At 66.8% G+C, this 114768-nt stretch carries 105 protein-coding genes (1 of these 105 cut by a window edge); 64 read left to right on the top strand and 41 right to left on the bottom strand.

All coding sequences use genetic code 11. The features are described 5' to 3' along the window. The 7 genes from ACWGCN_RS03325 to ACWGCN_RS03295 all read left to right on the top strand — a co-directional run. Positions 1 to 828, top strand: partial view of an MCE family protein gene (locus ACWGCN_RS03325; protein WP_387446656.1) — the 3' portion only. The gene continues 237 nt to the left of window position 1, outside the view; 828 of the gene's 1065 nt are visible here — the last part of the coding sequence; the start codon falls outside the window, past its left edge; its stop codon occupies positions 826 to 828. Beyond that, the gene (locus tag ACWGCN_RS03320) at positions 828 to 1922 is read left to right on the top strand and encodes an MCE family protein (protein ID WP_452458033.1); all 1095 of its coding nucleotides are present in this window, start codon (positions 828 to 830) and stop codon (positions 1920 to 1922) included. The genes ACWGCN_RS03325 and ACWGCN_RS03320 overlap by 1 nt, the downstream gene beginning before the upstream one ends. Next, positions 1919 to 3001 (top strand): MCE family protein, encoded by a 1083-nt coding sequence (locus tag ACWGCN_RS03315; protein WP_452458032.1) that lies wholly within the window; start codon positions 1919 to 1921, stop codon positions 2999 to 3001. The genes ACWGCN_RS03320 and ACWGCN_RS03315 overlap by 4 nt, the downstream gene beginning before the upstream one ends. After that, complete coding sequence (locus ACWGCN_RS03310) at positions 2998 to 4272, top strand: MCE family protein (RefSeq protein ID WP_452458031.1); 1275 nt, start codon at positions 2998 to 3000, stop codon at positions 4270 to 4272. The genes ACWGCN_RS03315 and ACWGCN_RS03310 overlap by 4 nt, the downstream gene beginning before the upstream one ends. Positions 4273 to 4297: 25 nt before the next feature. After that, positions 4298 to 4882 carry a hypothetical protein gene (locus ACWGCN_RS03305; protein WP_449960314.1) on the top strand — a complete coding sequence of 195 codons (585 nt, stop codon included), beginning with the start codon at positions 4298 to 4300 and terminating at the stop codon, positions 4880 to 4882. Between the two features lie 40 nt (positions 4883 to 4922). After that, entirely contained in the window at positions 4923 to 5516 is a 594-nt protein-coding gene (locus ACWGCN_RS03300; protein ID WP_378992877.1) for an SRPBCC family protein, read from the top strand. A 1392-nt stretch (positions 5517 to 6908) separates the two neighbouring features. Then, a complete protein-coding gene (locus ACWGCN_RS03295) occupies positions 6909 to 7760 on the top strand; it encodes a hypothetical protein (protein ID WP_452458030.1) in 852 nt (283 codons plus the stop codon). Positions 7761 to 7837: 77 nt separating this feature from the next. Here ACWGCN_RS03295 and ACWGCN_RS03290 read toward each other — a convergent pair whose 3' ends face one another. Beyond that, positions 7838 to 8056, bottom strand: coding sequence for a hypothetical protein (locus ACWGCN_RS03290; protein WP_378992880.1), 219 nt, complete (start codon positions 8054 to 8056; stop codon positions 7838 to 7840). Positions 8057 to 8180: 124 nt separating this feature from the next. Here ACWGCN_RS03290 and ACWGCN_RS03285 point away from each other — a divergent pair, with 124 nt between their 5' ends. The 13 genes from ACWGCN_RS03285 to ACWGCN_RS03225 all read left to right on the top strand — a co-directional run bounded on the left by ACWGCN_RS03285 (position 8181) and on the right by ACWGCN_RS03225 (position 23401). Next, entirely contained in the window at positions 8181 to 8855 is a 675-nt protein-coding gene (locus tag ACWGCN_RS03285) for a response regulator transcription factor (RefSeq protein ID WP_452458029.1), read from the top strand. Beyond that, positions 8843 to 10126, top strand: coding sequence for a sensor histidine kinase (locus tag ACWGCN_RS03280; protein WP_378992882.1), 1284 nt, complete (start codon positions 8843 to 8845; stop codon positions 10124 to 10126). Before ACWGCN_RS03285 ends, ACWGCN_RS03280 begins: the two co-directional genes overlap by 13 nt. A gap of 626 nt (positions 10127 to 10752) precedes the next feature. Next, positions 10753 to 11580: an MlaE family ABC transporter permease gene (locus ACWGCN_RS03275; RefSeq protein WP_378993011.1), complete on the top strand. Its 828-nt coding sequence runs from the start codon at positions 10753 to 10755 to the stop codon at positions 11578 to 11580. Further along, positions 11580 to 12434: an ABC transporter permease gene (locus tag ACWGCN_RS03270; protein ID WP_378992883.1), complete on the top strand. Its 855-nt coding sequence runs from the start codon at positions 11580 to 11582 to the stop codon at positions 12432 to 12434. The genes ACWGCN_RS03275 and ACWGCN_RS03270 overlap by 1 nt, the downstream gene beginning before the upstream one ends. A gap of 1 nt (position 12435) precedes the next feature. Further along, positions 12436 to 13701 (top strand): MlaD family protein, encoded by a 1266-nt coding sequence (locus tag ACWGCN_RS03265; RefSeq protein ID WP_449960327.1) that lies wholly within the window; start codon positions 12436 to 12438, stop codon positions 13699 to 13701. Continuing rightward, positions 13698 to 14738, top strand: coding sequence for an MCE family protein (locus ACWGCN_RS03260; protein ID WP_387446671.1), 1041 nt, complete (start codon positions 13698 to 13700; stop codon positions 14736 to 14738). The genes ACWGCN_RS03265 and ACWGCN_RS03260 overlap by 4 nt, the downstream gene beginning before the upstream one ends. A gap of 8 nt (positions 14739 to 14746) precedes the next feature. Next, positions 14747 to 15802 (top strand): MCE family protein, encoded by a 1056-nt coding sequence (locus ACWGCN_RS03255; protein ID WP_452458028.1) that lies wholly within the window; start codon positions 14747 to 14749, stop codon positions 15800 to 15802. Further along, positions 15799 to 16905 carry an MCE family protein gene (locus tag ACWGCN_RS03250; RefSeq protein ID WP_387446674.1) on the top strand — a complete coding sequence of 369 codons (1107 nt, stop codon included), beginning with the start codon at positions 15799 to 15801 and terminating at the stop codon, positions 16903 to 16905. Before ACWGCN_RS03255 ends, ACWGCN_RS03250 begins: the two co-directional genes overlap by 4 nt. Next, complete coding sequence (locus ACWGCN_RS03245; protein WP_452458027.1) at positions 16902 to 18011, top strand: MlaD family protein; 1110 nt, start codon at positions 16902 to 16904, stop codon at positions 18009 to 18011. The genes ACWGCN_RS03250 and ACWGCN_RS03245 overlap by 4 nt, the downstream gene beginning before the upstream one ends. Further along, the gene (locus ACWGCN_RS03240) at positions 18008 to 19315 is read left to right on the top strand and encodes an MlaD family protein (protein WP_452458026.1); all 1308 of its coding nucleotides are present in this window, start codon (positions 18008 to 18010) and stop codon (positions 19313 to 19315) included. Before ACWGCN_RS03245 ends, ACWGCN_RS03240 begins: the two co-directional genes overlap by 4 nt. Before the next feature lie 10 nt (positions 19316 to 19325). Next, positions 19326 to 19994, top strand: a complete 669-nt coding sequence (locus ACWGCN_RS03235; RefSeq protein WP_378992893.1) for a hypothetical protein — start codon at positions 19326 to 19328, stop codon at positions 19992 to 19994. A gap of 142 nt (positions 19995 to 20136) precedes the next feature. After that, the gene (locus ACWGCN_RS03230) at positions 20137 to 21660 is read left to right on the top strand and encodes a coniferyl aldehyde dehydrogenase (RefSeq protein WP_452458025.1); all 1524 of its coding nucleotides are present in this window, start codon (positions 20137 to 20139) and stop codon (positions 21658 to 21660) included. Positions 21661 to 21733: 73 nt separating this feature from the next. Further along, a complete protein-coding gene (locus ACWGCN_RS03225; RefSeq protein WP_452458024.1) occupies positions 21734 to 23401 on the top strand; it encodes an acyl-CoA synthetase in 1668 nt (555 codons plus the stop codon). A gap of 117 nt (positions 23402 to 23518) precedes the next feature. Here ACWGCN_RS03225 and ACWGCN_RS03220 read toward each other — a convergent pair whose 3' ends face one another. After that, positions 23519 to 24304 (bottom strand): SDR family oxidoreductase, encoded by a 786-nt coding sequence (locus ACWGCN_RS03220; protein ID WP_379314567.1) that lies wholly within the window; start codon positions 24302 to 24304, stop codon positions 23519 to 23521. A gap of 168 nt (positions 24305 to 24472) precedes the next feature. Between ACWGCN_RS03220 and ACWGCN_RS03215 the strand changes: the two genes are divergently transcribed. From ACWGCN_RS03215 to ACWGCN_RS03200, 4 genes are all read left to right on the top strand, one after another. After that, positions 24473 to 25702, top strand: coding sequence for a cytochrome P450 (locus ACWGCN_RS03215; RefSeq protein WP_452460200.1), 1230 nt, complete (start codon positions 24473 to 24475; stop codon positions 25700 to 25702). 126 nt (positions 25703 to 25828) lie between these two features. Then, positions 25829 to 27010 (top strand): thiolase family protein, encoded by a 1182-nt coding sequence (locus ACWGCN_RS03210; RefSeq protein ID WP_449960348.1) that lies wholly within the window; start codon positions 25829 to 25831, stop codon positions 27008 to 27010. Positions 27011 to 27039: 29 nt separating this feature from the next. Further along, positions 27040 to 27801 (top strand): crotonase/enoyl-CoA hydratase family protein, encoded by a 762-nt coding sequence (locus ACWGCN_RS03205; RefSeq protein WP_452460196.1) that lies wholly within the window; start codon positions 27040 to 27042, stop codon positions 27799 to 27801. 49 nt (positions 27802 to 27850) lie between these two features. After that, the gene (locus ACWGCN_RS03200) at positions 27851 to 28621 is read left to right on the top strand and encodes an SDR family oxidoreductase (RefSeq protein ID WP_378992903.1); all 771 of its coding nucleotides are present in this window, start codon (positions 27851 to 27853) and stop codon (positions 28619 to 28621) included. 215 nt (positions 28622 to 28836) lie between these two features. On the opposite strand, the gene ACWGCN_RS03195 is transcribed toward ACWGCN_RS03200, so the two are convergent. After that, on the bottom strand, positions 28837 to 31005 hold the full coding sequence (locus ACWGCN_RS03195; protein WP_452460197.1) for an acyl-CoA dehydrogenase: 2169 nt from the start codon (positions 31003 to 31005) through the stop codon (positions 28837 to 28839). Between the two features lie 339 nt (positions 31006 to 31344). Between ACWGCN_RS03195 and ACWGCN_RS03190 the strand changes: the two genes are divergently transcribed. The 6 genes from ACWGCN_RS03190 to ACWGCN_RS03165 all read left to right on the top strand — a co-directional run bounded on the left by ACWGCN_RS03190 (position 31345) and on the right by ACWGCN_RS03165 (position 36978). Then, complete coding sequence (locus tag ACWGCN_RS03190) at positions 31345 to 31953, top strand: TetR/AcrR family transcriptional regulator (RefSeq protein ID WP_378992905.1); 609 nt, start codon at positions 31345 to 31347, stop codon at positions 31951 to 31953. A 169-nt stretch (positions 31954 to 32122) separates the two neighbouring features. After that, positions 32123 to 33670 (top strand): VWA domain-containing protein, encoded by a 1548-nt coding sequence (locus ACWGCN_RS03185; RefSeq protein ID WP_452460198.1) that lies wholly within the window; start codon positions 32123 to 32125, stop codon positions 33668 to 33670. Beyond that, positions 33667 to 34461: a CbbQ/NirQ/NorQ/GpvN family protein gene (locus ACWGCN_RS03180; RefSeq protein ID WP_067447043.1), complete on the top strand. Its 795-nt coding sequence runs from the start codon at positions 33667 to 33669 to the stop codon at positions 34459 to 34461. The genes ACWGCN_RS03185 and ACWGCN_RS03180 overlap by 4 nt, the downstream gene beginning before the upstream one ends. A gap of 151 nt (positions 34462 to 34612) precedes the next feature. Continuing rightward, on the top strand, positions 34613 to 35350 hold the full coding sequence (locus tag ACWGCN_RS03175) for a hypothetical protein (protein WP_387446686.1): 738 nt from the start codon (positions 34613 to 34615) through the stop codon (positions 35348 to 35350). Between the two features lie 42 nt (positions 35351 to 35392). Continuing rightward, entirely contained in the window at positions 35393 to 35818 is a 426-nt protein-coding gene (locus ACWGCN_RS03170) for a hypothetical protein (protein ID WP_449960371.1), read from the top strand. Further along, positions 35818 to 36978, top strand: coding sequence for a phosphotransferase family protein (locus ACWGCN_RS03165; RefSeq protein WP_452460199.1), 1161 nt, complete (start codon positions 35818 to 35820; stop codon positions 36976 to 36978). The genes ACWGCN_RS03170 and ACWGCN_RS03165 overlap by 1 nt, the downstream gene beginning before the upstream one ends. A 63-nt stretch (positions 36979 to 37041) precedes the next feature. Here ACWGCN_RS03165 and ACWGCN_RS03160 read toward each other — a convergent pair whose 3' ends face one another. Together ACWGCN_RS03160 and ACWGCN_RS03155 are read right to left on the bottom strand one after the other, a co-directional pair. Continuing rightward, on the bottom strand, positions 37042 to 38298 hold the full coding sequence (locus ACWGCN_RS03160; RefSeq protein WP_452459815.1) for an amidohydrolase family protein: 1257 nt from the start codon (positions 38296 to 38298) through the stop codon (positions 37042 to 37044). A gap of 60 nt (positions 38299 to 38358) precedes the next feature. Further along, positions 38359 to 39219 carry an acyl-CoA thioesterase gene (locus ACWGCN_RS03155; protein WP_452459814.1) on the bottom strand — a complete coding sequence of 287 codons (861 nt, stop codon included), beginning with the start codon at positions 39217 to 39219 and terminating at the stop codon, positions 38359 to 38361. 130 nt (positions 39220 to 39349) lie between these two features. On the opposite strand from ACWGCN_RS03155, the gene ACWGCN_RS03150 reads away from it, so the two are divergent. Further along, positions 39350 to 39667: a hypothetical protein gene (locus ACWGCN_RS03150; RefSeq protein WP_452459813.1), complete on the top strand. Its 318-nt coding sequence runs from the start codon at positions 39350 to 39352 to the stop codon at positions 39665 to 39667. 16 nt (positions 39668 to 39683) lie between these two features. Here the strand turns inward: ACWGCN_RS03150 and ACWGCN_RS03145 are convergent, their stop codons facing one another. Both ACWGCN_RS03145 and ACWGCN_RS03140 read right to left on the bottom strand, forming a co-directional pair. Further along, positions 39684 to 41123, bottom strand: coding sequence for an amidohydrolase family protein (locus ACWGCN_RS03145; RefSeq protein ID WP_452459812.1), 1440 nt, complete (start codon positions 41121 to 41123; stop codon positions 39684 to 39686). Then, positions 41120 to 42361, bottom strand: coding sequence for a CoA transferase (locus ACWGCN_RS03140; protein ID WP_452459811.1), 1242 nt, complete (start codon positions 42359 to 42361; stop codon positions 41120 to 41122). Before ACWGCN_RS03140 ends, ACWGCN_RS03145 begins: the two co-directional genes overlap by 4 nt. 72 nt (positions 42362 to 42433) lie before the next feature. Between ACWGCN_RS03140 and ACWGCN_RS03135 the strand changes: the two genes are divergently transcribed. Next, positions 42434 to 43474, top strand: coding sequence for an enoyl-CoA hydratase/isomerase family protein (locus tag ACWGCN_RS03135; protein WP_452459810.1), 1041 nt, complete (start codon positions 42434 to 42436; stop codon positions 43472 to 43474). Positions 43475 to 43615: 141 nt separating this feature from the next. Further along, positions 43616 to 44413 (top strand): SDR family NAD(P)-dependent oxidoreductase, encoded by a 798-nt coding sequence (locus ACWGCN_RS03130; protein ID WP_452459809.1) that lies wholly within the window; start codon positions 43616 to 43618, stop codon positions 44411 to 44413. Positions 44414 to 44463: 50 nt separating this feature from the next. On the opposite strand, the gene ACWGCN_RS03125 is transcribed toward ACWGCN_RS03130, so the two are convergent. The 6 genes from ACWGCN_RS03125 to ACWGCN_RS03100 all read right to left on the bottom strand — a co-directional run bounded on the left by ACWGCN_RS03125 (position 44464) and on the right by ACWGCN_RS03100 (position 49843). Next, on the bottom strand, positions 44464 to 45654 hold the full coding sequence (locus ACWGCN_RS03125) for an acyl-CoA dehydrogenase family protein (RefSeq protein ID WP_452459808.1): 1191 nt from the start codon (positions 45652 to 45654) through the stop codon (positions 44464 to 44466). A 61-nt stretch (positions 45655 to 45715) separates the two neighbouring features. Continuing rightward, the gene (locus tag ACWGCN_RS03120) at positions 45716 to 46174 is read right to left on the bottom strand and encodes a MaoC family dehydratase (RefSeq protein WP_452459807.1); all 459 of its coding nucleotides are present in this window, start codon (positions 46172 to 46174) and stop codon (positions 45716 to 45718) included. Between the two features lie 2 nt (positions 46175 to 46176). After that, entirely contained in the window at positions 46177 to 47388 is a 1212-nt protein-coding gene (locus tag ACWGCN_RS03115; protein ID WP_452459805.1) for an acetyl-CoA C-acetyltransferase, read from the bottom strand. After that, complete coding sequence (locus ACWGCN_RS03110; RefSeq protein WP_452459804.1) at positions 47381 to 48268, bottom strand: FAS1-like dehydratase domain-containing protein; 888 nt, start codon at positions 48266 to 48268, stop codon at positions 47381 to 47383. Before ACWGCN_RS03110 ends, ACWGCN_RS03115 begins: the two co-directional genes overlap by 8 nt. Further along, on the bottom strand, positions 48265 to 48993 hold the full coding sequence (gene fabG, locus ACWGCN_RS03105) for a 3-oxoacyl-ACP reductase FabG (protein ID WP_452459803.1): 729 nt from the start codon (positions 48991 to 48993) through the stop codon (positions 48265 to 48267). The genes ACWGCN_RS03110 and fabG overlap by 4 nt, the downstream gene beginning before the upstream one ends. Before the next feature lie 28 nt (positions 48994 to 49021). Continuing rightward, positions 49022 to 49843, bottom strand: coding sequence for a mycofactocin-coupled SDR family oxidoreductase (locus ACWGCN_RS03100; protein WP_378992930.1), 822 nt, complete (start codon positions 49841 to 49843; stop codon positions 49022 to 49024). Between the two features lie 281 nt (positions 49844 to 50124). Here ACWGCN_RS03100 and ACWGCN_RS03095 point away from each other — a divergent pair, with 281 nt between their 5' ends. Then, positions 50125 to 50934, top strand: coding sequence for an NAD(P)-dependent oxidoreductase (locus tag ACWGCN_RS03095; protein WP_378992932.1), 810 nt, complete (start codon positions 50125 to 50127; stop codon positions 50932 to 50934). 56 nt (positions 50935 to 50990) lie between these two features. On the opposite strand, the gene ACWGCN_RS03090 is transcribed toward ACWGCN_RS03095, so the two are convergent. After that, positions 50991 to 52178, bottom strand: coding sequence for an acyl-CoA dehydrogenase family protein (locus ACWGCN_RS03090; RefSeq protein ID WP_379312491.1), 1188 nt, complete (start codon positions 52176 to 52178; stop codon positions 50991 to 50993). A gap of 193 nt (positions 52179 to 52371) precedes the next feature. Between ACWGCN_RS03090 and ACWGCN_RS03085 the strand changes: the two genes are divergently transcribed. Both ACWGCN_RS03085 and ACWGCN_RS03080 read left to right on the top strand, forming a co-directional pair. After that, positions 52372 to 52881, top strand: coding sequence for a DoxX family protein (locus tag ACWGCN_RS03085; protein WP_452459802.1), 510 nt, complete (start codon positions 52372 to 52374; stop codon positions 52879 to 52881). Positions 52882 to 52900: 19 nt separating this feature from the next. Beyond that, positions 52901 to 54412 carry a class I adenylate-forming enzyme family protein gene (locus tag ACWGCN_RS03080; RefSeq protein WP_452459801.1) on the top strand — a complete coding sequence of 504 codons (1512 nt, stop codon included), beginning with the start codon at positions 52901 to 52903 and terminating at the stop codon, positions 54410 to 54412. A gap of 78 nt (positions 54413 to 54490) precedes the next feature. Here ACWGCN_RS03080 and ACWGCN_RS03075 read toward each other — a convergent pair whose 3' ends face one another. Genes ACWGCN_RS03075 through ACWGCN_RS03060 form a run of 4 tightly spaced genes read right to left on the bottom strand, consistent with a single transcriptional unit; the run spans position 54491 to position 58018 of the window. Beyond that, positions 54491 to 54913, bottom strand: coding sequence for a PaaI family thioesterase (locus ACWGCN_RS03075; protein ID WP_378992937.1), 423 nt, complete (start codon positions 54911 to 54913; stop codon positions 54491 to 54493). Beyond that, positions 54910 to 56415: a class I adenylate-forming enzyme family protein gene (locus ACWGCN_RS03070; protein ID WP_452459800.1), complete on the bottom strand. Its 1506-nt coding sequence runs from the start codon at positions 56413 to 56415 to the stop codon at positions 54910 to 54912. Before ACWGCN_RS03070 ends, ACWGCN_RS03075 begins: the two co-directional genes overlap by 4 nt. Beyond that, entirely contained in the window at positions 56415 to 57230 is an 816-nt protein-coding gene (locus tag ACWGCN_RS03065; RefSeq protein WP_452459799.1) for an enoyl-CoA hydratase/isomerase family protein, read from the bottom strand. The genes ACWGCN_RS03070 and ACWGCN_RS03065 overlap by 1 nt, the downstream gene beginning before the upstream one ends. Then, positions 57215 to 58018 carry an enoyl-CoA hydratase/isomerase family protein gene (locus ACWGCN_RS03060; protein ID WP_452459798.1) on the bottom strand — a complete coding sequence of 268 codons (804 nt, stop codon included), beginning with the start codon at positions 58016 to 58018 and terminating at the stop codon, positions 57215 to 57217. Before ACWGCN_RS03060 ends, ACWGCN_RS03065 begins: the two co-directional genes overlap by 16 nt. A 109-nt stretch (positions 58019 to 58127) precedes the next feature. Between ACWGCN_RS03060 and ACWGCN_RS03055 the strand changes: the two genes are divergently transcribed. Then, entirely contained in the window at positions 58128 to 59378 is a 1251-nt protein-coding gene (locus ACWGCN_RS03055; protein WP_452459797.1) for a CaiB/BaiF CoA transferase family protein, read from the top strand. A 70-nt stretch (positions 59379 to 59448) separates the two neighbouring features. Further along, positions 59449 to 60348: an enoyl-CoA hydratase/isomerase family protein gene (locus ACWGCN_RS03050; protein ID WP_067447004.1), complete on the top strand. Its 900-nt coding sequence runs from the start codon at positions 59449 to 59451 to the stop codon at positions 60346 to 60348. A 68-nt stretch (positions 60349 to 60416) separates the two neighbouring features. Here ACWGCN_RS03050 and ACWGCN_RS03045 read toward each other — a convergent pair whose 3' ends face one another. Both ACWGCN_RS03045 and ACWGCN_RS03040 read right to left on the bottom strand, forming a co-directional pair. Next, complete coding sequence (locus ACWGCN_RS03045) at positions 60417 to 61181, bottom strand: SDR family NAD(P)-dependent oxidoreductase (protein WP_387446715.1); 765 nt, start codon at positions 61179 to 61181, stop codon at positions 60417 to 60419. A 57-nt stretch (positions 61182 to 61238) separates the two neighbouring features. Next, the gene (locus tag ACWGCN_RS03040) at positions 61239 to 62414 is read right to left on the bottom strand and encodes a cytochrome P450 (protein ID WP_387447014.1); all 1176 of its coding nucleotides are present in this window, start codon (positions 62412 to 62414) and stop codon (positions 61239 to 61241) included. Positions 62415 to 62747: 333 nt separating this feature from the next. Here ACWGCN_RS03040 and ACWGCN_RS03035 point away from each other — a divergent pair, with 333 nt between their 5' ends. Together ACWGCN_RS03035 and ACWGCN_RS03030 are read left to right on the top strand one after the other, a co-directional pair. Beyond that, positions 62748 to 63977 carry a cytochrome P450 gene (locus tag ACWGCN_RS03035; RefSeq protein ID WP_452460472.1) on the top strand — a complete coding sequence of 410 codons (1230 nt, stop codon included), beginning with the start codon at positions 62748 to 62750 and terminating at the stop codon, positions 63975 to 63977. Between the two features lie 70 nt (positions 63978 to 64047). Further along, entirely contained in the window at positions 64048 to 65544 is a 1497-nt protein-coding gene (locus ACWGCN_RS03030) for an acyl-CoA carboxylase subunit beta (RefSeq protein ID WP_452528954.1), read from the top strand. A 56-nt stretch (positions 65545 to 65600) separates the two neighbouring features. Here the strand turns inward: ACWGCN_RS03030 and ACWGCN_RS03025 are convergent, their stop codons facing one another. Further along, positions 65601 to 66728 carry an NDMA-dependent alcohol dehydrogenase gene (locus ACWGCN_RS03025; protein ID WP_452460378.1) on the bottom strand — a complete coding sequence of 376 codons (1128 nt, stop codon included), beginning with the start codon at positions 66726 to 66728 and terminating at the stop codon, positions 65601 to 65603. Positions 66729 to 66773: 45 nt separating this feature from the next. Further along, a complete protein-coding gene (locus ACWGCN_RS03020) occupies positions 66774 to 67592 on the bottom strand; it encodes an enoyl-CoA hydratase/isomerase family protein (RefSeq protein ID WP_452460379.1) in 819 nt (272 codons plus the stop codon). A 326-nt stretch (positions 67593 to 67918) separates the two neighbouring features. Between ACWGCN_RS03020 and ACWGCN_RS03015 the strand changes: the two genes are divergently transcribed. From ACWGCN_RS03015 to ACWGCN_RS02970, 10 genes are all read left to right on the top strand, one after another. Next, the gene (locus tag ACWGCN_RS03015; RefSeq protein WP_452460380.1) at positions 67919 to 69559 is read left to right on the top strand and encodes an AMP-binding protein; all 1641 of its coding nucleotides are present in this window, start codon (positions 67919 to 67921) and stop codon (positions 69557 to 69559) included. After that, a complete protein-coding gene (locus tag ACWGCN_RS03010; RefSeq protein ID WP_452460381.1) occupies positions 69556 to 70395 on the top strand; it encodes an amidohydrolase family protein in 840 nt (279 codons plus the stop codon). The genes ACWGCN_RS03015 and ACWGCN_RS03010 overlap by 4 nt, the downstream gene beginning before the upstream one ends. Before the next feature lie 27 nt (positions 70396 to 70422). Beyond that, positions 70423 to 71475, top strand: coding sequence for an acyl-CoA dehydrogenase family protein (locus tag ACWGCN_RS03005; protein ID WP_387447016.1), 1053 nt, complete (start codon positions 70423 to 70425; stop codon positions 71473 to 71475). Positions 71476 to 71488: 13 nt separating this feature from the next. Further along, positions 71489 to 72691: an acyl-CoA dehydrogenase family protein gene (locus ACWGCN_RS03000; protein WP_387446724.1), complete on the top strand. Its 1203-nt coding sequence runs from the start codon at positions 71489 to 71491 to the stop codon at positions 72689 to 72691. A gap of 21 nt (positions 72692 to 72712) precedes the next feature. After that, the gene (locus ACWGCN_RS02995; RefSeq protein WP_452528952.1) at positions 72713 to 74371 is read left to right on the top strand and encodes a thiolase C-terminal domain-containing protein; all 1659 of its coding nucleotides are present in this window, start codon (positions 72713 to 72715) and stop codon (positions 74369 to 74371) included. Further along, complete coding sequence (locus tag ACWGCN_RS02990) at positions 74368 to 75297, top strand: alpha/beta hydrolase (protein ID WP_452460439.1); 930 nt, start codon at positions 74368 to 74370, stop codon at positions 75295 to 75297. The genes ACWGCN_RS02995 and ACWGCN_RS02990 overlap by 4 nt, the downstream gene beginning before the upstream one ends. Continuing rightward, the gene (locus ACWGCN_RS02985; RefSeq protein WP_067446981.1) at positions 75298 to 75714 is read left to right on the top strand and encodes a Zn-ribbon domain-containing OB-fold protein; all 417 of its coding nucleotides are present in this window, start codon (positions 75298 to 75300) and stop codon (positions 75712 to 75714) included. A 17-nt stretch (positions 75715 to 75731) separates the two neighbouring features. After that, on the top strand, positions 75732 to 76880 hold the full coding sequence (locus ACWGCN_RS02980; protein ID WP_387446727.1) for a thiolase family protein: 1149 nt from the start codon (positions 75732 to 75734) through the stop codon (positions 76878 to 76880). A 64-nt stretch (positions 76881 to 76944) separates the two neighbouring features. Next, on the top strand, positions 76945 to 77964 hold the full coding sequence (locus ACWGCN_RS02975; RefSeq protein ID WP_387446728.1) for an aromatic ring-hydroxylating oxygenase subunit alpha: 1020 nt from the start codon (positions 76945 to 76947) through the stop codon (positions 77962 to 77964). Between the two features lie 4 nt (positions 77965 to 77968). After that, positions 77969 to 78586, top strand: a complete 618-nt coding sequence (locus tag ACWGCN_RS02970; protein WP_452460438.1) for a cysteine hydrolase — start codon at positions 77969 to 77971, stop codon at positions 78584 to 78586. An 80-nt stretch (positions 78587 to 78666) separates the two neighbouring features. On the opposite strand, the gene ACWGCN_RS02965 is transcribed toward ACWGCN_RS02970, so the two are convergent. The 5 genes from ACWGCN_RS02965 to ACWGCN_RS02945 all read right to left on the bottom strand — a co-directional run bounded on the left by ACWGCN_RS02965 (position 78667) and on the right by ACWGCN_RS02945 (position 83321). Further along, positions 78667 to 78969: a hypothetical protein gene (locus ACWGCN_RS02965; RefSeq protein ID WP_378992962.1), complete on the bottom strand. Its 303-nt coding sequence runs from the start codon at positions 78967 to 78969 to the stop codon at positions 78667 to 78669. An 8-nt stretch (positions 78970 to 78977) separates the two neighbouring features. Beyond that, a complete protein-coding gene (locus ACWGCN_RS02960) occupies positions 78978 to 80486 on the bottom strand; it encodes a class I adenylate-forming enzyme family protein (protein WP_452460336.1) in 1509 nt (502 codons plus the stop codon). 77 nt (positions 80487 to 80563) lie between these two features. After that, positions 80564 to 81862 (bottom strand): amidohydrolase family protein, encoded by a 1299-nt coding sequence (locus ACWGCN_RS02955; protein ID WP_378992965.1) that lies wholly within the window; start codon positions 81860 to 81862, stop codon positions 80564 to 80566. A 54-nt stretch (positions 81863 to 81916) separates the two neighbouring features. Then, entirely contained in the window at positions 81917 to 82063 is a 147-nt protein-coding gene (locus ACWGCN_RS02950) for a DUF1059 domain-containing protein (RefSeq protein WP_378992966.1), read from the bottom strand. A 37-nt stretch (positions 82064 to 82100) separates the two neighbouring features. Continuing rightward, complete coding sequence (locus ACWGCN_RS02945; protein WP_452460337.1) at positions 82101 to 83321, bottom strand: CaiB/BaiF CoA transferase family protein; 1221 nt, start codon at positions 83319 to 83321, stop codon at positions 82101 to 82103. A gap of 169 nt (positions 83322 to 83490) precedes the next feature. Between ACWGCN_RS02945 and ACWGCN_RS02940 the strand changes: the two genes are divergently transcribed. Genes ACWGCN_RS02940 through ACWGCN_RS02925 form a run of 4 tightly spaced genes read left to right on the top strand, consistent with a single transcriptional unit; the run spans position 83491 to position 87315 of the window. Further along, the gene (locus ACWGCN_RS02940; protein ID WP_449963350.1) at positions 83491 to 84954 is read left to right on the top strand and encodes an aldehyde dehydrogenase family protein; all 1464 of its coding nucleotides are present in this window, start codon (positions 83491 to 83493) and stop codon (positions 84952 to 84954) included. A 52-nt stretch (positions 84955 to 85006) separates the two neighbouring features. Beyond that, the gene (locus ACWGCN_RS02935; protein ID WP_452460338.1) at positions 85007 to 85855 is read left to right on the top strand and encodes a mycofactocin-coupled SDR family oxidoreductase; all 849 of its coding nucleotides are present in this window, start codon (positions 85007 to 85009) and stop codon (positions 85853 to 85855) included. A 3-nt stretch (positions 85856 to 85858) separates the two neighbouring features. Beyond that, positions 85859 to 86050 carry a rubredoxin gene (locus tag ACWGCN_RS02930; RefSeq protein WP_067446959.1) on the top strand — a complete coding sequence of 64 codons (192 nt, stop codon included), beginning with the start codon at positions 85859 to 85861 and terminating at the stop codon, positions 86048 to 86050. After that, positions 86047 to 87315, top strand: coding sequence for an NAD(P)/FAD-dependent oxidoreductase (locus ACWGCN_RS02925; protein ID WP_452528950.1), 1269 nt, complete (start codon positions 86047 to 86049; stop codon positions 87313 to 87315). The genes ACWGCN_RS02930 and ACWGCN_RS02925 overlap by 4 nt, the downstream gene beginning before the upstream one ends. Before the next feature lie 82 nt (positions 87316 to 87397). Here the strand turns inward: ACWGCN_RS02925 and ACWGCN_RS02920 are convergent, their stop codons facing one another. Further along, positions 87398 to 89083, bottom strand: coding sequence for an FAD-dependent oxidoreductase (locus ACWGCN_RS02920; protein ID WP_452460057.1), 1686 nt, complete (start codon positions 89081 to 89083; stop codon positions 87398 to 87400). A gap of 235 nt (positions 89084 to 89318) precedes the next feature. On the opposite strand from ACWGCN_RS02920, the gene ACWGCN_RS02915 reads away from it, so the two are divergent. Both ACWGCN_RS02915 and ACWGCN_RS02910 read left to right on the top strand, forming a co-directional pair. Beyond that, a complete protein-coding gene (locus ACWGCN_RS02915; RefSeq protein ID WP_379315323.1) occupies positions 89319 to 90167 on the top strand; it encodes an SDR family oxidoreductase in 849 nt (282 codons plus the stop codon). A 16-nt stretch (positions 90168 to 90183) separates the two neighbouring features. Next, a complete protein-coding gene (locus ACWGCN_RS02910; RefSeq protein WP_452460058.1) occupies positions 90184 to 90984 on the top strand; it encodes an enoyl-CoA hydratase/isomerase family protein in 801 nt (266 codons plus the stop codon). 33 nt (positions 90985 to 91017) lie between these two features. Here ACWGCN_RS02910 and ACWGCN_RS02905 read toward each other — a convergent pair whose 3' ends face one another. Next, complete coding sequence (locus ACWGCN_RS02905) at positions 91018 to 91920, bottom strand: TetR family transcriptional regulator (RefSeq protein ID WP_452460059.1); 903 nt, start codon at positions 91918 to 91920, stop codon at positions 91018 to 91020. A gap of 279 nt (positions 91921 to 92199) precedes the next feature. On the opposite strand from ACWGCN_RS02905, the gene ACWGCN_RS02900 reads away from it, so the two are divergent. The 4 genes from ACWGCN_RS02900 (at position 92200) to ACWGCN_RS02885 (ending at position 98111) form a co-directional block, all read left to right on the top strand. After that, complete coding sequence (locus tag ACWGCN_RS02900) at positions 92200 to 93096, top strand: HpcH/HpaI aldolase/citrate lyase family protein (RefSeq protein ID WP_452460060.1); 897 nt, start codon at positions 92200 to 92202, stop codon at positions 93094 to 93096. Between the two features lie 252 nt (positions 93097 to 93348). Further along, positions 93349 to 96084, top strand: coding sequence for an ABC transporter permease subunit (locus tag ACWGCN_RS02895; protein ID WP_452460061.1), 2736 nt, complete (start codon positions 93349 to 93351; stop codon positions 96082 to 96084). Further along, positions 96081 to 96797: an ABC transporter ATP-binding protein gene (locus ACWGCN_RS02890; RefSeq protein ID WP_452460062.1), complete on the top strand. Its 717-nt coding sequence runs from the start codon at positions 96081 to 96083 to the stop codon at positions 96795 to 96797. The genes ACWGCN_RS02895 and ACWGCN_RS02890 overlap by 4 nt, the downstream gene beginning before the upstream one ends. A 66-nt stretch (positions 96798 to 96863) precedes the next feature. Continuing rightward, complete coding sequence (locus tag ACWGCN_RS02885) at positions 96864 to 98111, top strand: ABC transporter substrate-binding protein (RefSeq protein ID WP_379315025.1); 1248 nt, start codon at positions 96864 to 96866, stop codon at positions 98109 to 98111. A 24-nt stretch (positions 98112 to 98135) separates the two neighbouring features. Here the strand turns inward: ACWGCN_RS02885 and ACWGCN_RS02880 are convergent, their stop codons facing one another. The 6 genes from ACWGCN_RS02880 to ACWGCN_RS02855 all read right to left on the bottom strand — a co-directional run bounded on the left by ACWGCN_RS02880 (position 98136) and on the right by ACWGCN_RS02855 (position 103640). Then, positions 98136 to 99365, bottom strand: a complete 1230-nt coding sequence (locus tag ACWGCN_RS02880) for a CoA transferase (protein ID WP_452460066.1) — start codon at positions 99363 to 99365, stop codon at positions 98136 to 98138. 196 nt (positions 99366 to 99561) lie between these two features. Beyond that, positions 99562 to 100482 (bottom strand): alpha/beta hydrolase, encoded by a 921-nt coding sequence (locus ACWGCN_RS02875; protein ID WP_452460063.1) that lies wholly within the window; start codon positions 100480 to 100482, stop codon positions 99562 to 99564. Positions 100483 to 100488: 6 nt separating this feature from the next. Next, complete coding sequence (locus tag ACWGCN_RS02870) at positions 100489 to 100929, bottom strand: hypothetical protein (protein ID WP_452460064.1); 441 nt, start codon at positions 100927 to 100929, stop codon at positions 100489 to 100491. Next, positions 100926 to 101639: a TetR/AcrR family transcriptional regulator gene (locus ACWGCN_RS02865; protein ID WP_378992987.1), complete on the bottom strand. Its 714-nt coding sequence runs from the start codon at positions 101637 to 101639 to the stop codon at positions 100926 to 100928. Before ACWGCN_RS02865 ends, ACWGCN_RS02870 begins: the two co-directional genes overlap by 4 nt. After that, positions 101636 to 102439 carry an enoyl-CoA hydratase/isomerase family protein gene (locus ACWGCN_RS02860; protein ID WP_379312522.1) on the bottom strand — a complete coding sequence of 268 codons (804 nt, stop codon included), beginning with the start codon at positions 102437 to 102439 and terminating at the stop codon, positions 101636 to 101638. The genes ACWGCN_RS02865 and ACWGCN_RS02860 overlap by 4 nt, the downstream gene beginning before the upstream one ends. A 4-nt stretch (positions 102440 to 102443) precedes the next feature. After that, positions 102444 to 103640 carry a CaiB/BaiF CoA transferase family protein gene (locus ACWGCN_RS02855; RefSeq protein ID WP_452460067.1) on the bottom strand — a complete coding sequence of 399 codons (1197 nt, stop codon included), beginning with the start codon at positions 103638 to 103640 and terminating at the stop codon, positions 102444 to 102446. A gap of 255 nt (positions 103641 to 103895) precedes the next feature. Here ACWGCN_RS02855 and ACWGCN_RS02850 point away from each other — a divergent pair, with 255 nt between their 5' ends. After that, complete coding sequence (locus ACWGCN_RS02850) at positions 103896 to 104822, top strand: TIGR03619 family F420-dependent LLM class oxidoreductase (protein WP_452460065.1); 927 nt, start codon at positions 103896 to 103898, stop codon at positions 104820 to 104822. 87 nt (positions 104823 to 104909) lie between these two features. Next, a complete protein-coding gene (locus ACWGCN_RS02845; protein ID WP_449960508.1) occupies positions 104910 to 105317 on the top strand; it encodes a pyridoxamine 5'-phosphate oxidase family protein in 408 nt (135 codons plus the stop codon). Positions 105318 to 105406: 89 nt separating this feature from the next. On the opposite strand, the gene ACWGCN_RS02840 is transcribed toward ACWGCN_RS02845, so the two are convergent. From ACWGCN_RS02840 to ACWGCN_RS02815, 6 genes are all read right to left on the bottom strand, one after another. Next, positions 105407 to 106627 (bottom strand): amidohydrolase family protein, encoded by a 1221-nt coding sequence (locus ACWGCN_RS02840; RefSeq protein WP_387446748.1) that lies wholly within the window; start codon positions 106625 to 106627, stop codon positions 105407 to 105409. A gap of 191 nt (positions 106628 to 106818) precedes the next feature. Next, positions 106819 to 107904 carry a phosphotransferase family protein gene (locus tag ACWGCN_RS02835; protein WP_452458151.1) on the bottom strand — a complete coding sequence of 362 codons (1086 nt, stop codon included), beginning with the start codon at positions 107902 to 107904 and terminating at the stop codon, positions 106819 to 106821. Continuing rightward, positions 107901 to 108980, bottom strand: a complete 1080-nt coding sequence (locus tag ACWGCN_RS02830) for a TIGR03857 family LLM class F420-dependent oxidoreductase (protein WP_452458152.1) — start codon at positions 108978 to 108980, stop codon at positions 107901 to 107903. Before ACWGCN_RS02830 ends, ACWGCN_RS02835 begins: the two co-directional genes overlap by 4 nt. 255 nt (positions 108981 to 109235) lie before the next feature. Further along, the gene (locus ACWGCN_RS02825; protein ID WP_452458153.1) at positions 109236 to 110123 is read right to left on the bottom strand and encodes a DAPG hydrolase family protein; all 888 of its coding nucleotides are present in this window, start codon (positions 110121 to 110123) and stop codon (positions 109236 to 109238) included. Positions 110124 to 110320: 197 nt separating this feature from the next. Next, positions 110321 to 110647 carry a ferredoxin gene (gene fdxA, locus ACWGCN_RS02820; RefSeq protein WP_379312515.1) on the bottom strand — a complete coding sequence of 109 codons (327 nt, stop codon included), beginning with the start codon at positions 110645 to 110647 and terminating at the stop codon, positions 110321 to 110323. Beyond that, positions 110644 to 113121, bottom strand: coding sequence for a molybdopterin-dependent oxidoreductase (locus ACWGCN_RS02815; protein ID WP_452458154.1), 2478 nt, complete (start codon positions 113119 to 113121; stop codon positions 110644 to 110646). The genes fdxA and ACWGCN_RS02815 overlap by 4 nt, the downstream gene beginning before the upstream one ends. A 104-nt stretch (positions 113122 to 113225) precedes the next feature. On the opposite strand from ACWGCN_RS02815, the gene ACWGCN_RS02810 reads away from it, so the two are divergent. Further along, positions 113226 to 113801 carry a TetR/AcrR family transcriptional regulator gene (locus ACWGCN_RS02810; protein ID WP_379312513.1) on the top strand — a complete coding sequence of 192 codons (576 nt, stop codon included), beginning with the start codon at positions 113226 to 113228 and terminating at the stop codon, positions 113799 to 113801. A gap of 219 nt (positions 113802 to 114020) precedes the next feature. Beyond that, complete coding sequence (locus ACWGCN_RS02805) at positions 114021 to 114611, top strand: TetR/AcrR family transcriptional regulator (protein ID WP_452458155.1); 591 nt, start codon at positions 114021 to 114023, stop codon at positions 114609 to 114611. Positions 114612 to 114768: the final 157 nt, after the last annotated feature.

Raw genomic sequence — 114768 nt, 5'->3', positions numbered from 1 at the left:
GATATCGCGGGCATCGAAGTGGGCACGGTGAAGTCGACGCGGCTGGCGGGCGACCGGATCGAAGCCGCGCTCTCGATCGACAACGGCATCCGGATCGGCGACGACGCCAAGGCCGCGATCAAGATGTCGACGATCCTGGGCCGGATGCATGTCGAGCTCGATCCCGGCGCGCTCTCGGCGCCCGAAAGCCGCCGAATTCCCCTGGACCGGACCGAGGTTCCGTACAACCTGGCCAAGGTCGTCAACGACGGCAAATACACCCACTCCTTCGAGCACCTCGAACGGATGGACCCCGTGGCCTTGCGGGCCTCGCTGGACGCACTCGCCCGGCAGATGGGGGACTCGCCGCAATTGACCGCGGCGGCACTGGATTCGGTGGGGTCGCTGGCCGCGGTCATCAGCGATCGCCGGGACGAGGTCGAGCAGCTGCTGCGCAATATCGACAAGGTCTCGAGCGTGGTGTCCGACAACCAGAACGCCGTGCTCGTGCTGTTGACCCGTGGCCAGGCCATCGGTGACGCGGTCGCCCGACGACAATCCTTGGTCACCCAGCTCCTGGACAGTATCGCCGCGGTCTCGAAGGACCTGCAGGCGATGGGCATCGACAACGGGGGACAGCTCGCACCGTTGATCGCCGATCTGAACACGATGTCGACGGGCCTGCAGAACAACAAAGCCAATCTGGACAACCTGTTCCAGATCATGCCGGTCACGCTCCGGCAGTTCAACAACACTCTCGGAAACGGCCCCTACGGGGAGATCTATCTGCCATGGATGTTCCCCGACAACTGGCTGTGTGCCGTTCAAGCCGTGGAAGGTTGCCGCTGATGCGCACGACATTCGTCCGGATGGCTGTTCTGGCCGCCGTCGCAGTCCTGTTGTCGGGCTGCTCGGCGCTGCCACACAGCCTGACCTCGCTGCCGGACCGGCTGCTCGGCAAGGAGAAGACGATCACGGCGGATTTCGAGAATGTCGCCGGCCTGTACGTCGGCAACGAAGTCTCTGTTCTCGGGATGCCGGTGGGCCGGGTGACCGAGCTGGTCCCCAAGGGCGAGTACGTGCAGGTGCACATGGTCGTCGATCCCGAGGTCGACCTGCCCGCCGACGTGATCGCGGCGCTGGTCTCCCCGCAGATGATCACCAACCGTCACATCGAACTCACCCCCGCCTACACCGGCGGCCCCACCTTGCTCGACGGCAGCCACATTCCGTTCGCCCGCACCAGGACACCCGTCGAGCTGGACCGGATTCTCCGCAATTTCGACGACATCGGAAAGGCGCTGGCGGGCAACAACTCCGACGGTCCGATGGCGAGCCGGGTGCTGTTCCCGCTGCTCGACGGCAACGGTGACCGCATCAGGGAGACCCTGGACGCGCTCTCGGGCGCCTTCGAGGTGACCCTGGCCAACAAGGACCAGATCTCCAACGCGATCGTCCGGCTCAACGACGTCACCCAGATCCTCGCCGACAACGACGCGACGGTCCGCGACTTCAGTGCCCGGCTCACCCAGCTGGTCACCCTGATGCGCGAGCAGTCCCCGGGGCTGCAGGCCGTGCTCACCCAGATCAACGACTTCGTCGCCAACACCAGCGCTGTCGTCGGGGAGAACAAGCAACCGCTGACCGACGCATTGCTGCGACTGATCACGATCACCGCCCAGATGCGCGACCACGCGCGAGGACTCACCGAGATCGTCGACATCGCCCCGCTGTTCCTCGGCAACCTGGGTAACGCGGTGAGCCCCGAAGCCCAGGCCGTTCGTCTTCACCTGCTGACGGACAAGAGCCTGCTCGACAATGAGCTGCTCTCGCTGTTCTGCCAGCGGGTCGAGCTACGGGCCGACGGCTGCCGAACCGGCAGGCTGCAGGACTTCGGCCCCGATTTCGGGCTGTTCGCCGCGCTGCTGGGACTGACCCGATGAACCGGCGGCTCTCCTGTGCGGCGGTGCTGGCGGTGGCGGCCTGCTCGGTCGCCGGCTGCACGGTGACCGTCGACTCCATGCCCTTGCCCAAGCCCGGTCTCGACGGCCCCACCTACACGGTGCGGGCGCTGTTCGACAACGCGCTGAACCTGCCCGATCGCGCGCACGTGAAGACCGGCGGCACCGACATCGGCGTCGTCACCGGCCTCGACACCACCGATTTCGTGGCGACGGTCGAGCTCGAGATCCGGGCGGACGTCCGCCTGCCGCGCGGATCGCGGGCCGAACTTCGTCAGCCGACACCGCTCGGCGACATCTACGTCGCCATCGTGCTGCCCGAACTCCGTTCCGGCACACCGATGCTGGCCGAGGGCGACGTCATCGACAAGGACCACACCTCGGCGGGCGCCTCGGTCGAGGAACTGATGATGTCGCTGTCGATGTTGCTCAACGGTGGTGCGCTCAGCCAGGTCGCCCGGATCACCAGCGAGTCGAACTCGATGTTCGAGGGACGCGGGCCCCAGCTCTCGCATCTGCTCACCGAACTGACCGCGACCCTGACCGCTCTCAACGAAAGGACCGGCCAGATCGACGCCGTTCTGCACGGTCTCGACGCGCTCAGCGCCACCCTCAACCAGCGCAGGGCCGAGCTCGGCCAGGCCGCGGATACCTTCCCGCCGCTGATCTCGGTGCTCACCGAGAACAACCGGGCGATCACCGAGCTCACCACCGAGGTCTCGACCACCCTCGGCGCGCTGGGCGAGTTCACCTCCACCAGCAGCGCCGACTTCGTCGGGCTCTTCGACAGCGTGCAGGCTCTGATGACCGGCTTCACCCAGATGGGCGACAACCTGGCGGGCGCGCTCGACCAGCTGCACGCGCTGAACCCGTCGCTGCTGGCCACCACCCAGGGCACCAGCCTCGCCGTCGCGGCGACGATCTCCTACCTCAGCGTCGGCGCCCTGACCGACCCGAACGGGAGCAGGCTACCCGACGGATCGGACCCCGGCGCCTTCGTCGGCAGTCTCGCCGAGGTCCTCGCGCGGGTCCTCGGCCGGTTGCAGGGTGGCGGGCGATGAACGAATACCCCCGTGGCGGTGTCCGCTACACCGTGGCGCTCGTCCTCACCTTCGGCATCTGGTTCGCCGGGGTGGCGCTAGAGGTCGCCGCCGAATTCCTGCTCCAGGCCGCGGGCTGGGCGAACCGGCACGTCAACGGCATCGCGGCCGCGGGCCTGGTCACGACGCTGCTGGTCAGCGGCGGATATCTGCTCGTCGATGTCGTCCGGGTCGATCCACTGCGGGACACCTTCACCGTGCGGGTGGAACTGGCCGGGTCCGGCGGGCTGCTCGAGCATTCCGATGTCACGTTCCGCGGCGTGCGCGTGGGCACGGTGCGGTCCTTGGAGCTGTCCGAGACCGGCGTCACCGCCGTCGCCGACATCGATGCCGGCTATCACGTTCCCGCGGGCGGCGCGGTGGTCGTGGCCCGGTTGTCGGCGGCGGGGGAGCAGTACCTCGATATCCGGCCCGATTCCAACGACGCCCCCTACCTGGCCGACGGCGCGGTCGTCGAGCTGGACCGGACCTCGACGCCGGTCACCATCGACGAGTTCCTCACCAACACAGCCGATTTCATCGGCGGCTTGAATCCGCAGCGCCTGAACGTCATCGTCGCCGAACTCGACAAGGCGCTGGCCGGCGGGCCGAACCAGCTGCGCACCGTGATCAGCGGGATCAGTCAGGCCATGGTGGGGATGACGGAGTTGCTTCCGCAAACCCGCAATCTCGTCGAGAAGCTGTCCGTCATCGCGGAGACGACCTCGCACGCCCAGCCGGACCTGCGCACTCTCGTCGAGGGGTCGGGAGTGTTGTTCGGGCAGTTCGCCGCCGCCGACCAGGAACTGCGGCGCCTGCTCGACCTCGGACCAGGACAGCTGGCGACGCTCGGCGGCGTGGTCGCCGAGACCACCGACCCGATCACGAACCTGGTGACCAACCTGCGCGCCATCACCCGGGCCGCCCGGCTGCGCACACCGGCGCTGACGGCGCTGTTCCCGGCCCTGCGATCGGGCACAGCCCTGCTCGGAGTTCCGGCGCACGACAACGCCTTCCACACGATGGTGGATATCTGGCCGCGACCGTTCTGCGAGTACGACACCATCCCGGTCTCGCCCGCCACCGTCTCCGACGGCAGCGTCCGGCTCTACAACTACTGCATCACCAGCGATCCCGCGCAGCAGGTCCGCGGGTCGGCGAACGCGCCACGACCCGATACGCCCGACAACACCGCCGGACCGCCGCCGGGCAGCACCGGCGACGAGCGATCCGTGCCGCTGCCCGGCCGTTGATTCCCCTGCTACCGAAAGGAACTCCATGACAGACACCGACGAATCGACAGCCCCCGCACCGCCGGAATCCGAGGAAACCGATACCGCGGCACCACCATCCACCAGCCGGAACCGCACCACCGCGATCGTGGTCGCACTGGCAGTCGCCCTCGGCATCGGCGGAACGGCCGCCGGCGGCTACTTCGGCTGGCAGAACCACCGCGCGAGCGAACTCGAGCGATCACGCACCGAGGCACGGGCGGCCGCCTGCGCGTACGGCTCGGTGCTGTCGACCTACAACGCCACCGATCTCGACGCCTACTTCGCCGCCGTGCTCGACCGGGCCACCGGCGCGTGGAAACAAGAATTCGAGTCCACCAGTGCCGATCTGCGCGAAGTCCTGATCCAGGGCCGAGTGCAGTCGACGGCGGGCACCGTCGACTGCGCGATCGCCACCAGCGGTACCGACACCGCCGAGGCGCTCGTCGTCGTCGACCAGTCCATCGCCAGCGTCGGCACCCAGCAGCAGCCCCGCCGCGGTCAGCTGTCGATCACGTTGTCGCTGGCGAAGTCCGGCGACCGATGGCTGACGAGCAAAGTCTCCTCGCCCATGCTGCGCACCACACCGTGAACCCGTCTCCTCCACTCCCGCGACAAGGACTGCGCTGCACATGGTTTGGCTCGTTCTCCTCGGCACCGCACTCGGGGCCCTCGTTGTGGCCGCGGTCGGCGGTCTCGTCGTTCTGCTCGTCCTGCAGCGCCGCGCCGCACGGCTGCTCGGCGCCGAGACCCCGCCGGTCGACGACCACGCGATCCGGCTGATCGAATCCCGGCGCCCGACCTTCCAGATGTCGGTCGAGCAGGACTTCGCCGCCATGCCGTGGGAAGTGTGGTCCGCACTCGAGGACGGCGCCTTCACCTGGATCCCGATGATCGACGGCGTCACCTACCATGACCAGGAACGTGGTCCGGGAACCGTCCGCACCCTCGACGCCATCGTCTTCGCCGCCGCGGAACAGGTCACCCGCCGCGATCCACACACCCGGCTGAGTGTGGCCGGCATCAAGACCTCGATCCCGCTGCTGGTCAAGTCCTACACCATGGACTTCCACCTTTCCGAAACGCCCGAGGGGACGACGGTTCTCCGGTGGACGATCGCGGGGAGGCCAGCTGTCTTCGCTTTCCTCCGACTGAGCTGGACCGCGTTCTTCATTCGCCCGTTCGTCCGGGTCGTTCTCGGGAGATGGGCGAACTACTACCGCTGAAAGGCACGATGTGGAGCCGGTTCCGAATTTCGATGCCGGGGTCAGTCGGGAGATTCTCAACTACTTCGGCACCTGCGGCGCCTGTGGCTACCCGGCGCAAGCACACGCGGTCAGTATCTTCGCCGACGGCCACATCGTGACAAGGGTCATCGCGACCTGCGGATTGCCGTGTGGTTGGCGGGGAGTGTCCGACCGGACCACGATGACCTGACCGCCTGACGTTCATCGGACTCGTGTCGTGAGCAAGGCAAGCGAGTAGTCGAGTACTCGTGCATGCCGTGCCTGCTTGGCGCACTCTCGTCTCATTGCACGAGAGGAGCGGGCGATGCGATGCGAATCCGATCGGTGTGACGCGGCGCGCGGTCGAGGTCGTCTCGGCGCTTGTTCGGCCGCTGGAATCACCCCTGGATGGCTGGTGATCGTGACCGCGGCCGCGATTGCGACGGTATCGGTTGGATGCGTCCGCCCCCCGCCCGAATCGCTCTCACCCGCACCGACAGCCGCGAATATTACGGATTCGGCATCGGAACCGGGAGGGCAATCGCCTGGCAGCGGCCCTGCGCCCGGTGGACCGATCGGCCAGGACGGCGCGGGAGTTCCCGCGCCCGGCGGCCCGGTAGGTCCGTACTCCCCACCTCCTGCCGGCGGCGCACCACCTCCGGATAAGCCGGGTGGCGGAAACCAGGCGAAGGGTTCACCGGTCAAAATCCCGTCTTTCCAGGAGAAGGGCTCTCCGCTCACCGCGGACTTGAAGGGACGCATCGATGCCGCGTTCGCGTCGGCCTGCCAGGAGGCAGGACATGCAGCGGGTTGTGTCGAGCTCGCCTACACCATCACGTTGCCACTGGAATCCGATTGTGCGTATTCGGGATTCTCGCCGACAGACGGGGCGACTGTCGAGGCTGGGACGACCGTGACGGTCCAGCTCTCCGGTAAACAACCGTGCCCCATCAGCGGCGGCGGAGACGGTACCGGTGGTGGCGAGACAACGGAGGGCGGCGGCACGACTGGCGGCGGCACGACTGGCGGCGGCACGACCGAGGGCGGCGGCACGACTGGCGGCGGTACGACCGAGGGCGGCGGCACCGGCGGGAGCGGCAGTACCGGCGATGGTGCGGGCACGGGCAACAGCAAGTCCGGGGGTGGTGAGACGGCCCCGGGCACCGGCAACAGCGGAGCTACGAACGGCGGCACCGATCATCCACCAGCACCGTCCGGTGGATGATCGGCAACTGATAGGACGACAATATGGGCTCTGGATTTCGTCCCGCCGGGACCGCGCGTTCTGGACGCGCCACACACCGGTCGACGGGTGTTCCCCGACCCGCGCAGCCACCGCAAGCCTCGACCTCGGCGGCACCGGGAGACACCGGGCTGTCCCGCCTCAGCCTGATGATCCGCAACTTCGCTGCGCCCACTACGTTGATCACCGCACTGCTGTTCTTCTTCGGCTGGTCCCACGCCTACTGGTTTTTCGACTACTTCGGCGTGAACGCCACAACTCTTGGCCTGACCACCCAGGACTACCTGATGCGCAGTCAGGATTCCCTGTTCATCCCGCTCGCGGCGAGCGCCTGCCTGTTCACGGCATATCTCTTCTGCCGCAGGATGTTCCGGGAATTCGCGCTGCCGCGGATCAGTCCTGAGAATCGCCGCAGACTGGTGATCGCATCGATGGTCGCCGGCTTCGTGCTCGTTGCCGCCGGACTGCTCACCATCGTGATCTCGACACCGCTGAGAATGGTTGTCGGAGCGCCGGGCCTGTGCATGGTCGGTGGAATCTTTCTGATCGTTTCCGCCGTCCGATCGAGACGCACTGATCAGGCCACCACCGAATCATCGGCAGACGTCCTCACCGCCGGAGAATGGGGCGCTGTGTTCGTTCTCGTCGGTGTCGGGCTCTTCTGGGCGGTAGCCGATTACTCGGCCGCCGTCGGCACCGGCCGAGCGATCGAGCAGGTCGAAACGTTCGCCGAACAGCCGAGCGTGTCGGTCTATTCGGACAAACGCCTCGGGCTGGCGGCGCCGGGCGTCGTGGAACTCACCTGTCCAGCTCCCGACGCCGCCTACCACTTCCGTTACGACGGCCTCAAACTCATCCTGCAATCAGGAAACCAGTACCTGCTGCTCCCGACGTCCTGGAGCCGTACGCACGGAGCAGCCTTCCTTCTCCCTCGATCCGACGCGAACCGAATAGATTTCTTCCCTCCGCAAGCCATCCCACCCGCACACAGTTGCGGGTGAGCAGAGAACCATCGCCATACTGGATCGCCCCGGTGCCGGCGCGGAGAGGCACCCCGCCGGCACCGCCGTGGGTGGGATCAGTAGGTGTACAGGTCCCAGCCACCGGCGACCTCGACGCACTCCCACTGCGCGCCGCCGGTGGTCGGTGAGGCGCCGTCGGCGGCGCAGGCTTCGAAGGTGGCGTAGCTGCCGACGAAACCGGTGTGCAGCACGGCGGGCGCCGCCGAGGCCAGACCTGCGCCGGCGACGGAGGCCGCGGCGATCACGGTGGCGGTGATGACGGACTTGAAGCTCATGGTGTTCCTTTCGTAGCAACCCGGTGGTGTCCGGGCCAGGACCAGAGAACCGCAGTGCGCGTGAGATTTTCGTGAGGTCGCCACGCCGCGAACCCCTGCCGGGCGTGCCCTACTCTCACTACTCGTGCGTGTGCTGGTGGCGGAGGACGACGAAGGACTGGGCCAGGAGATCGCGTCCGGGCTCCGAGTAGCCGGATTCGCGGTCGACCTGGTGAATCTGCTCGTCGACGCCGATCTGAAGATCTCGGTGAACACCTACGACGTCCTCGTCGTCGACCGGGGAATGCCCGACGGTGACGGCTTGCGGTTGCTCGAGGCACTGCGCGCGCGTGGCTGCCCGGTGCCTGCCCTGGTGCTCACCGCGCGCGACGAATTGTCCGACCGTATAGCCGGATTCGAGCACGGTGCCGACGACTATCTCGGCAAGCCTTTCGCGCTTGCCGAGCTGGCCGCCCGGGTCAGGGCGCTGTGCCGTCGCCGCGATCATCCCACTCCGGCGCTGCTCCGGTCGGGCGACATCGAGATCGATCTGCCGCGCCGCAGGGTGCGACGCGCGGGCATCCTGCGTTCGCTCACGCCGAAGGAATTCGCGGTGCTGGAACTGCTGGCGACACGGGCGGGCGCGGTGGTGTCGCGGTCGGAGCTGATCGAGGCGTGCTGGGACGAGATGGCCGAACCGAATTCCAATGTGGTCGACGCGGTGATGGCAGGCTTGCGGCGCAAGCTCGGAGCCCCTCCGGTGATCGACACGGTGCGCGGTGCGGGCTTCGTCCTGGGCGGCGTCGCGTGCGAGTCCTGATCGCCACCTCCGACCCACGTCCCGCGGTGGCGCGGTTGCACCGGGCCAGGATCGAGCTCACGGTGCTCATCACCGCGATCACCATGCTGTGCTTGATCGTGCTCGGTCTGGTGGCCGCCGTCATCGACGCGCGGTCCCGTGACAATGCCCTCGACGCGGATCTCGACCGGGTGCTGACGGGACTGGGTCCGCGTCTCTACCTCGACGAGGACGACGCCGTCGACACCACGGATCTGCCCGGTGACGAGCTGGTCGGCGGCGAGATCGCCATCCTGGTGCTGACGGCCGACGCCACCGGCGGTTGGACGGTCCACTACGGACACCTCCGATCGCACATGCCCGCCGAATCGGGGATCGCGGCCACCGCGGACGCCGCCACCCAGGCGCCGGGCGACACGATCTACCGCGATTCGATCGACAGCGCAGGGCGCCGGGTCCGCTTGGCCGCCGCGACCTTCGGCTGGGAGGACTCCGACCGCGAGGCGGTCCTGATCACCGGCGCCGACCCCGACGCGTGGGACCGTGGCCGCGCACTCCTGCTGTGGGCATTGACGGTCGGCGGCACGGTGATGGTGGCGGCCGCCGCGGTCGGCGGGCATCTGCTGTCGGGGCGGAGCATGCGTCAGGCGCTGGCGCTGGTCGAGGAGAGGGAACGTTTCCTCGGCGACGCGGCGCACGAACTGCGCACTCCGCTCGCCACGCATCGGCTCGTCACCGTGCCGCGCGCACGCACACCGGCCGAATCCGAACGGGTGCTGGCCGATGCGAGGGCTCTCGGCGCGAGGATGGAACGGGTGGTGGCAGGTCTGCTGGCCAGGGCTCGCCTACAGTCGGGGGCGGCCACGCTGGAGCGGGTGCAGCTGCTGCTCGATCAGCTGACCGAGTCGGTGGTCGAGGAGTTCGGCGCCGACCGTCTCGTGCTGCGCGCGGAACCGACTGTCGTGGTGGGTGACCCAGGTCTGCTCGGCCTGGCGATCCGCAATCTGGTGGAGAACGCGCTCACCCACGGCGCGGTGAATCCGCGGGTGCCGGTGGAGGTCTTCGTCGGCGCGGGCCGGGTCTGCGTCCGTGACCACGGCACCGGGCTCGCACCCCAGCTGTCGTCGAATCCGTTCGAGCGCGGGGTCAGTGGCGGTCGTGGCAGCGGCATCGGCTTGGCGCTGGTGGCCTGGATCGCCGAAGCGCACGGCGGCACCGCCACCATCGAACCGGTGGCCGGCGGCGGGACGATCGCCACCCTGGTGCTGCCACCGCCGGGCGCCGCGATCTGAACGGTGTGCCCGCCGTGACGGCTGCCGAGCAGCCGGTAGCACTCTTGCGTGACTAACTGTAAGTAATACAGTATGCTTGCTCACGTCATGTCGGGCGGCTGCGGGCAACCTACGCCGCCCATGAGTCCGGAGTCGATTCGGCAGGTGATGTCGAGTGGCAACTGTAAGAGCCGGTAGGCGGATGGTGGTCATAGCGTGGCGGTCGGGAGGAGTGGGATGGTTCGTCGGAACTCGCGTCGCGGCTGGACCCTGTCCGCACGCTGGTGGCTACGGCGCGGACATTCCTACGGCGCCGCGATCGGAGGGGTGTCCGACTGGTCGGACAGTCCATAGAATCTGAATTCCCTGCATTATATTTGTCGATCGTAAATATACGCCGATGCGTAGTGAGAGCTCGCCCATTATTCTGGGCGGGCAAATTGTCGTGCCATTTAATTAAATGGTTGAATTGGCTCGAAAATAATTCCAGAATTCTGTTGACTAGACCGTGTGACGTCACGCACACTCGGGAATGGCAATTGGGCGGTGTTACCCGGATGGAGACGCGCGAACCGATGGTAAACGGATTTGATCCGGCAGCAGGCAAGCGCCGTGAAAGGCGAGCGGTGAGCTCGGAGCGGTCTGTCATGCCGGCGAGCAGAGAGGTCGCCGCATGGTTCCGCGGATATCTCGACCGGCATCCCGGTGTTGCCATCGGCACTGTCGGTGGCCAATTCGTCCTCGGTGTACGTACGGTGCAATATCTGCTGGTCGACCTCTTCACGGGGAAGTTGGCTGTGCGGGAAACCCTGGCGCAGGGGGCCTTCATGGCTTCGGCGGCCGTCTTGCCGACAATCTTTGTCGCCCTGCCGATCGGGGTCACGCTCTCCATTCAGTTCGGACTGCTGGCCGGTCAGGTCGGTGCGACCTCCCTGGCGGGGGCCGCCAGCGGCTTGGCGGTCATCCGGCAGGGCGCCCCGATGGTGGCGGCGCTGCTGATGGCCGCGGCCGTCGGGTCGGCCATCTGCGCTGACCTGGGATCTCGGAAGATCCGGGAGGAACTGGACGCCATGGAGATCATGGGCGTCTCGGTGATCCGGCGCATGGTGGTTCCGCGGTTTCTGGCGGCGATCGTCATCGGCGTCTCGCTGACCGGGGTGGTGTGCTTCGTCGGTTTCGTGGCGGGCTATGCCTTCAATGTCTTCGCGCAGGGCGGTGCGCCCGGGAGTTTCGTAGCGACGTTCGCCTCGTTCGCCACGGTGGGGGATCTGGTCTTGACTCTGGTAAAAGCGGTGGTCTACGGCGCGATAGTCGCGGTGGTCGCCTGTCATAAGGGTCTTACGACCAAGGGTGGATCCGCCGGTGTCGCGAACTCGGTGAATTCAACGGTTGTTTCCTCGATCCTGTTGCTCATGATCGTTAATGTGTTGTTCACGCAGCTGTTCATGATGTTGTTTCCCAGGCAGGGCTTGTAATGGCATCCACCTATTACCCATTCGGCACCAGATCGGTGACGACATATGCGAAGAAATTCGGCGTCGTATTCATGCGCCTGGGGCACATGCTCACCTTCTTCGTGCGTGCCGCCGGGTCGATTCCGGTGATGCTCCGCAATTATCGAGTCGAGTTCATGCGGACTCTGTCCGACATCGCATGGGGAAATGGATCGATCGTCGTCGGCGGCGGAACCGCGGGGGTCATCATCATCCTGGGCGCGGCCGGTGGCGCAATTATCGGGCTCGAAGGCTACAACGCCTTGCATCTGCTCGGTATGGAGCCCGCGATCGGCTTGGTCGCCTCGACGGCCTCGACGCGCGAGTTGGCGCCGATCATGGCCTCACTGGCCTTCGCGGCGCAGGCAGGTTGCCGGTTCACCGCACAGCTGGGCTCGATGGGTATCTCCGAGGAGATCGACGCCATGGAGTCGATGGCGATCCGATCCATTCCCTATCTCGTCAGCACCAAGCTCTTGGCCTCCGTAGTAGCGATCGTGCCGCTGTATCTGCTCTGTTTGGCGGCCAACTATGTGGCTGTCGAGATGGTGGTCGGTATGTCGGGTGGGCTGTCGATCGGGACCTATCGTCACTACTTCCAGCTCGTCTTGAACGGGCCCGACATCGTCTACTCGCTCGGCAAAGCGATTGTCTTCGTGCTGCTCACCACCACGATCCAGTGCTACTACGGGTACTACGCCGCGGGCGGGCCACAGGGAGTGGGCATCGCGGCCGGCCGTGCCATGCGCGCGGCGATCTCGGTGATGATCGTCGTCAATCTCATGCTGACCATCGCTCTGTGGGGCATCGGGGCCAGCGCGCGGCTGGGAGGGTGAGATGTCGGTCTTGTTCGACAAGGACGGACGCGGTCCGTCGAAATTGTCTCTGTTCTTGCGGGGATTGGTCGCGTTCGCGCTGATCGTCGGTGGGCTCACCGTCGTGTACATGAAGTCGACCGGGTCCTTCGAAGAGAAGGCCGAGGTCACTGCCCTGCTCGAACAGGTGGGTGACGGCCTGCCGCCCAACTCGGACGTGAAGTTCCGCGGTGTGCTGGTGGGGACTGTCACCGAAGTGACGCCATCGATCGACGGCGGCCGCAATCGGGCCCGACTCGAGCTGGAACCTCGTCTGCTGGTGAGCATTCCGGACTCGGTGACCGCGCGGGTTGTCCCCAGCAACATCTTCGCGGTGTCCTCGGTACAGCTGGTCGACAACGGTCCTGGACGACCGCTGCGGGCTGGTGCGCAGATCCAGCAGGACACGAGTTTGTCGACGGTGCAATTGCAGACAGCATTGACCAAGCTGCGAACCATCGTGGCGGCGACGGCGCGGATCAGTACGAGCGACACGGTGGGCGTGCTCGCCGCCGTCGCCAAGGCCACCGACCGGCGCGGCGCCGACCTCGTGCGCGCCGGTGCCCAGCTCGATCACATCACCAGGGAGCTCGCCGCCCAGATCGCGCCGCCGGGTGAGCCGTCCACGATGGGCGCGCTCACCGAATCGGTGCAGGGTTTGGCCTCGGCGGCACCGGATCTCCTCGATGCCCTGCATTCCGCGGTCGTCCCCATGCGTGCGGTCGTCGAGCAGGAGGCCGAGCTGCGCAACCTGCTCACGGCGGGCACCGCCACGTTGTCGACCGTCGGCGGCGGATTGGACCGCCACGTCGAGGAGATGGTGACGGCCACCGATCAGCTCACTCCGGTCCTGGATGTCTTCGCCGCGGGCAGTTCGAACTTCGGTCCCATCGTGGGCAGCATCAAGAACTTGTCGGACGTGTGGTTCGCCGAATTCTGGAACGAGGAGACCAAGAACGGGACCGGCAAATTCCAGATCAGGCTGACCCCCGACACGGCGTACACGCGGGCGGACTGCCCCCGCTACGGCGATCTCGCCGGCCCGAGCTGCGCGACAGCGCCGCTGACGACCTCGGCCGAGCCGCTGCCCGCGTCGCTCGATCCCCGCACCATGCCGAAACCTGTGCTGACCCCGCAGATGCAAGACCTCATCGGCCGGGTGCTCGCGGGCGGTGCCAACAGCGCGGAACAGGTGCTGGCCCAACTACTCACCACCGGTGTCCCCGGAACAGGAGGTGCCCCACGATGAACCAGCATCGTCGTTCGGTGGCCGGACTCAGCATCTTTCTCGTCGTGGCGTTCGCCCTCATCTCGATGACCTTCGTAACCCTGAATCGCGGCATCGACGGCTCGACGAAGCCGTATTCGGCGATCTTCACCGATGCCACCGGATTGCGGGTCGGCGACGACGTGCGGATGGCCGGGGTACGCGTCGGACGTGTCGACGCGGTAGAACTCGCCGGTACCCGAGCCCGGGTTCGGTTTCGGGTTCAAGATGCCCAGCACCTCTACGGCGACACCGTGGCCGCCATCACCTATCAGAACGTCATCGGACAGCGCTACCTCGGTTTGTCCCGTGGCGACAACCGCGTGGACTCCGTCCTCGCGAGCGACGGGGAGATCCCGGTGGAGCGTACCGAGCCGTCCTTCGACCTCTCGGCGCTGCTCAACGGATTCGAACCACTGTTCAGCGGTCTCGATCCCCAGCAGGTCGACAATGTCACCGCCGCACTCGTGCAAGCGTTGCAGGGCGACGTCGGCTCGCTGACCCGGCTGATCGAGCAGATGTCCACGCTGGCACAGTCTTTGGCCGGTCCGGACCAGGTGCTCGGCGCGGTCATCACCAATCTCAACCAGGTCGTGCAGAACCTGGCGGGCCGACGGGCCGAACTCAGCACCTTGCTGAGCCGAACCCGGACCATCGTCGAGGGGCTGGCGCGTCACCGTGACGAACTGATGACGACGTTGACCGAGGTCTCGGGAGTCGCGGACCGGATGGCGACCGTCGTCGCCGAGGACCGGCCCGCGCTCGAGCGACTGATGAACCGGGAACCTGGTTTCACCCGGCATTTCGAGCAGAACAAGGATCAGTTCGCCTACCTGGGATTCAACCTGCCCGCGCTGTTGAAGGGCATCGCCCGCGTCAGCCAGGAAGGCGCGAACCTCAACGTCTACCTCTGCAATCTCGGCTTCACCGCGATCCCGGCGCTCTCGGAATTGATCCCGGCGATCGTCAGAATGGCCACCCCGGCCGGAACCGTTCAGCAATCGCCGATCTGTAGGTGAGGCAATTCATGACACTATCGACTCGAATTCGGCGGCTGAGCGCCTCGTACGCCCGCCCGATCGAAGAACAGAGCCCGCGCGCGCTGGGGCTCGTGGCGCTGGCCGTACTGGTCGTGTTGCTGGCGTGCGCGCTGGGCTGGAACACCCTCGGTGTCGGCGAGCGCAGCTACGACGCCGAGTTCGCCCAGGCAGCCGGGCTGCGCGTCGGTGACAGCGTCACGGTCGCCGGCGTCCAGGTCGGTGCGGTGACCGGCCAGACGCTGGTGGGTGACCGCGTCGTGGTGCGGATGCGGATCGCCGGCGACGTACCGCTCGGCACGGAGACCACCGCCGCGATCAAACTGACCACGCTGCTCGGCGCCCGCTATGTCGAGGTGCGCCCGGCCGGTCCCGGCGAGCTGCGTGATCGTCGGATCATGCTGTCGCACACCGCTGTTCCCTACGATCTGCAACAGTCGCTGGAGAACGCCACCACCACGTTCGAACAGGTCGACGCCGCGCAGATCAGCCGCTCCCTCGACACCCTGGCCACGCAGCTCGACGGCGTGCCGGCCGTCCTTCCCGGCGTGCTGACCAATATCAGGACGTTGTCGAGCATTCTGGGCAGCCGCCGGAACGAATTGGGTTCCTTGCTGACCGGGGTGCGTGAGTTGACCGCCATGGTCAACAGCCAGCAGTCCGATGTCGAAGTGATCGTCGGTATGGGTCGAGACCTGTTGACCGACATAGCTTCCCGGCGGCAAGCGATCGAGTTGCTGATGTCGGCGACGACTCGACTGGTCGAGCAGGTCCGCGGCATCGTCGTCGATGACCGGGCGGATATCGACCAACTACTCACCGGACTCAACGGGCTGCTCGGCAGCCTCGCCCGCCACGACGACCTGCTGCGCAATACCTTGCAGATCCTGCCCGTCGCGGTCCGCAACCTGACCAACGCCTCCGGCAACGGAAACTCGGTGGACTTCAACGCGCCCGGCGGTGTGCTCGTCGACTCGTGGATGTGCGCCCTGAGCGGGCACGCCGAATTGGGCCAGTTGCCACAGTATTTCGGAGATTGTCGATGAGAACACTGATGAAGCTGGTGCGGGTCGTCACGGTGCTCGCAGTTCTCGGGTTCGTCGGTTGCGCGAGCGCGCCGATGCGAAGCGGACCCGACGACATCACGGTGGTGGCCCATTTCGACAGTGCCGCAGGACTATACGTCGACAACACGGTCGCGATACTCGGGATGCCGGTCGGTGAGGTCACCACGATCGTGCCGCGAGGAGCCTACGTCGAGGTGACCATGCGGGTGGACGGCGAAGCGAAGATCCCCGCGGACGCGATGGCGGTGACGGTATCGACCTCGGTCCTGACCGACCGGCACGTGGAGTTCAGCCCCGTGTACCGGGGCGGGGAGACGCTGCGCGACGGGACGACACTCGGATTGGAGCGCACCAGAACGCCGGTAGGGGTGGATCGGTTGCTGGCCATGGCCGACGGCCTGTCCGGTGAGCTGGGCGGCGAGCAACCCGGTGACGGTCCGATCGCACGGATACTCGCCGTCGCCTCGTCGGCGACCAGCGGCAACGGGCAGCAGATGCGCGCGACCATGGACGAGTTGTCGCGGGCGCTGCGCCTGGGCGATGACGCGGGAGCGGGGACCCGAGACTCGGTCACCCAGATCACGCAGGAGCTGTCGGTACTGGTCGCGGCGGCCGCCGACGGTGATCAGACCATCCGTGAATTCGGCGCGGCCTCGGGGCAATTGGGTGAGATGTTGACCCAGCTCGAGATCGGATCGGGAGCTACCGGCGCGCAGATCACCGCGGTGATGCGGCAAGCCGACGATCTGCTGATGGCCAATCGGGAGCCGTTGCGCCACGCGGTCGCCGACACGGGAACCGTTGTCAAGGCGCTCGCCGACTATCGCGACCAGTTGGCCGAATTCCTCGACCTGACGCCGATGTTGCTGGCCAACGGCTACAACGCGGTCGATCAGGAGGCAGGCGGTGCGCGCATCCACGCGCTCCTCGACCGGGTCGCCTTCGACGGGCAGATGGTCAAAGAGGTGTGCAACATCCTCGGGCTGCGCCAACTGGGTTGCAGCACAGGAACTCTGCAGGATTTCGGACCCGATTTCGGTATCACCGACATGTTGGAAGCGATGAGTAGGTTGCCTCGATGAGAACCAGGAATTCCGTGCTGACGACGGCGGCACTGGCGCTCGCCGTGGTCACGGTGACCACCGGATGTGGCGTCGGGCTCGACGACTTGCCACTGTCGGCACCCGGGTCGGGCGAGTCCGGCTACACGATCAACGCGACGTTCGCGAACGCGCTGAACCTGCCGGCGAAGGCGAAGGTCCGGCTGGCGGGCGCCGACGTCGGCGAGGTAGCCGAGATGTCTGTCGCCGACTACAAAGCCAAGGTGGCGCTGCGTATTCGGGCCGATGTCGAACTGCCGGTCGGCACTCGGGCGCAGCTGCGCACCGCGACCCCGCTCGGCGATGTCTACGTGGCGCTCGACGCACCGATCGATGCCACACCCTCGACCGCCGCGCTGCGCGACGGAGATACCATCGCGTTGCCGGAGACCTCGGCCGCGGCGACCGTCGAAGAATTGCTGACCACGGCCTCGCTGCTGGTCAACGGCGGTGCCATCCGCAATCTGACCAGCGTCGTGAACGGACTCGGGCGCGCGGTCGGCGATCGAGGCGACAACCTCGGTGGGCTGCTGGATCAGTCCACCCAGCTGGTCACGGCCCTGGCCGCCCGTTCCGACGACATCCGGCTCGCGCTGACCGAAACAAATCGGCTGGTCAGCGAATTGGCCACGCACCGCACTGTGATCGACGAGTTCATCAGTGCCGCGGGTCCCGCGTCCACCGTCATCGAGGCGAACGCGCAGCAGGCGCTAGCACTCGTGCGGCAGGTCGACGATGTCAGCGCTCAACTGGCGAAGTTCCCGGTTCTTCGCGGTGGTGAGATCGGCGGGCTGATCGCGAATCTCGACCAGATCTCCGCGGGGCTCAACGACGCCATCCTGAATCCGAACGCGAGCCTGGCCGCGATGAACGCCATGCTGCCGACCATCATCAGGCTCTCCAGCGGAACCTCGGCGCACGGCGATGTCGACCTGCAGGACTTCGCGATCGGGGCGCTCGCCGACCCCGGCCACCAGGCCGATCCCGGCAACCGGATACCCGACGCGAGCGATTGGCAGGCACTGGTCGGTTCGCTCACCTACACCCTGCTCGCACTGCGCGAGCGCGTCCTCGGACCCGGCCGATGAGCGCCGTCGGCGGGCTCGCCGCACTCGGCTCGACGGTAGCGGATCTGCCCGCGCGACTGCTGGTCGGTGGGGTGCGCGGGGGACATCCCTACCGACTCGCGCTCTCCGCGGTGGCGTTGGCCATGGTCGCGGTCGCCGGTGCGACGTATCTGGTGTTCGGTGCGCTCGGCTTCGATCCCTCGGCCTCGACGATCGCGGTGCGGGTGCATCTGACCCAGTCCGGTGGACTGTTGCCCGGCCAGGACGTCACCTTGCGCGGTGTGCCGATCGGTGAAGTCCGGTCGGTCGAGTTCGAACCGGGCGGCGTGGTCGCGGTGGCCGGCATCGACGCCGATGTCCGGGTGCCCGACGACGGCACGGTCGACGTGACGAGTTTGTCCACGGCCGGCGAGCAGTTCCTCGACTTCCGGCCCACGCGCTCGACCGGACCGTATCTGAGCGACGGCGCGGAGATCTCCGCGGACAAGACCTCCACGCCCACACCGCTGTGGCAGATGCTCGGCACGCTCGATTCGAGCTTGGCGCAAGTGGATCCGGCCCAGCTCGCCGCCGTGGTCGCGGAGCTCGGTGTCGGGCCGGAGGGACCGCGCAAGCTCACCGACCTCCTCGACGGCGGGATCTTTCTGGTGTCGACGCTGGATTCGGTGCTCCCGCAGACCGTCGCGCTGATACACGACAGCAAGACCGTGCTCTCGACCCTGGGCCGTGGATCGACAGGGCTGCAACGGTTCTCCGCCGACGCCGCGCACTTCATGCGTGGCGTCGAGGTGAAGACCGGCGGTTTCCCGGAGTTCCTCGACGCGGCGCCGGGGACGCTCACCGCCTTGGACACCGTGCTGGCGGACAATTCCGCCGCGATGGTCGGTCTGTTGACCAACCTCTCGACGGTGGCTCAGGTGACGAACACCCGGGTACCGGCCATGCGGGAGTTCTTCTTCCCGACTCAGCGTGCCGGATCGGCCCTCGACGCATTGGCGACGGTGATGCACGACGGCGGATTCTGGGGGCTGGTCAGCCTCTATCCGCGCTACACCTGCGTCTACGACCTGCCGCGCAAGCCGCCGTCGGTCGGTGACTATTCCGAACCGTATCTCTATACCTACTGCCCAGACGGCAATCCGTCGATCCTGGTCCGCGGCGCGGACAACGCGCCGCGCCCGCCGGGAGAACGCCTGCCCGGCCGTCCGCCCGCGGGCGAGTCGGCCGATCGCACCGCCGACCCCACGCCGATCGGCCCCTGGTCGTTGCCCCTGCCGTTGCCGTTGGCCGAGTCCGGCCAGACGGTTCCCGCTCCACCCCGATGAGGAATCCGAGATGAACCAGAAGACCGACTCCACCGATAACCCGACCGCTGACGAGCCGACCACCGACGTCCCCGTGGAGACGAGTCAGGCGCAGTCCGCCGACCAGGCCGCGGACCCTGCCGCGAACGCGACGACCCCGGCCGCCGAACCCGAATTCGTGATGCCGTCCAAGTGGGCGATCCGTCGGATGATCGCGACCGTGATCTGGAAGAAGATCCGCATCCCGCTGCTCGTGCTGGTGGCGGTGGTGGCCGTGGTCACCGCGGCGATCCTCGGCTGGAAGCTGAAGCAGGACAACGACACCGACGCCGCGGCCGCGGCCGGACTCGACGCCGCGCGGGCGTACGCGGTGACCTTGACCAGCGTCGACTCCGGCAACCTCGACCGTGATTTCACCGCGGTGCTCGACGGGTCGACGGGGGAGTTCAAGGACACCTATACGCGGTCGAGCGGGCAGTTGCGTCAGCTGCTGCTGGAGAACAAGGCGACCGGCAAGGGGACGGTGCTCGATGCGGCGGTGAAGTCGGCGACGCCGACAAAGGTCGAGGCGATCCTGTTCGTCGACCAGACGGTGACCAACACGGCCTCGCCCGATCCTCGCGTGGACCGCAGCCGGGTGATGATGACGATGGAGCTCGTCGATGGTCGCTGGCTCGCGAGCCGGGTGGCGCTGCCCTGACCTCCGCGCTGGTCACGCCCAGCCCGCGCAAACACTGTGCGGGCGGGAGTGTCGCTGTTACAGTTGGTATTACTGGAACGATATCTGTTGTCCGTTTATCTGTGTGTGCGACAGCGGGTTCGATGTGAGTGCGGAGGCGCGGATGTCACAGGTTGTCGGGTTGAGTGAAGCCGGTCGAACCGGTGAAACGACAGACCCGGATGAGCTGGTCGCGATCCTGGAACGACAACGCCAGTCATTCCTGCGTGAGGGCCCGGCATCGGCGGCCGTGCGGCGCGACCGGATCGACCGGCTGCTGGCCATGGTCCTGGACAATATCGACGACTTCGTCGAGGCGATGTCCCGCGATTTCGGGACGCGATCGCGGACCGGGATGCTGTTCGCCGAGATCATGGGGATGCTCACCGCTTTCGAGCACACCCGATCACAGACCGAGCGATGGATGCGTCCGATCCGGCCGAACCGCCTCGCCCGGCTGTACGGCATTCGCACCGAAATCCATCCCTCGCCCCTCGGGGTGGTCGGCATCGTCGGCCCGTGGAACTTCCCGCTGCAACTGGTCGTGGTGCCCGCGGCTTCGGCGTTCGCCGCGGGCAACCGCGTGATGATCAAGATGTCGGAGATCACCGCGCACACCGCCGAACTGACCCGCTCGCTGGCTGGGCGCTATTTCCACCAGGACGAACTCGCGGTGGTGACCGGCGGGCCCGACATCGGCGCGGCTTTCACCCGGCTGCCGCTGGACCACCTCTTCTTCACCGGGTCGACCGGAGTCGGTCGCCTCGTGCAGCGCGCCGCCGCCGAGAATCTGGTCCCGGTAACGCTCGAACTCGGCGGCAAGAATCCCATCGTGGTCGGGCCCGACGCTGATATCGACCGTGCCGCGAACCGGATCGCACGCGCCAGAATGGTCAATGGCGGCCAGGTCTGTGTCTGTCCCGACTATGTTTTCGTTCCGGCGAGCCGGATCGAGCGATTCGTCGACAGCTTGCGCACCGAATTGCGCGCCATGTTCCCGTCGATCCTGGACAACGACGACTACACGGCCTCGGTCGACACCGCCAACTACGACCGGGTGCTCGCCCTCGTCGACGATGCCCGAGCTCGGGGGGCCAGGGTGGAATCACTCGCACCGGCGGGCGAGGAGTTGCCCGATCCGGTCGCGCGGAAGATCGCGCCCACGCTGATCCGTGACGTCGACGACGACATGCGCATCGCTACCGAAGAGATCTTCGGTCCGGTCCTGTCGATTCGGCCCTACACCGATCTCGACGACGTGATCGACTACGTCAACGCGCGGCCTTCGCCGTTGGTCGCCTACTGGTTCGGTCCGGACCGCAAGGATTTCCGCAATTTCGTCGACGGCACCCGCAGCGGCGGGATCGCGCGCAACGAATTCGCGATCCACATGTTCTCCGAGAACGCGCCTTTCGGCGGTGTCGGGCACAGCGGGATGGGCGCCTATCACGGGAAGACCGGCTTCGACACGTTCAGTCACCTGCGCACGGTGGCGGGGACCGATCTCCCTTTCGCCATCACCGGCAGAGCGGCGCCGCCCTTCGATCCGCGGACGGCGAAATTCATCGATCTGGCGTTGCGGGCCGCGCGCTGGCGTGCGGGACGTCGAGTGCGTGGACGCCTGCCTCGACGTGAGCCGACCAGCTGAGACGCCGTCTCCACTACTTCCACCACAACTTACGGGCGTGCGTGAGCGCACCACCGATTATCGAGGAGTTACGTTGTCCCCTTCCGCGACCGGGTCCGACTCGACGCAATTGACTCTTGTCGGCGCCGCCGACGCTGCCGCCGCGGCGCTCCCGGATCGGGACATCATCATCCAGGGCGACCACCGGCACACGTACGCGCAAGTGGCCGAACGATCCCGGCGGCTCGCGGCTTACCTGCATGCTCAGGGGCTGGGATGTCACACCGAGCGTGCCGAGCTCGAACCCCACGAGGTCGGTCAGGACCTGCTCGGCATCTACGCCTACAACGGCAACGAGTATGTCGAGAGTTTGATCGGGGCGTTTCGCGCGCGCGTGGCGCCATTCAATGTGAACTACCGCTACGTCAAGAGCGAACTCCAGCACCTGCTGGCCGATGCCGGCGCCACAGCGCTGGTCTACCACGCGACCTTCGCACCGCGGGTGGCCGAGATCCGGTCCGATCTGCCGCATCTGCGTGTCCTCATCCAGATCGCCGACGATTCCGGCAACGAACTGCTCGACGGGGCTGTCGACTACGAAACGATCATCGCCGCAACGGAACCGGTGGACCCGCCGGTGACGCCCTCACCGGATGATCTCTACGTGCTCTATACCGGCGGTACCACGGGGATGCCGAAGGGCGTGCTGTGGCGCCAGCACGACATCTACATGGCGGCCTGCGGCGGGCGCGACATCAACACCGGCACGCAGGTGAGTTCCTACGAGGAGATCGGCGCGCGGGCGGCGGCGAACCCCGGCGTCAAACTCATGCTGTTGCCGCCGCTGATCCACGGTGCGGCGCAGTGGGCGGTGCTCACCGCCATGACGACCGGTCAATCCATTGTGTTCTCGCCGGTGGTGGATCGGATCGATGGCGCGGAGATCGTGCGGACGATCGAGCGCGAACGCGTCGCGATCGCCATCGTGGTGGGTGATGCCATGGCCAGGCCGCTGCTCGCCGCGGTGGAATCGAAGACCGCCGATGTCTCCTCGCTGGCGGCAATCGCCAACGGTGGCGCGGTGCTCACTCCGCAGCTTAAGCAGCAGTGGATCGAGGCGGTGCCGGGTTTGGTGGTGCTCGACGGCGTCGGCTCGTCGGAAACCGGAACCCAGTTGCATCATGTCTCGGCGGCGGGCTTCGTCTCGACCGGAACGTTCTCGGCGGGCCTGGACACCAGGGTTGTCGCCGAGGATTTCAGCACTGTCCTGGAAGCCGGCCACGAGGGGCTCGGCTGGCTCGCGAAGCGTCAGTTCACTCCGCTCGGCTACAAGGACGACGCGGCCAAGACCGCGGCGACGTTCCCGGTCATCGACGGCGTGCGCTTCGTGCTTCCCGGTGATCGTGCGCGCCACCTCGAGAACGGGACGATCGAACTGCTCGGTCGCGATGCCGTCACCATCAACTCCGGCGGCGAGAAGATCTTCGCCGAGGAGGTCGAGTCGGCGATCGTCTCCCATCCCGCGGTCGCCGATGTGCTGGTGGTCGGGCGTCCGAACGAGCGATGGGGTCAAGAGGTCGTCGCGGTGGTGGAACTCGTGGCCGAGGCGACCGCTGATTTCGACGAGCTGGTAGGCCACGCGGCGCAGTCGCTCGCCCGCTACAAGCTGCCCAAGGCCGTGGTCTTCCGTTCCGCGATCAGCCGTAGCCCGGCCGGGAAAGCGGACTATCGCTGGGCGCGTGAACAGGTCACCGAACTCTGATCGAACGACCTCGGACGGCACCGATCTCGTGGTGGCGTCCGAGGTTTCGGCACGACATTTTGCGATCCCACCGCCCATACGGCACCACCGCACGTGGTGCCGTATGGGCGCAACGGGTCAGAGTTCGATGGCCGGACCGACGGTCAGCGGGGCCACGAATCCGCCGTCGACGTGAATGTCCTGGGCGTTGACCCAGCCGGATTCAGGTCCCGCGAGGAACGCGATCACGGGAACGATGTCGGCCACGGTGGCGTGCCTGCCGATGGTGGCCTTGACCGAGTCGAGCACTTCCTTGCCCATCGACGCTTCGAAGTCGGTGAGAATCGGCGTCTCGGTGGGGCCGGGGCTGACGGAGTTGACCCGGACGCCGAACTTCTGCCAGGCGGTCGGGGCCAGGCGCTTGGCGAAGATGATCGACGCTTGCTTCGACGTGCTGTAGACGGGGTACGCGGGGTCCTGCGTCGCCTGCCACCGCGCCACGGCGTCGGCGTCGGTCGCCGCCAGCAGGCCCGCGAGATCGCCGATTCGCTGCTCCCAGCCGAGGGCGGCGACCGAGGCCACGGTGACGATCGCGCCGCCCTGGCGCAACAGCCCCAGCATGCCGGTGGTGAACAGCCGCATGCCGAGGTAGTTCACCCCGAGGACATCGGCCGCGGGCGCGGTGCCGGGTACACCGGCGACGTAGGCCAGCGCGTCCCAGTCGGCCCCGATGCGCCCCAGCAGGGCCGCGATCTCGCCCGCGTCGCGCAGATCGCACTGTTCGTGCTGACTGGCCGGAGTGTCGTTCGCGTGCAGGTCGACCGCGAGGACGTGGTCTCCCCGCTCGTGGAAGTGCGTCGCGGTCGCCGCTCCGATGCCGGACCCTGCTCCGACGACGACGATCCTGCGTTGCTGGGCGACCATGGATTCCACCATTCTGATGCCCGATACGGCATCTGTTACAGAAAGCTTGACAGTAAGGGTAACTATAAATCAGTCTTGTGGGCGAGACAACGTCCTCGGCACGCTCTGTGTGTGCGATGGGGCGAGTGCCGGGATGCCGGCCGAGGAACGGAAAAGGTGCTGATAGGAATGCCGATCGTTGATGAGGCCGCGAACGTTCTGGCCGAGCCTGCCGCCTACGCCGACGAGTCGCGCTTACACGCCGCATTGGCCGCGTTGCGGGCGGACAAGCCGGTCGCGCGCGTGGAAGTGGCGGGATACAAACCGTTCTGGGCGATCACCAAGCACGCGGATGTGATGGCGGTGGAGCGGGCGAATCGTCGGTTCACGAACTGGCCGCGTCCGGTGTTGATGACGGCGGAGTCCGACGAGATGCAAGCCGCCGTGGGGATTCGGACGCTGATCCATATGGACGACCCGCAGCACCGCGTGGTGCGGGCGATCGCGGCGGAGTGGTTCGCGCCCAAGGCGATGAAGGCGATGGGTGAGCGGATCGAGGAGCTCGCGAAGCGATACGTGGATCGGATGCGAGACACCGGTGGTGAGTGCGATTTCGTGTCCGAGATCGCGGTGAATTTCCCGCTGTATGTGATCATGTCGTTGCTCGGGGTACCCGAGTCCGATTTTCCGTTGATGTTGAAGTTGACTCAGGAATTGGTCGGAAGTGACGACGACGAATTGAAGCGGTCGACGCCCCCGGATGAGGCGATGAACGCGTTGGTCGAGATGTTCACCTTCTTCCAGGCGCTGACCGAATCGCGGCGGGCGAACCCGACCGATGACCTTGCATCGATGATCGCGAACGCGAAGATCGACGGCGAACCTTTGTCAGATGTGGACATTGTTTCGTATTACGCGATTATCGCGACCGCGGGCCACGATACGACGAGTAGCAGTATCTCGGGTGGTGTGCGGGCGCTGATCGAACATCCCGATCAGTTGGATCGGTTGCGGGCTGATCCAGGTCTGATGCCGGGCGCTGTCGAAGAGATCATCCGGTGGGTGACGCCGGTGAAGGCGTTCATGCGTACCGCTGCTGAGGATTCGGTCGTCAACGGGGTGTCGATCCCGGCCGGTGATTCGTTGTTGCTGTCCTACGCTTCGGCCAATCGTGACGAGGATGTTTTCGATGATCCGTTCCGGTTCGATATCGGGCGTGTGCCGAACAAGCATGTGGCGTTCGGTTACGGGGTGCATTTTTGTTTGGGTGCGGGGTTGGCGCGGATGGAGATCAGCAAGTTCTTGGGGGAGTTGTTGCCGCGTTTGAAGTCGATCGAGTTGGCGGGGGAGCCGGAGTTGACTGCGACGACGTTTGTGGGTGGGTTGAAGCATTTGCCGATCCGTTTCACCATCGACTGACCGAATACCTGTGCCTCACCCGGCCGCCGATACCGGCGCCGTGCGCACAGAACACGACTCGAAATTCATCGGAATACACACGAGACCGCACCGAGGGGTGCGGCCGGAACACAGAGGTTGAGAACTATGCCCAAACCAGTCATCGTCAGTGCGGTCCGAACCGCGATCGCGCGATCGTTCAAGGGCGCGCTCGTGAATGTGGCCTCGGAGACGCTCGCCATCGAGATTCTCACCGAGGCCGTCCGCCGCTCGGGCATCGACCCGACCCACATCGACGACGTGATCCTCGCCGAACTGAATTACGGCGGCGGCGACCTCGCCCGCCACGCGGCCGTGGCCGCGGGGATGCTGAACGTGCCAGGCCAAGCGGTCAATCGGCACTGCGCGGGCAGTCTCACCTCGATCGCGAACGCGGCCGCGCACATCGGTGTCGGGATGGAACGGGTGATCGTGGCCGGTGGCGTGCAATCACTGTCGACGGCTCCCCTGATGAAGTGGCGGGTGCCGGGGTCGGGGCCCGAGCTCGAATTCAAGGAGCCGTGGATTCCCCCGTCGCACCCGGAAACTCCCGACGCGCCCACCATGGACATGGCGATCACCGTCGGTTGGAACACCGCGAAGAAGGTCGGGATCAGCCGTCAGGAAATGGACGACTGGGCACTGCGGTCGCATCAGCGCGCCATCGCCGCGATCGACGAGGGCCGATTCACCGACGAGATCCTGCCGTTGAAGGTCGCCCAGCCCGACGGCTCGGTCCTCGATTTCGCCGTCGACGAGCATCCGCGCCGGGAGACGACCGCCGAGCGGTTGGCGGCGCTGCCCGTGCTGCATCCCGAAATCGAAGGGTTCTCGATCACGGCGGGCAACAGCAGCGGCATCAACGACGCCGCCGCCGCCGTGACAGTGACCGCTGACGACTACGCCGCGAGTGCGGGCCTGGAGGTTCTCGCGACAGTGCGTGCCTGGGCGAACGTGGGTGTGACACCGGCGGACAACGGCATCGCCGCGGTGAACGTGATCGGCAAGGTGCTCGACCGCGCCGGGTTGACCGTCGGCGACGTGGCGCTGTGGGAGATCAACGAAGCGTTCGCCTCGGTGCCGATCGCCGCGTGCCGCGCGCACAACATCGACGAGGAGCGGGTGAACTTCTCCGGCAGCGGATGCAGTCTCGGCCATCCGATTTCGGCTTCGGGCGCCCGCCAGGTGGCGACCCTGATCTACGAGCTCCGCCGTCGCGGCGGCGGCATCGGCGTCACCGCGATGTGCGCGGGTGGCGGCATGGGCGGCGCCCTCGTCATCGAAGTCTGAGTGCTTTCACCGAGAGAATGGAGATATCTGTGTCGGACGCAGTGCTAGTGGAGCGGCGCGGGCGAACGCTGGTGATCACGATCAACCGGGCGGACGCGCGCAACGCGATCAATCTCGCCGTCAGTCAGGGACTCGCCGACGCCGTCGACGAGCTCGACGAAAGCCCTGAGCTGTCCGTCGCGGTGCTGACCGGCAGCGGCGGAAACTTCAGCGCCGGAATGGATCTGAAGGCATTCGCGGCGGGGGAGTACCCCTACGTCGCCGGTCGCGGCCTCGGATTCACCGAGAAGCCACCGGTCAAGCCCATCATCGCCGCCGTCGAAGGTTACGCGCTGGCCGGCGGCACCGAGTTGGTGCTGGCCACGGACCTGGTCGTCGCGTCCACAACCGCGCGGTTCGGGGTTCCCGAAGTCAAACGCGGTCTGGTCGCGGGCGGCGGTGCGCTGTTGCGGCTGCCGCAGCGCATTCCGTACCAGAAGGCGCTCGAATTGGTCCTGACCGGTGACACTTTCACGGCAGACGACGCCGCCGCGTGGGGTTTGGTCAACGAGGTGGCCGAACCGGGACAGGCCTTGGATCGGGCGCTGGCTCTGGCCGACCGGATCACCGCCAACGGGCCGATCGCGGTCGCGGTGACCAAGGAGGTCATCGTCAAGGCGGCCGAGTGGAGCATCACCGAGATGTGGCAGAAGCAGCTCGAGCTCATCGCCCCGGTCTTCGGGACGAAGGACGCGCAGGAAGGCGCGAAGGCGTTCGCGGAGAAGCGAACTCCCCACTGGACGGGCACCTAGGCCGACGTGCCGCCCACCCATCATCAACCCATGAAGTGAAGGAGACGCAGTGTCGTTCGAAGGTGAAGTAGTTCTGGTGACCGGTGGTGCCGGTGGCCTGGGTGACGCGACGGTGCGCAAGTTGCACGCCGAAGGCGCGGCCGTTGTCATCGCCGATGTCAACGACGACAAGGGCAAGGCGCTGGCCGAGGAACTGGGCAACAAGGCCGTCTATGTGCGCACCGACGTGCTCGACGATTCGACGATCGAGGAAGCCTTCGCCGCGGCCGATGAACTGGGCACGCTGCGCTACGCGGTGATCGCCCACGGTGGTTTCGGGGTGCTCGAGAAGGTCGTCAACCGGGACGGCACGCCGCACACGTTGAAGGGCTTCACCGACACGATCGGGCTGTACCTCACGGGTACCTACAACGTGCTCCGGCTCACCGCGGCCAAGATCGCCAAGCTGGAACCGAAGGAAAGCGGCGAGCGCGGCGCGATCGTCATGACCAGCTCCATCGCCGGCTACGAGGGCCAGATCGGTCAGTCGGCCTACGCGGCGGCCAAGGGTGGCGTGATCTCGCTGACCCTGACAGGCGCTCGCGACCTCAGTGCGGTGGGCATCCGGGTGAACAGCATCGCTCCGGGAACGATGCACACCCCGATCATGGACTTCCTCGGCGAGGAGAAGCTCGCGAAATTCGCTGCGGCGGTGCCGTTCCCGAAGCGGCTCGGCGCACCTGCCGAATACGCGTTGCTGGCACAGCATCTGCTCGAGAATCCGTATATCAACGGTGAAGTCGTGCGTATCGACGGCGGGCAGCGTTTCCAGCCCAAGTAGATTCGCCGCCATCCTTGTCGATGGACAGTCGCCGATGGCCGCCACTTCGAATGCGGGGTGGCGGCCATCTGCTGTTCGGGCGGGTTCCGGCTCGGCTACAGCTCCGTACGTCCGCGATCAGAGCGGGGGTGTGGAAAGACACATCGCAATCTATCCCGTAAGTGAAACCGTTGCCCTATCGCCAGCGTGTTGGATCAACGGTACGAAGATGTCTGTCAGCGCAGGAGCGGATCGCGTGGCATTCCGAGAATGCGTTCCGCGATCTGGTTCCGGGTCACCTCGGAGGTGCCGCCCGCGATGCTCATCGCTCGGGCGCCGAGCAACATGAGCCCCGGCATGGCGGCGTCACCGTCGGCCAGTGCGATATCGGGGCCGAGCAGCATCGCTGTGATGGCTGCGTACTCGCTGAAGTGTTGCGCCACTTTCAGTTTGGTGATGTTGCCCTCGGGGCCCGCGCCTGCTCCTTCGATGCTGCGGACGGCACGGCGCAGGTTGAGCAGACGCAGGGCGTGGGCTTGCGCCAGGTATCGGCCCACGCGGACGTCGGCATCGGCCGAGCGCGATCGGTGCCGCTCGACCAGGCGCAGCAGCGTGCCGGAGTCTGCGTTGCCGGTGCCCGAGCCACCGCCGATGCTGACCCGCTCGTTTCCCAGCGCCGCTCGCGCGACGGCCCAACCATCGTTCACGGCACCGACCACGTCGGCGTCCGGCACGAAGACCTCATCGAAGAACACCTCGTTGAATTCCGAGCTGCCCAGGAGCATGCGCAGTGGTCGCACCTGTACGCCGGGAGCCGTCATGTCGACGATCATCGTGGTGATGCCCGCGTGTTTGGCGACGCCGGGGTCGGTGCGAACGGTGGCCAGACCGCGCCGGCTGTAGTGCGCGCCGCTGGTCCACACCTTCTGGCCCGTGATTCGCCAGCCGCCGTCGACCCGCGTCGCCTTGGTTTTCACGGCGGCCGCGTCGGAACCGGCGTCCGGCTCGGAGAACAACTGGCACCACACCTCCTCCTGGCGCAGCGCCCGGTCGACGAATCTGTCGATCTGGCTCGGCGTCCCGTGCTGGATCAGGGTCAGAACGACCCATCCGGTGATCGAATAGTCGGGTCGCCTGAGTCGGACCCGTGCGAACTCCTCGTCGATCACCACCTGCTCGACCGCGGTGGCCGAACGGCCCCATGGCTTCGGCCAATGCGGCATGACGTAACCGGTGGCGATCAACTCCGGCAGGCGGATCGATTCGTCCATCGCGGCGATGCGCTCGACATCCCCACGGATCTCGGCGCGCACCTGGTCGGCTTCCGCGGGCAGGTCGACGGTACTGGTGCGGTCGACCCCGGCCGACGTCAGGGCGAAGACATCGGCGGCGGGCGCGTCACCACCGATGAGGGCGCGTAGCGTCACCGCCCGCCGCAGATGCAGGTGTGCGTCGTGGGCCCAGGTGAACCCGATTCCACCGTGCACCTGAATGTTCAGTTCGGCGTTGTGGACATAGGCGGGCAGCGCGATCGTCGCGGCGGCCGCGGCCATCAGCTGGAACTGACGCTCATCGTCGGCTGCCGCGCGTGCGGCGTCCCAGACGGTCGCGACCGCGGACTCCGCCTCCACCAGCATGTTCGCGCAATGGTGCTTCACTGCCTGGAACGTCGCGATGGGTCGCCCGAACTGCGTGCGGATCGCGGCGTAGCCGACAGCGGCATCGACACAATCGCCTGCCCCGCCGGCCGCCTCGGCGGCGAACAGCAGCCGCGCCCGCGCCATGGCGGCGGCGCGTGCTCCGACCAGAACCTGGTGCGGCTCGACTGAGACGTCGTGGAGGACCACGCGTCCACTCCGTCGGGTCGGATCCATATTCGACGGTGTCTGTACCGAGATGCCCGCGGCAGCGCGTTCCAGGATCACCACGTCGTCTCCGGCACAGATCAGCAGCAGTTCCGCGGAACCGGCACCGAGAACGATTCCCGCGCGACCGTGCGCGCGTCCCCGGTTGTCGATGGTGACCTCGCCGCCGAAGCCCACTGCGGCGGTGACTGTTCCGTCGACGAGTCCGGGCAGGAAACGTTCGCGCTGTTCGGTACTGCCAACGGCTGCCACCACCGCCGAGGTGATCACGGTCGAGACGAACAATCCTGGTGCGATCGCACGGCCCAACTCCTCGACGACCACCACCGATTCGGGCAACCCGTATCCGGAACCGCCGTACGCCGGGTCCACATGCAGACCGAGCAATCCCAGCTCGGCCAGTTGCGCCCAGAACGCGGGCGGGTCCTCTGTCGCGGCGTCGAGCAGTTCGCGCGCCGCCTGTCTCACCGCGCGGTCGGTGGCGAACTTCCTGGTGACCTCGGCCAGCGCGCGGTGTTCGTCGGTCAGTGCGATACCCATGAATACGTCCTCGGGGGCTGAGTCGATCGAGCGTTCGCGGGCAGGGAGGCTGTGATCGTGACGCGAACGAAGAGGTATTTACAGTATAGCTTTCGGTATGCCTGACGTGGGGAAATGCTGATCGCCGCCTTCGATCCGCCGGGGTCCCGTGGATCGCGGTTCGCGAATTCGTTGACGTGGTTCAATGACATATGTCAGTATTACCGACAGGGTCACCGGCAGGAAGATCAGCGACCTTCTCTCCTGAATTGATAAGGGGGAGAAGGAATTTGGTGATCACCCCATGAGCTCTGTGCGCGCCTGATTGACGCGAGTCAATGACGGGAGTTAGCTCGCCGCATGAGCGAAATCCAGGACAAGCCTCAGGGGCGACAGGCCCAACGTCTCCACACACGGAAGCGAGTGCTCGATGCGGCAGTTGCGGAATTCGGTAGAGCGGGCGCGGCGGAGGCCGACATCGCCACGATCGTCGAGGACGCGGGCGTGGCACGCGGAACCTTCTACTTCCACTTCCCGACCAAAGAGCACGTGCTGCTCGAACTCGAACAGCGCGAGGAGAAGCGCATCGCCGGGGAACTCGGACGGTACCTGCGGACACCGCACGATCTCGCGGGAGTGCTGGCGAAAGTCGTCCGGCTGGTCGCGGCTCTGGAGCGGCGATTGGGTAGCAAATTGTTCAAAGACCTACTCGCCGTGCACTTCTCACCGACCAGACCGTTGGACGACACCTGGCGAGAACATTCCGTGATCGCTTTGGTCGCCCAGGAGATCGAACAGGCCGCCGAGCGCGGTGAAGCGCAACTCGTCGTCGAGTCGTACCACAGCGCCGTGTTCTTCCTCATCGGCTTGTACGCCCTGCTCACCAGTACGAGCGGCTCGAAAGCGCTGCGCACCGCGGTGCTCGCCGACTACGTGACGACGACGCTGCGCAGCCTGGAGCCCCGATGACGCTGCCGCACCACACGATCCGCCGACAGATATGGAAACCCGATCATGCTTCTCGATCTCGTCCGACTTCTCCTCGCCTGGGGCGCGGTGGTGCTGATCATCGCCTTCTGGTACTGGATCCTGAGCAATATCGGGACATTCTGATCATGTGTACGGCTCCTGAACCGGCATGTACCCGCGGAGATCCACCGTGACCGCCACCCGGCCCGCCGCGTCGGTCGAACGCAGCTGCGCGGTGACGGCGGTTGCGCTGTCGGATCGCCGCCGCGAAGGCGTCCGCCTGGTGACCGGCGAGCGGCGCGGCTTCGGCTTGAGCCCTGGACTCGGCATCGTCCATGTGCCGTATCCACAGCCGGTGCCCGACTGGAACCACACGACAGTGACCTGCGGCATCGCCCTGCAGTGTTCGCCGTCCAAGGACCGGATCGCGCGGTATCCGCTGCACGAGTTGTCCCCGCGGGAGCGCGGTGCGCTCTCGATCGTGGAGGGCGACGTCGCCGCGACCTGGGCCGGTGAGCGATTTCCCGGACTGGTACCCGAGCTGCGCCGTCGGCTGCGCGCCCTGGAGTCCACCGATCCCGACCTGTCGGGCGAGGACATGATCGAGCGTGCCGTCGCGCTCGCTCGGTCACCGGGTGTGCTGGGGCAGTACCCGCTGCTCGGGAGCCTGCCGCTGGCCGTTGCGCCGCGTAGTCGCGTGTCGATCGCGGCGCGGCGGATCTACGGCCGGATGCCGTGGACCTCTACCCGTACCGACAGCTACCGCGTGTGGTCGGTACCGGTCGGCGGCGAAGGCGGCAGCCGGGCCTCGAACCTTCCGCCACCGAGCCGACCCGAGAACGAGGACATCGAGATCCGCGCCGACCAGCGCGCGGGGATCCCCTATCCGGAGTGGAACCAGTGGACGTCGAGTTTCCTGCCCGACCACGTCGCCGTCCTGGAACGCCGCCAACCCACCTCGTCGAGCCCGATCGCGCCCGCCGCACCCGAGGTGCGGCGCTGGTTCGAGGAACTCACCCATCGGTCCATGCGCGGTGGCCTCGTGGACGGGTCCGACCTCGACATCGACCGCTACATCAGCCACTACGTCGACACCCAGGTCGGTGCGACACCGCAACCACGGGTGTTTCGTGAACTGCTGCCCAGTGCCCGCGATGTCACGACCGCGGTCCTGCTCGACGGCAGTTCCTCGCTCGGTATCAACGGGGGCGCGACCTTCCGGTTGGAGCTGGACTGCGCGGACGCCCTCTCGCGGGCCATGACGGTCGCCAGGGAACGGCACGCGATCTTCGTGTTCACCGGCAATACGCGTCATCGCGTGGAAGTCCGGTGCCTGAAGGACTTCGACGACCGGACCTTCGTCGATGTCGGTGGGCTCGGGCTGGCGGCCGGTGGCTACACCCGCCTCGGCGCGCCACTGCGGCACCTGACCAGTCGGCTGCTCGACCAACCCGCGCAGCGTCGCCAGCTCATCATCATCGGCGACGGCCTCATCTCCGACGAAGGGTACGAGGGCCGCTACGCGTGGGCCGATGTGGCGCACGCCGTCGAGGAGGCCGTCACCGCCGGGATCGCCGTCTACTACATCGGCATCGGACCCGTCCGTGTCGATCCATTGCCCGAAGTCTTCGGACCCACCCGCTCGCAACGGATTCGGCGGGTGGAGGAACTTCCCCGCGTTCTCGCACATATTCACCGAGAGTTGGTCGATCTATGACATCTGATTCCTATTTCGCCGGGGGCGGCGAGGTCGAGCTGTTCGAACGAGCGTTCCAGCAACACCTTCCGGTCATGCTCACCGGACCGACCGGCTGCGGCAAGACCCGATTCGTCGAGCACATGGGCTCGCTGCTGGGTCGCCCGGTGGTCACCGTCAGCTGCCACGACGACATCACCAGCTCGGATCTGGTCGGGCGATTGCTCGTCACCGGCGGTGATGTGGTATGGAACGACGGCCCGCTCACCAGGGCCGTGAAGGGCGGGGCCATCTGCTATCTGGACGAGGTGATCGAGGCACGCCACGATTCGCTGGCCGTGCTGCATTCGCTCGCCGACCACCGGCGCGCGCTCTACCTCGACCGCGCCGATGAGGTAGTGCAAGCCCCCGAATCGTTCATGCTCGTCTGTTCCTACAACCCGGCCTACCGCAGTTCGCTCAAGGTCCTGAAACCGTCGTTCCGGCAGCGCTTCGTCACCATCGCCATGGACTACCTGGCACCCGAGCGCGAAGCCGACGTGGTGGTAACGGAATCCGGCGTCGATCGGGCCGTGGCGACACGATTGGTGCACTGCGCGAACACCATTCGTGGCGCGGACGAGATATTCCACTTCGAGCCACCGTCGACGCGCGTACTGGTGGCCGCGGCCCGGCTCATCGCCGCGGGCGCGCGCGAGATCGACGCGGTGCAGGCCTGTGTGCTGGCGCCGCTGAGCACCGATACCGCCATCGGTGACGGCCTGCGCCAGATCGCCACCGCCGGTCTGCTCGCCGGCGAAGAACCCGTGTGACCACCTCGAGGAGAACGCTCTCATGAACGAGCAAGACCGTAGACGTAAGCGTGCGCTGATCGTCTTCCAATTCACCATCTATGGGTTTCTGCTGCTGATGTTCCTCATCCAGTTGCGGATGCTGATGACCAGTGACTGGTAGGAGAAAAATATGAATCTGCCGACATTCGTCAAGCGCCGTACCGGATCGGGGAACCCTCAGAGTTCCGATATCCGGACCGCCGGAAGCTATGACGAGCACGAAGCGGAAAGCCGGGCGAGCCAGCGCCGCGCCGACGTCTGGCTCACCGCGGGCACGGCACTGATGGGCACCTATGTTCTGGGCCTGTTCGGACTACCGATCTTTCTGCGCGGCGTCTGGTTGCAGCGCCGCGCGCAACAAGAGGGTTTGTCCGTGCGGCCGCTCATCGTCACGCTGATCGGGTATCTCGTCATCCTCGATGCCTTCCTCAACAGCGTCGGCTGGGTGCTCGATGTTTTCGCCAGCCACACCTTGGTCACACGGGTCTTCTTCACCGCCTGGGGCAATTTCTTCGACGCGGGCTACTGGTGGCACTACAACGAGCTCTGGATCGGCGGCGCGGGCGCGCCTGGCGAGAAGGGCTGGGAGTTCGCCTGTGTGCTCGTCGTCTTCCCGATGCGGATCGCCGCCGCGATCGCCTTCCTGCAGATGAAGCGGTGGGGCCATCAGTGGCTGATCGTCACCTGCTGGTTCGGTGTGGTCATCTGGGTCGGCTACATCGTGAACATGACCGTGTACGCCGATATCCGTTTCGACGGTGTCGTGCTGCCGGTGTTCGGCTGGTGGCTGTACGACATCTTCTACATCACGCCATTCCTGGCAATTCCCTATCTGCACACGGTCAATCGCGAGATATTCGCCGACTGACCGCGGTTCGACTCGATTTATCTGCTGAAGGAGAGTTTCGCGATGAGCACACCATCGTCCGAATCGGGATCGGCTCCGGCGGGAGAACTTCCGCTGGGAACCACGCCACCGTTCGCGCGCATGCATCGATGGCTCAAACGGGGAATCATGGTCTGCCTGGTCGCGCTGGTGGTCGAAGGGGCTTTCACCGTGCCGGCGCTCGCGCTCTGGTACGGCTGGCCGACCCTGTCGCTGCAGGAGATCTGCGACGAGATGATCAAGGTCCGCTACGACGACGACGCCTTGGAATGCCAGTATCCCGCCGATTTCAACGCACCGCCGCTCGGCGGGCAGCCCGAGGCGGCCGGGCAGACCACCGCACGTGACGAATGGGGCGTCCAGCCCAAACCCGGTTGGGACCACATCGGATTCCGGGAGCTCGTCCATCGCCACAACGAGCGGATCGCTCGAGAAGGCGGGGGCCGATAGTGCGCGATTCGGTACTCACTGCCCGAGCCGTCGGATCGGCGGTGGGGCAGGCGGTGCGGGTCGCGGTGGACCGCGCCGTGCCGGGAGGCGCGGCGCGCGTGCCGCTGCGTGTGGAGGATGTCACCGAGGCCTGGCTCGCCGAGATCTTCGGGGTGGCACCGGAAAGCATCCATGCGATACGCGTCGTGGAATCCCACTCAGGGACCGCGGCGCGGGCGCGCATCGAGGTGACCTCGGACGCCGATATCCCCGAGTTCCTGTTCCTGAAGCTGCCGCCGCGCAACTACTTACAGCACGTCCTGATGAACCTGTTCAGCCTCGGGTCGCGCGAGGTCACCGCCTATCGCGTACTGGGCGACACGCCGCCGATCCGGGTGCCGCGCTGCTACGCGACCCGCTCCGACCGGGTGCGTGGTCGCGATGTTCTGGTCTTGGAGGATCTGTCGCCGACCGCGCGTTTTCGTACGGTTGTCGATCCGCTCGGCCGCGACGAAGCGGAGGCTGTCGTCGACGCCATGGCGGATCTGCATGCCGCCTTCTGGCGCGACCCAGCGGACGCGGCGGCGGGCACCTCGTCGGGCCCACGGTCGGAAGTGGAAACCCAGCTCGGGCTCCTGATCCGGCGCCGTCTGCTCGGTGAGCTCACCGGGCCCGCCGCGGACCTGGTCCCGGCGACGATCCGGGAGCAGATCCGGATCTTCTACCAGCGGGGCAGGGAGATCGACGCCTTCTGGGCGCGTCAACCGCAGACCTTGATTCACGGTGACCCGCATCTGGGCAACCTGTTCTTCGAGGACGCGGGACCCGGCTTCCTGGACTGGCAGATCTCGACAACGGGTTGTGGCATACGCGATGTCGCCTACTTCGCGAACGCGTCGGTGGAACCCGAGTTGCTGCGCGAGATCGAACGCGGACTCGTCGAGCGCTATGCCGCCCGGCTCGACGCCGCCGGCATCGCGGTAGATCCTGAGCGGCTGTGGACGCTGTACCAGGTCGGCATCACCGAGTTGCTGCTCGCCATCGTCTGCACCGCGGAGGCGGGCGAACGAATGCAGTCGAGCGCGGTGACCCGGTGCGGCGTCGCGCGGGCCGTCGCGGGCGTCGAGGCGCACAACAGCCTGGTACTGCTCGCCGCATTCCTCGATGGCAGGCGCGTCTGAGGTCGGGCGCGCCGGAAGGCTGCTGCCGCCGAATCCGATTCGGCGGCAGCGCAAGTCGTTGGGTCAGTGGGTTGTCGTGATAGCGGCGCTCGGTTCGGGGTTGGCGATGGGCAGTCCGAGGAAGCGGCGGGCGTTGTCGCCCATGAAGTCGTAAGTGCGCTGGACGTCCATGCCTTCCGCGTATTTCCAGAAGCCCTTCGGCTCGGCCAGACCCTCCGGATGCGGGTAGTCCGAGCCGAAGAGGACTTTGTCCCAGCCGACGGTGTCGACGACGTCGGCCACGCATCCTTCCCAGAACGGGCTGACCCAGATATTGCGGCGGAACACCTCGTGCGGGTGCTCGGGGAAGTTCTGCGGCATCTTCTTGTACAGGTCTTCGAAGTCGTGGAACAGCGGGTAGATCCACGAACTGCCGTTCTCGACGCTGGCGACGCGCAGCTTCGGGAAGCGGGTCAGGGTGCCGTGGCAGATCAGACTCGTGATCATGTCGGAGATCTCGCGGTGGCCCAGCGCCATCCAGCGAAAGGGGCTCTGCGCCATGAAGTTCGCGGTGTGCGGCGGTTCCCAGGAGGCGATGTAGCTGTCCAGCGGGGGGTAGCTGGCGTGCAGCACGATCGGCAGGCCGGCGGCCTCGACATCGCGCCAGAACGGATCGAATTCCGGCAACGCGGGTGAACGCCAGCCGTGCAGGCCGTTCACCGGGCCCGGCTTGATCAGGGCGACCTTCGCGCCGTTGTCGAGGATGTACTCCAGTTCGCGCTGGGCCGCGTCCACCTCGGACAGATTGATGATCGGGGTCGAGTAGATCCGGTCGGCGTAGTTGTAGGACCAGTGCTCGGCCATCCACTGGTTGAGCGCGTGGATGATCGCCAGGGTGAGCTGCGGATCGTCGGCCGCCGAATGCTCGACCAGACTGGCCAGCGTCGGATAGTTGAGGGCCTCGACGACTCCTTGGCGGTCGAGCTCGGTGATCCGGTCCACCGGATTACGGGTGGCCGCGGGTGCCTCGATCGCGGGTCCCTGCATCTCACGCAGCGTGAGCCCGTCGGAGTTCTCGCCCGCGAAGAACTTCTCGTGCGCGCCGGGCGCGGCGACCCGCTCGAAGGTCGGGTTGGGGATGAAGTCGGTGACCTTGTTGTTGATCACGATCCGGGTCTGCCGACCGATCTGCGCGAACTGCACCGCACGCGCGTACTGCTCCGGCAGATACTTCGTCAGCGAGTCCGGGGTCTCGTACATGTGCTGGTCGGCGTCGAAGATCGGCGCATCGCGGAATTGCTCCTCGGTCCGGCTCGCGGTCGGGTCGGCGGTGTTCGTCATCTGGTTCCCTTCCATCACTGCAGTCTTAGCTACTGTAATGCATACAGTATAAGTTGTGGTTCACCTGGCCGGGACGGCGTCGACATGGAACCTGAGTAGGGCCTCCTGGGCGAACGAGGCGACCAACGTGCCGTCCGTCGTGAAGACGTCCCCGCGTCCGAAGCAGCGCCCGTGTGCGATCGTCGCGCCGTAGTGGCGCAGGAGAAGCCAGTCGTCGGTGGCGAACGGCCGGTGGAACCAGACCGTGTGCGAGGTCGTCGCCGAGGTGAACGCGGTGCCGTTTCCGCGTTGGTCGATGCCGTCGAACGGGCGCAGCGCGGTGCCGATCACGTTCAGGTCGGTGGAATAGGCCAGCAGCGCCGCGGCCGAGCCTTCGTCGTCGAGGGTGGGCATCCGCATCCACAGGTCGTAGTCGGTCCGTCCGCAGCCGGGGGCGTCGAGATCGGTGACCGACCTGGTGTCCCAGGGGAGTAGGTTGAATCGGACACGGTTCTCGGGGCCCGGCAGTGAGGCGGTGGGGTGAAGGGGCTGGTAGGACGGGCCCGCTTCGGCGGCGTGGAGCGAGACGGCGCACGTGGCGATCGGGCGGCGTCCTTGCGTCGCGGTCACCGTCAGTGCACCGAACGAGCGGCCGTCGTGCAGTAGATCGGCGAGGTAGTGAACGGGGGTGTCGGAGGTGCCCTCCCGGAGGAACGACGCATGGAGGGATTTGACCGCTTTGCTCGGGTTCGCCGCGTTCGCCGTGCGCACGAACTGGCCGAGCAACTGCCCGCCGAAAAGGCGCCGGTGGGGCAGGTGCTGGTTCGGCCCCTCGAAGGTGTGTGGCGGACCGGTCGGGCTCGATCCCGCGCCATCGGTGGGCGGTGTGGGTATCGAGCGAAGTTCGAGGCAGGCCGCGAGGTCGTTCCAGATGTCTTCCACGGGAAGAGTGTAAGTCATACGGTAATAGTTACAGTATATCCCTGATCTGCACTCGGGATCGAATTCTCTCACCTATGGTTGTGGCAACAGTATGAGTGTCAGGTTCTCGTGGATGCCGAGGTGATGGTCGATGACGAACTACAAGGGTTTTCGGCGCAGGTCGCCCACGATCGGCGACCGGCGATCGCCGGCGTCATCCGCCGCCGACGAGCACGACGCGCCGATCCCCGGCGAGGTGGTTCGGACCATGAGCCACGACCTGCTCGACTATTTCGCGAAATGCCCACGGTGCGGTTACGCGGCGCAGGCAACGGAAACGGTTCGGGCCTTCTCGAGCGGGTTGGTCGAGCGCAGGCTGTATCGCACGTGCGGGTTGCCGTGTGGTTGGCACGATTCGGCGACGCAGGTCGCCGACACGGTTCCGGCGGTCGCGCTCCCCGCTCCGTAGCCGCCGATCACGGCGCTCACGCGAACAGTGCGCGATCTACGGCATCGGCCGACGGCTCGCGTAGTACCTGTTCCAGCGGCGCTCGCAAGAGGACGAGATCCGCGGGCGCCCCCCGCCGAATCCGGCGTGGCCGCCCACCCGGGTCGTCGAGGGGGGTGAGGTATCCCGCGAGTGCCTGTGCGGGCGTGAGGCATTCGCCCGCGTTGAGGGTCGCGCCGGTTTCGGTGGATCGGCGACTGGCCGCGGCGATCACCGCCCATGGGTCGAGCGGGCCATAGGGCGAATCGCTGGACATGGCGAGGGGGACACCCTGAGTGAGCAGGCTTCGGCAGCGATATAGATCGTCGAGGTCGTCGGGTTCGACGTGGTCGAGGTAGTAGTCGCCGCGCTGGGACAGAAAACCCGGTTGGGTGATCACCCGCAGGCGGTGGCGGCGCAGATCGGCGATGCTGTCGGCGGGAACCAGCGCCGCGTGCTCGACGCGGTCGCCCGGGAAATCTCCTGCCACATCCAGGGCGGCGAGCAGCAGGAACAGCGCTGCACGGCTGACGCAGTGGACGGCCACGGCCCGCCCGCCGCGGTGGGCGGTGCGAATCCGATCCACCAGCGCGTCGAACTGTGGGAGTCCGGAGTCGGCGATGACGATCTTGTACGGTCCTACGCTGACCCGTTCGGGCAGTGGCGTGACGCTGTGCGCGGGCTCGCTGCGCAAGGGGACCCCGAGCAGGTGCAACCGCTGCGGCAGGTCGCCCCCGGTCACAGCGGTGACCAGCGCGGCTGCCGAGCGGGCCGACAGATCGGGGGTCGCGTCGGTGACACCGGTGATGCCGTAGCCGGTGAGGGTGGCGCCGAGCGCACCGAGGTGCGGGGGCCTCGCGGGTGGCAGCCGGGTGCGTAACCAGGTGTCCGCGCGCCAGATCCGGCCCGTCGGGACACCATCGGCAGTGCATTCGACGCCGGGATGCGCCGCGTCGGTGATCTGCGCTGCGACGAGCGCGGCGGTGTTGAGGATCCACATCGCGCCACTGCGGTGCTGTACTCGCACCGGTCGGCTGCCGTGCAGGGCGTCGAGGGCGAGCGCGTCGAGATCGCCCGCGACGGTGTCGACATAGCCGACGCCGCGAACCCAGCCGTGCTCGTCGGCCGATGCCTCGGCCAGGGCAGTGCCCAGCGCGCGGCGGTTCGGGACGGCCGGTGGGCCGCAGCGCACCGATGCCGCGTCGGCGGCCGTGGCGTGCAAGTGCAGGTGATGATCGTGGAGACCGGGAATGACGGCACCACCGCGCGCGTCGATCACCTCCGTCGCCCCGTCCGTGGACAGCGACCGTCCGATATCGTCGATCCGGCCGTCCCTGATCCGGAGATCGAGACCGGGGATGCCGTCGATCTCCGCGTCGAGCACGATGACGACCCGGCCGCGCGCGGGTCGGCGAGTCCGGCTGGAGTCGTCGGTCACGGCACCGGAATCCTCAGCGACCCGAGTACGCGCGCCGTATCGGCACCGGAGTCCGCGGCGGGGCCGATCATCTTGCGGGACAGTGGTTTCGCGACCGGAATCGGTCCGTTCTCGGACTCGACGAACCAGGTATCACCGCGCTGCGCCGTGCGCGGGACCGGATCGGCGGTCAGCGTGCTCGCGACGACATCGGTCATCGAGATGTCCCACAGCACGCCGCGCCCATCGGCCGGCGCCGACATCGCGAGTACGGCGGCGGTCAGGCCGGTGAGTGGGTCGGCGATGGCGTCGCCGACGAAAGCCGTTGTGCTCGAATCGGGCTCGAAGGCGACCAGCCCGGCGGCCGCGGCGATGTCGTCCCCGAAACCGATCCGGTTCGACGCCCGACCCGCGGCGGTGATCGACACCCAGCTCGCCCCGCGCGCGACAGCCGCCTCGGCGTCGAGCCCGAAACCGGCGAGCGCCCGGGGCCGTGACGCCTCGATGACGATGTCGGCGGCGTCGACCAGAGCCCGCAGCGCCGATCTTCCGGCGCGCTCGGTGGGATCGAGAACCACCGACTCGTGGCCGTGATGCAGGAGCGCGTAGAACTCCGGGCTGCCGCGGCGGGCGCCGTCGGGCCGTCCCGGGGTCTCGACCTTGACCACGCGCGCGCCTGCCAGACCGAGCAGATGGGCGCACAGCGGGCCCGCCCACAGGGCGCTGAAGTCGACGACGAGCAGCCCCTCGACCGGCCTCGGCGTCATCGGTGACGGGCAGTGCGCGGGCTCGTCGGGCCGCACCGGACCCGCCGCCACGCCGAGGAGTTCGGCGCGTTCGAGGAGTTCGTCGCCGCGATGCGCGCGTACCCAGTCGGCGAGCGCGGGCCACGGATCCGCCGCGTCGAGATCGTCGCCGATCAGCGCGCCGAGCAGCAGCGGATCATCGGGTCGGGCGCACGACACCGCCGCCCACCCGTCCGAGGTGCGCAGCAGTCGGCAACGGCCGCCCGCCGACACCGTTCCCCGGCGCCGTAGACCGGTGAGCGCCGCGCGTTCGCCCAGTAGCTGAGCCCCGTCGACAGTGATCGTTCGCTCCGAGAACGCGGCCAGCGTCGAGGACAGCTCCCTGGCCCTGGTGGCCGCGCGCCCCGGCGGCACCAGGGGCGGCCCGTCCGGGCGACCGGAGAGGGCGACCACGCCGCTCGCCGCCCAGTCCGCCGCGGGCGGACCGGGAACCGGCGCTGTCGTTGGCTGCACGGCTCGATAGTAGGTCGCGGGGCCCGCCCGGTCTCGGTCATCACCGAGCCGACACCGTGTCACTATTGCGCGGTGAGCCGTGAAGCGACTGATCTGGCCTCGGATGCCATGGAACTCGACATCAGCCCGCAGGGTACGCCGAGAAATCCGGTGCTGGTCATCGCGCTCGACGGGTGGGCAGGGGAGTCGCCCGAGCGGATCGCCCGGGTCGCCGAAGCGCTGGCAGGCTCGCTGCGCCTGTCGATCGGGGTGTTGCGTGGACCGGTCTCCCCGCGTCTGGAGCCACTGTTGCGCGCGCTCACCCTGACGCTGGCCGAGGATGCCGCGAGCTCGCCGATGATCGTCGACCATCCCGACTCCGAGGCGGCGGTGCGGCATCTGACGGAAGCTGTGCGGCGCAATCCGCAAGCGAGCGTGGCGCTGGGGCGACTGCTGCGCCAGACCGCGGTGCCCGATACGACCGCGGCCCTCGGCGCGGAAGCCGCGGTCTACTCGATGCTGCTGGCGGGCAAGGAGTTTCAGCGGTGGCTCGCCGAACGCGGCGGGCCGAAACCGGTGAACTTCCCCGATCGGCCGCTGGTGCGGCTGGACCGCGACGTCGACCTGCTGTCGGTGACCCTCGACCACCCTGAGCGCCGCAACGCACTGAGTGCCCCACTGCGTGAACAACTTCTGGAAGCCCTGCGGCTCGCCGAACTCGACGACAGCATCGAGCGGGTGCTCCTGCGCGGTGCGGGCCCGGTGTTCTGCAGCGGCGGCGATCTCGATGAATTCGGCACCGCCGTCGATGTGGTCGCCGCCTATCAGGTGCGGCTCGAGCGGGGGCCGTGGCGGGTCGTCGACCGGTTGGGCGAGCGGGTCTCGGCGCAGGTCCACGGCGCGTGTATCGGGGCGGGCATCGAGCTGTCGGCTTTCGCGCACCGGCTGGTCGCGGCGCCGGACACGTACTTCCGGCTGCCCGAGATCGCGATGGGGCTGGTTCCCGGAGCGGGCGGCACCGTCAGCGTCCCGCGGCGGATCGGACGCTGGCGCGCGGCCTGGATGATGCTGACCGGCGATCGGATCGACACCGGTACCGCGTTGCGGTGGGGGCTTGTCGACGCCATCGAGTAGAGAGTTGATAGCTGCTCCCGCGAGGCATACTGAATGTATTACAGTAATGCCTTGTAGGACCGTGTCGTGTTGCCGGCTGTCGACAGTCCGCGGCGAGGTCCCACGGGAAACGGCGGTTCGCTCGAATGAGGTGGTTGCGGAATGGATTTGGGATTGCGGGGCGCGGCAACGGTCGTGGTGGGCGGTAGTCGCGGGATGGGGCTGGCCACAGCGCGCTGCCTGGCGGAGGAAGGCGCCAGGGTCGCGGTGATCGGCCGGTCGGCCGACGATGTCGAGCGTGCGAGCGTCGACCTGGCGCAGCGGGGGAGTACCGACGCGATCGGACTTGTCGCCGACGTGCGCGATACCGGCCAGGTGGCCTCGGTCTTCGCCGAACTGGAGCAACGATGGGGTGGCGAACTCAACGCACTGGTCAACACCGTCGGGCCGAACGTTCAGGGCACGGTCGAGGAACTGTCCGACGATCAGTGGCACGAGGCGGTCGACCACGGTGCGCTCGCCATCGTGCACTGCGTCAACGCGGCGCTGCCGCTGCTACGCAAGGCGCAGTGGGGACGGATCGTGAACTTCTCCGCGCATTCGACTCAGCGCCAGACCACCTCCCTGGTCGCCTACACCGCGGCGAAGGCGATGGTGACCAGCATCTCGAAGAATCTGTCGCTGTTGCTGGCCGAGGAGGAGATCCTGGTCAACGTGGTGTCGCCGGGTACCTTCGTCACTCCCGCGCTCACCGGCTGGGCGCGTTCGGTCGGCATCGACGACGAAGATCCCTACCGGCTCATGGAGGCGATCGGCGCGCATTTCGGGCACCCCGCGCAGATGCCGAGAGCCGGCTTGCCCGAGGAGATCGGCCCGGTCGCGGCGTTTCTGGCCTCGCGCCGCAATTCGTACATGACCGGCGCCAACGTGAATGTCGACGGCGGCTCCGACTTCGTCTGAGCCACTATCGGTTTCGGCCGGACCCGCGAAGGGTCCGGCCCTCGCTGACCTCAGAGCCGATAGTCGCGCAGCACGCCCTTGCCGATGATCCGCTTCTGGATCTCGCTGGTTCCCTCGCCGATCAGCATGAACGGAGCCTCCCGCATGAGACGTTCGATCTCGTACTCGGTGGAGTATCCGTAGCCGCCGTGGATGCGGAAGCTGGCTTGGGTGACCTCGTTGCAGAACTCGCTCGCCAGATACTTGGCCATGCCCGCCGCGACATCGTTGCGCAGCCCGGAATCCTTGAGGCGCGCCGCGTTGACCATCATGAGATGGGCCGCCTCGACCTTGGTGGCCATGTCCGCCAGCGAGAATCCGATCGCCTGATGCTCGACGATGGGTTTGCCGAAGGCTGAGCGCTGCTGGGCGTAGCGCGCGCCGAGTTCGAACGCGCGCAGCGCGATTCCGCAGGCGCGGGCCGCCACATTGACCCGCCCGACCTCGATGCCGTCCATCATCTGCTTGAAACCCTGACCGGGTTCGCCGCCGAGGACGGCGTCGGCCGGGACGACGTGGTTGTCGAGCAGCATCTCGGTGGTGTCGATGCCCTTGTAACCCATTTTGTGGATCTTGCCGGGAATGCTCAGTCCGGAAACGACCTCACCGAATCCGGCGGGTTTCTCGAGCAGGAAAGTGGTGAGATTGTCGTGCGGGCGTTCGTGACCCTCATCGGTGCGGACGAGGGTGGCGACGAGCGTGGCCGTGGAACCGTTGGTCAGCCACATCTTGCGACCGTCGAGCGTGTATTCCCCCGAGTCCCCACGCACGGCCTTGGTACGGATGGCGGCCACGTCCGAACCGAGTTCGGGTTCGGACATGGAGAACGCGGCGCGCACTTCGCCGGTGGCCATGCGCGGCAGGAAATGTCGCCGCTGGGCTGCCGTACCGTGCTGGGCGAGCAGATACGCCACGATGAAATGGGTGTTGATGACGCCGGAGACGCTCATCCAGCCGCGCGCCAGTTCCTCGACGCACAGGGCGTAGGTGAGCAGTGATTCACCGAGGCCGCCGTACTCCTCGGGGATCATCAGGCCGAACAGCCCCATCTCCGCCATCCGGTCGACGATGTCTTGCGGATAGGTATCGGTGTGTTCGAGTTCCTGTGCGACGGGAATGATCTCCTTGTCCACGAATGTGCGCACAGTGGCCAGTATTTCGGTCTGCACCTCGGTGAGGCCGTGAGTTTGTCCGAGTTTCATCGGGAAATCCGTTCGGTGGAATCGGTGCCTGCGTGGCGTGGATCGGCGGGCTCGGCGCGGGTCACAACACCACCACCGTGAGGGTTTCGGCCACCAGCGCCGGTTTGTCCTGCTCCTCGTCCTCGATGACCCACCGAACGGTGAGCAGGCACCGCGACTTCTCGACCGACAGGTCGAGCGGGGTGGCCGACGCCCGTACCCGGGTGCCGACACGCACAGCGGATGGGAAGCGAACCTTGTTGCTGCCGTAGTTGATTCGTGCCGTGCCGAATCCGATGGCGTAGAGGTCGCGGCCGAGGAACGGCAGCATCGACAGGGTCAGGTAGCCGTGGGCGATGGTGGCGCCGTAGGGGCCGTCGGCGGCGCGGGCAGGGTCGACATGGATCCATTGATCGTCGCCGGTGCATTCGGCGAACGCGTCGACTCGTTTCTGGTCGATCGGGATCCACGGTCCCGGCCCGACGGTATCGCCGATCGCGGCCGAGAGGTCATCGAGTGAGGTGAAGGTGTGCGCGGCCATGATCACACCACCCGCTCGAAGACGGCGGCCAGGCCCTGGCCGCCGCCGATGCACATCGTCTCCAGCCCGTAGCGCAGTTCGCGTCGGTGCAGTTCCCTGGCCAGGGTGGCCAGCATCCGCCCGCCGGTGGCGCCCACCGGATGTCCGAGAGAGATGCCCGAGCCGTGCACGTTCGTGCGTTCGAGATCCCGGTCGCCGAACTTCCATTCCCGCATGACGGCGAGAGCCTGCGCCGCGAACGCTTCGTTGAGTTCGATCAGGTCGATGTCGGAGAGGGAGAGCCCCGCGTGGCGCAGGGCGGCGTCGGTGGCGGGGACCGGCCCGATCCCCATGACATCGGGTCGCACACCGGCCACTGCCCACGACTTCAAGGTGACCAACGGGGTGAGGCCCAGTTGTTCGGCAGTCTCCCTGGTGGTCACCAGACACATCGACGCCGCGTCGTTCTGCCCGCTGGCGTTGCCCGCGGTGACCGTCGATTCCGGATCGATCGCGGCCCGAACGGGTTTCAGCGCGGCGAGTGATTCGAGGGTGGTGTCGGCGCGGGGGTGCTCATCGGAGTCGATCACCGAATCGCCGCGCCGCGAGGAGACCGTGACCGGAATGATCTGCTCGGCGCTCGCACCGCTGTGGGCGGCGTCGATGGCACGCTGGTGGGAGGTGACCGCCAGCCGATCCTGTTCTTCCCGGGGGATGGCGTAGGTCCGGCGCAGATTCTCGGCGGTTTCGAGCATGCCGCCGGGCACCGGATAGTCCTTGCCGCCGGCGGTTTCGCGTCCGCGAGCCAGCGCATCGTGGACCCGGACCCCGCCACGCGCACCGCCCCAGCGCATATCGAGCGAGTAGAACGGGGTGTTGGTCATGCTCTCGACACCACCTGCGACCACCACCTCACTGGCACCACTGGTGACCTGCATGACCGCCTGGATCACCGACTGCAACCCGGATCCGCAGCGTCGATCGATCTGCATGCCGCCGACGGTCACCGGTAGCCCGGCGTCGAGGGCCACGACTCGGCCGATGGCAGGCGCCTCGCTGTTGGGATAGCAATGGCCCAGGATCACGTCGTCCACGGCAGCGGGGTCGATCCCGGTACGCTCCAGCAGCCCGCGCAGGGCGATGACACCGAGATCGACCGCGGTGAGCGAGGAGAACACCCCGCCGTAGCGTCCGATGGGGGTGCGGACAGGTTCACAGATCACTGCTTCACGCATGGGTGCGGTCTCCGTCATGGTCGAATTCGGCGGTCAGAACGGTGTGTTCGACAGTTCGGTCGGTGCCCTCACCGGTACGGACGGCGAGTTCGAGGTCGACATCGGCGTCGCGACGCTGGATGCGGGCCGGTTCGGCGCAGAACAACGGCGCGAGATTGCGGTGACGCAATCGGGCCGGAGTCGCCTGCGGCCGTTCCCGTCGCAGGGTCTCGGCCATGGCCAGGGTCATGAGTGGTCCGTGCACCACCAGCGCCGGATATCCCTCGACGCCGGTCGCGTAGAGCCAGTCGTAGTGGATACGGTGGGAATTGGCCGTGGCCGCGCTGAAACGCATCAAGACAGTGGGATCTGTGCGCAATTCCCAGTCCCATTCGGCCACGCGTCGCAACGGTCTACCCGCTGCCGCGGGGGCGGGCGGTGTCGCGATGCCGGCACCGGGTTTCGGGGCCTCGCGATAGATGAGATTCTGGCGTTCCACCACAGCGAGCGTGTCCGCTCCGGTGTAGAGCCGGATTTCGACATCGACCACCACCAGCGGTCCCGTCCGCCCGTTCTTGGGCGTCACCGCGACAACTCGCGATTCGCGCCGCACCGTCGACCCGATGGTCACCGCCTCGTGCAGTACCACGTCGCCGCCGGCGAACATGCGCCGCGGCAGCTCGACCGGAGGCAGGAACGAGCCACGGGCCGGGTGTCCGTCGGTCCCGATCGAAGACGACACGGGCCAGCGGGCCAGCGCCGCCCAATGCCACAGCGGCGGAAGCGGATCGCCCGCTCCGATCGAGGGTGCGCCGGAGTCGAGGACCGCGCTCAGCGCGGCGACCGGTGCCGGATCGACGTATTCGTCGGTGACGACGGTGTGTGCCTGCCACGCGGTCACATGAACCGCCCGCCGGTCACTTCCAAGGTGGTGCCGGTCATATACGAGGACAGGTCAGAGGCGAGGAAGAGCGCGACGCCGGCGACCTCCTCCGGTTCACCCGCCCGCGACATCGGGATCTCCGCCATCTTCTGGTCCCAGACGTGGCCGGGCATCGCCGTGGTCATCGGCGACCGGATCAGGCCGGGTTGGATCGCGTTGACGCGCACCCCGAATCGGGCCGTTTCCTTGGCCGCCGCCTTGGTCAGACCGATGATGCCCGCCTTCGCGGCCGAATAGTTGGTCTGCCCGGCCATGCCCACTTTGCCCGAGAGCGAGGAGATGTTGACGATGCTGCCACGTCCTTGCTCCCGCATGATCGTGGCGGCGAGTCGGGTCCCGTGCCAGCTGCCCTTCAGGTGCACTGCCACGACCTGGTCGAAATCGTCCTCGCTCATCGTGCGCATGGAGGCGTCGCGGGTGATGCCCGCGTTGTTGACCATGACATCGACCGAGCCGAATTCGCCGGTCGCGGTGGCGAGCAGCGCCGAGACATCGGCGGCGCTGGTCACGTCGCAGCGGACCGCGCGAACACCGTCCGAGCCCAGCGCCTCCTGCGCCGCGTCAGGATTCAGGTCGCCGACGACCACTCGCGCACCCTCGCGCAGGAAGGTCGACGCGATGGCAAGGCCGATGCCCTGCGCCCCGCCGGTGACGACCGCGACGCGGCCCTCGAGAAGTGACATGGTGTGGAATCCTTTCGGCGATGCGCATTCAGTACTGCGTCGAGCCCAGGTCGACCGCGATCTGGGCGGCGGTGATGTAGCGGGACTCGTCGTCGGCCAGCCAGCTGACAGCGGCGGCGACGTCCTCGGGCATGGCCACCCAGTCCGGGAGGAACGGTGTCGTCATGTGTCCGAGTTGAGGATTGGATTCGAGCGCGCGGCCCAGCGCGGCGACCATGTCCCCGCTGCCCATGGGTGTCAGCACGGCGCCCGGATGCACGCTGTTGACCCGGATCCGATGTTTGCCGAGTTCGGCGGCCAATCCCCTGGCGATACCGGTCACCGCGTGTTTGCTGGCGGTGTAGTGAACCATGAACGGCTGCATCTTCAGCCCGGCGGCGGAGCTGATCAGGATGATCGAGCCGCCGCGCCCACCGTTGATGATGTGGTCGGCTCCGGCGATCGCGGTGTTCCAGGTGCCGGTGACATTGATGTCGATGACATCGCGAAACGACTCGGAGGTGATCTCGTTCCACCGCTGCGGGATACAGATGCCAGCATTGGCGACGACGATGTCGAGCCGTCCCAACGTGGCGACCCCGTCGTCGACAGCGGCGCGCAACCCGTCCAGGTCGCGGGTGTCGACGGTGGCGGCGACGATGCGGCGGCCGGTCGCTTCGACCAGTCGGACCGTCTCCTCGAAATCCTCTGGCGTGGCCGAATCGTAGGGAACCGCGGCCGGCAGCGGGCCTGCGAGATCGACGGCGATGATGTCGGCGCCCTCGCGTGCCAGGCGCACCGCGTGCGCACGGCCTTGTCCGCGCGCTGCGCCGGTGATGAAGGCGACCTTGTCGCTGTGTCGGCCGGTCACGTTTTCTCCTCGGGCTGTCGGGCGCTCACGGATCGTGTGGGACAGGGGTGGTGATCCCCGCCCGCGGACACAGCACCAGAACTCATTATCGTATGTTTTATCGTAAAGACAACAGTATTGCGTCAGGACACCTTATGGCCCGACCGTTCGCGGTGCAAGAACGACCGCGTCGGGTTCGGGCCCGCTGTTACAGTTGTCATTACTGGATTACTGTCTATTCGCGAATCGTCGCATCGTTCTCGGTGGCGAACGGGTGTCATCGCGAGGGAGGAGCGGCGCGGATGTCGAAGGTTGTCGGGTTCATCGGAGCAGGTCAGATGGGCGAGCCGATGGTGGTTCGCCTGGTGGCGGCAGGTCATCGGGTCGTGGTGTACGCGCGGAAGGAGGCGGTGCGGGAACGGCTGCGGGCGGCGGGAGCCGAGGTCGTCGACTCGGTGCGGGAGGTCGCGGTCGCGGGCGAGGTGATCATCGCGTGCCTGTTCTCGGATCACCAGCTACGCGAGGTGCTGTCGGGGCCGGAGGGAGTGCTCGCGACGGCGCGGGAAGGTGCGGTGGTGGTCTCGCACACGACCGGTGCGGTCTCGACGATCACCGAGCTGGCCGGTGCGCGACCCGACGGTCCGGTCCTGCTCGACGGACCGGTCAGCGGATCGGCCGACGACATCGCCGCAGGGCGGCTCACGGTATTACTCGGTGGGCCGTCGGACGCGGTCGAGACCGTCCGGACGGTGCTGTCCGCCTACGCGAGCACCCTCTTGGCCACCGGTGCGCTCGGCAGCGCGCTCGGTGTGAAACTGGTCAACAACGCCCTGTTCGCCGCGAACGCCCAACTGGTGGCTGTGGCCGCCGAAGTCGGCCGCAAGCTGGGCATCGAGGAAGCGCAGCTGCTGGAGGCGCTGTCGGCGGCCAGCGGCAACAGCTACGCGGCCGATTCGATTCGGCGCACCGGCGGTCTGGCGAAATTCGAGAAGCGCGCCGCGCCGTTCCTGCGCAAGGACGTCGCCGCCTGCTTGACCGCGACCGCCGACCTCGGCATCGACCTCGGCGGTCTGGGGGCCGCGATCGCCGACGGTCCGCTCGACTTGAGCTGACGCCGGGCGGACCGAGTCGGCCACAGCCCTGCAGTGGTGGCCGACCCGGCCGGTCGTTACTCGGCGGCTCGCTCGGCATTCTTGATCAGCCCGCCGCCGATGATCAGGCGCTGGATCTCGCTGGTGCCCTCGTACAACCGCAGCAGCCGGACGTCACGGTAGATCCGTTCCACGGCCACATCGCGCATGTACCCCGTGCCGCCGTGCACCTGCACCGCCGAATCGGCTACCCGCCCGGCCATTTCGGTGCAGAACAGTTTGGCCACCGACGGGGCGACCCGCCGATCCTCGCCCGCCACCCAGGCGCGCGCGGCGTCGCGAACCAGGGCGCGGCCCGCCATCACTCCGGTCTGCATATCGGCCAGGTGAGCCTGGACCAACTGAAACCGCCCGATGGGGGTGCCGCCCTGGGTGGCGGTCGCGGCGTAGGCGACGGATTCGTCGAGCGCCCGCTGCGCCGTGCCCACCGCTAGTGCCGCGATATGGACACGACCCCGCGCCAGCGAGGTCATCGCCGCGCGGTAGCCGATGTCCTCGCTACCGCCGACGAGTGCGTCGGCGCCGACGCGGACATCGTGGAAATACACCTCGGCGGTCCACGCGCCCTCTTGGCCCATCTTGCGGTCCTTGGGGCCGACTGTCACGCCGGGGGCGTCGGCGGGAACCAGGAACACCGAGATGCCCGCGCCGTCCTCGTCGGCCGGACGGGTGCGGGCGAAGACGACGAACAGATCGGCGACCGGTGCGTTAGTGATGAAGCGCTTCTCGCCGTTGATGATCCAGCCGTCACCTGACCTGGTCGCGCTGGTGCGCAGCGCCGCGGGATCGGACCCCGCACCGGACTCGGTGAGCGCGAACGACGCGACGACAGCGCCGGAGGCGATGTGCTCGAGCCATCGAGATTTCTGTTCCTCGGTGCCGAACCCGACCAGGACCTGACCGGCGATACCGTTGTTGGTGCCGAACAGTGAGCGCAGCGCGAGCGTGGTGTAGCCGAGTTCCATGGCCAATTCGACGTCCTGGGCGAGATCGAGTCCGAGGCCGCCCCATTCCTGGGGGATCGCGTAGCCGAACAGGCCCATGGCCTTGGCCTGACGCGCGATCTCGTCGGGCATCCGGTTCTGTTCGGCGATCTCGCGCTCTCGCCCGACGACCACGTTTCGTACGAAATCCTTGGTCTGCGCCAGTATTTCGCGGAAGTCCTCCGCGGTGACCGCGCTGATGGCGGTGGATGCGCTCGTCATGGCAGGGCCTCCTCGTCACGGCGCTTCGCGGCCGTGGTGCTCGATGTGTCTGGTGGGCAAGTGGCCCGATGCGCCGTCTTGACCGGACGCACGTAATGTCTAACATTACTGTAATACCAGCGGTAAGTGATACGGGAGCTGTGTCGAGCATCGTGCTCACGGCGCGGACCTCGATGGACAGGGCGGTACAACGATGACTGCGTACGACACGGGCGTGCTGATTCTCCGAGTGTGTCTCGGCCTCACCATGGCCGCGCACGGCTACCAGAAGTTCTTCGGGGGTGGGCGGATACCGGGCACCGCCCGCTGGTTCGACAGCATCGGGATGCGGCCGGGCATCGTGCACGCGCGCCTTGCCGCGAGCAGCGAGATCGGCGTCGGCCTCGCGCTGGCCTTCGGGTTGCTCACACCGATCGCGGCCGCGGGGTTCGTCGCGCTCATGCTGGTCGCCGCCTGGACGGTGCACAGGTCCAAGGGCTTCTTCATCGTGGGAGAGGGCTGGGAGTACAACCTGGTGCTGGCGGTGGGCGCGGTGAGTGTGGCCACCCTCGGTCCCGGCCGGATCAGTCTCGACCAGTTGATCTTCGGCACCGACCGGGTGGACGGCTGGTGGGGATTCGACCTCGCCGTCGGCCTCGGCCTCGCGGCCGGGGTCGGCCAGCTCGCACTGTTCTACCGGCCGCCGGCTCCCGCCCGGTCCTGAGTGAATCGCAGGGCGACAGATGTCGATACAGGATCACGACGAGAGCTCCGCCGCGACCGAGCTCGTGACAGCACTCGCCGAGGGGCTCGCGGGCTTCGGCGAGCGGCCGTGCATAGAGTTCGAGCGGCGCTGGTATTCCGGCAACGCCGTGCGAGCCTACATCCACCGGATCACCGCGGAGTTGGACCGTGCGGGCGTGCGCGCCGAGGACTCGATCGGGATCGTCGTCCGCAATCGGGTGCCGCACGCGGCCGCGATCCTCGGGTTCATCACGCAACGTCGTCCGGTCACGATGATCAACTCGTATCAGTCGGCCTCGGGCATCGCCCGCGACATCGAACAGACACGTCCGGTCGCGGTGATCGCCGATCGGCTTGACTGGACGGCGCCGGTTGTGGCCGCCTGCGAGCGGGTGGGCGGTGCCGGGATCGCGGTGGCGCTGGAGGAGCCCTCGGTCGAGACCGTCGTGCACGGTGACCGGTCGACCGGCCGAGTCGCCGATCAGGTGACAACCGTGCCCGGCTTGCACATCCTGACCAGCGGAACGACCGGCCCACCCAAGCGGGTGCCGATTCCGCTGTCGGCGTTGGGACATACGGTCCGCACCATGACCGGCGGGGTGACCGTCGCCGATCCCGACGATCCGCCGGAATTGGTGTACTGGCCGTTCGGGAGTATCGGTATCTGTCAGCTGCTCGCGGCGCCGTTCCTCGGCAAACGCATGGTGTTGCTGGAGAAGTTCACGGTCGAGGAATGGGTGCGGGCGGTCAAGACCTACCGGGTCACTCGGACCGGCGTGCAACCGACGATTCTGCGCATGCTGCTGGAAGCCGAGGTGCCGCCGCAGGACCTGTCGTCCCTGGAATATCTGCCGGGTGGATCCGGCCCGCTCGAGCCGGAACTGCGTGCGGAATTCGAACGCCGCTACGCCATTCCACTGCTGTGGGCCTATGGTGCCACCGAGTTCGCCGGCTCGGTGTGTGCGTGGACGCCGCAGTTGCACGAGCGATTCGGTGCGACCAAGGCCGGCAGCGTCGGTGTGCCGCTGCCCGGAGTGCGCGTGCGCATCGTCGACGCGGTGACCGGTGCGCAGGTGGGTGTCGGCGCGACGGGACTGCTCGAGGCCGAGGTGGCCGCGCTCGGTGCCACCTGGGTACGGACCACCGATCTGGCCTCCGTGGATGCCGACGGGTTCGTGACGATTCACGGGCGAGCCGACGGCGCGATCAATCGTGGCGGTTTCAAGATCCTGCCCGAAACCGTGCGTGCCGCCCTGCTCACCCATCCCGCGGTACGGGATGCGTGTGTTGTCGGCGTCCCGGACAGCCGATTGGGTCAGGTACCTTTCGCCGCCGTGCAGCCGCGTCGCGAAGTGCCGAAACCCACGGAAGCGGACCTGATCGCACACCTGCGAGACCAGCTGCCGAGCCACCATGTGCCCGTCGCGATCGCCGTAGTCGACGATCTTCCGCGCAATGCCGCGCTGAAAGCCAGGACGGACGCGGTGGCCGCCCTGTATGCCGGGCGTTGACATCGACGGGGTCTCGGCGCGACTGGTTGATCGCGCCGGGACCCGGCCGATGTCGAAGGCGTAGCGCCCGTTCGGGTGCTAGCTGCCCGTGGTCGCCGATCCGTCCGTCGCGAAGCTCACCGTCGCGAAATTCACGGTCGCCAGCGCCGCCAACGCGCCGTCCTCGCCGTCGAATACCTCGACCTGGACCACGATCGACCGTTTGCCCGCGTGCACGATCTTGCTCACCGCGCGCGCGGTGCCCTCGGTGATCGGGCGGAAGTAGCGCACGCTCAGATCCGAGGTGACGATACCGGCGTTCGGCGGCCGGGACTCCAGAGCGAGGGTGCCCGCCGCGATGTCGGCCAGTGTCGCGATCAAGCCGCCCTGCAGCCCGCCGGAGGTGTTGACGACGTGCGGTGCGACAGGCAGCTCCCAGATGAGCGAGCCGTCGAGGTCGGTCGCCTTGCGGAAGCCGATGTGGTCGAGTAGTCCAGTGATCTCTCGGATAGTCGACATCATGTCGGATCACCACTTTCGGAATGTGGCCGTGGGCCGATGGGGGTTGCGGTGAAGTGCGCGCGGACCGCGGACAGGTCCGCCTTGCCCGACGGGGTACGCGGAATCGCCTCTACGACAGCGATATCGGTGGGGATCTCGTAGCGGGCCAATCGAGTGCTCAGGTAGTCGACCAACTCGTCGACCTCGGTGTGGCGACCCGCGCGCAGCTCGACCATGGCGACCGGGGTCTCGCCGAGCCGGTCGTCGGTCCTGGCGACGACCGCCGCGCCGCGGACCGCGGGATGTTCCTCCAGCGCGGCGCGCACATCATCGGGCATGATCTTGAATCCACCTCGGATGATGGCCTGATCGGCACGTCCGAGAATCCAGAGGAACCCCTCGGCGTCGATGCGGGCGATATCGGTGGTCCGCACCCAGCTCGCGGTGGGACCGAGCTGGCCGGGTGCGACCTCGAGCAGGCCGGGCACGTCGGGCCCGAGCGCGGTGCCGTCCTCGTCGACCACCCGCAGGCGGGCGCCGCCACTGGCACGGCCGACGCTGCCGCGCTTGGTATTCCAGAACTGCCGGTGGTCGGGAAGCGTCCAGCCGGCGACGCCGCCGCCGAATTCGGTGGCGGCATACGACGTCAGGACCGGAATGCCGAACTTGTCCTGGAAGGCGTCGGCGTCGGCGGCCGACAGCGGCGCGGTGCCCGAGGTGACCACCCGGACGCCGTCGAGATCCGCGGGGCCGAGGTCGGAGTGCAGCACCATCCGCAGGGCGGCGGGTACCAGTGACACCGCGCCCGGCCGGTGCGCCCGCACCGCCGCCGCCCAGCGGTCGAGGTCGAAGCGCGGCAGGAAGACGAACGGCCTGGCATCGACGACACACTGCAGAATGCGGAAGATACCGCCGATGTGCACCAACGGGGCATTGACGATCGCGACGCCACCGCGCGGCGCGGTCGGTGCGGCGGCCTGCTCGAAGTCGGTGCCGATGACGCTGCGCGCCAGCATGTCGTAGGTGATCTCGACGCGCTTGGGCGGCCCGGTGGTCCCGCTGGTGAGCATGCGGACGGCGATCCCCGGCAACGGGGTGCCCGCGTCGTGCTCGCCGATCGGCTCGCTGGGGATCGGTGTGGTGTCGAGGTCGGCGATGGTCACGGTCGCGGCCCCCGGCCCGACGAGCCCGGCCAGGTCCGCCTGCCCGCCGATCACCAGTGGCAATTCGAGCGCGGCGATATCGGATCGAGTGCGGTCGTCGCCACGGGAGGGGTTGATCACCACGACGGTGCCGCCGCTGAGCAGCACGCCGAGGAACGCGGCCACGTGTTCGGGGCGGTTGCGCAACAGGATGCCGACCTGGCACGGCGTTGTGATCAGCGCGCTGACGCGTCGTGCGGTCTCGGCGAGTTCGCCCCAGCTGTGCCAGGTTCCGTCGAATTCGATGGCCCGTGAACTCGGCGCCAGGTCGAGGACTCCGGCGATGCGCCCGCTCAGTGGATGGTCGTGGGTGTCGGTCATCAACGAATCCTCGGTTCGGTCGAAATGCCGCGGCGTTGTTGATCCCCCGCGGCCGCGGCGAGTTCCGCCTTGGCGATCGGATTGCCGAGGCGGGTGTAGATGAGGCCCTGATCGAGTGCGGCCCGGTAGGGCTTGTCCAGCGATTCCCAAATCGCCTTCACCGTGCCCTGGGTCGCCGTCGGCGGCTTGGCCGCGATGCCGGCGGCGATGGCGTGCGCGCGTTCCCAGAGTTGTTCGCGGGTCACGATTTCGGTTACCAGGCCGATGCGCAGCGCGGTCTCGGCGCAGACCCGTTCGTCGTTACCCATCAACGCGATGCGCAGGGTCTCCCCGAGCCCGACCCGGCGCATGAGTCCGATCGGCTCCAGCGCGCACACCAACCCCGCCGACACATGGGAGTCGAAGAAGGTGGCATCGTCGGAACAGATCACCACGTCGGACTCGTTGACGAAGTAGAACGCGCCGGCGGTGCACAGGCCGTTGACCGCGCACACCACCGGTTTCCACATCTTCTGCCACTTGGGGCTCAACAGCTCGCCGGGGTCCTCGTGATGCCAGATCCCGTCGGGCTGCCCGTAGGCGGATTTGATGTCGAGCCCCGCGCTGAAGGCGCGAGTGCCTGCCGCGCGCAGGACGACCGCGTTGACCGAGTCGTCGAGCCTGATCCGGCGCCACGCGTCGCGCACCTCCTCGCACATGGTGCGGTCGAAGGCGTTGAGTCGTTCGGGGCGGTTCAGGGTGAGGGTGGCGACCCGGTCGTCGGCGTCGATGTCGAGCGTGATCGTGCTGTAGTCGGCGCTCATCGGCACTGCCATTCCGGGGCGCGCTTCTCGACGAACGCGCGCGGTCCCTCGAGCGCGTCCTCGGTGCGGGTGACCCGTTCGCGGAACGACTCGGCCAGCATCTCGGCCTCGTGCATCGGCACGTCCAGGCCCTTGACGATCGCCAGTCGGGTCCCGCGAACCGCCAGCGGCGCATTGGAATTGAGGGTGTCGGCGATCTCGCGGGCCCGCTCGAGCAGGCGGTCGTGCTCGACGACCTCGGTGATCATGCCCAGCTCGTAGGCGCGTTGGGCGCTCATCCGCTCGTGCTTGCCCATCATCGCCATCCGCAGGGCCACGGTGCGCGGGAGCACCCGCGCCAGACGGACCACCTCTCGGCCCGCGACGAGCCCGATGCTCACATGGGGATCGAAGAAGGTCGCTCGATCCGAGGCGATGATGATGTCGCCGGTGGTCACCCAGTCCAGGCCCGCGCCGCAACAGATTCCGTTGATCGCGACAACAATCGGTTTGGTCATGGTCCGGAAGGGCGGGGTGCCCTCCTGCGGAGCCTCCCACTGCTCGTAGGTCGACAGGTACGGCTTCTCGTTGAGGACCTTGCCGTCGCCGGGGATCGCCTTGACATCGGCGCCGGTGCAGAAGGCACGACCGTTCGCGGTCACGATGAGCAGCCAGACCTTGTCGTCGTTCTCGGCCTCGTCGTAGGCGGCGCGCAGTTCGGTGATCATGTGCGGGCTCAGCGCGTTGAGGGCCTCGGGCCGGTTCAGCGTGATGGTGGCCGTGTGCCCGTCTACCTCGTAGCCGATGGTGTCGAACGGCATGCATTCCTCCTGGGGGACAGGGCGTGGCCCATACTGTTAGATATACAGTAGACAATACCGTTATGGTTCTGCCAAGGTGACGTGAAGTACCGACGAGGAAAGAGTGGCGATGGCCGAGAACGGGACCACACCTTCGGGCGGCACGGGAGCCGACCGGCCCGCCGGGGGGAGTACGAGCAAGGGCGTCCTCGACGGTGTGCGGGTGCTCGACTACGGCCGGTTCATCGCCGCCCCGTGGTGCACCGCGATCCTGGCCGACATGGGCGCCGATGTCGTCCGCGTCGAGAAGCGCGAGGGCGGCGAGGACCGTTGGGTGCAGGCGGTGACCGAGGGCGGCGAGGGCGGCACGTTCCTGCAGTGCAACCGCAACAAGCGGTCGCTGACTCTGGACTCGACCACACCCGACGGCGCCGAGATCACCCGGCGCCTCGTGGCAGGCGCCGACATCGTCGTCGCCAACATGCCGTTGGCCGGAATGCAGGCCAGCGGACTCGATTACGACACCCTGCGCGCGGTCAAGGCCGACATCATCCTGGCCAGCGCCACGGCCTACGGCGAGGGCGGTCCCTACAGTGACCGCATCGGTTTCGACGGTGCGGGCCAGGTCATGTCGGGCGCTACCCACCGCCAGGGCCTGCCCGAGCAGCCGATCCGCACCACAGTCCCCTACACCGACTTCGGCACCGCGATGACACTGGCCATCGGGGTCATGATGGCCCTGTTCCACCATCGCGCCACCGGCGAGGGCCAGCACGTCGAGGGCGCGCTGCTGCCGACCGCGCTGATGATGAGCAACGCGTTCCTGATCGAGCGCGACCTGCTCGGCGTCGACAAACCGCGCATGGGCAATCGGGGGACTTCGGTCGCGCCGTGCGACCTCTACGAGGTCACCGACGGCTGGGTGCTGCTCCAGGTGGCCGGGCAGCCGATGTTCCGCCGCTGGTGCCGGTTGATCGGCCGGGAGGATCTCATGGACGACCCGCGCTTCGCCGGTGACGACCTGCGCTGGCAGCACAGCGACTTCCTCAACGACCTCATGCAGGACTGGTGCCGGGGTCGCACCAAGGTCGAGGTGCTCGCGGCGCTCGAGCAGTTCAAACTGCCCGCGGCGCCGATGCACAGCACCCAGGACGTGCTCGAGGACCCGCACGTCGAGAAGCTGGGCTACCTCGAGCGGATCGACTATCCGGGAGCGTCGAAGCCGGTGCCGATCGTCGGAACCCCGTTCCGGATGTCGCGCACACCGGGACGGATTCGGCGGCGCGCGCCGCTGCTCGGCGAGCACACCGGGCAGATCCTGGCCGATCTCGGTTACAGCCCCGACGAGGTGGCCGACCTGCGCGAGCGGCAGGTCGTCTGATGACCACGCCGACCACCGCGCGCTACGGACAGCGCGCGCCCATCCCCCTCGAACAAGGAAGAGACAGTCGATGACCAGTTCCAGTACCGCCGAGGGCCGCGTGCTCTACGAGGTCGATCCCGATCGCAGGATCGCCACCATCACGCTGAACAACCCGTCGCAGCGCAACTCCTACAACGCCGAGATGCGGGACGGGATCGCGCGCTATCTGGACGAGGTCGCCGAGGATGACGACATCACCGTCGTGCTGCTGCGCGGCGCCGAAGGGGTGTTCAGCACCGGCGCCGACATGAACAACGCCTACGGCTGGTACGGGGAGCGTCCCGCGACCAACGGCGATCGGCCCGCCAAGAGCCGACCGAGTCAGCGCCGCCGACTCACGGTGGACCGCAAGTCCTTCGGCTTCTACCACAATTTCATGGGCTTCCCGAAGGTCACCGTCGGCGAGATCAGCGGCTACGCGCTGGGCGGCGGATTCGAAATGGCCCTGATGACCGACATCTCGGTCATCGCCCGCGACGCGAAGATCGGCATGCCCGCCGCGCGGTTCCTCGGCCCGGCGCTGGGCAGCCTGCACATGTTCTTCCATCGGCTCGGCCCGGTGCTCGCGCGCCGGATGCTGCTCACCGGCGACATCATCGAGGCGGGCACGCTCGAGCACCTCGGTGTCTTCACCGAGACCTGCGATTCGGCGGCGGTCACCGCGCGGGCGCGCTACTGGGCCGAGAAGGCGGCGAAGATGCCGGCCGACGGTGTGGTGATCGCGAAGGAGGCGTTCCGGATGGTCGAGCAGAGTCAGGCCTATCAGGGCGAGGAGGTGGCGAGCTATCTGTTCCACGCCTACGGCACCAACCTGCAGTTCTCGCCGGGAGAATTCAATTTTGTGAAGACCAGGGCCGAGCACGGCACCAAGGAGGCGTTCCGGCTGCGCGACGCCCACTTCCACGTGCCCGAGCCGGAACTGGACTAGCGAGAACCTGACAATTGAGGCCCGGGTCCCTGCGGGGGCCCGGGCCTCAATTGTGTTGCGGTGTCGCGTTACATCACCAGGCCGCCGTCGACCGGCAGCACCTGGCCGGTGACGAACGACGCCGCGTCGGAGGCGAGGAAGACGAACGCGCCCGCCACCTCGGCAGGCTCGGCCCAGCGCCGCAGCGGAATGCGATTGAGCATCTGCTCGGCGAACTTCGGATCGGTGCGGATCGTGGCGGTCATCGGGGTGGCCGCGGCCGGGGCGAGCGCGTTGACGGTGATCTGCTTGCGGGCGAGTTCGCGGGCCAGCGATTTCGTCATGCCGACGATGCCGGATTTAGCCGCCGAGTAATTGACCTGGCCGAGCGTGCCGACCAGTCCCGCCGACGAGGTCACATTGATGACGCGGCCGGTGCCGTCGGTCGGCAGGTACGCCAGCGCTGCCTGCGTCACGCGGAACGCGCCGAGCAGGTGGATGTCGAGCATCCGCAGCACCGATTCCTCGGTGGTGGCACCGAACATCGCGGGTTCGGTGGCGCCGGCGTTGTTCACCACGATATGCAGTGTCCCGTCGGCCAACTCCGCGGCGGCACTCGCGGCCGCATCGGCGGCGGCCCGGTCGCGAACATCGAGCGCCGCGGCGGCGGCTCGGCCACCGTCGGCGACGATCTTCTCGGCGGTGACCGCCGCGGCGGCGCCGTCGATATCGGTGACAAGGACCGCCGCACCCTGGGCGGCCAGCGCCGCGGCGACGGCCGCGCCGATGCCGCCGGCCGCACCGGTGACCAGCGCCGAACGGCCGGTGAGATCGAAGATGTTACGGGTGGTCACAGGGCTCCTCGGAGTCGAAAAGGGCTGGCTCGGTGTGGGCGGTCGACCCGCCGCGCGTCAGCGGACATCGAAGGTCACCGGCAGCGAACTCGGCGAGCGGAACGGCTGGCCGAAGATGTGGGGGTCACCGTCGGGCAGCAGAGTGATATTGGTCAGTCGCGACAGCAGTGCCTCCATGGCGACGCGCGTCTCCAGGCGGGCCAGGTGCAACCCGAGGCAGGTGTGCGCGCCCGCGGTGAAGCTGATGTGCGGGATGTGCGGCCGGAAGATATCGAATTCCTCGGAACGCTCCCACCGGGTCTCGTCACGGTTCGCCGAGCCGAGGCAGACATCGACGACCGCCCCCGCGGGGATGGCCACGCCCTCCAATTCGGTGTCCTCGGTGACGTAGCGCTGCACCAGTGTCAATGGTGTCTCGAACCGCAGGCCCTCTTCGATCGCCTGCGGGAGCAGGCTGTGATCCTGTTGGATCGCGGCGAATTGCTCGGGGTGGTTGAGCAATTGGAACAGCAGGTTCCCCGACGAGCGGTAGGTCGTTTCCAGGCCCGCGGGCAACAGCAGCCGGAGGAAGGAGTAGATCGCGCGGTCGCTGAGCTTCTCGCCGTCGATATCGGCGGTGACCAGGTCGCTGATGATGTCATCACTCGGAGTGGCTCGCCGCTGCTCGATATGACCGAGGAAGTACTCCTTCAGTTCCTTGGAAGCTTGCAGCGCCCTCGGCACGTTGCCCGCGTAGCTGATGATCGCCACGGCGGCGTCCCGGAAGAAGGGCAGGTCCTCGGCCGGTAGCCCGAGCAGGCGGGCGATAACCCGGGTGGGGAACTCGAAGGTGAAGTCGCGGACCAGGTCCGCGCGTCCCTCGTCGATGAATTCGTCGATGAGTTCGTCACAGATCGGGCGGACCACCTCGGGTTCCCACACGGCCAGCGACTGCGGTTTGAAGGCCGCCGACACCAAGTTGCGGTGGGCGCGGTGCGGTGCCCCGTTCATCGCCAGGATGGTGGGGCCCATGAACACGCCGATCGTCGCGTCGTAGAGCTGGGTGCTGAACACCGTGTTGTTGCGCAAGACCTTGTTCACCGCGGACCACGACATCACGGCGTAGGTATCGGTGGGGCGCAGTTCCTTCGGGGTTCTGGAGTAGTCCATCACCGTCCCGTGGAATACGCCGCCCGCGCGCCGCCGCGCGGCGAAGAAGGGGTAGGGATCGTGGGGATCGGGAACGTCCCCCATCGTCTCTGCTCGGTCCTCAACTGGGCTGTTCACAGCTCACCTCTGGCTTCGTCACACCGTACGAGTATTGGGAGTAATACTTACTGTAAGACATACAGTATCTGACCGGCATCCGGGTCGGCAATGCGACTGCCGAGGTGAGGGCCTCGAACGTGGGGCGGCGGGCGGCGAGGGTACCGCACCGATCGAGCGCTCCGTAGCTGTTACGGAAAGCTTGACAGTAAGGGTAACTATAAATCAGTCTTGTGGGCGAGACAACGCCGTCGACGCGGGTGCGTGCGAGGTGGTGGTTGCTGGGTTGCCAGCTCGGAACGGGAAAAGGTGCTGATAGTGATGCCGATCGTTGATGAGGCCGCGAACGTACTGGCGGATCCCTCCGCCTACGCCGACGAGCCGCGTTTGCACGCCGCGTTGGCCGCGCTGCGGGCGGGCAAGCCGGTCTCGCGGGTGGAAGTGGCGGGGTACAAGCCGTTTTGGGCGATCACCAAGCACGCCGACGTGATGGCGGTCGAGCGGGCGAACAGTCAGTTCACGAACTGGCCGCGCCCGGTGTTGATGACGGCGGAGTCCGACGAGATGCAAGCCGCGATCGGGATCCGGACGCTGATCCATATGGATGATCCGCAGCATCGGGTGGTGCGGGCGATCGCGGCGGACTGGTTCGGTCCGAAGGCGATGAAGGCGATGGGTGAGCGGATCGAGGAACTCGCGAAACGATACGTGGATCGAATGCGAGACACCGGGGGTGAGTGTGATTTCGTGTCCGAGATCGCGGTGAATTTCCCGTTGTACGTGATCATGTCGTTGCTCGGGGTGCCGGAGTCCGATTTTCCGTTGATGCTGAAGTTGACTCAGGAGTTGATGGGCTCCGATGACGATGAGTTGAAGCGGTCGACGCCGCCGGACGAGGCGATGAACGCGTTGGTGGAGATGTTCACGTTCTTCACCGCGTTGACGAACTCTCGACGGGAGCAGCCGACCGATGATCTGGCGTCGATGATCGCGAACGCGAAGGTCGATGGTGAGCTGTTGTCGGATGTGGATGTGGTGTCGTATTACGCGATTATCGCGACCGCGGGCCACGATACGACGAGTAGCAGTATTTCGGGTGGTGTGCGGGCGTTGATCGAGCATCCTGATCAGTTGGATCGGTTGCGGCGGAATCCGGAGTTGATGCCGGGTGCGGTGGAGGAGATCATCCGGTGGGTGACGCCGGTGAAGGCGTTCATGCGGACGGCAGCGCAGGATTCGGTGGTGAACGGGGTGTCGATTCCGGCGGGGGATTCGTTGTTGTTGTCGTATGTGTCAGCGAATCGTGACGAGGATGTTTTCGATGATCCGTTTCGGTTCGATATCGAGCGTGTGCCGAACAAGCATGTGGCGTTCGGTTATGGTGTGCATTTTTGTTTGGGTGCGGGGTTGGCGCGGATGGAGATCAGCAAGTTCTTGGGGGAGTTGTTGCCGCGTTTGCGGTCGATCGAGTTGGCGGGGGAGCCGGAGTTGACGGCGACGACGTTCGTGGGTGGGTTGAAGCATTTGCCGATCCGTTTCACCATCGACTGACCGAACAATCCCGCCCTTTCCCGATATTCCCGCGCGGTCCGCGCGACCGATCACAGAAGACAGGCCCGACATGACAACTGCCAACACCTGGGACGAGACCCTCGACGATCTCGGCCGCCGCCGCGCGCGCGTGCTCGAGATGGGCGGCCCGGACCGGGTCGCCAAACACCGGGGGAAGGGAAAGCTGGACGCCAGGGCGCGTATCGAGCGGCTGCTCGATCCCGGCACGTTCCAGGAGTTCGGCACACTCGTCGGCGGCGACGTCGCCGCCGACGCGATTGTGACCGGGTCCGGGCTGATCAACGGCGTCCCCGTCATGGTCGGCGCCGAGGACTTCACCACGCTGGCCGGCTCGATCGCTCCCGGCAGCAATTCCAAGCGCTACCGGCTGGCCGAATTGGCGGTGCGCGACAAGGTGCCGCTGGTGATGTTGTTGGAAGGAGCGGGGTTCCGGCCGACCGGCGATCACTACGGTCGAACCCCCACCGATCTGCTGGCCCAGGCGCAGTGCTCGGGCAAGGTGCCGATGGTCACCGCCGTGCTCGGGCCATCGGCGGGCCACGGCGCGCTGGTCGCCCCGGTCGCCGACTTCTCCATCATGAGCAGGCAGGGCTGCATCTTCACCGCGGGACCGCCGGTCGTGAAAGTCTCGACCGGCGAGGACATCTCGAAAGAAGACCTGGGTGGGCCCGACGTCGCGCTGCCCAGCGGTGTCGTCCACAACGTCGCCGAGACCGACGAGGACGTCCTCGACGAGATCCGCCGCTACCTGTCCTATTTCCCGCCGAGCGCGTGGTCCTATCCGCCGGTGTATCTCGCCGACGAGACCACGGGGCCGCGCGCGACACCGGAGTTGCTCGACATCGTCTCCCGGGACAACGTGCAGAGCTACGACATGCGGGCCGTGCTCGATGTCGTGTTCGACGGCACCGACTGGTTCGAGGTACAGCCCGAACGCGGCACGCCGATCATCTGCGCGCTGGCGCATCTGGGTGGGCACCCGGTCGCGGTGGTGGCCAATCAGCCGCAGGTCCTCGCGGGTTCGATCGACACCGAGGCCGCGGACAAGGCGGCCCACTTCATCATGGTCGCCGATTCCTTCCACCTGCCGATCATCTTCCTCGCCGACAACCCGGGGATGCTGCCCGGTAGCGAGTCCGAGCGGGAGGGCGTGTTGCGCAGCGGCGCGCGGATGTTCGTCGCGCAGACCGCGGCGACAACGCTGAAACTGCATGTGACACTGCGCAAGGCCTACGGATTCGGTTCGATGGTGATGTCGCTGATCGGATTCGACGGTCAGGCGGGCACCTTCGCCTACCCGGGCGCCACGATGGGCGCGATGGGCGCTGCCGCGTTGAGCAACGCCTCCAACGCCGAAGCGGATCTGGCCGCCGAACTGCGCGAGATGGAGCTGAAGGCGTCCTACCATTCAGCCGAACACATGGGATTCGATGAACTGATCCGGCCCGAGGAGACCCGCGACGTTCTGCTGCGCTCGCTGCAGCGCGGCCTCTACGGGCGACAGACTCCCGCCCAGCCCGTGCAGCGCACCGTCATCATTCCCTGAACCGCCGACAGCAAGGGGGCCGAACGACACCGTTCGGCCCCCTTGCTTCGTGCGTGCTACCGATCGGCGTCGGTGAAGCGAATGATGCCGCGCAGACCGGGGGTGCGGTGGATTTCCTCGTAGCCCTCGTTGATCTGGTCGAGCCGGTACTCCTTGGTGAGCGTGCCGTCCAGATCGAGGTCGCCGAGCTTGTAGAGGGCCAGCACCTCGAGGATGTCCTCGTGCGGATTCCCGCCGCCGAACAGGCTGCCCTGCAGGTTCTTCTGCAACAACGTCCGCATCGACAGCGTGAGCGGCACCTGGGCGGCCACTGTGGAGCCCATGGCGGTGAGTACACAGGTGCCCGCTCGGGCCGTGAGGTCCATCCACGCCTCGAGGTCGTCGCCGTCTCGTCGCCCCATCGACGCGATCACCTTGTGGCACATCCGTCCGCCCGTCGCGGCGGTGATGCCGGCGGCGGCGGTCGCGAGATCGGGATAGACATCGGTGGCACCGAGTTTCTCGGCCTGCGTGCGCTTCCACTCGACCGGGTCGACGACGAAGATCCGCGACGCCCCGGACAGCACCGCGCCCTGCAGCGTGGACGCGCCGACGCCGCCGAGCCCGATGATCGCGACATCCTCACCCGGCTGGATCCGTGCGGTGTGGACAGCCGAGCCGTAGCCGGTGGTGATGTCGCAACCGACGAGGCAGGCGATCTCGAACGGGATCGACGGGTCGATCTTGACCACCGAGGCCCGATGGACCACGGCGTAGGGCGCGAACGCGCCGACCAGCGCCATCGGATGCACTCCGCGTCCCCGCGCGGTGACCCGGAAGGTGCCGTCGGAGACAGCCGCGCCACCGAGCAGGCCGGCGCCCAGATCACACAGATTGCACAGTCCGGCCCGGCACGGCCCGCACGTGCCACAGGACGGCACGAACGACATCACCACATGGTCGCCCACGGTGAGATCGTGCACGCCCGCACCGACTTCCACCACCACCCCCGCGCCCTCGTGACCGCCGAGGACCGGGAAATCGGCCATGGCGATGTCGCCGGTGACGAGATGGTGGTCGGCGTCGCACAGCCCCGCCGTCTCCATCCTGACCTTGACCTCACCCGTCTGTGGCTCGCCGATCTCGATGTCTTCGATCGACCACGGCTGATCGCGGTCCCAGATCAACGCGCCTCTGGTCTTCATCGGTACCTCTTCATGGTGTCGAGTGGTGGGAGAGTCGGCCGGGGGTCACCGGCCGTGGAACTCGGGAGCACGGTGTTGCCGGAAGGCCGCCAGACCCTCCTTGAAATCAGCTGTGCGGCAAGCGAGTTCCAGTGCGTAGAGCTCGTTGTCCATCGCCTCTGTCAATCCCGTGACCAGATTGCGGTGGATGGACTGTTTGGCCAGGCCGAAGGCGATGGTCGGCGCGGCGGCCAACCGGGCGAGCAGCTCCTCGGTCGCCCGGTCGAGGTCATCGGGTGCCATAGCCGCGTGGATCAGGCCCCAGTCGGCGGCGTCGCCGGCGCCGACCTTCTCGCCGAGCAGCAGCATCCGCTTGGCCCTGGCCAGTCCGACCAGGCGGGGAAGCAGCCAGGTGGAGCCGGAGTCGGGGCTGAATCCGCGCGGCAGGAACGGCTCCCAGAAGACAGCGTCGGTGTCGGCGAGGGTGAAATCGGCGGCGATCGCGAGATTGCACCCGAGCCCGGCCGCCCAGCCTCGGACGGTGCACACCACCGGTAGATGCACCGTCTGGAGCAGCTCGATGACCCGGTGGGCGGTGTGGGGGATGCGTCGCACCAGATCTCCGGTCGGCGGGCGCTCGCCCGCGCTGTTGGTCGCCACCCAGTCGACACCGGAGCAGAAGTCCGCTCCGGCGCCGGTGATGTGTACGACGCGCAGCTCGGCGTCGGTCGCGGCGGCGGTGAGCGTGGCGACCAGGGTGTCGATCATGCTGGGGGAGAGTGCGTTGCGTCGGTTCGCCCGGTCGATGGTGAGGCGCAGAATCGGTCCGTCGTGCTCGACGCCCACCGTCCCCGCGTTGTTGTCGGGCGCGTTGTCGGTGGTCACTGTCGTCCCCGATTCTTCCTGGTCGATCGGTATCGGTGAGTCATACCGTTACATATACAGTAAAGACTACCGTTTGAATTTGCGACAGGTGGCGGATCGATTGCGCTCGCCGCTGGGCCGGTCTTCGACGGTTCAGGAGCGATCCTCGGACGAAACCTTGCGTCAGGCTCTACTGTTACGTATACAGTAGTCATATCTATTCGGCTTGCGGCAAGCTTTCCCGTCAGGCGGCGCGCGACACCCGCCGCTTCGTTCCGCTAGGACATCGAGGACCGAACCATGCACACAGAACAATCGAACCTCCGCGCAGGTAGCGGAGCGCTCTGTTGACCGAATGGACGATCGGCGCTGTATTCGACGAGGTCGCGGCGGCAGTGCCGGATCGGACATTGACAGTGTGCGGCGAGCGTCGCCGCACCTTCGGCGACACCGCGCTGCGCACCAGGAAGTTCGCGAACTTCCTGGCCGAGCGGGGATTCGGTGTGCACACCCCGCGCGCGGAACTGGATCGATGGGAATGCGGGCAGGATCGGATCGCGCTGCTCATGCGCAACGATCAGTACCTGGACGTGATGATCGCCGGTATGAAGGCACGGGTCGTACCGGTCAACATCAACCACCACTACACCGCCCACGAGATCCGGGATCTGCTCGCCTACATCAAGCCGCGCGGCATCGTCTACCACCGGTCCTTCGGTTCGGTCGTCGAGCAATCCGCGCCCGAGGGCGTCGAACTGCTGGTCTCGGTGGACGACGGCAGTGACGTCCCCGAGCTGGCGGGTGCGATCGGCTACGAGGACGCGGTGGCGCTCGGCGCCGACGAACCGGTCATCGAGACCTCGCCCGACGACCTGGTGATGCTGTGCACCGGCGGCACGACGGGCAGGCCCAAGGGCGTGCTCTGGCGCCAGAGCGATATGTACGTCTCGTCGATGAACGGTGCCGACCACGAGTCGGGCGAGGGCCTGCGCCGGCTCGCGCTGATGACCGGTCACGTCTGGTTCGCGGTGTCGCCGCTGTCGCACGCGGCGGGGATCTGGACCTCGTTCGCCGGCCTGCTCGCCGGGCAGACGATCGTGCTCTACGACGACCGGCACAAGTTCGACGCGCACAGCGCACTGCGCGTGGCCGAACAGGAAAAGGTCGCGCTCATGACGATCGTCGGTGACGCCTACGCCGGTCCGCTGGTGCGCGCGTTGCGCGAAGAGTCCTACGACCTGTCCGCGCTGATGGCGATCGGTACCGGCGGCGCGGCGACCAATCCGGTGCACCGGCGTGACTTGCTCGACCTGCTTCCGCACGCGTTCGTGGTCGAGGGCTACGGGTCGTCGGAAACGGGTGGCATGGGATTCGGTCGCAGTACCAAGGGCAACGAAGTCGACAGCTTCGCGCCGATGCCGGGCGGAACGGCGGTGAGCGACGACCGCACCCGGTTCCTGACGCCGGGGGAGGGCGAGGTCGGCTGGGCGGCGCGGACCGGGCGCGTCCCGCTGGGCTACCTCGACGACCGCGAGGCCACCGAGCGCACCTTCCCCGTCATCGGCGACGTCCGGATGGCGATCCCCGGTGACCGTGCGACCGTCGCCGCCGACGGCTCGTTGCGGTTGCTCGGGCGTGACGCCCTCGTGGTGAACACCGGCGGCGAGAAGGTGTTCGTCGAAGAGGTCGAGGAGGTGCTGCGCTCGAACCCCCGGGTCGGTGACGCGCTCGTGGTCGGCAGACCGAGTGCGAGATGGGGCAACGAGGTGGTCGCGCTGGTCTGCGTCGATCCCGGCGACCGTGTCTACGCCGCGAATCGGGTCGGTCCGGCGGCGTTGCGGCAATTGTGCCGATCTCGGCTGGCCGGCTTCAAGGTGCCCAAAGCCGTGATCTATGTCGACGAGATCCGTCGGCTCGGAAACGGCAAACCGGACTACCGCTGGGCCATGCAGCGCGCCGCCGCGGAAGCCGAGGGAAACGGGGAATGACGATGCGCAAGGTCAACGACTGTCTGGTCAATGTCCACTTCGGCGAGCTCGAGCAACCCACCTGGATGCTCAAGGTCCGCGACGACTATTTCAAGGGCGCGGCGTCGATGTACGCCCAGGTCGAGCTCGGTGCCTTGCTCGACGAGATGGACGAACAGGGCGTCGAGAAGGCCGTTCTGATGTATTCGATGGTGAAACCGTCCAAGACCGCGCTCGCGTTCGTCGAGGCACGCCCGGATCGGTTCTCGCTGGCGGTCAACGGCGTCGATCTCCTGCGCCCGGTCGCCTCGCTGCGTGAACTCACCGCGTTGGTGCGCGACCTGCCCGTCACCTACACCACCACCGGGGCGAGTTTCTGGGGCGACGGCCGGTATCCGCCGACCGACGCGGTGTACTACCCGCTCTACTACAAATGCGCCGAGATCGGTCTTCCGTTGTGCATGAACACCGGGATTCCTGGCCCGCCGATCCCGGGTGAGGTCCAGAATCCGATCTATCTGGACCGGGTGTGCTACCAGTTCCCCGAACTGAAACTGTGCATGATCCACGGCGCCGATCCGTGGTGGGACACCGCGATCCGGCTGCTCATCAAGTACGAGAACCTGCGCTTGATGACCTCGGCCTGGTCGCCGAAACGGTTGCCGGACAGCTTGACCCACTTCATGCGTACCCGGGGGAAGAACAAGGTCATCTTCGGTTCGGACTGGCCGGTGCTCGCTATGCGCAGGCTGGTGCCCGAGGCCGAGGCCTTGGATCTGCCCGCGGACGTGCTCGACAACTACCTCTACAACAACGCGCAGGAGTTCTTCTTCGGCGACCGATCCGTCGGCGACTGACGCGCCGCAATCAGGAGAAATACGATGTTGGACCGATATGAACTGCGTCGACAGGACTACAGCCTGTCGGCGGATCAAACCGAACTCCAGGCCGTCTACGCGAAGTTCTTCCGTTCGCGGTGTTCCCTCGAGACCGTCCGCGCGGCGGAGGAGACCGGATTCGACAAGGATCTGTGGGAGCAGCTGTGCGCGACCGGCGCGACCTCGATGGCGTTGCCGGAAGCGGTCGGCGGTGACGGCGCGACCCTGGTCGAATTGTCCTTGGTCGCCGAGGAATTGGGACGGGTGATCGCTCCACTGCCGTGGATCGATCACATCTGCGCGGCACGGTTGCTGGGCCGACTCGGCGCGCTGACCGCGGGCGAGAGTGACAGCACCGAGGTGGTCGAGGGCACACGGTTGCTCGCCCTCGATACCCGCGTCGACCCCGCGACCGGCGTCCGGCTCATCGCCGCGGGCTCGGTCGCCGACGACATCATCGTCCGTGACGGCGACGACATCGTGCGGGTGAGCTTCGATACCCGCCCCGCGAAGGTCGACAACATCGGCCGGCTGCCGATGGCCTGGGTGGACCCGGCCGCCGCCGACCGCCGGACCGTGCTGGCCAGTGGCGCGCAGGCGCTCACCGAGTACCACCGGGCGCTCGACGAATGGCGCGTGCTCACCGCCGCGGCCCTGGTGGGGCTGATCGACGAAACCCTCCGGATCGCCGCGGAATTCGCCACCACCCGCTACACGATGGGTGTCCCGATCTCGACCCTGCAGGGCATCTCCCATCCACTGGCCAATATCGCGATCACGGTCAATGCCGCGCGCAACCTGACCCGGCGCGCCGCGTGGTTCCTCGAACACGAGCCCGACACGCAACCCGGTCTGTCGGCCGCGGCGTTCGTCTTCATCGCCGAGGAGGCGCCGCGGGCGGCGACGATGGCCGTCCAGGTGCAGGGCGGACTCGGGGTCGCGACGGAAGCGGCCGCGTCGGCCTATCTGGTGCGGGCACGGGGCTGGCCGTTGGCCGCCGGTGATCTGGGCGCCAGCGCAGTGCAGGTCGCTGAACTCTTCGCCGCAGCGTCGGCCTAGGACGGAGTAGAACATGGATTTCTCACGAGTCGAACTCTCTGCCGATGACCAGGAATTCCTGGACGGCGCACGAGCCTTTCTCACCACCCATGTCACCGACGAGGTGCGTCGCCGCGATCGCGAGACCGGTGACAACTTCGACGCAGGCGTGCACGAGGCGCTCGGCGCGGCCGGGTGGCTGAAGGCGGAGCTCGCCGACGAAGCGGACGGCGGGCTCAATCGCCTGCGGCGCCGGATGTGGGACCTGGAGAAGCGGCGGGTCCACATTCCCTGGGTCACCTGGGGTACGACCGCGATCGTCTCCAAGTCCGTGCGCAAACATGGTTCGGCCGAATTGCAGGAAGAGGTACTGCCCGGCCTCGAGCGCGGTGAGATCCGGTTGTGCCTGGGATACACCGAGCCCGACGGCGGGTCCGACGTCGCGATGTGCAAGACGCGGGCGGTGCGTGACGGCGACCAGTGGGTGATCAACGGCTCGAAGATGTTCACCACCGGCGCGCACAACTGCCAGTACGTCTTCCTGATCACCAATACCGACCCCGAGGCGTCGAAACACAAGAGCCTCACCATGTTCCTGGTGCCGCTGAACAGCCCCGGCATCGAGATCCAGGGCATCCGCACCGTCGACGGTGATCGGACCAACATCGTCTACTACAGCGATGTCCGGGTCGACGACAAGTACCGTCTCGGTGAGGTGAACGGCGGGTGGGCCGTGCTGATGGGCCCCCTCAACGAGGAACACGGTGTGGTCGGCGCCGATGACGACGGCCTGCAGGATGTCTCGATCCTCATCCACCAGGGCACGATGATGGCGACCTCGGTCGAGAAGGTGGTCGCCATCGCGGCCCGTCCCGGTCCCGACGGGCGTCGTCTGCTCGACGACCGGTCGGTCGGCTATCGCCTGGGCCGCAGTATCGCGCGGATGGAAGCCGCGCTCGCCGCGCCGCACATGTTCGGCCGCGTCGCCATCGCGCAGGCCATGCGCGACATCTCACCCGAGCTGATGGACATCCTCGGCCCCGCCGCCGCGCTGCCGATCGAGACCGAGGGCGCCGCCGACAACGGCGGGATGGAATACATCTACCGCTGGGCGCCGCTGTGCGGCATCTACGGCGGCACGCTCGAGGTGTTCCGCAACATGATCGCCCAGCACATTCTCGGGCTCGGCCGGGCCAACTACTCACTGCCGGCCAAACCCAAGGCGCAGGCGAGCTGATCGCGCTCGGAAGGAGCACCCGTGGCCGAGACCACGCAACGGCCGCCGCCGCCGATCACGCCGGAGACCGCTTTCTACTGGGCCTCCGGCGCCGACGGTCGCTTGCGGATCACCCGGTGCCGCTCCTGCGCGGCGCTGATCCATCCGCCGCAACCGGTGTGCCGGTACTGCCGTGGCGATCACCTCGAGATCAGCGTGGTCTCGGGATTCGCCACCCTGATCGGCTTCACGGTCAACCAGCGATTCGCGGTGCCCGGGCTGCCTGCGCCCTATGTCGTCGCGCAGGTCGCGCTCGAGGAGGACTCGCGAGTCCGGTTGACCACCAATGTGATCGACTGCGATCCCGCCGATCTCGTGCTCGGCCAACGGATGGCGGTGGTGTTCCAGCAGGCGGGTTCGGCCTGGCTACCGCTGTTCCGCCCGGCGGATCCGGCATCGCCGCCCGCGGCGATGCCGGTGGACCCGATCGACCCGGCCGCCGTGCGCGAGCATGTGCGGCCGATGGCCTCGCGCGAGAAGTTCGAGGACAAAGTCGCCTTCACCGGGATCGGCCGGTCCGAGATCGGGCGGCGGCTCATGGCCGACCCGCTGTCGCTGACCCTGGCGGCGTGCCGGGCGGCGGTCGCCGATGCCGGACTCGACCTCGACGACATCGACGGTCTGTCGACCTATCCGGGGTCGGGAAACTTCGGGCCCTTCTCCGAAGGCGGCGTCACGGCGGTGGAATCGGCCCTGGGCATCCGCCCGACCTGGTACAACGGCAGCGCGGAGACCTTCGGCCCCGGCGGCTCGGTGATCGCGGCGATGCTCGCGGTGGCCAGTGGTCTGGCTCGTCATGTGCTGTGCTTTCGCACGGTGTGGGAATCCACCTACGCCGAACACGTTCGCGCCGGGACGATCACGCCGTCCGGCGGGATCACCGACCCGTGGCTCACTCCGTTCGGCGCGATCTCGGCGGCGCACCTGCTCGCCCAGACCGCGCAACGGCATTTCCACCGCTACGGCACCGATCGGGAGACGCTGGGCTGGATCGCGCTCAATCAGCGAGCCAACGCGGCCCTCGACCCCTCCGCGATCTACCGGGACCCACTGACCATGGACGAGTATCTGTCCGCCCGCACCATCACCACACCGTTCGGTCTCTACGACTGCGACGTGCCGTGTGACGGTGCGGTGGCCGTGATCGTCTCGGCCAGGGAAACCGTGGCCGATCTGGCCCAACCACCGGTCTTCGTCGAGGCGGTCGGCACCCAGATCATCGAACGGCTCGAATGGGATCAGAGCACGCTCACCCACGAACCGCAGGTGCTCGGCCAGGCGGCGCATCTGTGGTCGCGCACCACCCTGGGTCCCGACGACGTGGATGTCGCCGAGCTCTACGACGGATTCACCTTCAACTGTCTGTCCTGGATCGAGGCGCTGGGCTTCTGCGGTATCGGCGAGGCCAAGGACTTCCTCCAAGGCGGCAAGAACATCGCGCGCGACGGAGTGCTGCCGCTGAACACCCACGGTGGGCAGCTCTCGCACGGGCGCACCCACGGCATGGGTTTGATCCACGAGGCGATCACGCAGTTGCGTGGCGGGGCGGGGCAGCGACAGATTCCAGCGGCCCGGGTCGCGGTCGTCAGCAGCGGTGGACTGACTCCCAGCGGTGTGATGCTGCTGCGGGCGGACTCGTGAGCGCCGAGGGCACCGGCCTGCTGCCGGAGCACAGCGCCGTCGACACCGTCGTCACCAGGGAAGTCGAGGTCGCGGGAATCCGGATGTCGGCGCTGTGCGCCGAGGTCGCCGATCCTCGCGCCGTGCTGGTCGCCGTGCACGGCGGCGCGACGACGGCGCGCTATTTCGATCTACCGGACCGGCCGTCGCTGTCGCTGTTACGGGTCGGCGCCCGACTGGGTTTCACCGTTCTCGCGCTCGACAGACCGGGATACGGCGCTTCGGAACCGTGGGGTGAGTTGTTCGACGAGCCGCAGCGCCGCGTCGACGCGACCTATGCCGCGATCGACGCGCTGCTGGGAACGAGCGAACGCGGCGCCGGGGTCTTCCTCGCCGGACATTCGGCGGGCTGTGACCTGGCCGCGCGGATGGCCGCCGACGATCGGGGCGCCGAACTGCTCGGCCTCGAACTGGCGGGCACCGGTGTCGACAAGCGTCCCGAGGCCATCCGGGTCATCGAAAAGATCCGAAAGACGGGCAGGGCGGGCGGAATTCGTGAACTGCTGTGGTTCCCCCAGGACAGCTACCCGCCGGAGGTCCTCGGCGGGCGTTCGCTGACCTCGGGCACGCCGGGCTACGAGGTCGCTGTCGTGCACGACTGGCCGACGGACTTCCCGAAGCTCGCAGCCCGGATGCGTGTCCCGGTCCGGGTGACCGACGCCGAGTACGAGCAGGTGTGGCGAACCGACCCGGCTGCCCGCGCCGGGATTGCCGAATTATTCACCGCCACATCACGTTTCGTGAACAACGTGCAATACGAGTGTGGGCACAACCTGAGCGTCGGCTACGGCGCCGCGGCCTATCACCTGGGCCTGTTGTCGTTCGTGGAGGAATGCGCGCTGCGATCGACCCCCGCCCGCCACCGATCAGAAGTCGAGGAACCATAGATGCAACGAATGATCGCTCCGGAAATCTCCAACTGGCCCGCCGAGGAGTTCCACCTCGTCGGCGGATCGTGCACCGACTGCGGTGCGGCGGTGTTCCCGATCCAGGACCTGTGCCCACGGTGCAGCCGCCCGTCGATCGAACAGATCACCCTGCCGCGCACCGGAACCCTGGTGGCCTGGACCACCCAGGGATTCCTGCCGGGCGCGCCCTATCTCGGGGACGAGACGGCCCGTACCTTCGTGCCCTTCGGCGTCGGGCTGGTGCAGCTCGGTGACGTGATCCGGGTCGAGGCCAGACTCACCGAGAACGACCCGGACAAGCTCGAATTCGGGATGGACGTCGTGCTCACGACCGTTCCGCTCGGCACCGACCCCGAAGGCGCCGAGGTTCTCACCTTCGCCTTCCAACCCGCCTGAGGGACAGGAGTTCTGACATGACCAACGAGGTAGCGATCATCGGCGTGGGGATGCACCCCTTCGGCCGATTCGAGGGCAAGACCGCCATGCAGATGGGCACCGACGCGATCCGGGCCGCGCTCACTGACGCCGGGCTGGAATGGCGCGATGTGCAATTCGCGGTCGGCGGCAGTTGGGAGGTCGCCAATCCCGATGCGATCGTGGGCATGATGGGACTGACCGGTATTCCGTTCACGAATGTCTTCAACGCCTGCGCCACTTCCGCCAGCGCCACCGAGGCGTGCGCCGACGCGATCCGGCTCGGCAAGTACGACATCGGCATCGCGATCGGCATGGACAAGCATCCGCGTGGTGCCTTCACCGTCGACCCGACCCTGGTCGGCATGCCCAAGTGGTACGGCGAGAACGGCCAATACCTGACCACGAAGTTCTTCGGGATGAAGGCCAATCGCTACCTCCACGACCACGGCATCTCCCAGGAAACCCTGGCCAAGGTGGCCGCCAAGAACTACCGCAACGGCGGCTTGAACCCGAATGCCTTCCGGCGCAAGCCGATCAGCGAGCAGGAGATTCTCGACTCGCCGATGTTCAACTACCCCCTGACCCACTACATGTTCTGCGCGCCCGATGAGGGCGCGGCCGCGGTGATCATGTGCCGGGCCGACATCGCGCACCGGTATACGAACAAGCCGGTCTTCGTGCGAGCTGTCGAGGTACGGACCCGGACCTACGGCGCCTACGAGGTCAATACGACCTACGCCCCGGTGCAGGAGGATGTCTCGCCCTCGGTCTATGCCGCGCGCAGCGCGTTCGAGTCGGCGGGGGTCTCGCCCGGCGATATCGATGTGGTCCAGTTGCAGGACACCGACGCCGGCGCCGAGATCATCCATATGGCCGAAGCGGGCTTCTGTGCCGACGGCGAGCAGGAACGGCTGATCGCCGAGGGGGCGACCGAGATCTCCGGATCTCTGCCGGTGAACACCGACGGCGGACTCATCGCCAACGGCGAACCGATCGGTGCCTCCGGCATGCGCCAGTTGCACGAGCTCGTCCTGCAACTGCGCGGCACCGCGGGCGATCGGCAGGTCGGCGGTACACCCACAGCCGGGTTCGCCCTGCTCTACGGCGCTCCCGGCACCGCGGGCGCCACCATCGTCACCACATGAACGCGCCGGGCTCGGCCGACCGAGACCGACATCCTGGAAAGTTGCCCAGCACTGGAGGTTTGCTGTGAAGGTCCCGTTCACCTGGAAGGTCACCGGCTGGTTCATGGTCGGCTGGTCGGCCGAGTTCCCGATCGGGCAGACACGCCCGTTGAAGTACTTCGGCGAGGATCTGGTCGGCTACCGCGACGAGGCGGGCGAGGTACACATCCTGACCGGCCACTGCAAGCATCTCGGTGCCCATCTCGGCCACGGCGGCAAGGTCGTCGGCGACTGTGTCGAATGCCCGTTCCATGGCTGGCGCTGGGGACCGGACGGCCGGAACAAGAACATCCCCGGCGAGGACCGCGTCAATCGTGGTCTGCGTCTGCAGGTGTATCCGGTCAACGAGCAGAACGGGTGTGTGTTCATGTGGCACCACCCGGAGGGAAAGCCGCCGCAGTGGGAGATGCCCGACATCCTCACGATGTTCCCCGACCTCGGTTCCGATCCGGACGCCTACTACCGCCCGTACCCGGAGTTCTCGAGCAAGACCGAACGTGAGCCCGTGCACCCACAGGTGGTGCTCGAGAACGGCCCGGACAGTTTGCATTTCGAGTATGTGCACGGCGCGACGGTCACCCCGCAGATGCTGGACTACAGCGCGGTCGACCACACGTGGAACTTCCTGACCGGATGGCCGGACGCGCGCAGTGACGACCCGAACAAGATGGCGTTGAAGATCCACGCCCAGATGTTCGGTCTCGGCGGTTCGATCAGCGCGTTCGAGGGGTCATCGAAGCACCGGCTGATCTTCGCGACCACTCCGGTCGACGACGAGTGCTCGGATCTGTTCTATTCGATCTGGTGGCCGAAGAACCCGGGTGACGACGGCGATGTGCCACCGCCGGAAGTTCGTGCGCGGGTGGAGAAGCAATTCCTGGTGACGGTCTGGGAGGACCTCGACATCTGGCGCTACCAGAAGTACGTGGAGAAGCCCCCGCTCTCGCCCAAGGACGCCAAACCGTATCTGTCGCTGCGCCAGTGGGCTGCCCAGTTCTACGACGTGCCACCGGCCGACGCCGCGACAGTATCGTCCGCGCGGTGAGCGGATGAGCGTGCGGTCACTGGCTGATCTGGTGGCCCCGGCCCATACCGCCGTGATCACCCAGGAATGCCAAGGCGCGGTGGTCGGCCCTGCCGCCGGGTTGCCCGCGCTCGCGCGCGAGGCCCGGCGGGCCGCGCTGCCCAATATCGCGATCCTGCTCCCGGCGGCCCGCGTCGCCGGGGTGCGGGTCGTGCACTGTCTGGTGTGGCGGCGTGCGGACGGTCTCGGCTCCAATCACAACGCGAAGTTGTTCGCCCTCGGGCGCCGCGGCGTCGCGGTGACCCCGGGCAGCGAGGGTGCGACCCTGCTGCCCGAACTGGGCCCGGAACCCACCGATCTGGTACTCGGCCGACAGCACGGTCTCGGGCCGATGGGCGGCACCGACCTCGACGCCGTGCTCCGCAACCTCGGTGTCAAGACCATTGTGGTGGTGGGTGTTTCGCTGAACGTGGCGATCCCGAACCTGGTGATGGACGCGGTCAACGCCGCCTACGATGTCGTGTTGCCCCGCGATGCGGTCGCGGGCGTACCCAGCGAATACGGCGAGGCGATCATCGACAACACCTTGTCGTTGATCGCCACCGTCACCACGACCGCCGAGCTGATGGCCGCTTGGCGCTGAGGCAGGCAACCTCGTCGACGACAACAAAACGGCGCTCCAGCCTTCTCGAGGCTGGAGCGCCGTTCGCGTAGGTTGTCCGATCAGTCGCTGGACGGCAGTTGCTTGGCCTCCTTGAGACCGAGCGGGATCTCGTTCACATCGAGGGTGCCTTTGCCCGCTCGCGTGACGAGCAGTTCGGCGCCGGTGTCGTGGACGTAGCGTTTACCGACCGCGGTGCCGCCGGCGAACGCGGGATCGAGGACCGCCCCGGTGCCGGTCTCGCTGCCCAACGGCACCATCGGGGCACCGCCACAACGCAAGTCGTCGATGGCGTCGGTGGATTTGATGACGATGACCTGCGTTTCACAGACCTGGCTCGTCAGCCGGGTGCCGCTCTTGATCACGATGACTCCTAGAGGATGGACGGGGCGGAGGAGATCTCCTGGATGAGGTTGCGCCGCAGGATCTTGCCGGTCGGCGTGGTGGGAAGGTCGTCGCGGAAGACGACCCGGTCCGGCGTGCGCGACCCACGCAGGTTCGTGCGCACATGGGCGCGTAGCAGTTCCGGATCCGGCGTGGCGCCGGGGGAGGAGACGACGACGGCGACGATGATCTGTCCCCACTGTTCGTCGGGCACGCCGATCACGGCGACTTCGCGAACATCGGGATGTTCGACGAGCACGTCCTCGATCTCGGCGGGGGCGATGTTCTCCCCGCCGCGGATGATGGTGTCATCGGAGCGGCCACCGATGAACAGATAGCCCTCGGTATCGAGCTCGGCGAGATCTTTGGTGGGAAACCAACCCTCGGCGTCGAGTACGGAACCGAGCTCGGCGTAGACCCCCGAAACCTGCGGTCCCCGGACGAACAACTCGCCGACCGCGCCGGGCGCGAGCACCGCACCGGCGGCGTCGCGGATCTGCAATTCGACACCGGGCACCGCCCGCCCGACCGAGCCGAGCCGCCTGGCGACCGCCGGGTCGTTGGACCCGTGGGCGAGTCGGTGATCCTCGGGGGTCGACACCGCGATGGTCGAACTGGTCTCGGTGAGACCGTAGGCGTTGACCAGGCCGACCTCGGGCAGCAGCTCGAGCACCGCGCGAACCAGCGGCAGCGGCGCCTTGGCGCCGCCGTAGGCCAGGGTGCGCAGCGTCGGAAGTTCGACGCCGGGCCCGGCACGGAGCACGGTGACGATGCGATCGAGCATGGTGGGTACGACGGTGGCGTTGGTGATCTGTTCCTCGCGGACGAGGTCGATCCAGCGGACCGGGTCGAACTGGCGCAGGTACACGGTGCGTCGGCCCGCGTACAGATTCGACAGCGCCGCGCTGACGCCCGCGATGTGATAAGGCGGCACACAGATCAGCGCCGCGTCGCCGGGTTCGGCGGAGGCGAACTCCACGGTGCCCATCACGTAGCCGGTGAGATTGGCGTGCGTCAGTTCGACGGCCTTGGGTCGCGCGGTCGTGCCGGAGGTGAACAACAGCACGGCGACGTCGTCGGGCGAGGCGTCCTGAACTGTGTGCTCCCCGTTCGCGGTCCGGAGGGCGGCGAGGAACAACGCGGAATCGATGACCTGTTTGCCGCAGCCCGCCACCATCTCGAGGTATTCGGAGTCGACAACGATCAGCGGGTTCGGCAGCCGGTCGATCAGGTCGCGCAGGCCGGTAGCGCTGAGGCGGTAGTTCAGCGGTGTGAACGCCACCGCGGCGCGCGCGGATCCGAACAGCAACAGCGGCAGCATGATGCCGCCGGTTCCCACGTACGCGACATGCTCGGCACCGGAGGAACCGATCAGTCCGGCCGCCCGGTCGGCCAGTTCGCTCAATTGCGCCGCGCTCGTTCGCGTTCCGTCGGAGACGACCGCGGCCCGCTCCGGTTCACTGGCCGCGACCATCTCGAGCATTACCGAAATGCTCAATTCATCACCTCATCGATTTCGGAGAAGGATGCGGCCACCCTGGTCTGTATACCGAGGGTGGCCGCGTCGTCGTGCGGTCAGCCCGCGTTCTGGGCGGTAGCCGCTTTGATCTGCGCCGCGAACGCCTCGAGCTTGTCCTCGGATGTGGAGTTCTTGTGCTTGCGGGCCTGCACGCTGACGTCGTGATCGGCCGCGGCCGCCCGCAGCGCGCCGACAGTGGCCTGCTCGCGCGGAATGTGCTGAAACGGGTCGAAGGAGTACCAGCGCATCGCGTTGAGGTGGGTCATCTTGTCGATCTCGTCGTCGGGCACCTGCTCGCGCCCGAGTACCTGCTCGAGTACCTCGGGAGCGTCGGGCCACATGGAATCGCTGTGCGGGTAGTCCATTTCCCACATGATGTTGTCGATGCCGATTTCGTGGCGCAGCCGGACACCGATCGGATCGCTGATGAAGCAGGTCATGAAGTGGTCGCGGAACACTTCCGAGGGCAGCCTGCCGCCGAAGTCCTGCATCGTCCAGGTGGAGTGCATCTCGAAGGTGCGGTCGACGCGCTCGAGGAAGTACGGAATCCAGCCGGTGCCGCCCTCGGACAGTGCGATCTTGAGGTCCGGGTAGTCCTTGACCGGGCGCGACCAGAGCAGGTCCGCCGCGGCCTGCACGATGTTCATCGGCTGCAAGGTGATCATCACATCCGGCGGCGAGTCGACCGCGGGGATGGACAGCCGTCCCGAGGAGCCGATATGAACGTTGAGCACGGTATCGGTATCGACCAGGGCTTTCCACAGCGGATTCCAGAACGGATCGTGGAAGCTCGGGTAGCCGAGCGCGGCGGGATTCTCGCTGAAGGTCAGCGAGTGCACGCCCTTGTCCGCCACTCGGCGGACTTCGGCGGCGCACAACTCGGCGTCCCAGATCACCGGCAGTGCCATCGGGATGAACCGGCCCGGGTAGGCGCCGCACCATTCGTCGATGTGCCAGTCGTTGTAGGCCCGGACCAAGGCGAGGGAGAAATCGGAGTCCTCGGTCGCGAACAGTCGTCCCGCGAAACCGGGGAACGACGGGAAGTTCATCGACGCCAGTACCCCACCCGCGTTCATGTCCTTGATGCGTTCGTGGACATCGAAACATCCGGGGCGGATCTCGTCGAGACCGTCGGGCTCGAGACCGTATTCCTCTTTCGGGCGCCCGGCCACGGCATTGAGCGCCACATTGGGGATGACGGTGTCGCGGAACTTCCAGACATCGGCGCCGTTGTCGGTGCGCACCAATTGCGGCGCCTCGGCGGCGTACTTCGCGGGCAGGTGGTTGGTGAACATGTCCGGCGGCTCGATGATGTGATCATCGACGCTGATCAGGATCATGTCGTTCTTATCCACGATCACACTCCTTAAATGATTACAGTAAGGCTTACAATATAGCTCATGGTCGGTTCAGTAGGCCATGAACAGGATTTGCTCGCGGCTGTATCGGTGGTCGGGGTGCTGCTCGGCGAGATGGCGCTGAGCGGCGGCGACCAGGTCGTCTTCATCGGTTCCGATCAGGAATTCACCGCACGGGCAGCTCAAATGCCGCTTCATGATTCGGCCCCGATCGGCGGCACGGTGCGTTCGGCGCTCACAGGATCGCCCCGCTCTCCTTCGCCGCGATGATGTCGTCCCATTCCAGGCCGAGCTCGAGCAGGATCGTCTCGGTGTGCTCGCCGTACTCGGGGGCCCGGCTCGCCGGTGCGGGCTGCTCGTCGAATTGCACGGGAGCGGAGACGGTTCGGTAGTCGTTGCCCGCGCTGTCGGTGGCTGTCATGAGATAGCCGTTGGCCGCGACCTGGGGGTCGTCGAGAACTTCGCGTGGACTCGCGATCGTCGCCCAGACGCCGGGCTCGTCGGCGAGCGCCTTCTGCCAGTCGGCGAGATCGCGCTCGGCGAAGGTCTTGCGCAGTTCGGCGGTGGCGGCCTCCTGGTTGACGACCAGGTTCGCCAGCGGCACGAACCGCTCGTCGACACCGAGATCGGGCCTGCCGATGCGTTCGCAGAATCCGCGCCAAAAACGGTCGGCTTGCAGGAGTACGAGCTGGACCCATCGGTTGTCGCGGGTGCGATAGCGGTTCACCGCAGGATTGAGCGCGGTACCCGCCTCGCCGGCCGGAATGCGGTCGATGTCGTAGTAATCGGCTGCGGCGATATCCGGGGCGACGGCCCACATGCCCTGTGCCAGTAGAGAACTGTCGACCAGCGGGGCGTGTCCGGTGCGTTCGCGGTGGAACAGCGCGGCGGTGACGCCGCCGGCCAGCGTGATGCCGCCCTGGAGGTCGCCGAAGGCGGGTCCCTGGGCCATCGGGAATTCGGAATTCGTCGGCGTCAGCGCGTACGCGACGCCGGCGCGCGCCAGATAGCTCGCCGCGTCGAAGCCGCCGCGGTCCTTCTCCGGGCCACGGCTGCCGTGGCCACTGCCTCGGACGATGATGACGTTCGGGTTGAACTCGCGGATCTGCTCGACGGTCAAGCCGGCTCGCTCGAGTGGCGCGGGGAGCCAATTGGTCAGGAAGACATCGGCTCCGGCGATCAATCGGCCGAGGATTTGCCTGCCCCGGGTGGACTTGATATCGACGCCGATGCTGCGTTTGCCGTGGTTGCCGAGCTCCATCATGAAGTTGGCCCGCACCTCGGTGCCGGTGCCGTCGAGGCCGCCGATGGTCAGGTTGCGGCACGGATCGCCGCCGTTGGTGTCCTCGATCTTGATGACATCGGCGCCCCAGTCGGCCAGCGCTGCTCCCGCGCTCGGCACGTAGGTCCACGATGCCAATTCGACCACTGTGACGCCACTGAGCAAACCGGACATCGGTGCTCCTCTCCCGCAATTGATACGTGTCGTGAAGTACTATACGGTAATCATTACAGTTACTCATCCAGGATGGCCATCGGGAGGCAATGTGAGCGACATCGTCGAAGAGCGGACGACGCTGAGTCCGGAGTGGGGCCGTCAGGCAGCCGCCGAGGCCGAATTCCGCATGCTCATCGACGGTGAGCTGACGGCAGCGGCGTCGGGCGCATCGTTCGACAATCGCAGTCCGGCCACCGGGGAAGTGCTCGGCACCACCGCGGCGGCCGACGAACAGGACATGCTGCGCGCCATCGCCGCCGCTCGCCGGGCGTTCGACGACACCACATGGTCGACCGACCGGGACCTGCGCCGCCGCTGCCTCGAGCAGCTGCAACGCGCGTTGGAGTCGGAGCTCGAGCTGTTCCGCACCGAACTCGTCGCCGAGGTGGGTTGCCCGGTGATGACCACGCAGACAGCGCAACTGGAGTGGCCGCTGGCGGAAGCGCTGCGGTATCCGGCGGGCCTGATCGACGAGTTCGAGTGGGAGCGGACTCTCGCGGGCGGCGGCGTCTTCGGCGATCGCAACCGGCGCATCGTCGTACAGGAACCGGTGGGTGTGGTCGCCGCGATCTGCCCGTCGAACTTTCCGCTCGAGGTGATCCTCAACAAGCTGGGACCCGCGCTGGCCGCCGGAAACACCGTCGTGCTCAAACCCGACCCGAACACCCCGTGGAACGCGACCAGGCTCGGTCGGTTGATCGCCGAGCACACCGACTTCCCGCCGGGCGTCGTGAATGTCGTGACGACACCGTCCAACGAGGTGGCCGGACTCCTGGCGAGCGACCCTCGCGTCGACCTCATCTCGTTCACTGGTTCGACCGGCGTCGGGCGCACGCTGATGCGCCAGAGCGCGGGCACGATGAAGCGGACCTTCCTCGAACTCGGCGGAAAGTCCGCGCTCGTCGTGCTCGACGACGCGAAGCCCGAACACGCGCTGCGCAGCGCGGTGGGGGTCTGTGTGCACGCGGGCCAGGCGTGCGCGGCGACGAGCCGGATGCTGGTGCACCGCTCGATGTTCGACGACATGGTCGCGGCGGTGGGCGCGATGTTCGCGGCGGTGCCGGTGGGCGATCCGGTGCTGCCGCAGACGCTGGTCGGCCCGGTCATCAGCGCGGCCCAGCAGACCCGGGTACTCGATATGTGCGAGCGGGCGATTCGCGACGGCGCGCGGCTGGTCACCGGTGGTGGCTTGCCCGCCGATCTGCCCGCCCACCTCGCCGGTGGCCACTTCGTCGCTCCGACGGTGTTCGTGACCGATGATCCGAACTCGGCGATCGCCCAGGAGGAGATCTTCGGTCCGGTCCTGGTGATGCTCGCGTTCGACGACGACGACGAGGCGGTGCGGATCGCCAACAACAGCGCCTTCGGCCTCGCGGGCGCGGTGCTGTCACAGTCCGACGAACGCGGTATGGGCATCGCCCGTCGACTCAGGACCGGTGCGGTCGGCGTCAACGGCGGCATGTTCTACGGCGCCGACGCGCCGTTCGGCGGCTACAAGAACAGCGGCGTCGGTCGCCAGTGCGGCATCGAGGGTTTCCAGCAATACCTGGAGACCAAGACCATCGGTTCCCGGACGCCGCGACAGCGTTGAGTCGCTGTCCGGCAGAGCAATTCACCATCGAAGTACTGAAAGGTTGTCACCAGTGGGAAAATTGGACGGCAAGGTCGCGGTCATCTCGGGGGCGGCGCGAGGGCAGGGACGTTCGCACGCGGTGAACCTCGCCGCCGAGGGCGCGAGCATCATCGCCTTGGACATCTGTGCCGACCTCGAAGGCAACACCTACCCGCTCGCGCGGCCCGAGGACCTCGAGGAGACGGGCAGGCTGGTCGAGAAGGAAGGCGTGCGTTTCCATCCGGTGATCGTGGACGTGCGTGAGCGTGGCGCCGTCTGGCAGGCGGTCGCGCAGGGGGTCGAGGCGCTGGGACGGCTCGATATCGTGGTCGCCAACGCGGGCATCGCCCCGCTGGGCAGCGGCCAGACCATGCAATCCTGGTCGGACACCATCGATACCGACCTCGTCGGTGTGTTCAACGTGGTGCAGGCGAGCTTGCCGCATCTCGGTGCCGGGGCGTCGATCATCGCCACCGGTTCCCTCGCCGCGCAGCTGGGGAGCTCGACCAAGCAGGGACCGGGCGGCTCCGCCTACAGTCTCGCGAAACAGGTTGTCGCGCACTACGTGAACGACTTGGCGGTCCAGCTCGCGAAGAAGTCCATTCGGGTCAACGCGGTGCATCCCACCAATGTCAATACCGACATGCTGCACAACGAGGGTATGTACAAGATCTTCCGTCCCGATCTCGAGGCGCCGACTCGCGCCGATGCCGAGGTGGCGTTCCCGGCGATGCAGGCGATGCGTGTGCCGTACATCGAGCCGCAGGACGTCTCCAACCTCGTGGTCTTCCTCGCCTCCGAGGACTCGCGCTACATCACCGGCAGCCAATTGCGGGTGGATGCGGGTGGTTTCGTCAAAGCCGTGCCCTGGGGGAAGTGAGCGATGAGCGACACGACGACGGTGTACAAGCTCTACCGCTGTGTCATCTGCGGATGGGAGTACGACGAGGAACTCGGCTGGCCGGACGACGGCATCGAACCCGGCACCCGCTGGGACGACATCCCCGAGGACTGGACCTGCCCCGATTGCGGCGCCGAGAAGGCCGAGTTCGACATGGTCGAGGTCGATCGGTGACGATCGCGCGATCCGGCCGGGCGGTGATCGTCGGCACCGGTGTCGCCGGCGCCAGCGCGGCCGAGACGTTGCGCAAGGAAGGGTTCGCCGGGTCGATCGTGCTGGTCGGCGACGATCCGACGGCACCGTATCGGCGCCCGATGGTCTCCAAGGAATTGCTGTCCGGCTCGGTCGGCGAGGAGAAGGCGCGGCTCAAGCCCGCCGCGTTCTGGGCGGACAAGTCGATCGAGTTGCGCACGGGTGTGACCGTGCGTGCCGTCGATACCGCCACGGCCAGTGTGGAGTTCGACGACGGCGACCAGCTGGCCTATGACGCGCTGATTCTCGCGACCGGGGGCAGGCCACGACGGCTGGATCTGCTGCCCGAGGCCGAGACACTGCGGCACCTGCGTGACGCGGCCCGATTGCGGCAGATTCTCGATCGCGTCGGTGCTACCGGCGCCGTACCGAGTGTTCTCGTCGTCGGCGGTGGACTGGTCGGTTTGGAGGCGGCGGCCGCGGTGCGTACTTTCGGCGCCGACGTCGTGGTGTTGGAGGCCGCGGACCGGGTGCTCGGACGGGTGGTGCCGGCCGAGGTCTCGGCGAGCTATGAGCGTCTGCACCGGGATCGAGGGGTCTCGGTGAACACGGGAACACGGCTCGCGGCCGCGCACAACGAGAACGGCCGGACCCGCGTGTTCGCCGAAGACGGCCGGGAATGGGTCGCCGACGTGGTGATCGTCGCGGTCGGCATGACCCCTGATACCGAACTGGCGGTCCGCGCGGGTCTCACGGTCGATGACGGCGTCGTCGTCGACGAGTTCGGGGCGACCTCGGCGCCCGGGGTGTACGCGGTCGGTGATGTCGCGCGGCTGCCGAACCGGATTCTGGGTGGGTCCGACCGGATCGAGCACTGGAATCACGCGCAGGCCCACGGCGCGGCCGTCGCGCACACCGTCTTGGGCGCGAGGGTGCCCTACGAGGAAGTTCCGTGGTGTTGGACCAACCAGTTCGGTCGCAACCTCCAGATCGCGGGCTGGCCGGGGTACGGCACGGAGACAATCGTCTACGGCGACCTCGATGCCGGGCCGTTCCTCGCGCTGACCCTGGTCGAGGATCGCCTGGTCGGAGTGCTCGGCGTCGGTAGGCCCAAGGATGTCCGAGCAGCTCAGAACCTGATCAAGAACGGCCCGTATCTGCCGCGAGCCGCGCTCGCGGCCGACGATCTCGATTTGGTCGAGTTGGCCTCGGCGCCAGAGCAATTCGCCGCATCAGCGCGGGAATAGGCGCTCGTACAGCTCGCCTGGATCTGGTGCGCGCAACTCGGACCGACCGCCGCTTCGACACCGAAGCGGCGGTCGAGTCGTTTCAGGAGCGCGCCATCGCTGTCCGTGCCGCGTCGAGCAGATCGGCGTGATCGGTGAACTTGACCCGTGGTCGGCCGGTCGCCGCACCGGCGGACCGCTCGGCCTGGTCGATGGCTTTCCATCCCGCGCGATCGACGACATCGGGCTGCCGCTCGTTGACCAGCGCGGTGAGCGCGGCCCGATCGCCGGTGGGCGCGGTGAGTCTGCCCGCGACGAAGTCGGCGACGAGGTGCTCGACGGTTTCCGCCGAGTCGACGCGGTTGGAGCCGATGACACCGCGCGGCCCGCGCTTGATCCAGCCGCTGACATACACACCCTCGACCGGGCAGCCGTCCGCGCCGATGACGCGACCGTGCTCGTTGGGCACCACGCCCAGTGCCTCGTCGAAGGGCAGATCCGCCACGGCGACTCCGCGATAGCCGATCGAACGCAACACCAGGCCGGTCTCCACCCGCTCGGTCTGATCGGTGGCCCGTGCCACCCGTTGTCCGTCCCGGTCGATCAGTTCGTTGCGGGCGAACTCGAGGGATTCGACCCGCTCGCCGCCGTGGATCTCGATCGGAGAAGTCAGATAGCGGAACACGATCCGCTTGTTCTCGGGGGTGGCCGGGTCACGCGAGTATTCCTCGGCCAGTGCGTACTTCAACCGCGGTGACGGCCCGGCGTCCGGGTGGTCCAGGGCAGCGTGGTCGACCGGGTCGAGCACGAGTTCGGCCTCGTCGATGATCACGTCCACACCGTCGAGATGCCGCAGCGCCATGAACTCCGGACTCGTGTAGGCGGCCTGCAACGGGCCGCGCCGCCCGAGCAGCACGACCTCACGGATGTTGCTCTCGCGCAGCGCGGCCAGGGCATGGTCGGCGATATCGGTGCCGGCCAGCTCGTCCGGTGACACCGTGAGCACGCGGGCCACGTCGAGGGCGACGTTGCCGTTGCCGACGATCACCGCGCGCGGCCCCGAGAGGTCGAAGACGCGATCGGCGTAGTCGGGGTGGCCGTTGTACCAGGCGACGAATTCCGTGGCCGAATGCGAACCGGGCAGGTCCTCGCCGGGCACGCCCATCCGGCGGTCGCTCGACGCACCGACGGCGTAGAGCACCGCGTGATGGTGGTCCATGAGCTCCGCGTGTGAGATGTGTTCGCCCACTTCCACATTGAGATGAAAGCCGACGCTGTCGCCACGGAACGCGGAGTCGAACAACTGTGTGACGGTCTTGGTGCCCGGATGGTCGGGAGCGACCCCGGCGCGCACGAGTCCCCATGGTGTCGGCAGCTTGTCGAAGATCTCGACCTCGGCCGAGCAGCGCCGCCGTAGCTCATCGGCGGCGTAGCACGCGGCGGGGCCCGCACCGACGATCGCGACCCGGAGCGTGTCGAGACCCGTCGGTAGCCGGGGCGTCGGCGCGATCGAATCGAACGTCGAGCCCAACGGATGATGCTGGAAATAGGTGGCGTTGATATCGCGGAACCGGGCCAGCGACGCGGTCAGGCTGTCCTCGGGGAAAATGGCCTCGACCGGGCACGCGTCCGCGCACGCACCGCAATCGATGCAGGTGTCGGGGTCGATGTAGAGCATTTCCGCCGTCGCGAATTCGGGGTGGTCCGGCCGAGGGCGGATGCAATCGACCGGGCACTCGGCGACGCAGGTGGCGTCGTTGCAACAACGCTGGGTGATGACATAGGCCATGTGTGCTGCTCCTTCGGGAGGGTGGAAATGCCAAGTCGCTCGGCGGATCGGGTCCGCATCCGCTGGCGCCCGACCTCGACTGGTGATATTACTGTAATGGCAACTGGAAGGGTTTCGTCAGCGTCTCGACAGCAGTGCGCGATGCGGACGAGACGGTGAGCCGGTGGAGAACCCGCGTGGCTCGCCCTGCCCTTCGGCGGAATTCGAGTCGGGGTCGAACAGATTGGAGCCGGTGATGCCGGACAGTGACAGGCCACTCGCGGGCAAGACCCTGATCATGTCGGGCGGCAGCCGCGGCATCGGGCTCGAGATCGCCAAGCGGGTGGCCGCCGACGGGGCGAACATCACCCTGATCGCCAAAACCGATCAGCCACACCCCAAGCTGCCGGGCACCGTGCATACCGCGGCCGCGGAGATCGAACAGGCCGGTGGCTCGGTTCTCGCGGTCGTCGGTGATGTGCGCGACGACGCCGTGGTCGCGGCGGCGATAGATCGAACGGTCGAAGGCTTCGGCGGGATCGACATCGTGATCAACAACGCGTCGGCGATCGACCTCGCCACCACCGAGGCTCTGTCGATGAAGGCCTACGACCTGATGCTCGACATCAACTGCCGGGGCAGCTTCCTGCTGTCCAAGCTTGCTATCGGGGCCCTGCGGAAATCGGCACTGGCCGGGCGCAACCCGCACATCCTGACTCTGTCGCCACCGTTGAACCTCGAGCCACGCTGGGCCGGAGCCCATCTCGGCTACACCATCGCCAAATACGGTATGTCGCTGACGACGCTGGGACTGGCCGAGGAACTGCGCGCCGACGGCATCGGCGTGAACTCGTTGTGGCCGCGCACCACGATCGCCACGGCGGCGATCCGGAACCGGGCCGGTGGCGAGGAGCGGATCGCCACGTCACGCACACCGGCGATCTGCGCCGATGCCGCCTACCTCGTGCTCACCTCACCCGCCGAACACACGACGGGCAACTTCCTGATCGATGAGGAAGTCCTGGCCGAGCACGGGATCACCGACCTGGACAGGTATCGGGCGGTTCCGGGGAACGCGCCGCTGACCGTCGATCTCTTCCTCTAGTACAGGAGTCGACCAGATGACCGAAGAGCTTGTGCTGCATCAACTCCGGCGCGACGGGGTGTGCACCCTGACGCTGCATCGCCCCCATCGCAAGAACGCGATCACCATCGGACTGTGGACCGCCCTGCGCGAAGCTCTGGACACGATCGCGCACGACCCCGCGGTGCGGGCGGTGGTTCTGACGGGGGCGGGTGGATCGTTCTGTTCCGGCGCCGACGTCACCGACAGTGATCCCTATGCCGCGCCGTTCGCCAAGTTGCAGGCGATCTCGGACGTCGCCCAGCGCCTGCACGATCTGCCGATACCGACCGTCGCCAAAGTGCGTGGTGTCGCGGTCGGCGCCGGATGGAATCTGGCGTTGGGGTGTGACCTGGTCGTCGCGACGCCGGACGCGACGTTCTCCCAGGTCTTCGCCCGTCGTGGGCTCTCGCTGGACTGCGGCGGTTCGTGGCTGTTGCCCAAGCTCGTCGGAGTGCAGCAGGCCAAGCGGCTGGCGCTGCTGGCCGAGACGATCGATGCCGCGGCGGCGCTCGACCTCGGTTTGCTCACCTGGGTCACCCCCGAGCCCGAGATCGATGACTTCGTCGACCGGATCGCCGACCGGCTGGCGGCCGCCCCGCCGATCGCCGTCGCGCAGACCAAGGCCCTGCTCAACGAAGGCGCCGACCGGACGATGCACGAGGCGCTGGCCAGTGAATCGCGTGCGCAAGCGGTCAACTTCGCGACAAGCGATGTTCCCGAGGCATATGCGGCGTTCGCTCAGAAACGCGAAGCTGCCTTCACCGGGGCATGGAACGTTCGTCGTCCGCCGAGCTGACGGCGATCGAACCGGATGCCGATATGTCGCTGGTTATTCGGCTTTGGCGGCGGACCTGCTTCGTCGCGGGGCGGCGACCTTCTTGGCTGCGACGGTCTTTTTGGCTGCCACCGTCTTCTTCGCTGTGGCGGTCTTCTCGGCTGCGACGGTCTTCTTCGCCGCGACCGTCTTCTTCGCAGGTCCAGCCGCCGCCTTCTTGGCGGGGGCGGCCCTCTTGCGCGGTGTCGACGGACGTGTCGAGTCGATCAATCGGCTCGCGCGCTCGAGAATGGATTCGAGGCCGTACTCGAAGTTGGTGTCGTCGGGAGCGCCGCTGTGATGGCCCCGTGCTCCCGCCTCGGCCAGTAGGGGAGTGGTTTCCGGAGAAATGGTCAGATGCTCGTAGTAGGCGCCGCGCTCGTCGCCGGATTCCTTGTTCTTGTCGTAGAGCCGCTGCAGGACAATCGATCCGCGAGTGTGCAACTGGATCGCCGAATACGTGTCGACGGCATCGTCGAGCGTCAGGCCGGCCTCCATGAGATTCGCGATCACCTGTTCGGTCAGTTGCGCGCCCAGGCGAGCGGCCAAGGGGCTCAGCGCCGATCGGATCAGGATCAGATCGCAGAGAATGGGGTTGCCCAGAAACGTCGATCGCATGGTCCTGGCGTGGTTGCGCATCGTGTCCTGCCAGTCGCTCGCCTGGATGAACGGGGCCTCGCTCGCATACTGTTCCAATGCGCGATCGGTCATGGCGTTGAGCAGATCGTCCTTCTTGCGGAAATACCAGTAGATGCTGGTGACTCCGACATCCAGATGCTTGCCGAGCATCGGCATACTGAGATTGTCGAGGGACACATCTTCCGCGAGTTCGAATGCGCCGTCGAGAATATCCTCCGGGTTCAGGGACCCGCGCTCGCGTCGCTGCCGCTTATCCGCAGTCGCTTGCTGTTTCGCCATGCCGTAACCACCTTTGTGAGTTCCTGGGTTGCCGACGTTAACTGTTGTCGACGCTGCGCCGCCAGCCCTGGTGGTACGCGCCACAGTAAATGATACCGCGAGGCATTCTATCGACTCGTCGAGCCGATCACGGTGAGGAGCCGAACCGGTGTCGTCGGCGCGTCGAATATTCTCGCCGCCTGTTTACTGTATGTAGTACCGTAACGATTACGGCAAAAGGATTCGCTCCGTAGCTGCGGTGTCCACACCGGCCGACCCAATCCATCGAAGGGACCGTTCATGAGCAGCATCGGACACCGCGGATTCGACGCCAGGTCCTGGCTGTTCGCTCCTGGCGACAGTGCGCGGAAAATGGCGAAAGCGGCCGCTGGGGCCGCCGATATCGTGCTCATCGATCTCGAGGACGCCGTCGCGGCCGCGGAAAAGCCGGCGGCCAGGAAACGAACCGCGGATTTCCTCGCCGCGCACGCGGAATCGGACCGCCGCCGGCTGTGGGTTCGGGTCAATCCACTCGACGGTCCACACACGCTGGCGGATCTGGCCGCGATCGTGCCCGCGCGACCGGGCGGAATCATGCTGCCCAAATCCCGTGGCGGCCAGGACGTGCGGACACTGGACCACTATCTGTCCGCGTTGGAGGTCGCCGCCGATGCCGAACCCGGCCGGATCGAGGTGATCGCGCTGGCCCCGGAATCCGCCGAAGCCGTCTTCACCACCGGAACCTATCGGGACGCACCGAGGTTGGCCGCCCTCAGCTGGGGTGTGGAAGACCTGGCCGCGTCGCTGGGGGCCGGTACGCATCGCGGCCCCGATGGCGGCTACGGCTTCACCTACGAGTTGGCGCGAAGTCTCTGTCTGGTCGGCGCGGCGAGCGCCGCAGTGGCCGCCGTCGACACCATCCACGGCGACTACCGCGATCTCGACGGTGTGCGAGCTCGTGCGGAAAAGGCTCGTCGTGAGGGCTTTCGCGGGATGTTGGCCATTCATCCGGATCAGGTGGACATCATCAACGCGGCGTTCGCGCCCAGCGTCGAGGAACTGGCTGCTGCCCAGGAGATCGTGGATTTGTTCGCCGCCGATCCCGAGACCGGAGCGATCGGCTACCGAGGTGGGCTACTGGATCGACCGCACCTGGCCAGAGCGCAGGCGCTCCTCGCTACTCGCAGGCAGGCCTGATCCTCGAGCTCGGCTGGGAATCCGATGGTCGAGACGGTGTGGGCGGAAGATTCCTATTGCCATTACAGTATGTATTACCGTAGCGTGTCTCGCGTCACATGGTTGACCTGACGACCTGGCCGACAGGCAGGGGCGCCAGCTGTGTTGGAACAATTCGGGCCTGCGAGTGCTGCCGCCCGAATCGCGAGTGAGGCGCTCAATGCTTTCTGTCACGACCACAGGGGATTTCGAGCTCGTCGAGGGGCTCGGAGCATGAGTCAGCATCTTCAGTTCCTGATCCTCGGGATCGGTAGCGGCGGCGTGTTCGGTGCCCTCGCGATCGCGTTGGTCCTGATCTACCGCAGCTCCGGCGTCCTCAATTTCGCCACCGGCGCAATCGCGCTCAACTGTGCCTATATCTACGCCTTCTTGCGGCGCGGCGAATTCTTGATCCTGGTCCCCGGCCTGCCCAAATCGGTGGGTATCGGGGGTGATCCGGGCTTCGCGGTGTCGGCGCTGGTCGCAGTCCTGCTGTCGGCGCTGTTCGGCCTTCTGCTCTACATCGTCGTGTTTCGTCCCCTGCGCAAGGCTCCGCCGATCGCCCGCGCCGTCGCCTCGATCGCGTTGATGATCGTCTTGGTAGCGATAGCGACCAAACAGGTCGGTACCAACACCATCGGGGTCAAGGCGATCTTCCCGGTCGGCATCTGGAGCCTCGGGGGTATTCGGATCCCGCAGGATCGTGTGTACTTCGGGATCGCCATCGTGGTGATCGCTCTGGTCCTGGCCGCTCTCTACCGATTCACGAGATTCGGCTTGCTCACCCGTGCCACCGCGGAGAGTGAGCAAGGCGCCTACGTGAGCGGTCTGTCGCCCGATCGCTGCGCGGCCTACAACTGGATGATCGGCTGCGCGGTGGCTGGATCGGCGGGCATTCTCATCTGCCCGATCGTGCCGCTCACCCCGACGGGTTATTCGTTGTTCATCGTTCCGGCGCTGGCCGCGGCCATCATCGGGCGGTTTTCCTCGATCGTCGCCGCTGTCCTGGCGGGCCTGGCCATCGGCATGCTCCAGTCGGAAGCCACCTACCTCTCGCGGGTATACGAGTGGCTACCCTCCAGCGGTTTGGTCGAGCTGGTTCCACTGCTCGTGCTGCTCGTCGTGCTGGTCGCGCGGGCCAGGCCGTTGCCATCACGCGGTGCGGTCATCGTCGCCGAGTTGGGCAACGCGCCCTACCCTCGCCGGTTGTGGTCCAGCGCCGGGGTGGGCGTGGTGGTGGTCGGCCTGGCGCTGGTATTCGCCGGAAACGACCTGCGCACCGCGCTGATCACCTCTGTCATCCTGGCCGTCATCGGTCTGTCCCAGGTGGTGGTCACCGGATACGCGGGTCAGGTGTCCCTCGCTCAACTCGCCCTCGCCGGCGCCGCCGCGTACATACTGGGACCGATTGCCGAGAACTGGGGCATACCGTTCCCGTTCGCTCCGCTGCTCGCGGCGCTCGTGGCGACCGTCCTCGGTGTGGTCGTGGGACTACCCGCGCTGCGGATTCGCGGGCTCACTGTCGCTGTGGTCACCCTGGCGCTGGCCTATGCGATCGAAGCGCTGTGGTTCCGCAATCTGGATTTCGTCGGTTCGGGCGGAATCAACATTCCGGACCCGACCGTATTCGGGTACAGCCTCGGAATCGGGCGCGGCGAGAACTATCCCAGAGTGGAATTCGGGCTGTTCTGTCTGATGGTGCTGACGGTGGTCGGACTCGGGGTCGGGTACCTGCGGCGAAGCCGACTCGGTACACGGATGCTGGCGGTTCGGGCAAATGAACGTTCGGCCGCCGCCTCGGGTGTCGATGTGGTGCGGACGAAGTTGTCCGCGTTCGCGATCGGCGCGTTCATCGCGGGACTCGGCGGCAGTCTGCTCGCCTATCAGCAGACGAACGTGTCGTTCCAATCGTTCACCGCGCTGGCCGGTGTGACTTTGTTCGCGACCGTCTACCTCGCGGGTGTCACGTCGATTTCCGGAGGTGTGCTCAGTGGCGTAATCGGCGCCGGCGGTGTGGCTTTTCTGCTGCTGGAGCAGATCAGTGACCAGGCGGGCAGCTGGTATCAGGTGATCGTGGGTATCGGGCTGTTGCAGACCGTGCTGACGAATCCGGAGGGAATTGTCGCCCCTGTCCAGCGGGTCTTCGCCCGTACCGGTCCGAAGTCGTCTGGCCGTACGGGGTCGCTGGCCGGCACCGGAGTCGCCGCGCCGAAGCCGACCGCGGTGTCAGGAGGCGACCCGCTGCTCGGACTCCACAACGTGACAGTCCGCTACGGAGGTGTCGTCGCTGTCGACAACGTGACATTCGAGGTGCCCGACGGCGCGATAGTCGGTCTCATCGGTCCGAACGGTGCGGGAAAGACCACCTTGATCGACGCGATCAGCGGGTCGGTGCGTGCTGAGGGCACCATCGCCATCGGCAGCGAGTCGCTCGGGAACAAGAAGACCCACGAGCGCATTCACGCAGGTCTCGGCCGTACGTTCCAAGCGATCGAACTCTACGAGGATCTGAGTGTTCGTGAGAACGTCGTGGTCGGACTGTCGGGCCGAGGCACGGCGCGGGCAGCCTTCGACGAGGCGGAGTTCGACGAGATCTTCGACTTGCTCGGGCTGGCGCACGCCCGCGAGACGCCCGCGGGTGAGCTGTCGCAGGGACAACGCCAGTTGGTGTCGATCGCGCGCGCGATGGCGGGCAAGCCGCGAGTCCTGCTGCTCGACGAGCCGGCCGCCGGCCTCGATACCACCGAGAGTCACTGGCTCGGTGAACGATTGCTCGCCATTCGAGACAGCGGGGTGACCATCGTGTTGGTCGAGCACGATATGAGTCTGGTGCTGCGGATCTGTGACCACGTTCAGGTGCTGGACTTCGGGCGGATCCTCGCCTCGGGTACGCCCGAGCAGATCCGAAACGATCGCACAGTCGCCGAGGCCTATCTCGGCAGCATGTTCGCGGAGGAGATCACCGAATGACTCTTCGAGTGCACAACGTGACCGCCGGGTACGGCAAACTTCCGATCGTTCGTGAGCTCGACCTCGAGGTCGCGTCCGGATCGGTGACGGCCGTCCTGGGACCGAACGGCGCGGGAAAGACGACCCTGATGTCGACGCTGGCCGGTCTGCTGCCCGCCCTCGCGGGCGAGGTGACGGTGGCCGGGCGGCGTCTACCGAATGGCAAGCCCGCCAAGGCGAATCGCGCGGGTGTGGTTCTCGTCCCGGACAATCGCGCGCTGTTCAACAGCTTGACCGTCTCCGAGAATCTGGAAATCGCCCGCGTGCGCAATGGACCGTCCCTGGACGAGATCCTCGCGCTGCTACCCGCACTGCGACCGCGGTGGAAGGTCGCGGCGGGTGCTCTCTCGGGCGGCGAACAGCAGATGCTGGCGGTGGGGCGGGCGCTGGTTCAGAATCCGGCAGTGCTGCTCATCGATGAGATGAGCATGGGACTGGCCCCGGTCGTCGTGGAGACGCTGCTTCCGGCCGTGCGACATATCGCCGATACCACCGGTGCCGCGGTCGTCCTCGTCGAACAACACGTCCGGCTCGCGCTCAAGATCGCCGACGAAGCCATCGTTCTCGTCCACGGGGAAGTGACTCTCCGGGGTAGCGCAACCGAGCTGAAGGCATTCCCGGAGCGTCTGCGAGCCGCGTATCTCGGAGGCGAGACCGGCACCGCCGCAGGTTGATGCGTGCCCGTTCCAGCGGGGTGAACGGCAAGTTCGCCCCATTCGATTCAACACCAGGAGACAAGCATGTCCTTTTCCCTACGGAAGCGGTGGGCTGCCCTGCCGTATGTCGCGCTCGCAGTGGCGTTGTCGGCCTCCGGCTGTTCGAGCGGCGACGGCGGTTCGTCGGCTCCAGTCGACAGATCGGTGCTCGGCCAGGAGAACAAGGCAACGGGTGCGCCGATCAAGCTCGGGTTCGTCACCACCGGACCCCGAGCGCCTGTCCACACCGAGGAACTCGAAGTAGCGAAAGCGACCGTCGCCTACGTCAATACCCATCTCGGTGGGATCAACGGCCGTCCGATCGAGCTCATCACGTGCGAGGACGAGATCCAGGTGAGCCTGGCTCGAAATTGCGCCAACAAGTTCGTGCAGTCCGACGCTGTCGCCGTGGTCACCGGTGACTACGGCAATTCCGACACCATCGCCACGATTACCTCGCCCTCCGCCATGCCCTATTTCGCACTCGCCGGCGGCGGGCAAGCGATGGTGCTGCCGAACACCTATGTGATGGGCAACCCGCTGAACGGGCTCATCGGCGTACCGGCGGCGTATGCGAAACAGAACGGCTACAAGAAGATCGCGGTCCTGACCGTCGATTCGCCCGTCGCGGTGGAGCCGCTCACCAAGCTCGGTCCCCTCGCGTTCGGAAATGCCGGTGCGCAGGCCGACGTGGTCGCGATCCCACTCGGCACCGCCGATATGACGCCGCAGATCCAGGCCGCACTCGAGAAGAAGCCGGATATGTTCCACCTGCTCGGCGATGTCTCGTTCTGCGCGGCGGCGATCAAGGCCATGCGGACGCTGAACGCGACCCAGCCGGTGATGACGGTCAACCAATGCGTCGGCGATTCCGAGATCGCGTCGCAGATCCCCGGCGGCTACCAGGATTTGCTTGTCGTCGCCAATAGTGTCGTCGACCCTGCCTCGAAAGAGACGAAGCTCTTCGAAGCGGTGGTCGACGGATCAGGTGCCGAGATGCCGGACACGGCCGCAGCGCCCTATATGGCGATCCTGGGGCTCCGGTCTGCATTGGACGGGATGGCGGGCGAGATCACTCGCGCGACGGTCGCGGCCCGTCTCGGTTCGATGGCAGAACCCGAACCGCTCCCTCTCACCCCCGCATCGACGTTCCAATGCGGAACCAAACCGATCTCGTTCGGTCCGAACATCTGCAGTGGCAATGCCCTGCTCGGCAAAGCGGAAGAAGACGGCTCGGTGGTCGATGTGAAGACCATAGATACCACCGCGGTATTCGCGACACCCGGTCGTTAGCGAGAGCCCGTTCTCGCCGCGAGATCAACTCTCGGTCGCGATGACGGCCGCCTCGCGCAATCGCGCGAGGTCGGCCGGCGACAGGTGAAGCCGGTCGCGGAAGACCTGTTCGGTGTGTTCACCCAGCCGTGGAGCCGCTTGCGGCGCGGTGTGGGCGCCGTCGACCGACGCAGGCGCACTGGGCGCGAGGTAGGTGCCGATGCCGGGTTGCCGCAACGACGCGAACAAGGGATTGGCGGTGACCCGTGGGTCGGTCACGACCTCGTGAAAGCTCCGGTAGCGCTCCCACAGGATCGAGGTCTGTTCGAGGGCGGCGGTGATCTCGACGCCGCTGCGGGCCCGGAACCACGGCGTGAACAGGCCGGTGAGGACATCACGATGGTGGTAGCGGGCGCCCTCGTCGGTGAAGTCGGCGTCGAGGGCCGTGGCCAGCGCGTCGACGGCGGCGCGAGTTCCGGTGAGCTCGGTGAGCGCGTGAAAGTGGCGGGAGGTGAGGGCCACGATCATGAACGTGGCGTCGTCGGCCGCACTGAAATGCTGACCGTACTGGCCGTAGATGGCGTTGCCGAGGCGTGGCCGCGGCGTCTGGCACAGCATCGCCTCGGTGAGAAAACCGAGGTTTCCCGCCGTCGCCAGTGCGACATCCTCCAGCGGCAACGTGATCCTGCTGCCTTCTCCGGTCGCCTCGCGGTGCCGTACGGCCCCGGTGATCGCCAGCGCGGCGTACAGACCGCAGAGCAGATCCCAGGCGGGCAGAACCTGATTGATCGGCCCCGCGTGCTCGGCCGGGCCGGTAACCATCGGAAAGCCGATGGCGGCGTTGACGGTGTAGTCCACCGCAGTCGAACCGTCGGCACGCCCGAGGATCTCGAGCCGGATCAGATCGGGTCGCCGGGCGGCGAGAGTGTCGTAGTCGAGCCAGTCCCGGCCCACGGTGTTGGTGAGCAGGATGCCACCGCCTGGTCCACTGTCGGTGATCAGGTTCGAGATCAGTTGTTGCCCGGCGGAGCCGCGCAGGTCCGCCGCGACGGAGCGCTTTCCCTTGTTGAGACCGGTCCAGTAGATGCTCGCACCGTCGTCGGTGAGCGGCCACCGATGATAGTCGGCCGCCCCGCCGAGGGGATCGACCCGAATCACGTCGGCACCGAGTTGGCTCAGTGTCATTCCCGCCAGCGGAGCGGCGACGAAACTGGAGATCTCCACCACCCGAAGCCCGGCCAAAGGCTGTGCCGCCGATCGTGCGGTTTCGTTCATCGGACAGCGCTCGCGGGCTGCGCCGACTCGGGCGCTCTGAGCGTCGGGTACATCGGTGGCGAAGGCCTCGCTCATGGGATCTCGCATTCCCTCTTCGGTTCTATACTGTTTGAAATACGGTATGTATTACCGTTGAACGTACTGAACAAGGTAGCAAGCATCGCCTGCCGAGGGAAACGGAGCACGCTTCACCGGCTTACGCGGGGTCTGCCCCGCCGTTGAGCGCGTCGTCGAGGGCATCCAGCCGGGCTCGCCGAAAGGCACGCGCGACCGGCGTGCGCCGCTCGACCAGGTCGAAGCCGTGGTAGGCGCCGGGCACCACCCGCAGGGTGCACCGAATGCCGGCCTGCCGGAGGCGTTCGGCATAGGCGAGGTCTTCGGCGTAGAAGAGATCGTTGGTCCCCACTCCGATCCAGGCCGGCGCGAGCCCGGTCATGTCGTCGCAGCGGGCCGGAACCGCCAGGGGCGATACGGTGTCGCCGCTGGCACTGCCGAGGTAGGAACGCCAGCCGAGCCGGTTGCTCCGTTCGTTCCACAGACGTAACCGGCCGGGAGTGGGATAGGTGCGGGCGGTAGTCCGGTCGTCGAGCATCGGATAGGACAGCACCTGGAGAACGGGGCTCACCTCGGCACTCCACGTGCAGAGGTGGGCCAACGCGGCGGCCAACCCGCCGCCCGCGCTCTCGCCGACGAGCGCGATCCGGCGAGCGTCCACATCGGATCGAGCCGCGAGCCAGCGCAGCGCCGCGTAGCAGTCCTCGAGCGGGACGGGGAACGGGTGTTCCGGCGCCAGCCGGTACTCGACCGATGCCACGACCGCACCGAGTTCGCCGGCGACCCGCCGACAGAATCCGTCGCCCATCGCCGCATTGCCGATGAGGTACCCGCCGCCGTGCACGAACAGCACCGCCGGTGCTTTCGGTCGCGCGCCGTCGGGCCGGAACAGCCGGACCGTGACATTCGCGTCGACCCGCTCGAGCACGCCTTCGGACGGTGGTCGGCTGCCGCTACGAGCCGTCAGTTTCCGGATGAGACCCACCGACCGTGATCCGACGACCGTGCGTGGCAGGTATCGGGCAAAGCGCAGGTCGGGATGAAAGTCGGTAGGTTCGTCCACGGACGCTCAGGCCACCATCTCGTCGGAGTCGAACGGCGCGAAGAACGCACCCATACCGCCCACTGCCAAGGCGTGGCCGAGGGCATCGAAATCATAGGTCGCGGCGATGTTTCCGGAGGCACCCAGTATCCGGGCGAGGATCTCGTGGGACGTGTCGGGCAGCAGGGCGGCGCGAGCTCGATCCAATCCGGGCAGTGCGCAGCGCTGCTGGATGTGGGCGATCATCAGGTGCAGACACAGCTGCTGGGCTGGTGTTTCCGGCCGCGGGCTCGTGCCGTCGGCGAGCCTGGTGGTGAGCGAGTCCAACGTCTGCGCGAGGTAGAAGCCGAACACCGGTCGCGAGCTGTGCAGGATATCGGCGCGGACTCGGTCGGCCAGGCCGGCGCCCGCGGCACCGAGGGCGGCGGTGATCGCGGGTGTGAGGGCTGGATCCTTCGGCTGTCTCACCGGCTCTGCTCCTCCATCGCCCGCTTCGCGTGATCCAGGATGCATTCCAGCCCCCATTCGAAATTTCGGTCGTCCGGTGCTCCGGTCCGCCTGCCCTTGGCCATGGCGGCTGCCAGCAACGGAGTCGTCTCGGGGTCGACGTGGATGACGTCGTAGTAGGCGGTCGCATCGCTGCCCAGCTCCTGGTTCTTGTCGTGGAGTCGTTGCAGGACGACCGAGCCCTGCACATGCAGGTTGACCGCTGAGTAGACGGTGAACGCCTCGTCGACCGAGAGCCCGGCCTTCACCAGGCTCGCGACCGTGCGCTCCACCTGCTCGGCTCCCAACCTCGCCGCGTGCTGACTCAGCGCCGAACGGATCAGCACGAGGTCGCACAGGATCGGATTGTTCAAGAACGCGCGGCGCATGGTGCGCGCGTGGCGCGACAGCGACTCGCGCCAGTCGTGCGCGTCGACGGCAGGGTAGGGCGCCGCGTAGATGAACTGGCGCAGCGCGCGATCGGTCATGGCGTTGAGCAGGTCGTCCTTTTTGCGGAAATACCAGTAGATGCTTGTGACGCCGACATCGAGATGTTTGCCGAGTAGCGGCATGCTGAGCCCGTCGACCGAGACCTGTTCGGCGAGTTCGAATGCGCCGTCGATGATGTCCGCGGGATTGAGCGATCCTCGTTCGCGTCGGCGACGGGGCTGCCCGAGTTTTCGACCGGTCATAGCGCGACTTGCTGATCGGCGGCGGCGTACACCGGTTCACGCTTTTCGGCGAAGGCGGCGAAGGCCTCGATCACGTCGGCCCCGGTGAGGTTGACGCCCGCGGCCTTCGCCTCGGCGTCCAGCGCCTCGGACAACGTTCGATCGGATCCGGCATTGAGCAGATTCTTGGTCTGCCGCAACGCAACGGGCGGACCGGCCGCCAGTTTGCCCGCTATCTCGTCGACGAACTCATCGATCGTCTCGGCAGGCCGGAGCCAGGTGACGAGTCCGAGCCCCTCGGCATGCTCGCCGGTGATCATCTCGGTCAGCAGGGTCAGGCGCTTGGCCTGTTGCAAACCGACGAGGCGGGGAAGCAACCACGAGCCACCGCAATCCACCGACAGCGCACGGCGGGCGAAGATCTGACAGAACCGTGCCTGCGGGGTCGCGACAACGAGATCGCAGGCCAGCGCGAGGTTCCATCCCGCGCCGACCGCAACGCCACGCACCTTGGCCACTGTCGGCACCCGCAGCTCGTGCAGCAACTGCACGGTCTCGTTGATGGTGCGCAATTCGCGAGCCGGATCCGGGAACTCGTCCATTCCCTCGGTGGCGGCGAGATCGGCTCCCGCGGAGAACGATTCGCCCGCGCCGGTGAGCACAACGGCCCGCACCGTGGGGTCGCTCGTGATGTCACGCAGTGCCGCCCGCAGCGCGTGCCACAGGGGGGTGCTGATCGCGTTCTTGCGACGTGGGCGGTTGAGCGTCAGCGTGCGCACGCCGCCGGCGTTGCCGATGAGCAGTACGGGCTCGTCTGTCACAGGGTCATCCTTTCGTCGCCGTCACTGCGGACGGGGCGGGAGTGGTCGTGCCGATCGCACCGCGATCACGGAGTTCCGCGATGTCCGAAGGTGTGAATCCTGCTGCTGCCAAGACTGTCTCGGTGTGCTCGCCGAGACCGGGTACCGCACCCATCGGCGGCGCGAAGCCCGCGATGACCGGAGGTGGCAACAGGGCTGTCACCGAACCCGCGGGAGTGCTGATCTCTTGCCATCGGTCGCGCGCCGCGAGATGAGGGTGCGCGATGACCTCGCGCGGTGTCCTGAAACGAGAGTTCCCGATGCCTGCCGCATCGGCCCGAGCTTGGACGGTGGCTGCGTCATGGCGCGCACACCACTGGGCGATCTCGTTGTCCAGTTCGGTCCGGAGTCGGACCCGGTCGAGGTTGCCCGCGTAGCGCTGGTCGTCGGCGAGGTCGGGCCGATCGAGCAGATCCCGGGCGAGGCGCTGCCATTCGCGGTCGTTGGTGGTGCCGAGAACCACGGTCTCGCCGTCCGAGGTTCGGTAGGCGCCGTACGGTGCGACAGCGGGGGAACTCATCCCGAGCGGTTGCTGATCGACACCGGTATGGCGGGTGTAGGTGAGCTGGTAGCCCATCAATTCGGCGGCGGTATCGAACAAGCTCACCGATGCGTGGGTGAACGGGGCAGGCTCGGCGGTGCCGCCGGTACGCGCACCGGGTGATCGTCTGGCGCAGATCATCGCCAGGATCGTCAGCGCGGCATACAGACCCGAGCTCACATCCGCGATGGGCGGGCCCGGCTTGGCCGGCGCCCCTGGTGAGCCGGTGACGGCGCAGACTCCGGACTCTGCCTGGATCAACAGGTCGTAGGCGCGTTTGTGGGACAGCGGTCCCCCCGGGCCGTATCCGTCGATCTCCATCACCACCAGGTCCGGGTGTCGCTGTGCGAGTTGGACCGGTGAGATACCCAGTGCCGCGGTCGCCCCCGGGGCCAGGTTGGCGACGAAGACATCCGCCGTGTCGAGCAGTCGGTGCAGGACCGTCATCCCGTCCGGATGCTTGAGGTCGAGGGTGATCGACTCCTTGCCGCGGTTGGCCCAGACGAAGTGCGCGGCGAGCCCGTGGACCACGTCGTCGTAATGTCGTGCGAAGTCGCCGCCGCGGGGGTTCTCGATCTTGATCACCCGGGCACCCAGATCGGCCAGTGTGCGCGTGCACATCGGTGCCGACACCGCTTGTTCGAGGGTGACGACCGTGATCCCGGCAAGCGGACCTTCCGACTCGTCCTGAACAGGGATGTGCACAGCTCACCTCATCGCTCGTCACCACGCCACTCTGGCGCACCATTGTACTGTAAGCTATACAGTAAGAAGGACCGAGTTGGCCACTGTTGCGCTCGACGTGGTTCGTCGGCCAGTGGCACGCCGTCGTGCGCGAACGACGTGCGCGGTGATCTGGACAAAGGAATTCGCGTAATGAAGTACGTTCTCGAGTATCCCGCCGAGCTGCCGACGGCATCCGACGCGTTCTTGGACCCCGCGGTCATTCGTGACGTGGTGGGCCAAGCCGAGGAGTCCGGTTTCGCCGCGGTGGCGCTCAGTGAACACCCGGCGCCGTCGTTGAAGTGGCGGCACAACGGGGGTCACAACACTCTCGACCCGATCGCGGCACTGAGCTATATGGCGGGGTTCACCACGCGTATTCGATTGCTCACAAATCTGTATGTACTGCCGTTCCGTAACCCCTACCTCGCCGCGAAAGCGCTGGGCAGTCTGGACATCGTCTCGGGTGGTCGGTTGATCGCCGGTGTCGGAGCCGGATACCTGCGGGCCGAGTTCGCTGCTGTCGGCGTCGATCATGACCGGCGCGGCGAGCTGCTGGACGAAGCGCTGGGTGCGCTGCGGCGCATTTGGGCCGACCCTGAAACGCCGGTCGCGGGAGTGGGTTTCGGTGCGCCGGGGCCGCTGTGGTTGCAGTCTCCGGCGCAGCGCCCGCACCCGCCGCTGTGGATCGGCGGTAACGGCAGGGCGGCTCGGCGCCGTGTCGTCCGGCACGGCAGCGGGTGGATGCCGATCATCGCCGATGCCGGCATGGCCGCTGCTATGCGAACGGCCGCTATCGAGAGCGCCGAGGCGTTCGGTGCCGCGGTGGCCGACCTGCGCCATGGTCTGGCGGCAGCGGGCCGAGATGCCGACGCGGTCGACATCCAGGTCGTATGTCCGCACCTGGACTTCGGTGATACCGATACGGTCCTGGCGGCGTCGGGCTATCTGGACGACCTCGAAAAGCGTGGCGCCACCTGGGCTGTTGTGCACGTCGACGGTTCCAGTCCGGCCGCCGCTACGCAGTTCGTGAAGAGATTCGGGGCAGAGGTCATCGCAGGGGGACACGGCCTACTGTAACCTATACGGTAACTATATCGATATACGGGTTCTGCTGCGGCGACGACCAGCGCGCCGGTGCGGAATCGTGTATCTCACTGCGAATCGATGGTGGAGACTCTCATGACCTCAAGGGTGCCTACGGAATACGAAGACCTGCTTCAGCGACCGATCGTCGGTGTTCTCGGAACCGTGACCCCGCAGGGTTCGCCTGACCTGTCGCCCATGCGCTTCACCTGGGACGGTGCGCACCTGCGGATGAGCCATACGATCCCGCGACGCAAGTTCACCAGCTTGCAGGCGAACCCGAACTACTCGTTTCTCATCACCGATCCCGATGTGCCGACCAGGTCGCTGGAGACACAGGGATGGCTGGTCACGGTCTTGGGAGACGATGAGGGGGTCTTCTATCGTGAGCTGAGCGAGTTGTACGGTGACGTTGACGCCGGGCTGCCCGATGATGTCTACGATCGCGTCGTGCTGATTCTCGACGTAACCAGGTTTACCGTGAAGTGACTGCTCGCCGATAGTCCTACCCGAACCGTGCAACACCCCGAATACGCAATGCGGCTCCCCGTCGGTGACGGGGAGCCGCATATTTCGCGCTATCGGCTGGGTGACTCCTGGGCGACATTCGAGCCGATCAGATCGAGAGCGTTGTCGCGCATCACTTTCCGGGTGTCCTCATACGAGAATTCCGGAAACTGCGGAATGTCCGCGGTGAAGGTCGTCGGATCGGCGAGCCCCTCGCCGTGTGGCCAATCGGAGCCGAACAAGACCTTGTCCACGCCGATCGTCGCGGCGAGCAGTTTGACGTCGTCTTCGTAGTAGGGCGCGATCCAGACATTGTTCTTCAGCTGCTCCACCGGATCCTCGGTGAAGTGGTGAGGAGCAGTGTTCGCGGCCTTCTTCAAGCGCTTGATCAACCGGTAGACGAAGTACGAGCCGTTCTCGATGCTCACCACTCTGAGCTTGGGGTGGCGGGTGAACACCTGGTGCACGATCATCGAGGCGATCGTGTCGTGGATCGCGCGATCGTCGAGCAGGATCTGATCGAGCGGATCCTTCTTGCCGAATCCCTCGAACGTCGCCGTGCCGCCCCACAGCGCGTTGATGGCGAGATATCCGCTGTCGGACAGGTGGAAGCCGACTGGTACGCCGGCTTCGGCCAGGCGGGCCCACACCGGGTCGTGCAGAGGGTCACCGAGGGATCGCGGGCGTGTCACACCGGGTACCGGTGCCGGGCGCACGAGCACCATCTTGGCGCCGCGGCTCAGCGCGAACTCGACCTCCTCGACCGCCGCCGCCGGATCGGCGAGGGATATGATCGGCGCCGAGATGATGCGGTGGTCGGGACGGTCGAATCCCCAGTCCTCGTCGAGCCACAGGTTGAAAGCGTGGACCGAGGCGATCGTCGCGGGAATGTCGTGCTTGAGCGCTTCCTCTACCCCGCAGGCGAAGGTCGGCAGCATGAAGACAGTTTCGAGGTTCTGTCGATCCAGGACCGTCACGCGAGCGTCGCGGTTCTGGTATTCGGGGTGCTCGGACAGGCGGTCTACTTTCATCAACGAGGCCGGAGAGACGCCCTCGGGAATCTCGCCGCGAAACAGCAGATCGAGGCACCCGGGCTCGATGATCGGGTCGAACGTCGGGTTGGGGACGAATTGGTTGACCTTTCCGCCCATTATCGCCAGCGTCCGCTTCCCGTCGTTGACCATCTGCACCCCGCGCTGCTTGAACTCTTTGGGTAGATGGCGAGTGAACGCGTCCAGTGGTTCGTAGTAGTGGTTGTCGACATCGACCGCCAGATAGTCCAGCTTTGTCATTCTTCGTCCTTTCGCAACCGGTGGTCTCGCCGGGCGCTCCGTCGTCGAACCGGGCGATCGGCGTCCGACACGGACCGCGCCGGGAAGACCTCCAGGAAGACCATCGTCGGCACTAACGTTTGACTTACTGTACCTCTTTCAGTAGCGCCTCGCGCAAGTCCGGCTTCGCAGCGGTTCGCGGTCGACGCGTGTCAGTCGGCAGCGCTGATCAATGCGAGTGTCTCCAGGTCGCGAATCGCCCGGCAGCTGCGCTCCAGCATGACGAGGAAGACCTCTTCGCCGCGCGCTGTCGGTGTCGCGAAGGCGGCGCCGAGGGCTATGATCAGCGGGGCCTGCACCATTCCGAATCGATAATCCTGCCAGCATGTTTCGCGGGTATATCCGGTGACGCCGTACTCGAGCAGTCTCCGGTGGTACACGTCGACGAGGCTGTTCTCGCACGCCGATCGCGCGTCGGGGTCCAGGCCGGTCGCGGTGAAGTAGGCGAGATCGCGCGCGGGCAACCCGACGCCGAGCGTTTGCCAGTCGACCACGCTGACGCGGCTCGTCGCGGTATCGAACATGAGGTTGTCGAGTCGGTAGTCTCCGTGCAGCAACGCGAATCGGCCGGTATCGGAGCCGGCCTGCAGCCAGGGTGTCACCAGACCCAGGGCCTCGGAGAAGGTTTCACGGTCGCGATGATCCATGCGCGCGCCGAGCTTGTCGAGCGTGATGTCGGCGGCCATCCGCGCCACATCGCCGAGGCCGCCTGCCGCTGCGGTGTCGCCCGGTTTGGGCATCGCTACGGCGAGGTCCAGCCAGCGTGGATCGCGCCAACTCGGCCCGTGTAGACCGGCCAGCGCGGACACGGCCTGGTACGCCGCATCGGTCCCGCAGCCCGCGATCTGGTCGCCGGGGACGGCGGGGGACAGGTCGGCGAGGAGCAGGGCGAATTCGGTCCCGTCCTCGGTGATGTCGCTGTAGAAGCAGCGTGGCGTCGGCACGCTCGTCTGCGTAGCGGCTTGTCTGTAGAAGGTGATCTCGCTGAGATAGCCGAGCGTGACGCCCGCCCGCACACCGTCGTCGTCGGCGGGCAGTTTGATGACGAAGGTCGACGGGAATTCGTGCTCGCTGTGTGCATAGCGTGGCGTGATTCGGAACGTCGCCCCGGTCTGGCCGGTGCCGATCGGGCAGATCTCGACACCCTCGACGACGTCTGCCTCCGGTCCGAGCACCGCCTGCAGCCAGTGGCTGGTGATGTCGGCGGCGCGGCGCGGAATCGGTACGGTCGCACTCATTTCGAGGCCCTCACTGTGTCGCTGTCACTGTCGCTGTCTCGGTACGCGGCGACGACAGGCGCGAGTTCTTCGGGAGTCGCGCCGTGCAGGATCACCCGGTCGGCGCCGTCGCCGAATTCCTCGCGTATTCGGTCGGCGCATTGCCTCGGCGTGCCGGTGGCCGCCGATGCCAGCCACTCGGAGGGCAGTATCGCCGCGATGTGCTCGATCTGGTCGGCGGTCGCGACCCCGTCGATCGGACCGGCGATCGAGGTGACGACCCGGTCTTCGCGGAACCGCCGCAGCGCGCCCGGATCCCAGCCGTTCGTGCGCACCATCAGGTCCCCGTATCCCTGCAGATATGTCGCGAGCCGGGCGACGGTCTTCTTCAAGCGAAGCTCTTCTGGCAGATGGTCGCCCACGGTTGCCAGGCATGACCAGACCCGCACCGAATCGGGATCGCGATCGGCCTTCTCAGCAGCGAGCTTGACCGTCCGCACACACCGTCGCAGAGTCTCCGGTGAGAAGTAGGTGTGCAGGATGACGTCGTCGAAGACCCGTCCGCCGAGCGCCAAGGTGTTCGGACCGAACGCGACCAGCGCGAGTGGAATGTCCTCATCGAAGCTCTGGTCGAGAAAGAGTACGGGGTAGGCGCCCAGTGGGCCGTCGTGGCCGATGATCGCCTCCCCCCGCCACAGCCGTCGCATGACGTGGGCCCAATCCTCCATCTGAGCGGTGGTCACCGCCGGGATGCCGAACGCGGAGTACATCGCCGCGACGCCCCGCCCGATACCGAGAGTGAACCGGCCCCCGGAGAGCCTGTGCATGGTCGTGGCCCACGACGCGGTGACCAAAGGGTGGCGCGTGTTGTGGTTGGTCGCGGCAGTGGCCACCCTGGTTCGCTCTGTCACCGCGCAGGCCGCGCCGGTGAGCGACGCGGCCTCTTTGACGTTCCAGCGTTCGGAGATGAACGCTGTGCCGAGCCCGAGTTCCTCACCCCTGCGCGCATCTTCGATCAGGCGTGCCGGACCGCCCCCGCCCGAGCCCGCCAACAGGTAGTAACCCAACTCTTCGAGTGGGCGCTGGTCCACGGTCATGGTGTACCTCGATCTGGAATCGCGAAGGAGACGGCGCAATCCTCAGGTCCGGAGTGGTCGTGGCCTCGGCGCAGCTCGGCTGGGAGCTGGTCGACGCTCACACGTGCAGCGCGGTGAGGACTGGGGGAGCCTCTCGAAGAGGCTACCAATGGGGCAACGGTAATGCTATCGGTTCAGTGAACGGTAGTAGGCCGGAATCACTGATCGATCTGTCCGTGGCGACGCGCAGCGAGTGAGGCTGACCAGCACCGCTCCCTACGGGTTCGCGAATTCCCTGTAGAGATCGGGCAGGAATTGGGCCAGGTGGTGCATCTCCTGCCCACAGTGCAGCAGGAGATCGCGGGCGAGATCGGTGCCGAGGACGAGATCCGCTGCATCGACCGAGGCGCCCCTGCTGATGGCTTGTGCGGCTCGGACCAGGTCGGGGCTGTGGAGCCCGTAGTGGTTGAGATAGAAGCGGCTGCGCATTTCGCATCCGCCGGGAACGGGCCGAACCTGATGCGCGAGCCACCCCAGATCGACGGGCGCCACGCTGCTGCCTACCCGTCCGAAAATCACTGTGTGTCCAGCGGGTACATCGAATCCGTGGTCCTGTGGATCGAGAAAGGCGATAGCCAGCTGTTGTAGTTTCGGGCCGACGTACTCATCGACATAGGAGATATTGCCGACGTACTTCGCGCGATCCGGCACCGCGTGGCCGGTCTTGTCCACGCTGATTCCGGCATAGAGGTGTGCGTCAGGATGCCACAGCTTGTATCTCGCCGATTCCGCCGAATGCCAGCCGAACCACCAATCCCACATCGCCGCAGAGACATTCGTCATATCGGTGCGTACTGCCGCCCACACCATCCCGCTCGCGGTCTGTCCGTATCCGGTCTCGACCGGAGAGTAGCCATGGGCGGCGAGATCGTGCGAAAGTGCCGAAAAATCCGGAATGGTATTCGGCGGCACCGGCGGACCGTCGTAGGTGGTGAGCACTGATGCCGGTGCGGGTGCGGTTCGTGCGGCCATGAACCGCACATAGGGCTTCGCCCGATCGTCGGCGGAGTACCCCTGGTATCGGACGCCGGGGTCCTCTTCGGCATGTGACACGGCCGAGGCCCCCGCGCCCGAGAACGCTCCACCGACCAGCAGGGCTCCCATCGACAGAGTCTGCCGTCGAGTCCACCGCCTGTGTCTCCACATGTGTCGACGCTATCGAAAGCCGCCCGGCGCGGACCGCGGAACGGCGTGAGCAGGCCGCGTTCTGTGGGAACTAACAGACCGGCTCGCACACCAATAGGTCCCGTCGACATTCATCGAGGCGCGACGCGTGCACTGAGTGGCAGTGTCACCGGAGTTCAGCCGTCGACGGTGTTGGGCGCCAAACCGGCCACGAACGGGGTATCTCCGTCGTATTTCCCGAATTTGGCGGCGCCACCGGGGGAACCGATCGTGTCGAAGAAGTCCACGTTCGTCTGCGTGTAGCCCGTCCACTGGTCGGGGACGTCGTCCTCGAAGAAGATCGCCTCGACCGGGCAGACCGGTTCGCAGGCACCACAGTCGACGCATTCGTCGGGCTGGATGTAGAGCATCCGGTCGCCCTCGTAGATGCAGTCCACCGGGCATTCCTCGATGCAGGCTCTGTCTTTGATGTCGACGCAGGGTTCGGCGATCACGTAGGTCATGCGGTCGGGATTTCTTCGAGTGCTTCGAGCCGGGCCGGGACGTGTTTGTGCCATGGGGTGCCTGCGAAGGCGTCTTTGAGTTCGAGGCCGGTCAGTTCGTTGGGGGAGACCCCGGCACTGGTCGTTGTTCCGTCGCCGGTGGGGTAGTCGAGGCCGAAACCGTTGGGCAGGGCGATGTTTCCTGCCCGCATCATGTCGCTGACCTCGACGATCACGGTGGCGGATCCATTCGCGGTGACCAGTCGTGCCGGGGCGCCGTCGGTCAGCCGCAAGGCGGTGGCATCCTCGGCGCTGATCCGGAGGTGGCCGTCGCGGTCACGGCGACGCCAGTCGGGGTTGCGGAAGATCGTGTTGGCGGTGAACGAGCGCCGCTCACCGGCGGCCAGGACCAGCGGGAACTCCGGGGTCGTCCACGCCGTGCGCGCGGTGGGTAGCCGGCGGACCTGGTCGAGCAGATTGTCGATGTCGATGGTGAAGCGGCGGTCCTTGCGCTTGACGTAGTGCCAGACGTCATCCCAGGTGTCGTCGGTGAAGACCACGCCGGTCGGGGATTCGATGATCGCGTCGAACAGCCGGTTGCCCGGCGTCAGGCCGGTGCCGGTGAAGCCCGCTCGGGCAACGGCTTTCGGGTTCGACATCGCACATATCTGACTGATGCCCCACAGCACCGCGGCGCCCCTCATCTGTGGCGCCATCGTGGTGCCGAGCGTTTCGTACAACAAGTACGGAGCGATCTTTCCGAGGGCGGGATCAGCGGCGACGGTGGCCAGGAAGGTCGCGCCGAAGGTGTCACGGCCGGTCTGCGCGGCGCGTCGGAGCCGGGCGATGGTGTCGGTGTCGAGGACCCGCATGCGTCGAAGTACCCGCGCGTAGATCTCGGGTTCGGGCAGCGTGCCGTCGAGCGGCTCCATGAGCGGTTTGCGGAGGTGAACGACATTGCGCGGGAATTCGAAGTTGAAGAACGTCGCTTCGGGCTTCTCGTACTGGCTGGCGGCGGGCAGCACATAGTCGGCCTCACGCGCGGTTTCGGTGAACGCCACATCGATCACGACCGACAAGTCCAGTGCGCGCATCGCGGCCCGGAAGCGGGGCGAATCGGCGAGGGAATGCGCCGGGTTGGACGAGTCGATCCACATCGCGCGGAAGCGATCCGGGTGGTCGGTGAGGATCTCGTCGGCTATCGAATTGCAGGGGATCAGGCCGCCGATGATCTTGGCGCCGGTGACCGGTGAGGTTCGGCCGCCGCCGCCACTACCGCCGCTGCCGAGCATCCCGCCCGCCAGGGGAACCATCGCGTCGAGCAGGGCCGAGGCCCCGGCCTCCACCCGCGCACGCAGCGGAGTCACCCGGGCGAGGGTGGGCAACGTCGCGCTGATCGCCGTGGCCGCCGCGGTGACGGTCCGCGCCGTCAACCGCTTCTGCGCGCGGGCCAGTGCGCTCGGCTTCTTGCGCGGTGATCCGGACCCGGAACCGCCGGTCAGCATCGCGAAGGAGGAGTGCAGGTACATGGTGCCGGGTCTGCCGAAGTTGCCGGTGACGATCCACAGGAGTTTGTTCAGGTAGGACACCAGGGTGCTGTTGGGCGCCTGCTGGATGCCGAGGTCCTCGTAGACGCACACGCTCGACGCGGTCGCGATCCGGCGCGCTGCCGCCCTGACCTCGCCTTCGCCGACACCGCTGATCGTCGCGAAATCCGTGATGTCGCAGGACTGGAACGCCGCCTGGACCTCGTCGTAGCCGGTGGTGCGCGCGGCGATGAAGTCGGCGTCGACCAGGTCTTCCTGCACGATCACCGCGACCAGTGCGGCCATCAGCCAGGCGTCGCGCCCCGGCAACACCCGCAAGTGGTGCTCGGCCATCGCCGCGGTTTCGCTGACGCGCGGATCGATCACGATCATCGAACGGGTCGGGTCGGCGGCTACCTGCTTGAGTACCGGTCTGGCCCGCGGAAAGCTGTGTGATTGCCAGGGGTTCTTGCCGACGAACACCAGTACTTCGGCGTGTTCGAAATCGCCTTTGGTGTGACCGCCGTACAGGCGGCCGTCGACCCAGATCTCCCCGGTCTTCTCCTGTGCCAGCGCATTGGAGTGATAGATCGAGCCCAGTGCCCCGCGCAGCCCGGCCGCGTTGGCGGCCCCGAGGTGGTTACCTTGGCCGCCACCGCCGTAGAAGAAGATCTTGTCTCCGCCGTGTTCATCGGTGATGGCGGAGAGTTTCGCGGCGATCTCATCGATCGCTGTGTTCCAGTCGATCTCCTGGTAGGTGCCGTCGGGCCGGCGTTTCAGTGGGGTGGTGAGGCGGTGGGCGCCGTTCTGGTACAGGTCCAGGCGCATCGCCTTCTCGCAGGTGTAGCCCTCCGATGCCGGATGCGCCTTGTCGCCGCGGATCTTCGCCAAGCGGCGACCCGCCACCTCGACGGTGATCCCGCAGTTGCACTCGCACAGCACACACGCGGTCGCCTTCGGTTCGGCCATGTCACACCCCTTCGACGAAAGTATGCTAGGCAACATAGCATAATGTTATGCCAAGTAGCATAGTATTGCTGAGTTGACCCGAATCCCGTAAGGAGCGCGACGACATGGGAGCCCGCACCGACACCCGGCAGAAGATGCTCTACAGCGCTGTCGAGCTCCTTCGCGAACGTGGCTCGGCCGGGGTGACCATCGACGCCGTGCTGGCGCGCAGTGAGGCACCGCGCGGATCGGTCTACCACCACTTCCGCGGTGGACGCGCCCAGATCATGACCGAGTCGCTCGCGCTGGCCGGTGACGCCATCGGCACCATCATCGACAAGGCGGTGGAGCAGGGATCGGTCGCGGCGTTGCGGCGATTCGGGCAGTTCTGGAACACCCTGCTCGCGCAGTCCGACTTCGAGGCAGGCTGCCCGGTCGTCTCGGTAGCAGTCGGCAGCTCGCCCGATGACCGGCACCTGCAACCGGCGGTCGCGGGCATCATCCAACGGTGGCAAGCCGCCCTCGTCACCGCGCTCGAAGCCGACGGTGTCGAATCCGAGCGCGCCGTTCGGCTGGCCACCATGGCGATCGCCGCCATCGAAGGCGCGGTGATCCTGTGCCGGGTCAATCGATCCACGACGGCGCTCGACGATGTCATAGAAGAACTCGAGGGGCTGCTCACCTCGGTGGTCGCCGGCTGAGGTGCCCTCGGTGCCCGGCGTCGCGATGGTCGCTCGTGTTCCGAGCTCCGCGGTGAGCCGGTGCTCTGGGGCCGTGGGAGCGAATTCCTATTGCTGCATCTAGTGCAGCTACAGCGTGTGTAGAATTTTCCTCTGCGCTGTCGCTGGACTCGCTCGGCGCGGAGAGGGTGGTACGCGATCGTGGCCGAACGGCAGAGCAGGGCAGCATATGCCCCGCGAATGGCTCCTGAGCAGCGCCGGGAGCAACTGTTGGACGCGGTTTTGCGGGTCATTGTCGGGCAGGGCGTGCACAAGGTGTCCATCGACACTGTCGCGAAGGAGGCCGGTGTGAGTCGCCCGGTCGTCTACGGCCATTTCGACGACTCCGACCAGCTGCTGCTGGCCTGCCTCGACCGGGAGGAGGCCGCGGCGGTAGCGCAGATGGCCACCGTAGTCCCGATGATGACGACCGATCCGACCCAGGCAATGGCGGACAGCCTCGAGCATTTCCTCGACGCGGTGCAGGCCGCGCCCGATAGATGGCGGGCGGCATTTCAGCTCGCCGACTCCAGCACTCCCGCCTTCCGTCGCCGTCTGGAGCGCGGACGCCGAGCGTTCACCGAGGCGCTGACCGCGTATATGCGCGCGGCGGCACCATCCGGACAGCTTGTCTCGGTCGATGTCGAACTCACTGCCCGTCTCGTGTACGCGCTGTTCTGGGAAGCGGGCCGACTCGTTCTGGCGGAACCCGATGCCTTCCCGCCGCAGCGCATTCGTGACTACGCCGCACAGCTCATTCCCGCTCTGCCTGCGTTTCATACCTCTGCCTGATCGAGCCGGGTCGACACCCTCGCGGCCGTCGATGTTTCGCCGCCTTCTCTAGGCGCTGCTGTTTACCGGCCGAAGATCGCCGTTATCGAGCGGCGACCTCGGCATGCCTTGCCGTCGTGTTCATCGACTTCCCGGTGTACGCCCCGCGTGAGGCCCG

Source organism: Nocardia sp. NPDC055050 (assembly GCF_053608345.1).
Note: the sequence above shows the minus strand (reverse complement) of the source record. Positions and strands in the feature narration are given on the sequence as shown.

Excerpts from the sequence above, each read along its gene's own strand:
- ACWGCN_RS03160 (WP_452459815.1), bottom strand. The coding sequence starts at position 38,298 with ATGACGAACACCGCCGACCCGACCGCGAGCCGGACCGAGGAGCAATTC.
- ACWGCN_RS03230 (WP_452458025.1), top strand. The coding sequence starts at position 20,137 with ATGTCACAGGTTGTCGGGTTGAGTGAAGCCGGTCGAACCGGTGAAACG.
- fdxA (WP_379312515.1), bottom strand. The coding sequence starts at position 110,647 with ATGACCTACGTGATCGCCGAACCCTGCGTCGACATCAAAGACAGAGCC.
- ACWGCN_RS02810 (WP_379312513.1), top strand. The coding sequence starts at position 113,226 with ATGGGAGCCCGCACCGACACCCGGCAGAAGATGCTCTACAGCGCTGTC.
- ACWGCN_RS03295 (WP_452458030.1), top strand. The coding sequence starts at position 6,909 with ATGATCCGCAACTTCGCTGCGCCCACTACGTTGATCACCGCACTGCTG.
- ACWGCN_RS03050 (WP_067447004.1), top strand. The coding sequence starts at position 59,449 with ATGACCAGTTCCAGTACCGCCGAGGGCCGCGTGCTCTACGAGGTCGAT.
- ACWGCN_RS03115 (WP_452459805.1), bottom strand. The coding sequence starts at position 47,388 with ATGCGTGAAGCAGTGATCTGTGAACCTGTCCGCACCCCCATCGGACGC.
- ACWGCN_RS03080 (WP_452459801.1), top strand. The coding sequence starts at position 52,901 with ATGTCGATACAGGATCACGACGAGAGCTCCGCCGCGACCGAGCTCGTG.
- ACWGCN_RS03255 (WP_452458028.1), top strand. The coding sequence starts at position 14,747 with ATGACACTATCGACTCGAATTCGGCGGCTGAGCGCCTCGTACGCCCGC.
- ACWGCN_RS03000 (WP_387446724.1), top strand. The coding sequence starts at position 71,489 with ATGGATTTCTCACGAGTCGAACTCTCTGCCGATGACCAGGAATTCCTG.
- ACWGCN_RS02825 (WP_452458153.1), bottom strand. The coding sequence starts at position 110,123 with ATGGGAGCCCTGCTGGTCGGTGGAGCGTTCTCGGGCGCGGGGGCCTCG.
- ACWGCN_RS03315 (WP_452458032.1), top strand. The coding sequence starts at position 1,919 with ATGAACCGGCGGCTCTCCTGTGCGGCGGTGCTGGCGGTGGCGGCCTGC.
- ACWGCN_RS02980 (WP_387446727.1), top strand. The coding sequence starts at position 75,732 with ATGACCAACGAGGTAGCGATCATCGGCGTGGGGATGCACCCCTTCGGC.
- ACWGCN_RS02945 (WP_452460337.1), bottom strand. The coding sequence starts at position 83,321 with ATGTCCGGTTTGCTCAGTGGCGTCACAGTGGTCGAATTGGCATCGTGG.
- ACWGCN_RS03120 (WP_452459807.1), bottom strand. The coding sequence starts at position 46,174 with ATGGCCGCGCACACCTTCACCTCACTCGATGACCTCTCGGCCGCGATC.
- ACWGCN_RS02840 (WP_387446748.1), bottom strand. The coding sequence starts at position 106,627 with ATGACAAAGCTGGACTATCTGGCGGTCGATGTCGACAACCACTACTAC.
- ACWGCN_RS02950 (WP_378992966.1), bottom strand. The coding sequence starts at position 82,063 with ATGAAGCGGCATTTGAGCTGCCCGTGCGGTGAATTCCTGATCGGAACC.
- ACWGCN_RS03245 (WP_452458027.1), top strand. The coding sequence starts at position 16,902 with ATGAGAACCAGGAATTCCGTGCTGACGACGGCGGCACTGGCGCTCGCC.
- ACWGCN_RS03185 (WP_452460198.1), top strand. The coding sequence starts at position 32,123 with ATGTACCCGCGGAGATCCACCGTGACCGCCACCCGGCCCGCCGCGTCG.
- ACWGCN_RS03070 (WP_452459800.1), bottom strand. The coding sequence starts at position 56,415 with ATGACCGACACCCACGACCATCCACTGAGCGGGCGCATCGCCGGAGTC.
- ACWGCN_RS03175 (WP_387446686.1), top strand. The coding sequence starts at position 34,613 with ATGAATCTGCCGACATTCGTCAAGCGCCGTACCGGATCGGGGAACCCT.
- ACWGCN_RS03220 (WP_379314567.1), bottom strand. The coding sequence starts at position 24,304 with ATGGTCGCCCAGCAACGCAGGATCGTCGTCGTCGGAGCAGGGTCCGGC.
- ACWGCN_RS03270 (WP_378992883.1), top strand. The coding sequence starts at position 11,580 with ATGGCATCCACCTATTACCCATTCGGCACCAGATCGGTGACGACATAT.
- ACWGCN_RS02845 (WP_449960508.1), top strand. The coding sequence starts at position 104,910 with ATGGTGGAGACTCTCATGACCTCAAGGGTGCCTACGGAATACGAAGAC.
- ACWGCN_RS02850 (WP_452460065.1), top strand. The coding sequence starts at position 103,896 with ATGAAGTACGTTCTCGAGTATCCCGCCGAGCTGCCGACGGCATCCGAC.
- ACWGCN_RS02920 (WP_452460057.1), bottom strand. The coding sequence starts at position 89,083 with ATGGCCTATGTCATCACCCAGCGTTGTTGCAACGACGCCACCTGCGTC.
- ACWGCN_RS03130 (WP_452459809.1), top strand. The coding sequence starts at position 43,616 with ATGGATTTGGGATTGCGGGGCGCGGCAACGGTCGTGGTGGGCGGTAGT.
- ACWGCN_RS03125 (WP_452459808.1), bottom strand. The coding sequence starts at position 45,654 with ATGAAACTCGGACAAACTCACGGCCTCACCGAGGTGCAGACCGAAATA.
- ACWGCN_RS03210 (WP_449960348.1), top strand. The coding sequence starts at position 25,829 with ATGCCCAAACCAGTCATCGTCAGTGCGGTCCGAACCGCGATCGCGCGA.
- ACWGCN_RS02890 (WP_452460062.1), top strand. The coding sequence starts at position 96,081 with ATGACTCTTCGAGTGCACAACGTGACCGCCGGGTACGGCAAACTTCCG.
- ACWGCN_RS03300 (WP_378992877.1), top strand. The coding sequence starts at position 4,923 with ATGGTTTGGCTCGTTCTCCTCGGCACCGCACTCGGGGCCCTCGTTGTG.
- ACWGCN_RS03320 (WP_452458033.1), top strand. The coding sequence starts at position 828 with ATGCGCACGACATTCGTCCGGATGGCTGTTCTGGCCGCCGTCGCAGTC.
- ACWGCN_RS02885 (WP_379315025.1), top strand. The coding sequence starts at position 96,864 with ATGTCCTTTTCCCTACGGAAGCGGTGGGCTGCCCTGCCGTATGTCGCG.
- ACWGCN_RS02970 (WP_452460438.1), top strand. The coding sequence starts at position 77,969 with ATGAGCGTGCGGTCACTGGCTGATCTGGTGGCCCCGGCCCATACCGCC.
- ACWGCN_RS03215 (WP_452460200.1), top strand. The coding sequence starts at position 24,473 with ATGCCGATCGTTGATGAGGCCGCGAACGTTCTGGCCGAGCCTGCCGCC.
- ACWGCN_RS03250 (WP_387446674.1), top strand. The coding sequence starts at position 15,799 with ATGAGAACACTGATGAAGCTGGTGCGGGTCGTCACGGTGCTCGCAGTT.
- ACWGCN_RS03305 (WP_449960314.1), top strand. The coding sequence starts at position 4,298 with ATGACAGACACCGACGAATCGACAGCCCCCGCACCGCCGGAATCCGAG.
- ACWGCN_RS03235 (WP_378992893.1), top strand. The coding sequence starts at position 19,326 with ATGAACCAGAAGACCGACTCCACCGATAACCCGACCGCTGACGAGCCG.
- ACWGCN_RS02880 (WP_452460066.1), bottom strand. The coding sequence starts at position 99,365 with ATGAACGAAACCGCACGATCGGCGGCACAGCCTTTGGCCGGGCTTCGG.
- ACWGCN_RS02830 (WP_452458152.1), bottom strand. The coding sequence starts at position 108,980 with ATGACCGTGGACCAGCGCCCACTCGAAGAGTTGGGTTACTACCTGTTG.
- ACWGCN_RS02930 (WP_067446959.1), top strand. The coding sequence starts at position 85,859 with ATGAGCGACACGACGACGGTGTACAAGCTCTACCGCTGTGTCATCTGC.
- ACWGCN_RS03310 (WP_452458031.1), top strand. The coding sequence starts at position 2,998 with ATGAACGAATACCCCCGTGGCGGTGTCCGCTACACCGTGGCGCTCGTC.
- ACWGCN_RS02900 (WP_452460060.1), top strand. The coding sequence starts at position 92,200 with ATGAGCAGCATCGGACACCGCGGATTCGACGCCAGGTCCTGGCTGTTC.
- ACWGCN_RS02865 (WP_378992987.1), bottom strand. The coding sequence starts at position 101,639 with ATGACCGGTCGAAAACTCGGGCAGCCCCGTCGCCGACGCGAACGAGGA.
- ACWGCN_RS03150 (WP_452459813.1), top strand. The coding sequence starts at position 39,350 with ATGACGAACTACAAGGGTTTTCGGCGCAGGTCGCCCACGATCGGCGAC.
- ACWGCN_RS03075 (WP_378992937.1), bottom strand. The coding sequence starts at position 54,913 with ATGATGTCGACTATCCGAGAGATCACTGGACTACTCGACCACATCGGC.
- ACWGCN_RS03040 (WP_387447014.1), bottom strand. The coding sequence starts at position 62,414 with ATGGGGGACGTTCCCGATCCCCACGATCCCTACCCCTTCTTCGCCGCG.
- ACWGCN_RS03060 (WP_452459798.1), bottom strand. The coding sequence starts at position 58,018 with ATGCCGTTCGACACCATCGGCTACGAGGTAGACGGGCACACGGCCACC.
- ACWGCN_RS02910 (WP_452460058.1), top strand. The coding sequence starts at position 90,184 with ATGACCGAAGAGCTTGTGCTGCATCAACTCCGGCGCGACGGGGTGTGC.
- ACWGCN_RS02805 (WP_452458155.1), top strand. The coding sequence starts at position 114,021 with ATGGCTCCTGAGCAGCGCCGGGAGCAACTGTTGGACGCGGTTTTGCGG.
- ACWGCN_RS03055 (WP_452459797.1), top strand. The coding sequence starts at position 58,128 with ATGGCCGAGAACGGGACCACACCTTCGGGCGGCACGGGAGCCGACCGG.
- ACWGCN_RS03290 (WP_378992880.1), bottom strand. The coding sequence starts at position 8,056 with ATGAGCTTCAAGTCCGTCATCACCGCCACCGTGATCGCCGCGGCCTCC.
- ACWGCN_RS03240 (WP_452458026.1), top strand. The coding sequence starts at position 18,008 with ATGAGCGCCGTCGGCGGGCTCGCCGCACTCGGCTCGACGGTAGCGGAT.
- ACWGCN_RS03180 (WP_067447043.1), top strand. The coding sequence starts at position 33,667 with ATGACATCTGATTCCTATTTCGCCGGGGGCGGCGAGGTCGAGCTGTTC.
- ACWGCN_RS03025 (WP_452460378.1), bottom strand. The coding sequence starts at position 66,728 with ATGAAGACCAGAGGCGCGTTGATCTGGGACCGCGATCAGCCGTGGTCG.
- ACWGCN_RS03275 (WP_378993011.1), top strand. The coding sequence starts at position 10,753 with ATGCCGGCGAGCAGAGAGGTCGCCGCATGGTTCCGCGGATATCTCGAC.
- ACWGCN_RS03095 (WP_378992932.1), top strand. The coding sequence starts at position 50,125 with ATGTCGAAGGTTGTCGGGTTCATCGGAGCAGGTCAGATGGGCGAGCCG.
- ACWGCN_RS03085 (WP_452459802.1), top strand. The coding sequence starts at position 52,372 with ATGACTGCGTACGACACGGGCGTGCTGATTCTCCGAGTGTGTCTCGGC.
- ACWGCN_RS03260 (WP_387446671.1), top strand. The coding sequence starts at position 13,698 with ATGAACCAGCATCGTCGTTCGGTGGCCGGACTCAGCATCTTTCTCGTC.
- ACWGCN_RS03090 (WP_379312491.1), bottom strand. The coding sequence starts at position 52,178 with ATGACGAGCGCATCCACCGCCATCAGCGCGGTCACCGCGGAGGACTTC.
- ACWGCN_RS02940 (WP_449963350.1), top strand. The coding sequence starts at position 83,491 with ATGCTCATCGACGGTGAGCTGACGGCAGCGGCGTCGGGCGCATCGTTC.
- ACWGCN_RS03170 (WP_449960371.1), top strand. The coding sequence starts at position 35,393 with ATGAGCACACCATCGTCCGAATCGGGATCGGCTCCGGCGGGAGAACTT.
- ACWGCN_RS02815 (WP_452458154.1), bottom strand. The coding sequence starts at position 113,121 with ATGGCCGAACCGAAGGCGACCGCGTGTGTGCTGTGCGAGTGCAACTGC.
- ACWGCN_RS03035 (WP_452460472.1), top strand. The coding sequence starts at position 62,748 with ATGCCGATCGTTGATGAGGCCGCGAACGTACTGGCGGATCCCTCCGCC.
- ACWGCN_RS03195 (WP_452460197.1), bottom strand. The coding sequence starts at position 31,005 with ATGGGTATCGCACTGACCGACGAACACCGCGCGCTGGCCGAGGTCACC.
- ACWGCN_RS02915 (WP_379315323.1), top strand. The coding sequence starts at position 89,319 with ATGCCGGACAGTGACAGGCCACTCGCGGGCAAGACCCTGATCATGTCG.
- ACWGCN_RS03010 (WP_452460381.1), top strand. The coding sequence starts at position 69,556 with ATGACGATGCGCAAGGTCAACGACTGTCTGGTCAATGTCCACTTCGGC.
- ACWGCN_RS02895 (WP_452460061.1), top strand. The coding sequence starts at position 93,349 with ATGAGTCAGCATCTTCAGTTCCTGATCCTCGGGATCGGTAGCGGCGGC.
- ACWGCN_RS02835 (WP_452458151.1), bottom strand. The coding sequence starts at position 107,904 with ATGAGTGCGACCGTACCGATTCCGCGCCGCGCCGCCGACATCACCAGC.
- ACWGCN_RS03065 (WP_452459799.1), bottom strand. The coding sequence starts at position 57,230 with ATGGCAGTGCCGATGAGCGCCGACTACAGCACGATCACGCTCGACATC.
- ACWGCN_RS03190 (WP_378992905.1), top strand. The coding sequence starts at position 31,345 with ATGAGCGAAATCCAGGACAAGCCTCAGGGGCGACAGGCCCAACGTCTC.
- ACWGCN_RS02905 (WP_452460059.1), bottom strand. The coding sequence starts at position 91,920 with ATGGCGAAACAGCAAGCGACTGCGGATAAGCGGCAGCGACGCGAGCGC.
- fabG (WP_452459803.1), bottom strand. The coding sequence starts at position 48,993 with ATGTCACTTCTCGAGGGCCGCGTCGCGGTCGTCACCGGCGGGGCGCAG.
- ACWGCN_RS03030 (WP_452528954.1), top strand. The coding sequence starts at position 64,048 with ATGACAACTGCCAACACCTGGGACGAGACCCTCGACGATCTCGGCCGC.
- ACWGCN_RS02855 (WP_452460067.1), bottom strand. The coding sequence starts at position 103,640 with ATGTGCACGCGCACACTGGCCGATCTGGGTGCCCGGGTGATCAAGATC.
- ACWGCN_RS03265 (WP_449960327.1), top strand. The coding sequence starts at position 12,436 with ATGTCGGTCTTGTTCGACAAGGACGGACGCGGTCCGTCGAAATTGTCT.
- ACWGCN_RS02985 (WP_067446981.1), top strand. The coding sequence starts at position 75,298 with ATGCAACGAATGATCGCTCCGGAAATCTCCAACTGGCCCGCCGAGGAG.